A 114,785-nucleotide genomic window follows, 5' to 3' on the forward strand; every position below is an offset into this window, starting at 1 on the left:
CACGAGCGCCGAGCCCGCAGGGCTTCACACCGAGCGCCAGCAGTTGCTGCCAGAAACTGACCGCCAGCTCCCGCGGCAGCGCGATTTCATAGCCCGCTTCGCCAGTATAGCCAGTGGTGGCGACGAACAGGTTATCAGCCTGTACGCCAAAGAACGGTTTCATCCCCGCTACCTGCGCACGCTGAGCATCGCTGAACAAACTGCGGGTTTTCTCCTGCGCCAGCGGCCCCTGTACGGCGATCAGCGACAGATCGTCGCGCTCGCGGATCTCCACCGAGAAAGGCGCTGCCTGCTCGCGGATCCAGGCCAGATCTTTTTCGCGCGTGGCGGAGTTGACCACCAGACGGAAATAATCTTCCTGTAGAAAATAGACGATCAGGTCATCAATCACGCCGGCGGACGGCGTCAGCATGGCGGTATACAACGCCTTACCGGACTGCGTCAGTTTGGCAACATCATTTGCCAGCAAATAACGCAGAAATTCGCGGGTACGCGCGCCATGCAGATCCACAATCGTCATGTGGGAAACATCAAACATGCCGGCGCTGTTGCGTACCGTGTGGTGTTCTTCCAGTTGAGAACCGTAATGCAGCGGCATCATCCAGCCGTGAAAATCCACCATTTTGGCGCCATCGGCCAGGTGTTGCTCATACAACGGGGTTTGCTTTGCCATCTTTTCCCTCTCGGTCAACGGTGCAAGACAGTGCTTCTTTCACTGCGCAAACGTTTATCTTGGAACTGAACTTACCACCGTTGCTTGCGCTTCACCACTCCCCTATCCATAAGTTTATTTATATAAACACCCAATAACACATAAAAATCCCCAATCGACACAAAAGAATATAAATCCCAAAAAATGGATAAATTTAAAAATAAAAACCAATTAATAATCAAAAAACAAAAATAAAAAACAAAAAATACGCAGATTACAGATAGGGATATTATATAAACCATTCACTTTGGATTAGATAAAATAATGCGAAAAAACAGCAAAATTAGATTATTTCAAGCAAGCGGACACATCGCTGCCAGCGATGGTCATGCCAAGACTCGCACCACCGCAGAGCACAAAAGCGGTGCGTTTCCCGCTCCCGTGCTCTGCGACCACCGGTGTCATCCATGCAGCTAGCGGTGTTAATCATTAGCCAACCATCGATAAATTCAGCGCTTTCGTTAAAAAAATAATAATTGGCACTAATAATGCTTATTCATTGTTGAACAATTTAAACCATACCGACACCAGGAGAACGCCATGAAAACCATACTGAAAGGCCTGATCTGTTCATTGCCCCTGCTATTGCTGCCGTTGACCGGGCAGGCCCGTACGCTGCAACCCGGCGTATTGACCATCGGATCGGATCTGACCTATCCACCGTACAACTACCTGAAAAATAACCAACCCGCCGGTTTCGACGCCGAGCTAATGACACTGATCGGCGCACCGCTGAAACTCAAACCCGAAGTGAAAGACACCCGCTTCGCCAGCCTGATTCTCGGCATCAAAGCCAGTAAATTCGATGTCGTCGCTTCCACGCTTTACGTTACGCCGGAGCGCGCTACACAGGTTTCATTCCTGCCGTATATGAAAACCGGCGGCGCCTTTCTGGTGCTGAGCCACAGCGCCTTTACACCGAAAACGCCGGAAGAGTTATGCGGCAAGCGCGTCAGCTCCATCAAGGGCGGCGCCTGGATCGCCCGCCTGAACAAAGTGTCCAGCGATTACTGTAAACCCCACGGACAGGGGCCCATCACCGTTCAGGAGTTCCCAACCTCGCCGGAGGCAACCCAGGCGCTGATGTCCGGCGCGGTGGACGTGCAATATGAAGACGCCGCAGTCGCCAAATCCAGCGTGGAGAAGACCGGCGGCAAGCTGAAAATATCCACCACCAGCATCGTTTATCCCGTCGTAGTGGGGCTGGCGGTCAGCAAAGACAACCCGGAACTGCTGGCCGACCTGAAAAAGGCGTTCGAACAAAAGATCAGCGACGGCAGTTATGAACAACTGCTGAAGAAATACAACGTACAGATGCCAGACGACCAGGAAGTGGAAAAAGCGCTGGCCGGCACGCTGTAACGGTGCTTTGTCAGCGTGACGCCGTTCCGTTAAGCCACCCCAAAGAAACGCGCAGTGCGCGGGGGGACCGTCAATACCCCGCCCTGCAAGCGCTTTGCTGATGGCGGCGCTTAACCGATCGGTATCCCCCGAAAGTGGAGATGTTATGAATTTTGACTGGCCTTATCTGCTCAAACTGTTCGCCTACGCCGATTTCTGGCAGGCAAGCTGGCTGGTGGTACAGCTCAGCGTACTGACCTGGTGCGCAGGGATTGTGCTCGGCCTGCTGGTGGCGCTGGGCAAACAATCGCGCTTGTCCGGCGTCCGACGGCTGGCGTCCGTGTATATCTGGCTGTTCCGCAGCTTACCGCTGCTGGTGCTGCTGATTTTCATCTTTAACCTGCCTCAGATATTTCCGCTGAGCGCAGGGCTGCTATCAGACCCGTTCAGCGCCGGGCTGATTGCGCTTATCGTCAGCGAAACGGCCTACATCGCGGAAATTCACCGTGGCGGCCTGCTATCAGTACAAAAAGGCCAGTTCGAAGCGGGGCGTGCACTGGGGTTGCGCGCGGCCCAGATACGCTTCTATATCGTTATTCCGCAAGCGTTGCGCATCTCGCTACCCACACTGGTGAATGAGTTTATTACCATCGTCAAACTGACCTCGCTAGTCTCGGTGATATCCCTGTCCGAAATTCTGATGGTCGGCCAACGGCTTTACACCGAAAACTTCAAGGTACTGGAAACGCTGCTGGCAGTGGCCTGCTATTACGTACTGATCGTTACCCTGTTCGAGCGGCTGATCGGGTGGCTGGAAAAACGCATGGACGTCCAGCAGCGTACGCCACAACCGTTTGATGCCGACGCCGAACGCCAGACTCTGCCGCCCATTACCGCCGACACCAAACACGCCGCCAGCCCTTCGGCCAAACCGATTCTGGAACTGCAGCACATCAGCAAAAGCTTCAACGGCAAACAGGTGCTGCACGATATCCGTCTAGCGGTCAAGCCGGGCGAAGTCGTCTCGATCATCGGGCCGTCAGGCTCGGGGAAAACCACATTGATCAGAACCGTCAACGGGCTGGAAACGCTGGACAGCGGCGTCGTCCGTCTGCTCGGACACGATTTTATTCAGGCCGGGCAGAAAGAGAACGCGCTGGAATACCGCTCGCTGATCACCCGACTGGGCATGGTATTTCAGGGCTTCAACCTGTTTCCGCATAAAACCGTGCTGGAGAATCTCATGCTGGCGCCGCGTCTGCATAATCTGGATACCCCGGCGGACATCCGCCAGCGCAGCATCGCCATGCTAGATAAGGTCGGTATGCTGGAGCACGCGACCCAATATCCACACCAACTCTCCGGCGGCCAGCAGCAGCGGGTGGCCATCGCACGCACGCTGGTGATGAAACCCAGTGTGATACTGTTTGACGAACCCACGTCGGCGCTCGACCCCGAGCGGGTGTCCGAGGTACTTAACGTTATTGAGAAACTGGCGCACGAAGGCATCACCATGCTGATCGTCACGCACGAAATGCGCTTTGCGTTTTCGGTTTCCGACCGGGTGGTATTTATGGAAAACGGTCGCGTGGCGATCGACGCCCCACCCGCGGAGATCCGCCGCCTAAACGACGCCCGTATCAATCAATTTCTCAGCGATATCAATCTTGATTAAGGCCACTGCATGAAACAGCTATCTGGCGAGAACACGCTATTGATTATCGACACGCCGGACGATCTGGACGGCGCGCTGCCCGCTTTTGAACGTGTATCCATTCTACTACGCGAAAACATCATCAACGGCAACCTGCGCGCCGGGCAGCCGCTGCCGGAGATCGAACTGGCGGCACTGTGCCAAACATCGAGAAACACACTGCGGGAAGCACTGCGTTTTCTGCATGGCGAAGGGTTAGTGAATTATCACCAGAACCGCGGCGTCTTTGTCCGCCAGCTGGATAAACGCGATATCCGGGATATCTACAAGGCCCGCCGCCATCTGGAAATTCTGGCGATGACCGCCGCTACGATCAGCGATTTTCATCTGCATCGGATGCAAAACCACATCGTACTTGCCGAACAGGCGGCGCGCGAGGAAGCGTGGCGCACCGTCGGCACCCAGAGCCTGCGCTTCCATCAGGCCATCGTTCACATGCTGGGCTGTCGCCGCTTTAACGATTTTTTCAGCGTATTGCTGGCTCAACTGCGTTTGCTGTTTGCCAGCGGCGCCGGGGAGCGCGACTTCCAACAACCCTGGATAGCCCGCGATCGCGATCTGTGGGAACTGCTCGCCGAACAGCGTCAAGAGCAGGCCTGCGCCGCACTGCGCGACTACCTTGAACACTCTGAGCAGCAGCTCATACAAACCTTTAATCACACCTCTTTTGAAACGGAGTAACCATGTCTTCCTATCCCGCCGCGTATCAAAGCACCAAGGGCTCGGCACTGGATGTCGACCGCAATTTCTATCAGGCGATTGCCCAAGGTCAGCGTGAACATATCGCCTCGCACCGGGTTCCCATTCGTACCGGATTCGCCTGGGAAGTGCCAGCCGGACACGTTTTCCGCATCACCACCCCGGAAGGCCCACAGGTCGGCGATCTGAACATCTGGAATCGCCACGACCCGCGTGAACGCATGTGGGTCGCCAGAACGCGCCAGTTGCAGCGCGCCCACCTTTCCACTTTCGATCGCATCTGGTCGACACTGCCGTTCCTGCGCCCTATCGCCACCATCACCGCCGACTCGCTGGCGGATTACGGCATCGACAGTGACGGCGGACGGGTACACGACCTGCTGGGCACCCGTTGCGATCCCTATGTCAACCATCTGCTGACCGGCGAAGACTTCGATTTTCATTGCCATTCCAATCTGACCCGCGCGGTGCAACCCTACGGCCTGACCGAATTCGACGTGCACGATGTCATGAACGTATTTCAATGCACCGGGCTGAATGACGACGACCAATACTTCATGAAAGCCTGCCCGGCACGCATAGGCGACTATCTGGAATTCTTCGCAGAAATCGACCTGCTGTGCGCCATTTCCACCTGCCCAGGCGGCGATCTGTCGCTGCCGATGTGGGGCGACGAAGCGCAGGATACCCTGTCGGTATGCCGCCCACTGGGTATCGAGATTTACCAACCGGATACCACACTGCTGCGGGGTTGGTCGCAACCGGTATCTCCGCGCTATCGCGGCAACCACGGCCTGCAGTTGAAAGCGGTCAGCTGGTAATTTGCCTTCGTTTTCCGCTGCCCGACCGGGCGGCGGCCTCTTGCTTCACCCCGCCTTCTTCTCATTGCCACCCGATTGCCGACCGTGGCACTTGCCGGAAGGCGATATACGCCCGCACGGCCCACACTCATGACAACACCTTTATTGGATTCGTCCCGGCGCAGATATCTGCAATTGGCGTCAGGTTCCGTCGTCTAACCGATTGCCTGCATGTCCAGCAGGCTGAACGCATTGGTATACCGCGATCACAATGCTGGGGATTGACGAGCCCAGGGTTTGATTTGCATCAACACTGAACAAGGTTGCTGATTTAGCCGCACGGGGACAGGACTAGGCTGTCCATAACGACGAGCCGGATAAGCCCGCATCACCAGCCGCTGATGACGCCATCAGAAAAATACACCGATCCCCGCGCCAGTGAACGAATACGTGCCCCGATCACCGCGAAATGGCCTCACTCTGCGCGGTTGCGCATATGCCGTTTGGCGAGAAACAGAATTTTTTGAATCAAAGAAATTAAAAAATCAAAATGTTAAGGAGATAGACCATGACACAGAGAATGATACTGAACGAAACCGCCTACTTTGGCAGCGGTGCCATTGCCCATCTGACGGAAGAGATCCGGCGCAGAGGCTTCAAAAAAGCGTTGGTGGTCACGGATAAGGCGTTGATCGAACATGGCGTTGCCGCCAACGTCACCCGTTTGCTGGATGGTGCGGCGCTACCGTATGAAATCTATGACGAAGTGATCCCCAACCCCACCATCCGCGTGGTGCAAAACGGCGTCGCCCATTTCAAACACGCGGATGCCGACTGCCTGATCGCTATCGGCGGCGGCTCGCCGCAAGATACCTGCAAAGCCATCGGCATTATCATCAATAATCCTGAGTTCGCCGATGTGCGCAGCCTGGAAGGCGTGGCCGCCACCCGGCGCGCCAGCGTACCGATTTTCGCCATCCCCACCACATCCGGCACCGCCGCGGAAGTGACCATCAACTATGTCATCACCGATGAGGAAAAACGCCGCAAATTCGTCTGCGTCGACCCGCACGACATCCCGATCGTCGCCTTTATCGATGCCGACATGATGAGCAGCATGCCGGCGTCGCTGAAAGCCGCCACCGGCATCGACGCGCTGACCCACGCCATTGAGGGCTTCACCACCAAAGGTGCATGGGAGCTGACCGACATGCTGCACCTGAAGGCCATCGAAATCATCAGCCGCTCACTGCGCGACTCGGTAGCAGGGAAAGCACAAGGCGTGGAAGACATGGCGCTCGGCCAATATATCGCCGGGATGGGGTTCTCGAATGTCGGTCTGGGATTGGTACACGGCATGGCGCACCCACTGGGCGCCTTCTACAACACGCCGCATGGCGTGGCCAACGCCATTTTGCTGCCGCACATCATGTCCTGGAACGCCGACTACACCGGTGAAAAATACCGCGCCATCGCCGTCGCCATGGGGGTGAAAGGTGTGGAAAGCATGACGCTGGCGCAGGCCAGAACTGCGGCAATTCAGGCGGTCAGTCAGCTTTCCCAGGATGTGGATATCCCGGCGCGGCTGCGGCAGGTCGGCGTGAAAGAAGAGGATATTCCGGCGCTGGCGCAAGCCGCGTTTGATGATGTCTGCACCGGCGGCAACCCGCGTGCCGCCAGTGTGAAAGAGATTGAAGCGTTGTATCACGCCATTTTCTGATCACCGCGAAAAATGCCGCACGCGCCGGGCAGAGAGGCATGAGAAAAAATACGCGCCCTGCAAAAGGCATCGCCTACGACCGGCGGCAGACGGGCTCGGTACGGTAATCCGAACACCCGATGAGCAAGGCGTCCCCCTGGAGCCTTCTCACCGGGCGTTCCCGAACCGAGCGATCTCTCCGGCGATCCAGCCTGTGCTTACCGGCAGGGCTGGGTGCCGTCCCGCAGGTCTCAGGACGCGGGGAGCAAGCGGAATCATGACGACATTCACCGCCGCACACCGGATGCTCAAGGCTGCAAAGATGCAGCAGGTAGGGTTCAGATCAACTGGCTGATATTGACGTTTTCCATCAGATAATGGTTGTCGGAGTAGTCCACCGGAATCGCAATCACCGCTGGGCCGTCCACCGCCATCGCCTGCCAAAGTTTGGGAACCAGTTCGTCGGCAGACTCCACGGCAAACCCTTTGGCGCCAAATGCTTGCGCATAGGTTTTGAAATCAATCGGCCCGAATTTTACGCCGGAAAGGCGCCGGTATTTTTTTTCCTCCTGGATCGCCACCATGTTGTAGGCGTCATCCACCCAGACGATATGCAGCAGATTGCAGTTAAGCCGTACAGCGGTTTCCAGCTCCATGCTGGACTGCATAAAACCGCCGTCTCCCGACACCGAGACCACTTTTTGCCCCGGATTCGCCAGCGAGGCCGCAATCGCCCACGGCAGTGCGACGCCCATCGTCTGCTGCCCGTTAGTCATCAACACCTGACGAGCCCGGAAGCTGTAGAGATAGCGCGCCAGCCAGATATGAAAACTGCCCATATCCACGCACAGGGTGACATCCTGATTCACCAGATCCTGCATCGCCCGCACCAGCCGCAGCGGGTGGATGGCGAAACCGTTCATATTGATGGCTCGAATCGCCAACTGGTGACGCAGTTGGCGGCGTTCCTCCAGGATGGCCGTCGCGGTCTCTGACAGCCGGATCGGCGAGTGCAACTGGTCGTTCAACATATCGATGGTAATGCTGATATCTCCCACCAACTCCACATCCGGCCGGTACGCGCTTTCTACTTCCGCAGGCAGAACATCGATGTGCACCAGCGTGGCGCGGCCGCTATTCCACAGTGCCGGTGCGTACTCCACCGGGCTGTAGCCGACCGTGATAATCAAATCAGCCTGTTGTAACAGTTTGTCGCCGGCCTGATTGTTGAACAGCCCGATGCGTCCCGCAAAATGATCGAAATGTTGTTGATCAATGACGCCGGCCGCCTGATAGGTGCTCGTCACCGGCAGTTGGCTGTGATGCAGCAAACGGCGTAGCGCTGCGGCGTTTTGGGTTTGGCTGGCCATCAGCCCAAGTAACAGTATGGGGTTTTTTGCCTGTTGAATCAGTCTACCGACACGGCAAACATCCGCAGTCGGCGCACTGCTAAGCGTCGGCAGCACGCTATTGGCCAGAACCGGGCTCGTCACCGGTTCATTGATCACATCCTCCGGCAAACTAATAAACGATGCCCCTGGACGCCCGATCTCGGCGGCGCGAAACGCATTGGCCATCACCTCGGAAAGTGCGGACGGCACCGTCACCTCAGCGCTGTACTTCGTAACCGGCTGGAACAGGCTGACAGTATCCAGGCTCTGGTGTGTCAGCTTTAGTCGATCGGCCCGTTTCACCGCCCCACCAATAGCCACCACCGGGTCGCCTTCTGACGTTGCTGTCGCCAGCCCTGTCACCAGATTGGAACAGCCAGGGCCGGAAGTCACCACGGTGACGCCCGCCTTACCGGTTAACCGTCCCAGCGCCGCCGCCATAAAAGCGCCGTTGGCTTCGTGCCGTACCGGAATGGTCTGCACGGAAGAGTCCTCCAGCGCATCAAACACACGATCTATTTTCGCACCAGGAATGCCAAAGACATATTTCACGCCCTGTTGCTCAAGGTGCTTCACCACCAGCTCAGCACCGCTGGACCAGTGCTGTTCACCATCCCTATTTTTCATAACTCCATCCTCTGCACACAATGTGCCTGCTTTCAGCGTCTGATCGACGCATCAGACCGTTTTACCGGGGCTCATGCCCGGTGCTAGCTTTCCACGGAGTGAATGACGCTATCGAGATTGTTAGGGGAAAGATTGGCTTGCAGAAAATCCTGATCCTGAGGAAGGTCGATAACCAGTTTGGCAATCGTGCCAAAGGCTAACACCCCCTCCTCCAGGTGATAATCCAGAATATGTCCACCGCCCTGGCGGTCATCAGTAATGAAATGTTCGTGATAACCGGCAACATTGATTCCCTGAACATAAGCCGGGCTACGGAAACCAATCACCGTGCCCTGACGCTGTTCAAAATGAAACGTAGGTTGATTGGCGACCGCTTCCAGCATCGGTTTATACGGGCGTTCCTGGCGCGGTACCGTGCGGGTTTCAACATGACTAAAACGGCCATCTATCCGCATGGCGCAAAAAAGATTATCAGTGGCGATGAGCGTATCGATATGTCGATGCAGCCTATCCCGGCTAACGGCCTCGTCAAAACGCAGGGTTTCTGTCGGATGGAAAAAGGTCATGACAGCAAAGGGGGTTTTTTGCCATGCCCGCGCCGCCCGGGCGCTGCCATCTTCACGCAGTTGAAAGATACCGCTGTTCAGCGCCACCAGTTCACCATCCAGACTGTTAAATGTTCCTAATCCGAAATCACCATGTTTCAACAACTCCGTCATGGTGCAAGTTCCTTCATAAACACCGTTTATCAGGCTGCTCATTAATGCGGTTTGATAAATAACCCTTTCAGGGTGGTGCTCCTGGTGATGCATAACAAAACAGGCCAGATCGTCGAAACAAGGGTCAATGCTATTGATATCGTTCATATCCATTCCCTTTTGATAACTCTCAACTTAAATTTAATTAATGTATTAATTGAATATTGGCCTCTCAACCTTCAAAGTTCCAATACCGAAAGGTGGTCATTTGGAGATCTAAAACATATGGAGTTACGTTACTTGCGTTACTTCGTCGCGGTGGCTTCGGCCCGACATTTCACTCGTGCAGCGGAGAATCTTGGTATCTCTCAGCCGCCGCTAAGCCAGCAGATACAAAAGCTTGAGAGAGAGATAGGTACGCCATTGTTCAAACGCATGGCGCGCGGCGTGGAAATGACGGAAGCGGGTGCGGCCTTTTATCAGGACGCCTGCCATATTTTGGCGTTAACTGATTCCGCTATCGAGCGAGTGCATAGCATTGCCCGGGGTGAGGCTGGTGCGATCAATATTGGTTTCTCTTGTGCCGTCACCTTTCACTCTATGGTGCTGTCGCTGCTACAGCGCTATCGCCAACACTTCCCCAATGTGCGGCTCAACCCGCGAGAAGAACATATCCAGGACATCCTGGACAACCTGCGCAACCGTACCATCGACATTGCTTTCATTCGTTTACCTTGCGAGCTAAACGATGAGTTTGATGGGGAAATTTTAACCAATGAAGCCTTCCAGCTCGTCTTGCCGACCGGCCATCCATTAAGCACGCAAACGTGCATCGCTCTAGACCAATTAAAGCAGGAACCGCTCATCATCTTTCCACGAGAGCTTTGCCCCGGTCTGTATGACCTGATCGTCAGAACCTGCTATCTGTCCGGGTATCAGCCGAAGATTAATCCGCTGGCGCCTCACCTTACCGCCACCATCAATATGGTGGCCACCGGCTTCGGAGTGACGTTTGTTCCGCAGTCAATGTCTTGTATCCAGAACAGCAGCGTCAGTTATCACGACACCACAACGCCGCATCTCACCACACAAATTGCCGTGATCTGGCGTCGCCATGATCGTTCCATCACGCTCATGCATATGATCCAGCTATTACACCAGCAATAATCCCTCACGGCCGGACAGGACAACCAGACCGAGTTCTGCGCTAATCCTGAATCCACGCCACTGAAACGGGTTCATTGCCACGACACGTTGCCAGCCATGCAAATTTCTATATGATATTGGTTATCATTATCACACCAAGGTATCCACGATGCTGACGACCATGATTGCCGCCTGCGGGCTATGGGGAATTAGCTGGCTTTGCGGCAAACGGCTTTCCAGCGCCTGGGGCGTACTGCTGCCATCGTCGCTCGTCCCGCTGCTGGCGATGTCGGAACTGAATCTGACCTCGTTGAAGTACATCTGCGCCATCGCCATGCTGGCGACGCTCGGCATGTTATTCCACCATCGGATGCGGCATTACCTACTGTTGCCGTCATGCATCGCGCTGGCCGGCGGACTGGCGGCGTTATCGATGACGATACGGTGACGAACCACGCCATTACTGCGATAGGTGATTTTTTGTGAGAGAAACTGCGAAGTGTGTATTGCTGTGTGAGTACGAAAAGAAAAAATAAGGAGAGTGGTGCGAAGAGAGGGACTTGAACCCTCACGTCCGAAGGACACTAACACCTGAAGCTAGCGCGTCTACCAATTCCGCCACCTTCGCACATGTTGACTGCTTGATTTGTATCTCAGTGGTGCGAAGAGAGGGACTTGAACCCTCACGTCCTGAGGACACTAACACCTGAAGCTAGCGCGTCTACCAATTCCGCCACCTTCGCAGGTACTGTGAGACAAATCATTGTGGTTAGGATGGTGCGAAGAGAGGGACTTGAACCCTCACGTCCTGAGGACACTAACACCTGAAGCTAGCGCGTCTACCAATTCCGCCACCTTCGCATACCCAGCGACATTAGGTTACATAATGTCACCACGGAGGCGCATTCTAGAGGTTTTAACGCCAAGGTCAATCATTATTTCCGCCCCTTGTATAGGTTTGCTGTAAAAATCAGCACTCCCTTCGGCAACCGCCGTCAATGCGCCTTTTCAGACTGATTTTCCAGTAATTTCCCGAAACATTCCTGTAGCCATTCAATCACTACCCGAACCCGAGGAGCCAGAAAACGACCGGGGGGATACATCACGTACAACGGCATATCCGGCGGCGGCATCTGCGGCAGGAGCGTCACCAACTCGCCGCTATCCAAATACGGCCGCAGACCATAGCATGGCGCTTGCATAATCCCCATGCCGGCCAGACAGGCCGCCACATAGGCATCAGCGCCATTGACATCAATCCATGTCGGCAGCATGTAAGGCAAACGCTGCCCCTGCCGCATAAACTCCAGCGGATATCCCTGCGCCATACGTGGCGAAAAATACCCGACCATACGATGAGACGACAGCGACTCCAGCGAGTCCGGCTCGCCGTAACGGGCGCAATACTCTGCGGATGCGCAGGTTATCTGCGGCAACGACGCAAGCTGGCGCGCCGCCAGCGAATCATCATCCATGATCCAGGCGCGTAATACGCAGTCTACGCCTTCTCGCATGACGTTAATCGGCGTGTCGTTAGCGCTCAGCGCCAGTGAGATATCGGGATAACGCTGATAGAAGGTCGGCAATTGAGGGATCACCACCAGACGCGCCAGCGAATGCGGCATATCAATACGCACACGGCCGCTCGGCCGCTGTCGCTGGTGCGAAAACAGCGCGTCGGTCTCTTCGATTTCCGCCAGCAATTGTACGCAACGCTGATAATAAAGCCGCCCTTCATCAGTCATGCGTACCTGGCGCGTAGTACGCAACAGCAACCGTGCACCGAGTCGAACCTCCAACCGCTTCAATACCTGGCTGACCGTCGCTCTGGGCAACCCCATATTTTCCGCCGCCCGGCTGAAACTCTCCGTTTCCACAATACGCACGAAAACCCGCATCGCCTGAACCAGATCCATATACGCCCCGATTGTTTGGTTTTTACAAACAGTGTTGCACCAAATGCGTAATTTATCTTTCTCTTTACAACAATCACACTGAACACCCTGTTCAATACGTGGAGACGACAACATGCAACAGCGTAATTTGGGTTCTCATGGGCCGACGGTATCCGCATTGGGTCTTGGCTGCATGGGCATGAGCGATTTCTATTCCACCGGTCAGGATGAAAAAGAGGCGGTCGCCACACTACACCGCGCATTGGAACTGGGCGTCACGCTGCTGGATACCGCAGATATGTACGGCCCTCACACCAATGAAGAACTGGTAGGAAAAGCGATTAAAGGCAAGCGGGAGCAGGTATTTCTGGCCACCAAGTTCGGCATTCTGCGCGATCCGGCCAACCCGAACGCCCGTGGTGTCTGTGGTCGTCCGGAGTATGTTCGTCAGGCGGTAGAAGGCAGCCTGAAACGACTGGGGGTAGAGGTTATTGATCTCTATTACCAACATCGTGTGGATCCGAACGTACCGATTGAAGAGACCGTCGGCGCCATGGCCGAGCTGGTCACTGCAGGGAAAGTTCGCTATCTCGGGCTGAGCGAAGCCTCAGCAGCCACACTGGAACGCGCGCATCGCGTGCATCCCATAACTGCGCTGCAGAGCGAATACTCGCTGTGGACACGCGACGTTGAGGCAGAGATCCTGCCCGTCTGCCGCCGACTGGGGATTGGTTTCGTACCTTACAGCCCACTGGGGCGCGGCTTTCTCACCGGCGCACTCACCCGAACAGAAGATCTGGCGGAGAACGACTTCCGGCGCAGCAATCCGCGCTTTAGCGGCGATAATTTCGCCCGCAACCTGCAACTGGTCGAGCACATCAAACGCCTGGCGGAAGAGAAAGGTGTCACGCCGGCCCAACTGGCATTAGCCTGGGTGCTGGCGCAGGATGAACACATCGTACCGATTCCCGGCACCAAGCGGCGGCGCTATCTGGAGCAGAACGTAGACGCGCTGAATGTCACGCTGACTGCGCAGGAGCTGCATGAACTGGCAACCGCCTTCCCGCCCCAGGCTGCCGCCGGCGACCGCTACGGTGCGGAAAGTATGGGTTCCGTCAATCGATAAACCCGCGTGCCGTCCTGATGTTGCGGCACGCGCGGCATCAGGCCTTGCCCACTTTACCGCGCCGCAGCACCGCGCGGTATACGCGGAAACGGCCATTATGGGCGATGACGTCATGACTGCCGAAGGTCTCATCCAGCAGCGCTGGGTAAGGCAGGAATGCATTGGCGACAATCCGCAGCTCGCCATCCTGATTCAGGTGGGATGCCGCGCCGCGAATCAACATTTCCGCTGCATGCAGGCTGGTCTGCATCCCGTCATGAAACGGCGGGTTGGAGATAATCAGGTCGAAGCGGCCGACGATATCCGAATAAACGTTGCTGGCCAGCACCTGTCCTTCCAACTGATTGCTCGCCAGCGTAGCCTTGCTGGCTTCCAGCGCGGCGGCGCTGACATCACTCAACGTCAGGCGGATTTTGGGTGAACGTTGGGCGAATACCGACGCCAACACCCCGGCGCCGCAGGCGATATCCAGCACTTTGCCCTTGCGGTGCGCCTCCAACGTGGACAGCAGCAACTGGCTGCCCGCATCCAGCCCGTCGCGGCTAAATACCCCCGGTAGCGTGCGAACCGACACTCCATCCACCTCGTAATCCTGCCACCACTCAGCCGGCGAAAACGTCGGTTGCTGCTCTAGACGGCCAAAATACAGGCCGCAGCGGCGCGCGCTGTCGATTTTGTTCAAACTGGCGATGCCGTCCAACATGCCTTCCGCGCTACGAACGCCGCTACGGTTTTCCCCGACGACGAAGATGTCGCCCCCTACCGGCAGCAGCGACAACAGGTTATACAGCTGAAACTGAGCTTCCTGTTTGCTCTTCGGCCAGTAGTAAATCAGGGTATCGCAATCCGCCGTCATCCCGGCGTCGGCCAGCAGGGAAAAGTGGGCCTTGTCCCCCAGCACCGGGCGCAACTGCTGCCAATGATGATACTGAGAGGTGTGCGCGCAAACCGATGCCGCCTCGAACTGGGCAGGCAACGTGTCCTGCAAATCGCCGGCAAACAGCACGCGGCGGGCAATAAATTCATCACTATGGCGCAGGATCACTTCGCTGGCGGGGGTATAGGCGGACATCACATTCAGGCTCCTCGATAAACAGAGCGGCGATTATAGAGGTTTGTTGGCGCATGTTCAGCGAGTTTGTTAGCATAGCGCCGCACAATCGCGCACCGGGGTAAGGCATGGCATCACGACGGGACTGGCTGCTACAGCAATTGGGGATTACGCAGTGGGTATTGCGTCGTCCGGCCGCGTTGCGGGGCGAAATCGCCGTCAACCTGCCGCCGGCGGTGCGCTTGCTGATCGTCGCCGACCCGCTGCCGGCCAATGATGACCCGCTGCTGCTGGACGTACTGCGCAGTCTGGCCCTCGCGCCGGAACAATCCTACAGCCTGACACCGCAGCAGGCGGCGATGCTGCCCGAACCTATTCACTGCCACTTCTGGTGGCAGGGCGTGGCCCCCAGCCGTGACCCCGACGGCGTGCAGTTGACCAGCCCGGCGCTCGCCGAGCTTTCCTATAACGCCGGTGCGAAACGCGCCCTGTGGCAACAGATTTATCACCATGAACACAATTTCCACTCTGACCGACGCCGATCTGACGGCAGCCTACCGGATTGAATGCCTGAGCCACGCTTTCCCGTGGACGGAAAAAACCTTTCTCGGCAATCAGGGCGAGCGTTACCTCAACCTGAAGCTGAGCCATGAACAGCAACTGGTAGCCTATGCCATCACCCAGGTGGTGCTGGATGAAGCCACGTTGTTCAACATCGCCGTTCACCCAGCGCATCAACGCCAGGGTTACGGCCTGCAGTTGCTGGAGCACCTGATTGGCGAGCTGGAAGAAAAGGGGATCGTCACCCTCTGGCTGGAAGTGCGGGCCTCCAACCAGGGCGCCATCGCGCTCTACCAGCATCTCGGATTTAACGAAGTTTCGGTGCGGCGGGACTACTACCCCTCCGCCGACGGGCGCGAGGATGCGATCATTATGGCGCTGCCGCTGGGGTAATGAGGCAGGGGCACCGAGACTGGAAATAACAACGCTGCCAGACAGCAGCGTTGTTTCATCGCATCAAGCCTCGGCTTTATCACCCAACAGCACCGATTCGAGCGCGATTTCGATCATCTCGTTAAAGGTGGTCTGGCGCTCGGCCGCAGTGGTCTGTTCGTGGGTGCGGATATGGTCGGACACGGTGCAGATAGCCAGCGCTTTCGCGCCAAATTCCGCCGCTACGCCGTAGATACCGGCCGCTTCCATTTCCACGCCCAGAATGCCGTATTTTTCCATCACGTCGAACATCTGCGGATCCGGCGTGTAGAACAGATCGGCGGAGAACAGGTTGCCGACGCGAGCGTCAATGCCGCGTGCTTTGGCGGCATCCACCGCATGGCGCAGCAGGTCGAAGTCAGCAATCGCCGAGAAATCGTGATCTTTAAAGCGCATCCGGTTCACTTTGGAATCGGTGCAGGCCCCCATGCCGATCACCACGTCGCGCAGCTTCACGTCGGCACGCACCGCGCCGCAGGAACCGACACGGATGATTTTCTTCACGCCGTATTCGGTGATCAGCTCTTTGGTGTAAATCGAGCAGGACGGAATGCCCATGCCGTGGCCCATCACGGAAATACGGCGGCCCTTGTAGGTGCCGGTGAAGCCCAACATGCCGCGCACGTTGTTCACTTCCACCGCATTTTCCAGAAAGGTTTCGGCGATGTATTTGGCGCGCAGCGGGTCGCCCGGCATCAGCACTACGTCCGCGAAGTCACCCATTTCTGCATTGATATGTGGCGTAGCCATCGTTTTTCTTCCTTCTTGATATGGCGTCAAATCGCCATTGAATTAAATAATCGCGTTGCTAACCGGGGCATCACAGCATCGGTTGCCCGTATTCCATCGGCGACAGGCCGAAATAACCCGCTACCGTCTGGCCGATGTCGGCAAACGTGGTACGGTGCCCGCGCGACCCCGGCGTTACTGTCGGCCCATAGATCAGTACCGGCACATGTTCGCGGGTGTGATCGGTACCCGGCCAGCTCGGGTCGCAGCCGTGATCGGCGGTCAGGATCAGAATATCGTCGCCGGTCACGCGAGCGAGCATTTCCGGCAAACGGCGATCGAACAGTTCCAGCGCAGCGGCATACCCGGCGATATCGCGACGATGACCATATGACGAATCGAAATCCACAAAGTTGGTGAACACGATGGTGTCATCGCCCGCTTGCGCCATCTCTTTCAGCGTGGCGTCAAACAGCGCGTCGATGCCGGTGGCCTTTACCTTTTTGGTAATGCCGACGTTGGCGTAGATATCCGCGATTTTCCCCACCGACACCACGGTGCCGTTTTTCTCGTCCACCAGCTTTTTCAGCATGGTCGGTGCCGGCGGCTCGACGGCCAGATCATGGCGGTTGCCGGTACGCTGGAACTGCCCGACGCGATCGCCGATAAACGGACGGGCAATCACCCGGCCGATATTGTAGCCGCCCGTAGTGAGCTCTTCGCGTGCGATTTCACACAGTTGGTACAGTTTCTCCAGCCCGAAGGTCTCCTCGTGGCAGGCGATCTGAAAGACGGAATCGGCAGAAGTGTAGAAAATCGGCTTGCCGGTTCTCATATGCTCCTCGCCGAGCTGGTCAAGGATCACCGTACCGGAAGAATGGCAGTTACCGAGATACCCCGGCAGCCCGGCCCGTTCAACCAGCCGGTCCAGCAATACCTGCGGGAAGCTGTTGTCGTGATCAAGAAAATAGCCCCAATCGAACAACACCGGCACGCCCGCGATTTCCCAGTGGCCCGACGGCGTATCCTTGCCGGAAGAAATTTCACTGGCGTAAGCATAGGCGCCGACGATCTCCGCCTGCGCATCCAGCCCCGCGGGAAAATGGCCGGTGGACTCCGCCGCCGCCTTGCCCAACCCCAGTCGGGACAGGTTCGGCAGGTGCAGCGCACCCTGACGTCCAACGTTAGCCTTCCCTTCCGCACAGGCTTGTGCGATATGGCCCAGCGTATCGGAACCCGCGTCGCCAAACCGTTCGGCATCTGCGGCTGCGCCAATACCGAACGAATCAAGAACCATAATAAATGCACGTTTCATATCGTTATCTCCTGCGTTGTGCGTAAGGTCGGGCTGAATGTCGCCGTGTTATTGCGTATCGGCGGCGCTGAGGCGACGATAAATCAGCGGGCAAGGCGCCGATGGCTGACCGCTGATGGTAATGGCGTCTCTGATTGCCTGCGCCGCCTGTTGCCAGTCAGCCTCCGTATTGGCGTGGATCACCGCCAGCGGACGCTGTGTATCGACATACTCGCCTAAGCTGACCATGTCGCTCAGCCCGACACTGTGATCAATAGTATCACTCGCCTGACGACGTCCACCACCCAGAGCCACCACCGCCATCCCCAGCCCCCGGGCATCCATGGCGTTGACAAACCCGTCTTGCTCGGCAAACACCGGCTTGCTGAGCGTCGCGGCTTGCAGATAACGATCGTAATGCTCGACGAAATCCGCCGGCCCGCGCTGCGCTGCGACCATCCGTCCGAACACCTCCGCCGCCCGGCCGTTATCCAACACGCCCTGCAACCGGGTTCGCGCGTCGGCGGCGCTGTTGGCCAACCCGCCCGCCAGCAGCATGTCTTCACAGAGCGCCATCGTGACCTCGAACAAGCGCGGATTACGCTGTTCACCGGTCAAAAAACGCACCGCTTCGCGTACTTCCAGCGCATTACCCGCGCTGGAAGCCAGCACCTGGCTCATGTCGGTCAACAGTGCACTGGTGCGGCACCCCGCCTGATTCGCCACGCCGACGATCGCCTGCGCCAGCTGCTCCGATTGTTCATAAGTCGGCATAAATGCACCGGAACCGACTTTGACGTCCATCACCAGCGCGTCCAGCCCCTCCGCCAACTTTTTCGCTAGAATCGAGGCGGTAATCAACGGAATAGAATCCACCGTGGCGGTAATATCCCGCGTGGCATAAAACCGCTTGTCCGCCGGCGCCAGCGAGCTGGTCTGCCCGATAATCGCCACGCCGACATCTCGAATAATCTGGCGAAAGCGGTCGTCAGTGGGGAAAATGTCCAGACCAGGGATCGACTCCAGCTTGTCCAGCGTACCGCCGGTGTGGCCCAGCCCACGGCCAGAAATCATCGGTACGTAACCGCCGCAAGCCGCCACCATCGGCCCCAGCATCAGGGAAGTGACGTCGCCGACGCCGCCGGTGGAATGCTTATCCACCAGCGGGCCGTGCAGATCCAGCCCTTTCCAGTCCAGCACGGTGCCGGAATCACGCATCGCCAGCGTCAGCGCCACGCGCTCGTCCATGTTCATGTCGTGGAAAAAAATGGTCATCGCCAGCGCCGCGATTTGCCCTTCCGATACGCTGTTATCACGTACTCCATTGATGAAAAAGCGAATTTCTTCCGCACTGAGCGGATGCCCATCCCGTTTTTTACGGATGATTTCCTGAGTCAAAAACACGGCGGCGTTCTCCCCGAAGTCAACAAAGCGACGCAGGCGTCAATACCCCGCGCAGCTTAACGATAGGTTTAATAGTTGCTGCGGCTGGCGGAAGCGCTATGGCCCAGTACCGTCAACAGGCTGCCCAACAGACCGGACGCACCGAAACGGAAATGACGGGCATCAGCCCACCCGGCGCCCATGATAGCGTCGGCAAGTTGCAGGTACTGGGCAGCATCCTCCGCAGTACGCACGCCGCCGGCCGGTTTAAACCCGACGTTCTCGCCCACGCCTTTGTCACGAATCACTTTCAGCATGATTTCCGCTGATTGTAGCGTCGCGTTGACCGCCACCTTGCCGGTAGAGGTTTTGATAAAATCCGCTCCGGCGTCGATGGCAATTTCACTGGCCTGACGAATCAGCGCTTCGGTCTTCAATTCGCCGGTTTCGATAATCACCTTGAGTAATACGCCCGCCGCCGCACATGCTTCTTTACAGGCTTTCACCAGTTCGAAACCAACCTGACGGTTGCCCGCCATCAGCGCCCGATACGGAAACACCACATCCACCTCGTCCGCCCCATAGGCAATAGCGGCGCGGGTTTCAGCCAGCGCGACGTCGATATCATCATTACCATGCGGAAAATTAGTGACGGTGGCAATACGCACCTCCGGCGTTCCCTGCTCGCACAGTGTTTTACGCGCCAGCGGCACAAAACGCGGATAAATACAGACGGCGGCGGTTTTTCCCACCGGGCTGCTAGCCTGACGACACAGGGCGATCACCTTTTCATCGGTGTCGTCGTCATTCAGTGTGGTCAAGTCCATCAGCCCCAGCGCACGCTGCGCTACGGTAGTTAATTCAGTCATACAGCAATACTCCCATCCATTCAGCCAAACCCAATGGAAGCCTGCAGATAAGGCTTATCTGGCGGCCCCAGCGAGCAATGTTCTCATAATCACATAAATAGATTATAAAATAACAAAAATGAATTATTAATGTTATTTTTATCACATTGAAAAGACCGCCGTCGGGATATAAGAAACACCCGCATCCAGGTAAAGGAAAATTGAACACAGACGGTTTGGTTTATCCCCACGGGTGTGGGGAACACTTTTGACTTTGCTACTAGCGCGGTGATGAGGTCGGTTTATCCCCACGGGTGTGGGGAACACACCAACTGGACGTTGAGGATCGCTTTGCCGTTCGGTTTATCCCCACGGGTGTGGGGAACACAAACAAATGGATTGAGGGCGTTATCTGTGGCGCGGTTTATCCCCACGGGTGTGGGGAACACGTAAACCATTGCCATCCCGACGTCCGACCATGCGGTTTATCCCCACGGGTGTGGGGAACACGTGGGGCGTTGACGGCCTGGGTGCGACTTATGCGGTTTATCCCCACGGGTGTGGGGAACACTATCGTAAATCAACTCAGCCATCGTCAAATGCCGGTTTATCCCCACGGGTGTGGGGAACACATATTCAATTTTCAACAATTGATAGGGATGTGCGGTTTATCCCCACGGGTGTGGGGAACACCGGTGATTCGGCATCATATGCCGGGGAGTTTTCGGTTTATCCCCACGGGTGTGGGGAACACTAAATTTGCTATCATTTATTGGTGGCGCACCGCGGTTTATCCCCACGGGTGTGGGGAACACTTCTTAATAGCATTTTTGCAATTCGCCTCCAGCGGTTTATCCCCACGGGTGTGGGGAACACCATAACCCAAAAGTTAAGCTGTTCGTCACTGACGGTTTATCCCCACGGGTGTGGGGAACACAAGAATATAAGCAATAGCGCGATTCATGACGACGGTTTATCCCCACGGGTGTGGGGAACACATTCCCAAATGGAGAAATAAAAAAAGGGATGGCGGTTTATCCCCACGGGTGTGGGGAACACATCTGCCGCTGAGTCAAACGCCATTGCGTCAACGGTTTATCCCCACGGGTGTGGGGAACACTTGACCCATGCTGCAAATGCCTCACCCTGCGCCGGTTTATCCCCACGGGTGTGGGGAACACGCCGATGTTGAGGATCAGCGCACTGCTGAGCGCGGTTTATCCCCACGGGTGTGGGGAACACTCTAAATATATCCTATTGTTTTCAAATCTATTTTTATACTCACAAAAATCCACCGATTTTTCCAGGATGATAAAGAACGGTAACGCTTTGATAACTATAGCTTCTGTCATACGGTATCGCGAATATTGTCCGTCGCACCACGCTCCGGTAGCGAGCCGCTCATTACGGCTACCACAGCAAGGCTACCGTAGCCCATCGGAAATCCGCTTTTCTTCAGACGTCGGGGTCGTAAGATAGTGCCGATAACACACTCTGCGGGCATTCATGTGACGACATCGACAACTCTATGGTTTCTCTATATTTTACGCACGACCGACGGCCAGCTTTACACCGGCATCACCACCGACGTCACACGCCGGTTGGCGCAGCATCAGGCAGGAAAAGGCGCACGTTCGCTACGGGGAAAAGGAGAATTGGCGCTGGTCTATCACTGCACTGTAGACGATCGTTCCGCCGCGCTGAAGTGGGAATACCGCGTCAAACAGCTGACCAAAAAACAGAAAGAGAGGCTGGTGCAAACACAGCCTCTCCATGTGGAAGAATTCTTTTCCAGACTCAGAGCAGATTAAACGGCGCGGCGTACTCCACCATACCGCTTACGCCTTCGAAATGATTGTCTACCAGCGGGTAAATCTGGAAGGCCCGCTCAGTCTTCGGCCAGCGGCAGCGCAGTTGCCGTTCAATGGCGGGAACGAAACCGAAACGTGAGTAGTAAGCCGGGTTGCCCAGCACTACCACGGCGGTATAACCAAATTCGTTAAGCGCATCCAACCCTTCATACACCAGCTTTTCGCCCAATCCCTGTCGACGATAGGAGGCCTCCACCGCCAGCGGCCCCAACCCGACCCATTGCCGGTCTTCGCCATCCAGCGTCACCGGGCTAAAGGCGGCGTATCCTACGACCACACCTTCATCGTCGCTGGCCACAACCCCTAGCGTCAGCAACCCATCTTCTCGCAGTTGCTGTACCAGATCCGCTTCTTTGCCATCAGGGAAGGCTCCCCGCAACAGGTTGTCGATCCCCGGTGCATCCACCGGAATTTCAACACGAATCAACATGATGCCGGCGCATGAGACGTTGACTGCTCCGCGCCCTCCTGTAAACCCGCCGCCACAAACGCCGCCAGTTGCTCTAACGTCATGCGCAATGGCTTCGGCATCGCCTCAAGTTCGATAGCGTCCATCAGGTTTTTGACATACAACCCGAGCTCCGTATCACCTTCAATCCGCAACCGGCGCTGAAAAAACAGCGTATCGGGGTCTTCCCGACGTGCGGCGATCAGGATCAGATCATTGGCATCAGCGCTGAAGCTCACATCCGCCAGCGCGTTATGGCTGACGATCAATTTTTGATCCTGCAATGACATAAACCACGTCAACCCGACATCCCGCACGTCAATCTTCAGCCAGCGGTTGTCCAGAAAGTCCAGTTCACCGTCTTCCAGCGCCTGGCGGAACTGCCACCCGAGCAACTGCTCCAACACCCGCCGCTGCAAAGAGAATGGCGTTAACATTAACGGTTTGCCCAGTAAACCGGGTGCCCGACGCACAATCTGCGCCCGTAGTTTTTCCAACACTGGCATGCTCCTCTAATGCGATGCTGAACTCGGCTGAATCCCTGAATAATGCAGACCATGCATCATTAACGAATACAACCTGATACCGCCACTATTCTGCCACACGGCAGGAATTGGGCTGGGGTCTACGTCAATACTTTAGCCTGTTCCTGGCAAAATCACGACCCGCCGCCGCGCCAATTGCCGTTTCATCTCACGATATGCTGGTTTAAATCAAAGTCCCGCCCTGACAGGTTAACTAAGATCCCCTATTCGTTAAAAACCTGCATCGACTGATAACAATGTGGATCAGTCTGCCTGCATCATCAGCCCCCCGCTTTGCGGGCGTGGCGGAAGGAAGCCAGTATGGAATTGCTTTGCCCCGCCGGTAATCTGCCGGCATTGAAAGCCGCTATCGAAAACGGTGCTGACGCGGTGTACATCGGGCTAAAAGACGATACCAACGCCCGACATTTCGCCGGCCTCAATTTCACGGATAAAAAATTACAGGAAGCCAGCGACTATGTGCATCGCCACCGGCGCAAACTGCACATCGCCATTAATACCTTCGCGCATCCGGATGGTTATCTCCGCTGGGAGCGCGCTGTGGATATGGCGGCGCAATCCGGCGCGGACGCGCTGATTCTAGCGGATCTGGCGATGCTGGATTATGCAGCACAGCGCTATCCGCATATCGAACGCCACGTCTCGGTACAAGCGTCCGCTACCAATGAGGAAGCGGCCCGCTTCTACCAACGCAATTTTGCGGTGTCCCGCATCGTGCTGCCGCGCGTGCTTTCCATCCATCAGGTTAAACAATTGGCGCGCACCAGCCCGGTGCCGCTGGAAGTGTTCGCCTTCGGCAGCCTGTGCATCATGTCCGAAGGCCGCTGTTATCTCTCTTCCTACCTGACCGGCGAATCACCCAATACCGTAGGCGCCTGCTCGCCTGCCCGCTTTGTGCGCTGGCAACAGACCGCGCAAGGTATGGAATCTCGTCTCAACGATGTGTTGATCGACCGGTATCAGGAAAATGAAAATGCGGGCTACCCGACGTTGTGTAAAGGACGCTATCTGGTGGGTGGTCAACGCTACCATGCGCTGGAAGAGCCCACCAGCCTCAACACGCTGGCGCTGCTGCCGGAACTGATGGCGGCGGGGATCGCTTCGGTGAAAATCGAAGGACGCCAACGCAGCCCAGCATACGTCAGCCAGGTTACGCAGGTGTGGCGTCAGGCCATCGATCGCTGCCGCGCGGCGCCGGAGCAGTTCGTGCCAACCCAGGCCTGGATGGACGCGCTCGGCGCGGTATCGGAAGGCACCCAGACCACGTTGGGCGCCTATCATCGTCAATGGCAGTAGAAGCGGGATATACAATGAAATACTCACTGGGCGCCATTCTCTACTACTGGCCCAAAGCCGAGATTGAGACCTTTTATCAGGCGGCAATCGCCAGCAACGCCGATATCATTTATCTGGGCGAGACTGTCTGCAGTAAACGCCGCAGCATGAAAGTGAACGATTGGCTCGCACTGGCGCGTGACATTACCGCCGCCGGCAAACAGGTGGTGATATCGACTTTAGCTTTACTGCAAGCCCCCTCTGAACTGAACGAGCTGAAACGCTATGTGGAAAACGGTGAGTTTTTGCTGGAGGCCAACGATTTAGGCGCAGTCAACATGGCGGCTGAACGCCATTTACCGTTCGTTGCCGGCCACGCATTGAACTGTTACAACGCCTATACGCTGCGCTTGCTGCACCGCCAAGGCATGGTGCGCTGGTGCATGCCGGTGGAACTGTCCCGCGACTGGCTACAGTGTCTGCTCAATCAGTGCGACGAGCTGGGCTTCCGCCATCAGTTCGACGTAGAAGTGTTGAGCTACGGCCACCTGCCGCTGGCCTACTCCGCTCGCTGCTTCACCGCTCGTTCGGAAAACCGCGCCAAAGACGAGTGCGAAACCTGCTGCATCCACTATCCGCAGGGGCGTCAGGTTTTGTCGCAGGAGAATCAGCACGTTTTCGTGCTCAACGGCATCCAGACACAGAGCGGTTACTGCTACAACCTCGGTAATGAATTGACCTCGATGCAGGGTCTGGTAGATATCGTCCGGCTTTCGCCACAGGGCTTCGACACGCTGCAGATGCTCGACAGGTTCCGCGCTAATGAACAGGGCGGACATCCGCTTACGTTGGAAAATCAGGCCGAGTGCAATGGCTACTGGAAACGCCTTGCCGGGCTGGAACTGGTTCCCTGATGTTCTTCGGGCAACGGCTTATTCGTTGCCCGCATTCAGTTGCCGCCACCGCTCATGGTTGTCCGGCCTGAAATCTCCCGTACTGGCCTCACCTTTCTGCCACAGCCCCTTCGTTATCGTCCCGGCAGGCGCACGCAGAGTTCGTCTCCGGCGTTCAATCTCACCTATCATTTCGTCTGTATTCCGCTTTTCATCCATGAGAGACGCTTATGACCGCCGCCATACCTTTTTCCGTTCTCGATCTGGCACCCATTCCACAGGGTAATACCCCTCATGATGCGTTCCAGCGTTCACTCGCGCTGGCCCAACATGTGGAACAATGGGGATATCAACGTTATTGGCTGGCCGAACACCACAATATGCCCGGTATCGCCAGCTCCGCGACTGCGGTACTGATGGGATTCATCGCCAGTGGAACTCAGCATATTCGTGTCGGTTCCGGCGGCGTTATGCTACCCAACCATGCACCACTGGTGATTGCCGAACAGTTCGGCACACTGGCGTCTCTTTATCCCAATCGTATTGAACTGGGGCTGGGGCGAGCACCGGGCACGGATCCCACCACCATGCGCGCTCTGCGCCGCCACCTTGACGCCAATCTCGATGACTTTCCGCGGGATGTGCAGGAACTGCTCGACTACCTAGGACCGGAGCAACCGGATCGGGCGGTACGTGCAGTTCCCGGCCAGGGCCTCAATATTCCCGTCTGGTTGCTGGGATCTAGTCTATACAGCGCACAGCTTGCCGCTGCGCAGGGCCTGCCTTTCGCTTTCGCCGCCCACTTCGCGCCGGACATGTTGTTGCCGGCATTACAGCTGTATCGCGATAACTTTAAAGCCTCCGGTAGCTTGTCGGCACCTTACAGCATGGTGTGCGTCAATGTGGTCACCGCCGATAGCGAGCAGGAGGCCCAATTCCTGTATACATCGCTGCAACAGCAGTTCATCAACCTGAGGCGGGGAACTCCCGGGCCGCTCCCCGCACCGGTGGAAAATATGTCCTACATCTGGACGCCCGGCGAAAAATTCGCCGTTGAGCAGACGTTGCGGCTGTCGGTGGTTGGCGACCGACAAAAAGTCCGCCATGGTTTGCAAGCATTACTCCGGGAAACACAAGCTGACGAATTGATGATCAACGGCCAGATTTTCGACCATCAGGCCCGCCTGCACTCATTTCGTATTGTGGCCGAGTTGCGGGAAGAGCTGGCGAAAGAAGACAGTATGCGGTAAATCAGCGCCGGTCACGCTATACCGCAGCGTTCGCCGTCCGGGAATAATGTAAGCCGACAGGAAAATCATCGTCAAAAACAGGGAAGTTATTCGTTTAAGCAAGATGGAAGGGTTTTCTGCGCATTGCAGCGCCCGGATATCCCTATAAACAGCCGAATAATCAATGGCCGTCATGCTCTCACTGCGCCAGCGGGGCTGGCCGTCAGGATGAGACATTCCGCAGAGAATCTTCCCAACGGGTTGCCAGCGCAATCACACTGCGCCGAACGGCATTCTCTTCAAAGAAAGCGACTCTGATTTAGCCCTGCAGAACAGATACCAAACGCTGTCAACCCGTTCGCGTTAATCCCGGAGCGTTAATCCATAAGGCGCGATGTGCCATAAAAAAACCCGCCTGACGGCGGGTTGGTTCTTCATGCTCAAGTATCAGGCATCATTGAAACGGCGCGGAGCACGCTGACCGTCACGGTTGCCACTGCGGCGCTCGCCACCTTCACGACGCTCACCGCCAAACGGACGGCCACGACCGTTACCGGCGCGTTCACTATTGAAACCACGACCGCCGCTACGTTCGCCGCCTTCACGACGTTCACGACGTTCATGCGGTTGGGCATCGCCCAACAGTTGCATGTTCATCGGCTTGTTCAGGATACGTGTGCGGGTGAAGTGCGACAGCAGTTCACGCGGCATACCTTTCGGCAGCTCAATGGTGGAATGGGAAGCAAACAGCTTGATGTTACCGATATAACGACTGCTGATGTCCCCTTCGTTGGCAATCGCGCCAACGATATGACGAACTTCTACACCGTCATCACGTCCCACTTCAATACGATACAGTTCCATTTCACCGACATCACGGCGCTCACGACGAGCCGGGCGTTCATCACTACGCGGGCCCCGATCATTACGATCGCCACGACGTTCGAAACGATCGTCGCGCTCACGGAATTCACGGCGCGGACGCGCCGGCGCATCCGGCGGCAGAATCAGTGGACGCTCGCCTTGCGCCATTTTCAGCAGAGCAGCAGCCAGTGTTTCCACATCCAGTTCTTCAGACGGCTGCAACTTCGCCAACAGTGCACGGTATTGATCCAGATCGCTGCTTTCCAACTGTTGCTGTACCTTGGCGGCGAACTTGGCCAGACGGCGCTGCCCCAGCAGTTCCGCATTCGGCAGTTCCACTTCCGGAATAGTCAACTTCATGGTGCGTTCAACGTTGCGCAACAAACGACGCTCACGATTTTCCACGAACAGCAATGCACGACCCGCACGACCCGCACGACCAGTACGGCCGATACGATGCACATAGGATTCGGCGTCCATCGGAATATCGTAGTTAACCACCAGACTAATACGATCTACATCTAAACCACGCGCGGCGACATCAGTCGCGATCAGGATATCCAGACGACCATCTTTCAGGCGTTCCAGCGTCTGCTCACGCAGTGCCTGATTCATGTCGCCGTTCAATGCAGCGCTGTTATAACCACTGCGCTCCAGCGCTTCAGCCACTTCCAACGTAGCATTCTTGGTACGCACGAAAATAATCGCCGCGTCGAAATCTTCCGCTTCCAGGAAACGGATCAACGCTTCATTTTTGCGCATGCCGTACACCGTCCAATAACTCTGGCTGATGTCTGGACGGGTGGTCACGCTGGACTGAATACGGACTTCCTGCGGATCGTTCATGAACCGACGAGTAATGCGGCGAATCGCTTCCGGCATGGTGGCGGAGAACAGAGCAGTCTGGTGGCCATCCGGAATCTGCGCCATGATGTTTTCTACATCTTCAATGAACCCCATGCGCAGCATTTCATCGGCCTCATCCAGAACCAGGCCGCTCAGGTTGGACAGATCCAACGTACCGCGTTTCAGGTGATCTAACAGACGTCCAGGCGTACCCACCACAACCTGTGGGCCCTGACGCAGCGCACGCAATTGTACGTCATAACGCTGGCCGCCATACAAAGCGACTACATTGACGCCATGCATATGCTTGGAAAATTCGCCACACGCTTCGGCTACTTGTACCGCGAGTTCGCGGGTAGGCGCCAGCACCAGAATCTGAGGGGCCTTCAGTTCTGGATTAACATTGTTCAGCAACGGCAGAGAAAATGCCGCTGTTTTACCACTCCCGGTCTGTGCCATACCCAGCACATCGCGACCGTTGAGCAGATGGGGAATACATTCTGCCTGGATAGGGGATGGTTTTTCGTATCCCATATCCGACAGGGCGTTAAGAATAGGAGCGGAAAGCCCCAGATCAGCAAAAGAGGTTTCAAACTCTGCCATGTAAACGTGCCTCACTTCAAAATGGCGGCCAGTCTACATAACTTGTCGAGAAAATACTCAATCATTTTCATTGAAAAGTGTGAACCGGCTCAAATTGGATTAAAAAGCGAACAAAAAAGCCTCGCCCGCTAAGGCGATAGAAATCGTCATGATTTCAGGCTGAAAGGTGTTCGTCAGCTATTGCTGGTCCGATCCTGATAGGTCGTCTTGCTCTTGGCCTAACTGCGCCAATTCCAACAATGCATAGCGGTGCTCAACAAAGTTATGGACATTGTTAGAGACCGTCAGCTTGAACAACGCCTCGGCGGTGTTCTTGTCCCCCAGACTTAGGTAGTGCTTACCTAAATAGAAGTCAGTTTCACTGAGATGCTCGGCGAGCGAAGTGTTATCCTTAGCTTCTTCCTGCACATGCTTCATCAACGTCTTCTCGTTGATGTCGCCCAGGTAGAATTCGACTATTGTCCATCCCCATATGCCTTTCTTTGCCCCATCATAGCGCGTTCTTAACGCAGCTTTAGCCTGCTGGGGATTGATTTCTCTCTCTGCAAGATACAGCCACAGAGAACGGAAAGGATCGTTAGGATCGTCGCGATAAAACGCTAGCAAATCATCCTGCGCCAACTGGTAGCGACCGCCGTAATACAATGCGATGCCCCGATTCAAACGCGCATAATTGTAAGTTGGATCAAGCTCTAGTACAGAATCAAACGCTTCATAGGCAGCATCAAAATTGCCTGCCTGCGTCAAATAAATGCCGAGATAATTAAATACCTCCGGCATATCAGGGCGGATAGAGAGCGCTTGTGAAAAATCATTTCGCGCTAATGCCCGCAACCCCAAGCTATCATACAGCACTCCACGCTCATATAACAGCTGTGCTCGTTCATCAGGAGTGAGAGCCCGGCTTGCCAGAATCTGTTCCATGCGTGCCAGAATGACTTCCTGTTGCAGTGTCGGCTGTAACGGAACAGCCAATAGTGCATCTTTACGCCAATCCGTGTTGCTGCATCCTGCCAGCATGATCGCTGTCGCAACATAACACCAGCGCAAGAAAGGCTTCATTTCCCACTCCCGAAGACAAACATTTGATGAACATCCTGTCCCCGACTGCTAAAAATAAGGATATCCATTCCTTATAATACACACAGCTCCTTCACATCGTAAGGAGCTGCCAATCGATTATTCGCTATTATTCCGCTTCAGAAACCGGAGTTGTTTCCTGAGATTGAACAGTAGCTTCTTTAATGCTCAGGCGGACACGTCCTTGACGATCAACTTCCAGCACCTTAACCGGGACTTCCTGACCCAATTGCAGATAGTCGGCGACTTTCTCGATGCGCTTGTCAGCAATCTGAGAAATATGCACCAAACCTTCTTTACCACCGCCGATAGCGACGAAAGCACCAAAGTCCACGATGCGCGTCACTTTACCCTGATAAATGCGACCCACTTCGATTTCAGCAGTGATTTCTTCGATACGACGAATAGCTTCGCGAGCCTTGTCGCCATCACTGGAGGCGATCTTCACTGTACCGTCATCTTCGATCTCGATGGTCGTACCGGTTTCTTCGGTCAACGCGCGAATGACAGAACCCCCTTTTCCAATAACATCTTTGATCTTATCGGTGCTGATCTTGATGGTATGGATACGTGGAGCAAATTCGGAAATCTCGCCACGCGGTGTACTAATAGCCTGCTCCATCACACCCAGGATATGCAGACGCGCGCCTTTCGCTTGATTCAAGGCAACCTGCATAATTTCACGTGTGATACCTTCAATCTTGATATCCATTTGCAGAGCTGTGACGCCCTCACGGCTGCCGGCAACTTTAAAGTCCATATCACCCAAGTGGTCTTCATCACCCAGGATATCGGACAATACGACATAGCTGTCGCCCTCTTTCACCAGTCCCATGGCTATACCAGCAACAGCAGCCTTGATCGGTACTCCGGCATCCATTAATGCCAAAGAGGCACCACAGACGGAAGCCATGGAAGAAGAACCGTTGGATTCGGTAATTTCAGACACGACACGTACGGTGTACGGGAAGACTTCCGGCTTCGGCATCACCGCTAACACGCCACGCTTGGCCAACCGTCCATGGCCGATTTCACGGCGTTTGGGCGAACCCACCATACCGGTTTCACCGACAGAGTACGGAGGAAAGTTATAGTGCAACAGGAAACGATCGGTACGTTCACCCATCAGCTCATCGATGATTTGCGCATCACGCTCGGTACCCAGCGTCGCGGTCACTAACGCCTGAGTTTCACCACGGGTGAACAATGCAGAACCGTGAGTACGCGGCAGCACGCCGGTACGTACATCCAGACCGCGGATCATATCTTTTTCGCGACCGTCGATACGCGGTTCGCCACGCAGAACACGGCTGCGAACCACATTCTTTTCAATGCTGCCGAGAATATCGCGGATTTCGTTTTCATCCAGTGTTTCATCTTCCGCCAGCAAAGCGGCGGCGACATCAGACTTGATGACGTCAACCTGAGCGTAACGCTCCTGTTTCTCGATAATGCGATACGCATCGCCAAGACGAGCTTCGGATAATGCTTTAACGCGGTTCTGAAGTTCAACGTTGATTTCCGGCGGCTGCCAATCCCACTTGGATTTACCTGCTTCAGCAACCAGGGACTTGATGCTTTCAATAACCACTTGTTGTTGCTCATGACCGAAAACCACCGCACCCAGCATCTGGTCTTCCGTCAGTAAGTCAGCTTCGGATTCCACCATCAGCACGGCACCTTCAGTACCAGCGACAACCAGATCAAGACGGCTTTGCTTCAGCTCATCCTGAGTCGGATTCAGCACATACTGATCGTTGATGTAACCCACACGAGCGGCACCGATCGGGCCGTTGAACGGAATACCGGACAAGCTCAACGCAGCGGAAGCACCGATCATGGCGACGATATCCGGGTTAACCTGCGGATTAACGGAAACCACGGTGGCGATAACCTGCACTTCATTAACAAAACCATCCGGGAACAGAGGACGAATCGGACGGTCGATCAAACGGGAGATCAGCGTTTCACCTTCACTAGGACGGCCTTCACGACGGAAAAAACCTCCGGGGATACGGCCGGCAGCGTAAGTACGCTCCTGATAGTTAACTGTCAGCGGGAAAAAGTCCTGGCCCGGTTTGGCGTGTTTGGCGCCGACCACGGTTACGAATACCGCAGTGTCATCCATGCTAACCATTACGGCAGCGGTAGCCTGACGAGCCATCATACCGGTTTCCAGTGTTACAGTATGCTGACCATACTGGAACTTACGCACGATCGGATTAAGCAAAATAATATCCTTCACCAGAGGTACGCCATGTCTTTCTTCATCTTGCATGACGACCAGTTAATACCCGATCCGGCCATTACACCCTCGCGACTAATGACAACCTTCATCCTGCAAATATGCGAATAACTACAGGTAAAGCTTCTCATTAGCCGCGCGAATCTTTGTAATTCCGAATCCTCATTGCCGCAAACAGCGATACATTACTCTGTTTTGCCAGCACTTCCTAGAAGAAAGGGGCCACTAAGGCCCCTTTCTACCGAAACTCGTCGAATTAGCGACGCAGACCCAGACGTTCAATCAGGGTGGTGTAGCGTGCCAGATCTTTACGCTTCAGATAGTCCAACAGCTTACGACGCTGAGAAACCATACGCAGCAGACCGCGACGACTGTGGTGATCCTTTTTGTGCTCAGCAAAGTGACCCTGCAGATGGTTAATCTGAGCAGTCAACAGAGCAACCTGAACCTCGGTAGAACCGCTGTCATTAGTACCACGGCCGAATTCCGCAACAATTTTCGCTTTAGCTTCAACGCTTAGAGACATAATCAACTCCAAAATACAGTAAATTTAAAGAAGGGTGCCGATCTCTAATTCAGCTACCCAGTATTTAAGCCGCGTTATTCTACCTGCCGAGCCAATCGATCGCAAGGCGCTCACACGTCAATGGCTGCTGGCATTTCAACAACCAGCCGGCGTGGAGCGACGCGACCTTCAGCGTCTATTTCACCCATACCAATAAATTTGTGTGCATCACCTTCAGTGATACGAACCAGCCCGGAAGAAGGTACGCCCGGCGCACGAACGGGCTGCCCCAGCTTTAAGTACCCGGCGACAACAGCAGACAAGTTGACGACGGGAAATGCCTGTGCGGGACTGTCCATCGGCAATAATAGGCTATCCAGCACTTCACCGATCGGACGACCTTCTTCCTCAGCCTGAACCTGCAACTGTTGTAAACGTTCCAACGTTACCATCTGTTCAACCGGATAAGTGGCTACTTGCAAACGGCGCAGAAAGCTCACATGCGCGCCACACCCCAGTTTTTCGCCCAAATCATCAATAATGGTACGAATATAAGTCCCTTTGGAACAGTGAATTTCCAGCTCAAGCGCTTCGGCTTCCCAGCGGATAAACTGCAATTCATACACCGTGATTTCACGCGCTTCGCGCGGTACAACCACGCCTTGACGGGCATATTCATACAGCGGCCGTCCCTGATATTTCAATGCCGAATACATGGAAGGCACCTGCAGCGTCGTTCCCCGAAAACTATCCAACGCCTGGTTCAATGCATCGGTGGAAAACGTGATCGGGCGAGCCTCAATCAAGTTGCCATCCGCATCAGACGTATCAGTACGTTGCCCCAAACGAGCAATTACCCGATAACGTTTGTCGGAATCTAATAGGTACTGGGAAAATTTGGTCGCTTCCCCCAGACAAATAGGCAGCATCCCGGTCGCTAACGGATCCAGTGCGCCGGTATGTCCCGCTTTGTTGGCGTTAAAAATCCGTTTTACTTTCTGCAATACATCATTGGATGAAGCCCCCTGCGGTTTATCCAGCAGCAACACCCCATGAATATCTCGACCACGACGACGAGGACGCCCCATCACTCCTCCTGATGGTCATCAGAGGAAGAACGGCGTTCTGCATCGCGCTTAACAACATTGCTCACCAGATTAGACATACGCATCCCTTCTACCAGTGAGTTGTCATACGCGAACGTCAGCTCCGGAACAATCCGCAGGCGCATAGCTTTGCCCAGTAACATACGAATAAAACCGGATGCATCCTGCAACGCTTTGATCCCGTGTTTGATCTGTTCGGGTTCGTTGTCATTCAGGAACGTAACGAACACTTTGGCATAAGCCAGATCGCGCGATACATCAACGCCTGATACCGTAGCCATCCCCACACGCGGATCCTTAATCTCGCGCTGAATGATGATAGCAATTTCCTTTTGCATCTCCTGAGCCACACGCTGCGTGCGGCTGAATTCTTTGGCCATAATAAAACCTCAGGGAAAAACCGGGGGGCACTAGGCCCCCCGGAGTGAATATATGGATGAACTATCTTTGGGATCAATCGATCGTGCGTTTGATCTCGATAGTCTCAAACACTTCGATAACATCACCAGTGCGGACATCGTTGTAGTTCTTCACGCCGATACCACATTCCATCCCGTTACGAACTTCGTTCACGTCATCTTTGAAACGACGTAAGGACTCCAATTCGCCTTCATAGATCACCACATTGTCACGCAGCACACGGATTGGACTGTGACGTTTGACAACACCTTCCGTCACCATACAACCGGCGATAGCGCCAAACTTCGGCGACTTGAACACATCGCGAACCTCGGCCAAACCGATGATCTCCTGCTTATATTCAGGAGCCAGCATACCGCTCATCGCCTGTTTAACTTCGTCGATCAGGTCATAAATAACGGAGTAGTAGCGCAGATCCAGACTTTCAGCTTCCACCACACGACGAGCAGACGCATCGGCACGCACATTAAATCCAAGGATAATCGCATTGGATGCAGCTGCCAGCGTAGCATCGGTTTCTGTGATACCGCCCACACCGGAGCCCACAATCTTGACTTTGACTTCATCAGTGGACAGTTTCTGCAGAGAATCGGAAATAGCCTCCGCCGACCCTTGTACATCCGCTTTCAGCACGATATTCAGCTCGGAAACTTCGCCATCGGTCATGTTGGCAAACATATTTTCCAGCTTGGACTTCTGCTGACGTGCCAGTTTCACCTCACGGAACTTGCCTTGGCGATAAAGGGCCACCTCACGCGCTTTTTTCTCGTCACGCACAACAGTAGCTTCATCACCTGCCGCCGGAACACCCGACAACCCAAGAATTTCCACCGGAATGGACGGACCCGCTTCGGTGATTTCACGTCCCAACTCATCACGCATCGCACGTACGCGGCCATATTCAAAACCACACAGCACAATGTCGCCTTTGTTCAACGTTCCCTCACGAACCAGAACCGTCGCAACTGGACCACGGCCTTTATCCAGGAAGGACTCGATCACCACGCCGCTCGCCATACCACTGCGAATAGCCTTCAGTTCCAGAACCTCAGCCTGCAACAAAATGGCTTCCAGCAATTCGTCAATTCCGATGCCGGTTTTCGCAGAAACATGCACAAACTGAGATTCACCACCCCACTCTTCTGGAATAACGCCATGCTGGGACAGTTCATTCTTGACGCGATCCGGATCCGCTTCAGGTTTGTCGATCTTGTTCACCGCGACAACCACCGGCACTTTGGCTGCTTTGGCATGTTGGATAGCTTCAATGGTCTGGGGCATCACACCATCATCGGCAGCAACGACCAGCACTACGATATCCGTCGCTTGGGCGCCACGCGCACGCATAGCAGTAAACGCCGCATGCCCCGGGGTATCGAGGAAGGTGATCATACCGTTGTCCGTTTCGACATGGTACGCACCGATATGCTGGGTAATCCCGCCTGCTTCACCCGCTGCAACCTTGGTAGAACGGATGTAGTCCAACAGTGAGGTCTTACCATGGTCGACGTGACCCATAATAGTTACAACCGGAGCACGCGATTCAGCAGCAACGCCGGTATCACGGTCGCTCATTACCGCTTCTTCCAGCTCGTTTTCGCGTCGCAGAATCACTTTGTGACCCATTTCTTCCGCAACCAGCTGGGCGGTTTCTTGATCGATAACCTGGTTGATGGTTGCCATCGCCCCTAGCTTCATCATGGTTTTGATAACCTGAGAACCTTTCACCGCCATCTTGTTCGCCAGTTCGGCAACAGTGATGGTTTCACCAATCATCACATCGCGGTTAACTGCCTGGACAGGTTTGTTGAAGCTCTGCTGTAGCAGACTGGTTTTGCGTTTACCCTTACCACCGCGAATTGCAGCTCGCGCTTCTTCACGATCGGCCTTGGATTCAGAAAGACGATTGCCTTTCTTCTGCTTGGTCACTTTGCCACTGCGGCCGCGTCCCCGACGATCACCCTCAACCTGACGATCGTTCTCATCTTCCGCTTCACGAGCGTGATGAGACGTCGTCACATGGTAATCGACGTCTTCGAGATCTTCGCGTTCGTTTTCCCAACGTCCGGCATTCTCTTCCGCCATCCGACGAGCTTCCTCAGCGATACGACGCGCTTCCTCTTCGACCTTATGACGAGATGCTTCTTCAGCTTTGCGTTTTAACTCAGCTGCTTCAGCTTCACGACGCACTTTCTCAGCATGGGTCGCCTTGGTCATACTCTCGTTTTGTTGATTGCTCACTTTTTCTTTTTCCGCTACGTCACGCTTCGCTTTGTCAGCGGCCTCGCGTTTGGCTTGCTCTTCAGCAGCGCGTTTTGCCTTCTCTTCCACTTCACGCTTCGCTTTTTCTTCAGCGTCGCGTTTAGCCTGTTCTTCGGCAGCACGTCGTGCCTGTTCTTCCGCTTCACGCTGCGCCTGCTCTTCCTCTGTAATCTGTTGATCTTCAAGAGGATCGCGTTTTACATAAGTGCGTTTCTTGCGGACTTCAATCTGCACTGACTTGCTCTTTCCGCCAGTGCTGGGAATGCTTAATGTGCTACGGGTTTTACGCTGCAACGTCAGTTTCCCGGAAGCACTGCCACGTTCGCGATTCAGATGAGCCAGCAGAGTTTCTTTCTCAGACTGGGTTACAGAATCAGCGGCAGACTTGGTGATCCCCGCATCAGCAAACTGCTGTATCAGGCGGTCAACCGGAGTCTGAATCTCTTCGGCCAGCGATTTTACGGTTACATCTGTCATGCTGTTCCTTTCCTGCTACAGTTCGTTATTCGTTACTATCACCAAACCAACAGATATTACGTGCGGCCATAATCAGCTCACCGGCTTTCTCTTCGTTCAGCCCATCAATATCTGTCAGGTCGTCGACGCCCTGCTCAGCAAGATCTTCCAGCGTACAAACTCCGCGTGCGGCCAGTGTAAACGCCATTTCACGCGGCAGACCAGCTAAATTGAGCAAATCTTCTGCAGGTTGGCCGGCACCACGATTCTCTTCCCGCGCCAGAGCGAGTGTTGTCAACGCGGCTTTAGCGCGTTCACGCAATGCTTCAATGGTTTCTTCATCCAAACCATCGATTTCCTGCAGTTCGGTGATAGGTACATAGGCCAGCTCTTCCAGCGATGAGAATCCTTCTTCCACCAGTGCGGTAGCGAACTCTTCATCAATATCCAGATAGCGCGTGAACACGTCGATCGCTGCATGCGCTTCAGCCTGATGTTTCGCTTGAAGATCTTCAATAGTCATCACGTTCAGTTCCCATCCGCTCAATTGGGATGCCAAACGAACGTTTTGACCATTACGACCAATAGCTTGCGCCAGATTTCCCGCTTCGACAGCGATATCCATAGTGTGTTTGTCTTCGTCCACCACAATGGAGGCTACATCAGCTGGAGCCATCGCATTAATCACAAACTGTGCCGGGTTGTCATCCCACAGGACAATATCGATACGCTCTCCACCCAACTCACTGGATACCGCCTGAACGCGAGCGCCACGCATACCTACGCAAGCGCCAACAGGGTCGATACGTTTATCATTAGTCTTCACGGCAATCTTGGCACGAGATCCCGGATCACGAGCGGCAGCCTTGATCTCGATGACCTCTTCACCAATTTCAGGAACCTCGATCCGGAAAAGCTCAATCAGCATTTCCGGACGAGAGCGGCTGACAAACAACTGAGCACCACGCGCTTCAGGGCGAACAGCATACAGCACCCCGCGGATACGATCACCTGGGCGGAAATTCTCACGCGGCAGCATATCTTCACGCCCAATCACGGCTTCAGCATTACTGCCAAGATCAAGCGAAATATTGTCGCGATTCACCTTCTTTACGACGCCGGTGACAATTTCGCCTTCCTGCTCACGGAACTGATCAACCACCATCGCGCGTTCCGCTTCTCGCACTTTTTGTACGATAACCTGCTTGGCGGTTTGCGTCGTGATACGATCAAAAGTAACGGACTCTATCTGATCTTCGATATAGCCGCCTAAATCAATTTCAGGCTCCTCAAACTGGGCCGCTTCAAGCGTGATCTCACGTGTCGGCTGAGTGACTTCATTGACGACCAGCCAACGGCGGAATGTATCAAAGTCGCCAGTTTTACGATCGATGCATACCCGCACATCGATATCCTGTTCATATTTTTTCTTGGTTGCAGTCGCCAGTGCGGTTTCCAGCGCCTCAAAAATTTTCTCACGCGGAACGGCTTTCTCATTAGAAACCGCTTCAACAACAGCCAGAATCTCTTTATTCATCCTAGTTGCCTCATTCAAACCTTAAAAGTGGGGTACCAGGTTCGCCTTCTGGATATTGCTCAGCGCGAACACCTCATCTTTGCCTTCCACTGTTACAGTGATCATCTCACCCTCTACGGATTTGATTATCCCCTGCCACTTGCGACGATTCTGGACAGCCATACGCAATACCAGACTCACTTCCTCACCAACAAAGCGCTCATAGTGCTCTGCAGTGAAAAGCGGTCGATCCAACCCGGGAGAAGATACTTCCAGGTTATAGGCGACAGAGATGGGATCCTCAACGTCCATCACCGCACTGACCTGGTGGCTGACATCAGCACAATCATCAACAGTGATCCCATCTTCACTATCAATATAGATACGCAGTGTTGACTGGCGACCCCGAATGAACTCTATACCGACTAATTCATAGCCCAGAGCTTCAACGGGTGCTGAAATCATTTCTGTCAATTTTTGCTCTAATGTGGACAAGCCCACCCCCAAGACATAAAAAAAGGGCCTTATAGCCCAGTAATTCTGTTGTCAAATAACAAAAAACCCCGATATATCGGGGCTTTATGCAACTGGACCCTGTTACCGCACACTGTCGCGGTATAACTCACCATAAAGCATCTTTTCAAAACTTATTGTGAATTCAACGTTACCGTCAGAACATTCGTTTGAAAAAAAGCTTTTGGAAAGTTAGTTGGTTGCGGGGGCCGGATTTGAACCGACGACCTTCGGGTTATGAGCCCGACGAGCTACCAGGCTGCTCCACCCCGCGTCCGAAAACGTGGCAAATACTACGCTGACAACTATCAAATTGCAAGTTATCAATAGGATTGGTACCGAGGACGGGACTTGAACCCGTAAGCCCAATCGGGCACTACCACCTCAAGGTAGCGTGTCTACCAATTCCACCACCTCGGCATCATAACTTATTTTATTCTCCGATGACTGGTAGGATCATCGGAGAAAAACTTACTGACTCATTTGGGAATATCGCTTGACGGCGCCGTTGATTTTTCCGGAGCAACCTGCTCAACCTTTGCGGGTTGGTTAAGATTGTCCCATTCACTACTTTTCTTACCATGCCCGGAGCTAAGGTTTCCCAAAATAAGGCTGATAACAAAAAACAACGTCGCAAGCAGTGCGGTCATTCGAGTCATGAAATTACCGGAGCCGCTCGAACCGAATAACGTCGCAGATGCTCCAGCTCCGAAAGACGCGCCCATGTCAGCACCTTTACCTTGCTGCAACATGATCAAACCGACCAGGCTGATCGCTACCAGAAGGAAAATGACTAAAAGAGCTTCGTACATAGCTGTACCCATATTATCTTTCGCAGTAAAAGCGAACTGGTTCAAATTCTTGCGGCTAACCGTCGACCATCCACACAGGATGTGTCACATCCCTTACAAATCGGGTCTGAATACTAACCAAAGCATTCATGGTTAGCAAGGGTAATTTGGGAACATCGCTCCGATTGAGGAAAAAACCATCGCCCCTCCCTTGTTCTAAAGGTATTTCAACTTATCCGCATGATTATATTGTCTTAATTCTCCAGTACACCCTTTTCGGCGAGGAAAGGGCGAACATCCCCGCCGGCGTGAAAGTGGCTATCCTGCCGATTTGACAGCCTCGGCTATACGATGAGCCATTTCAGCTACCTGGGCTTCATCCTCACCTTCCACCATGACTCTAATCAACGGCTCCGTACCCGACTTGCGCAATAGCACACGCCCTTTATTGCCCAGTTGGGCTTCAACATCCTGAGTAATGCGTTTTACCGACTCATGTTCCAGCGGATCATGCTCGCCAGAAAATCTTATGTTGACCAAGATCTGAGGAAACAGCTTCATTCCACTACATAGATCGTGAAGATTCATATGATTACGGGCCATCGCGGTAAGCACTTGCAGACCGGCTATAATGCCGTCTCCAGTAGTAGTTTTATCCAGCAAAATGACATGACCGGAGTTCTCTGCTCCCATACGCCAACCCTTTTCCTGCATCAGTTCAAGTACATATCGATCCCCGACCTTCGCTCTGGCAAAAGGTATTCCCAGCTGCTTCAATGCCACTTCTAGACCCATATTACTCATCAAGGTTCCAACCGCACCACCACGCAATTGTCCTTGACGTAAAGCCTCTCTGGCGATGATATAAAGGATCTGGTCGCCATCAACCTTATTCCCCAGATGATCAACCATGATCAGTCGATCACCATCACCATCAAAAGCTAGACCTACATCGGCTTTATCTCTCAGCACACGTTCCTGAAGACTTTCCACATCCGTGGCACCACATTGCTGATTGATATTCATACCATCAGGCTCGCAGCCAATGACTGTTACTTTAGCGCCAAGCTCGCGTAATACGCTGGGAGCGATATGATAAGTAGCGCCATTTGCGCAATCGACGACAATCTTAAGATTGTTCAGACTCAGTTCGTTGGGAAAAGTACTCTTGCAGAACTCGATATAACGCCCGGCAGCATCGACAATACGGCTGGCTCGCCCCAACTCAGCCGACTCAACGCAAGTCAACGGTTTTTCCATTTCAGCTTCAATGGCTTCTTCCACTTCATCAGGCAATTTAGTGCCATCGATAGAAAAAAATTTGATGCCATTGTCATAATACGGATTGTGCGAAGCAGAAATCACAATCCCAGCCTCAGCTCGAAAGGTTCGGGTCAGATAGGCTACTGCGGGAGTCGGCATAGGACCAGTAAAGGAAGCAGAAAGCCCGGCAGCAGCCAGACCTGCCTCCAGTGCAGACTCCAGCATATATCCAGAAATACGGGTATCTTTGCCGATAATGATCTTTCTTGAGCCGTGACGAGCCAGCACTTTCCCTGCCGCCCAGCCAAGTTTCAAAACGAAATCAGGCGTAATTGGTGTATCGCCGACTTTGCCACGAATACCGTCGGTACCAAAATATTTACGGCAGCTCATAATGTTATCTTCTATTCCTTCGCTGATAGTGTTGCTTCAACAATACGCAATGCATCTACGGTCGCTTTGACATCATGGACGCGAATAATCTGGGCACCTTTCATCGCGGCAATCACTGCACACGCAATACTTCCATAAACCCGCTCCCCGGGAGGAACATTCAATACTTGTCCAATCATGGATTTGCGGGACATACCTACTAGTAAAGGCAACCCAAAATGATGTAACTGTTCCAGACATGCCAGCAACCGATAATTATGCTGCAAATCTTTACCAAAACCGAATCCAGGATCCAGCAGCAATCGTTCCCGTTCGATGCCTGCATCTACACATTGGGCGATATGATGCTCGAAAAATACCTCTACGTCGCTAAGCACATCATCATATTGGGGGGAATGCTGCATGGTTCTCGGCAAACCTTGCATATGCATCAGACAGATCGGAAGCCCAGTCGCAGCAGCGGCACTTATCGCACCGGGCAGTTGAAGTGACCGAATATCGTTGATCAAATGAGCCCCCACGTCGGCAGCAGCAGTAATAATTTCGGGCTTCGATGTATCAACCGAAATCCACACATCAAAACGACGAGACAAGGCATCAACTACCGGGATCACCCGTTCCAGTTCATCGTCAACGCTAACTTCGCCGGCCCCAGGGCGAGTAGATTCACCGCCGATATCAATGATTGCTGCACCGGCAGTAATCATGTCGTTCGCATGCCGAATGGCTGCATCCAATGTATTGTGCTTACCGCCATCGGAAAAAGAATCCGGCGTAACATTCAATATCCCCATAACCTGGGGACGAGATAAATCCAGCACGGCACCACGAGCTTTTAGTTGCATTCTCACACTCCTGCACTACGTCAAAACCACAAAGACTCAGGCCCGGTAGTAAAAAACCCCGGCAAGCCGGGGTTCAACATAAATTTCATGCTTTTTCAGCGGTCATGAAATTTTATTTATCATTAATCGGACCAGACATTGTGTTGTCCGTTCCCGCATCAGAGGGACGCTGTTCCTCGCCTGACGAAGATGCTTTCGGGGCGCTTCCGCTATTATCAGAGGAATTGCTGCCACCAGGCGTAGAGCCGGGTTCTTCCCAACCAGCAGGCGGACGAACATCCTTACGTGCCATGAGATCGTCAATCTGAGGTGCATCAATGGTTTCATATTTCATCAACGCATCTTTCATGGAATGTAAAATATCCATGTTGGCCATCAGCAACTCACGAGCCCGTCTATAGTTTCTATCAATCAAAGATTTAACTTCCTGATCGATAATCCTAGCTGTCTCATCGGACATATGCTTGGCTTTAGCTACAGAGCGACCGAGGAAAACTTCCCCCTCTTCTTCAGCATATAATAAGGGCCCCAGTTTTTCGGAGAACCCCCATTGGGTCACCATGTTACGCGCAATTGAAGTCGCGACTTTAATATCATTCGATGCGCCGGTAGATACGTGTTCAACACCATAAATGATCTCTTCGGCCAGACGACCACCATACAAGGTGGAAATCTGGCTTTCTAACTTCTGACGACTTGCACTAATCGCATCGCCTTCCGGCAGGAAGAACGTAACCCCAAGAGCTCGACCACGAGGAATGATTGTAACCTTATGAACCGGATCATGTTCAGGAACAAGACGACCAATGATGGCATGGCCGGCTTCGTGGTATGCCGTTGACTCTTTTTGAGCTTCCGTCATCACCATGGAACGACGCTCAGCCCCCATCATGATTTTGTCTTTCGCCTTTTCGAACTCAACCATAGAGACCACACGTTTGTTTCCACGTGCAGCAAACAATGCAGCCTCATTCACCAAGTTCGCCAAATCAGCACCAGAAAAGCCTGGGGTACCTCGTGCAATTACAGAAGCATCAATGTCCGGAGACAAAGGAACCCGGCGCATATGAACTTTAAGAATCTGTTCACGCCCACGGACATCTGGCAGCCCAACAACAACCTGCCGGTCAAATCGGCCCGGCCGGAGCAACGCCGGGTCAAGAACATCAGGACGGTTAGTAGCAGCAATTACAATGATGCCTTCATTACCTTCAAAACCATCCATTTCCACCAGCATCTGATTCAACGTCTGTTCGCGTTCATCATGACCGCCGCCAAGACCAGCACCGCGTTGACGACCGACAGCATCGATTTCATCGATAAAGATGATGCAGGGCGCCGCTTTCTTTGCCTGCTCGAACATATCTCGAACGCGGGAAGCACCGACACCAACGAACATCTCGACAAAATCAGAACCAGAAATAGTAAAGAAAGGTACTTTAGCTTCGCCAGCTATGGCCTTAGCCAATAAAGTTTTACCCGTCCCTGGAGGGCCAACCATTAAAATGCCTTTAGGAATCTTACCGCCTAATTTCTGAAAACGGCTGGGCTCACGCAAATACTCAACCAGTTCAGCGACCTCTTCTTTGGCTTCGTCACATCCAGCAACATCGGCAAAAGTCGTCTTTATCTGATCTTCAGTAAGCATGCGTGCCTTGCTTTTACCAAAAGACATAGCCCCCTTGCCACCACCACCCTGCATCTGACGCATGAAGAAAATCCAAACGCCAATCAGCAACAGCATCGGGAACCATGAAATGAAGATGGTCGCCAGGAAACTTTGCTCCTCAGGAGGTTCACCAACCACTTTCACACTTTTGGTCAGGAGGTTATCCAGCAACTTGGGATCTTGGACAGGAATATATGTGGTGTATCGGCTGCTGTCTTTTTTGACAACATTAATCTCGCGTCCGTTAATACGTGCTTCACGGACCTGATCCTGATTCACTTCCGTTAAAAAGGTTGAATAATCCACCCTACGGCCATTCGACTCGCTGGGCCCAAAGCTCTGGAATACGGACATCAGCACCACCGCAATGACCAACCAGAGAATCAGGTTTTTCGCCATGTCACTCAAGGGATGAACCTCATATTACATCTGTGTTAAAAAATAGCGTCAGGTTACTACAGTTTGCGACCTGTCGCTACAATGTACACCTCACGAGAACGGGCACGTGAGGCTTCTGGCTTACGAATCTTCACTGTCGTAAACAGGGTGCGAATCTCTCTAAGATACTCATCGAAACCTTCACCCTGAAATACTTTCACTACAAAACTTCCTCCCGGCGCTAATACGTCCCGGCACATTCCCAACGCCAGTTCCACCAAATACATGGCCCTGGGAATGTCTACTGCAGGAGTACCACTCATGTTAGGCGCCATATCAGACATCACAACCTGAACCTTTTCATCGCCAACACGTTCCAGCAGAGTTTTCAGCACCAATTCATCACGAAAATCTCCCTGAAGGAAATCGACACCAACAATCGGATCCATAGGGAGGAGATCACACGCAATAATGCGCCCATTTTCGCCAATCTGACTGACCACATATTGAGACCATCCGCCGGGAGCTGCCCCTAGGTCGACAACCGTCATCCCAAGTTTGAATAGCTTGTCAGACTGCTGTAATTCATCAAGTTTAAACCATGCGCGAGAGCGAAGCCCTTTTTTCTGCGCCTGTTGCACATATTTGTCACTAAAGTGTTCCTGCAACCAGCGGGTGGAACTTGCAGAACGCTTTTTGTTAGCCATCGATTTCCCAACTATTCTTAAATAAGGCGCTTTCGGTACATGAAACGTCTCGATCACCACCAATTACCACAGTCGGATTGGTGATAATTACCAGATGGCGGTAGAATGATCCGTTTTCAATCCTAACCTAAGCAAAAAAGACAATGAACTTGAGTAACAAACAAAAACAGCACCTGAAAGGCTTGGCTCACCCGCTAAAACCGGTTGTCATGCTTGGCAACAACGGCCTGACTGAAGGCGTACTTGCCGAAATAGAACAGGCGCTGGAGCATCATGAGCTGATTAAAGTCAAGATTGCTGCTGAAGACCGCGAAACCAAAGGGCTTATCATTGATGCCATTCTGCGCGAAACTGGTGCCAGTAATGTTCAAGTCATCGGTCACACACTGGTACTCTACCGTGCGTCAAACGAACGAAAAATCGTGCTGCCACGATAACATTTTTCAGCCGGAGCTACTCGTTTCATTTTCGTCGCAAAGTGCCATGACTGAAGACGAGAGAAAAGGCCGCATGCGGCCTTTTTCTATTCTTTACAAAACCGTCGGCGCAGAGTCCAACGTCTTGCATCAAAGATATTCCACTTTCAAAATCTCATATTCGACAGCACCACCTGGAGTTGAGATGGTAACGACATCATCCGTCTCCTTACCAATCAAGCCGCGAGCTATGGGAGAATTGACAGAAATCAGATTCTGTTTGATGTCGGCTTCATCATCACCAACGATTCGATAAGTCTGCTCTTCGTCGTTATCCACGTTCAACACGGTAACCGTCGCACCAAAAATGACGCGACCTGTCGCTGACATTTTGGTGACATCAATGACCTGTGCATTAGAAAGTTTGGCCTCAATCTCCTGAATGCGCCCTTCACAGAATCCTTGCTGCTCACGAGCAGCGTGGTATTCCGCATTTTCTTTCAAATCACCGTGTTCGCGGGCTTCGGCAATTGCTGCAATGATTTCCGGCCGACGGACCGTCTTCAAATGCTCAAGTTCTTGACGTAACTTTTCAGCACCACGCAATGTCATCGGAAATTGCTTCATATCGTCACTACCTCTAAAAAAATCCGAACGGCCCAATAACCGTTACTCTCACGCACTCAACCTCCGCGATAGAGTGTTTCCATGCCAGTGCTTGCTGACAATTTAAACAAAAACAATCCGGCCCGGAATGTTTCTTCCAGGCCAGAGGCTGTTTTGCATTTTGATACGCATTTTACCCCAGAGTTCACTGGGGGTCATCGTTTACTTTAGACCATGATGCGCCGTAGTATGACCACACGTTACCCTGTACTTGACTGAGATTATGCGTTTTTCATCGATTCTTATCGGCATTGCCAGTTCTTTTCTTCTGTATACAAGCGCCCATGCGGCCACGGTTGAAGACCATATAAAATACTTACCAGACGGCGCAAACCTGGCAATGATAGTGCAGAAAATCGGGGCAACTACACCGACCATTGATTATCACAGCAATCAGATGGCATTACCGGCCAGTACACAAAAAGTGATTACTGCTCTGGCAGCCTTGCTGCAACTGGGGCCAGACTATCGCTTCATTACGACCATGGAAAGCCACGGCACGATCACCAACGGCGTTCTACGCGGGAACCTGATCGTTCGTTTCAGCGGCGATCCAACGCTGAAACGTCAACAGATCCGCAGTATGGTTCAGGATCTCAAAAAACGCGGTCTTCGCGAGATCGCGGGCGATGTCCTCATCGACACATCCGTTTTTGCCAGTCACGATAAAGCTCCCGGATGGCCCTGGAATGATATGACGCAATGCTTTAGCGCTCCGCCCGCCGCAGCCATCGTCGACAGAAACTGCTTCTCTATTTCACTTTACAGCGCCCCTAAAGCGGGCGACACCGCTTTTATACGAGTGGCATCCTATTATCCGGTTCAGATGTTCAGCGAAGTCCGCACGCTGCCTAAAGGCTCCCCTGATGCGCAGTATTGCGAGCTTGATGTCGTCCCTGGCGAACTCAACCGCTTCACACTCACTGGCTGTCTGACTCAACGTCCAGATCCTTTACCTTTAGCATTTGCTATTCAAGATGGCGCCAGCTATGCGGGAGCCATCGTCAAAGATGAGCTGGCACAAGCGGGTATAAATGCAACAGGTAATCTACGTCGGCAAGCCCTTCCAGGAACAGTTGGAACCGTATTAACCCAAACACAGTCCGAGCCGCTGCATGACCTACTGACAACTATGTTGAAAAAGTCAGACAACATGATTGCCGATACTGTTTTTCGTACAATAGGACATGAACGGTTTAAGGTTCCAGGTACATGGCGAGCCGGCGCCGACGCCGTCCGCCAAATTCTGAGACAAAAGGCTGGAGTAAATTTGGATAACAGCATCATCGTAGACGGTTCCGGCTTATCACGTCACAACCTGATTGCACCAGCCACCATGATGCAGGTATTACAATATATTGCCCAACACGACAGCGAACTGAACTATATCAAAATGCTGCCACTGGCAGGCTACGACGGCACCCTGCGTTATCGTGGAGGGTTGCATGAAGCAGGTTTGGACGGCAAAGTCTCGGCGAAGACAGGCGCACTTCAAGGGGTCTATAACCTGGCCGGTTTTATTACAACCGCAAGCGGTCAGCGTCTTGCTTTCGTACAATATCTTTCTGGCTATGCCGTGCCACCAGAGGATCAGAAAGAGCGCAGAATCCCTCTGGTGAGATTTGAGACCCATCTCTATAAGGATATTTACCAGAGTAATTGATTATTAAATAAAAATCCCCTTACCTATCAATTAGATAAGGGGATTAAATACCTATAACAAGCAAATCGCTACAATGCAGGTGATGTAGAAGTCAAACCGACGTATTAACGCTGATAGATAATTTCAACGCCTTCGTCATCGTCTTCATCCCAGTCATCATCCAAATCATCTTCCATATCCCCGTCAGCAGATTCCAGTTGCTCACGATGATAATCATCCCACATGAACTCGACTTTTTGGGATGCTGCTGCTCCCTCTTCCGTTTCCATGATTTTGGGATTGGCGTTAAGGAAACTCATAACATCCCAGCATAGCGCGTTCACGCCTGTGCGATTGGCCGCAGACACCAGGTAATATTTACCTTCCCACCCCAAAGCATTGGCAATCTCTTTAGCCCGCTTTTCGCCTTCAGCGTGATCCAGTAGATCCACTTTGTTGAATACCAACCAGCGAGGTTTCTCAGCCAATGTTGCGCTATAACTATGCAACTCATTCACGATCACCTTGGCATTCTGGATCGGATCAGATTCGTCCATAGGCACCAGATCGATCAGGTGTAACAAAACACGGCAACGCTCCAGATGACGGAGAAAACGGATCCCCAGACCGGCGCCTTCGGATGCACCTTCGATTAATCCGGGAATATCGGCAATAACAAAACTCTGCTCGCTATCCATACGAACCACGCCCAAACTAGGAACCAGCGTCGTAAATGGATAATCAGCCACTTTCGGCTTGGCGGCGGAGACAGCCCGGATAAATGTAGATTTACCAGCATTTGGCAACCCCAGCATGCCAACATCCGCCAGCAACAGCAATTCCAGCAATAACTCCCGCTCTTCTCCTGGCGTACCACTAGTCTTTTGACGCGGAGCACGATTCACCGATGACTTGAAGCGAGTGTTCCCTAATCCATGCCAACCCCCCTTGGCGACTAGCAAACGCTGCTGATGACGTGTCATATCTCCAAGGATCTCGTCCGTGCCTTTATCACGAATTCGTGTGCCTACCGGAACTTTGATGACAATATCCTTGCCACGTTTACCGGTACAGTCACGGCTTTGACCATTCTGCCCGCGTTCAGCGCGAAACGATTTCTCGAAACGGTAATCAATCAGGGTATTGAGGTTCTCATCAGCCAGCAGGTACACGTCGCCGCCGTCGCCGCCATCGCCGCCGTCCGGCCCACCATTAGGGATATATTTCTCACGGCGGAAACTGACGCAGCCGTTGCCACCGTCACCAGCCACGACAAGAATGGTGGCCTCATCTACAAACTTCATGAACTGTCTCCGAAAAAAACCAATAGAGAATGATCGATTTGCCTGATGGTTATTGGTTCTCTTTGGTATAACTATTTGATTTCTGACAACATCAATAAAAACGTGACCAATAAAAAACCGATGCATCAGAATTGTTCTGATAAAGGGGGGCAGATTGTACCTGCTCGGAGTAAAAATTTCACCTGTATTAAAAATAAACAGCAGAAATAAATGGACGATTGGATATATAAACGATTACCGCCCGATAATACGGTGCCCAATAGCCGAAAACATGGCCCCAGCCACAACAACAAACGCCCCTATATAACCAAGCGGATTCAGCTCAAGTGACGCAAAAACAGAAGGCCAGACAAGCGCCAGAATATCTGAGAAAAATAAGGTAAATAGCGGGGTAAGGGTAATAATGGCACTTACCTGAGCAGCCTGCCAACGAGCCATAGCTTCAGCCAGCGCACCATATCCGACTAGCGTATTGATTCCGCAAAACAACAAACAAACCAGTTGCCAGTTGCTTAATTGAAAAATTGCCCACGGCTTTGCCAGCGGAGTAATACAGAGAGCGCATAGCGCATATAGCAGAAACAACAATTGTTGCGACGATAACCGTCGAAGCAACACTTTTTGAGCCACACCATAAGATACCCAGACAGTGGCAGCCGCCATACCCAGTAATACACCCACAGTATAATCAGTAAGCCGGGTAAGTATTTCAACCAAACTGGAGTTAAAAAACATCACCAGGCCAGAAATTAAGATGATTGCACCGATTATCTGATTTAGACGCATCCTCTCTTTCAGAACAAAAACACTGGCAATCATCATTCCGACAGGAGATAACTGACCGATAACCTGTGAGGTTGTTGGGCTCAAGTAGCGCAGCGATGAGCTGAACAGCATGAAGTTTCCCAACAGTCCTCCTGTAGCGATGAACAGCAAAATCCACCAACGCTGATGATTAAACAGCCTAACAGTCGGCAAATGACCTTTGGCGCGAAGAAACAGCCACAGGCCAACGGACGCAATCACAAAACGATACCAGACTACGGTATAGGGCTCCATATTGGCCAAAACTTGCTTCATCGCTATTGGCAATGCGCCCCAGCATACAGCAGTGGTCAATGCCAAGCCTAATCCTATGCCAGCATTCTGTTTCATTATGGCTTATCCAAGTTGTTCTACTGTTATGCCCTGAAATACAAAAAGCCCTGCAACAAGTTGCAGGGCTTCAAGCTCTAGCCTGTATCGTCAATTATTCAGCGACAATGCTGACATACTTACGATTTTTAGGGCCTTTAACTTCGAACTTAACTTTACCGTCAGACAGCGCAAACAGAGTATGGTCTTTGCCACAACCTACATTGCTACCTGCGTGGAACTTAGTACCGCGCTGGCGAATAATAATGCTACCAGCCAACACTGCTTCTCCGCCAAAGCGCTTTACACCAAGACGTTTACTTTCTGAATCACGGCCGTTACGAGTTGAACCGCCAGCTTTTTTGTGTGCCATTAATCCGCTCTCCTAAAACTTAAGCGCTGATGCCGGTGATTTTCACGTCAGTAAACCACTGACGGTGACCAGCCTGCTTACGGTAGTGCTTACGGCGACGGAACTTAACGATCTTCACTTTTTCGCCACGACCATGAGCAATAACTTCAGCCTTGATCTTCCCGCCGTCCACGAAGGGAACACCGATTTTGACGTCATCACCATTAGCAACCATCAGAACCTGGTCAAACTCGACAGCCTCACCAGTTGCGATGTCCAGCTTTTCCAAGCGAACAGTCTGGCCTTCGCTTACTCGGTGTTGTTTACCACCACTTTGGAAAACTGCGTACATAAAAAACTCCGCTCTCTGCATGCCCACATGAATTATTCAGTATTCAGAGCACGCTATAAATATTCACAATAGGGCGCGAATTCTACGCAAAAAACCAGCTGATGACAAGCCTTGAATCCATCAACGTGAAGAAAAAGAATACAACTCACTAACTGCCGTTTATCTGCTCCATTTTTCAAGTACAATCAAGGCTACCACCCCCTATTTAGTGCCGATATAAACTACAAATTTACGGCACCATTGAACTCTTTAGCTGGCAAAAACGATGAACCTAGAGCAAATCACAGCGTTAAGCGCACAGGATATGGCCGCCGTCAATCAAATCATTCTGGAACAGCTCAATTCCGACGTCGCGCTGATTAATCAATTAGGACATTACATTATCAGCGGCGGAGGAAAACGTATCCGCCCCATGATTGCGGTACTTGCAGCCAGATCACTGAATTATCAAGGAAATAAACATATAACAGTCGCAGCACTGATCGAGTTTATCCATACAGCAACACTTTTACATGATGACGTTGTCGATGAGTCAGACATGCGCCGGGGTAAAGCCACCGCTAACGCCGCATTCGGAAACGCCGCCAGCGTGTTGGTCGGTGATTTTATCTACACTCGTGCATTTCAAATGATGACGAGTCTGTCTTCTCTGCACGTACTGGCCGTTATGTCCGATGCGGTTAACGTCATAGCCGAAGGTGAAGTTCTGCAATTAATGAACTGCAACGATCCAGACATCACTGAAGAGAGCTATATGCGCGTAATTTACAGTAAAACCGCGCGCTTATTTGAGGCTGCCGCCCAGTCTTCCGCTATTCTGGCTGATGCTGATACCACATGTGAAAACGCTTTACGGGATTATGGCCGCTATCTAGGAACCGCATTCCAATTGATTGATGACTTACTGGATTATAATGCGGACGGCAAAACGCTCGGCAAAAATACCGGCGATGATCTGAATGAAGGGAAACCCACCCTACCGCTACTGCACGCCATGCATCATGGCAATCCGGAACAACGCCGTATGATCCGTCAAGCAATCGAACAAGGAAATGGGCGCCACCTATTAATTCCTGTGCTAGCAGCCATGCAGGAATGCGGTTCGTTGGAATATACCCGTCAACGTGCGGAAGAAGAAGCAGACAAAGCGATTGCCGCATTACAATGCCTGCCGCACAGTGATTTCAAAACCGCGCTGGAAAGCCTGGCACACCTAGCGGTTCAGCGTAATTACTAATTCTGTCGTGTCTTCTACTACTTCATCATTCCCTTTGGTCTGCTGTTGAGGCAGGCCAGTAAAGGTATCGCACCTTCTCTTAGAATCAAGTCAATGAGGTGCTCACGCTCAGCGGCTGACAGCTGCTTGAAAGTCTCCACCCAAATTGATAATTGTTCCGAATCGTTCATAACAGAATAGGCCGGGTAACTTTCCTGCAAAGCATGCCTGACGTTATCAGGCAAACTCCAAAGTGAATACTCAACGCCTTTTCCCTGAACACCTTTGAGTTTCCGCCTTGCCCATCCTTTTACATTGGCCTGCTTATTCACTCCCTGCCGGGTTGTCGGCAGGCCCGCTACACCCAATAATTCCTTCGTTGCGAACCATTCTTTCTTCATCTAAATACTCCCTTTGATACCCGTCCATTTATTAAGAAACAAAAAAACCACAATAGGAGTTAAGTTTCCACATAATAGACTAATTTTATCCATACATCTAATGAGTTCACGTTAGAACAAGGCTAATCAACAGTGCCAGATGGAATAAAAGGGGGGAGACTACGTAAAGGAGAGCGGAACCACTCCATACTCAACGAGTGCGGAATGGTCCGATAATGGTATTATTCAGAAAAATCTTTTATTAAAGAAGCAACGCCTGAATTGGTCAATCCAAGCTGTTTTAGCGTCGCAGAAACACCTTCCCGCATGATAAATGCAATCAGTTTTTCACGTTCTGGCACCGATAGCTGCTGATAAATTTGAATCCAGACAGATAGCATATCCGACGATTTCACCGAATATTCTCCTGATGTTTCCCGTACAAGCAGCGTCTGCTGAACAGTTTGTGGCAAACTGTGGATCGAATATTCCACACCGCGTCCTTGCACACCTTTGCGTCGACGTTTTTCCCAACCATCTTCTCGGGCCCGCTTGTTCAATCCTTGCCTTGATTTAGGCAGTCCGCCAACACCAACCAATTCGCTGGTCGCAAACCACTCTTTTTTCATGTCCTTTTCATCCCGATAGTGCTATTCGTTACACACGCAGTTCCATTTGGAAATTAATTGGAAATATTCAGGAAATTGATGCTATATTATTTCCAAATAATGATTCCTGGTTAACGAAACCATTCACCATGAAACGTTAGTTATACCATTAATACGCTGTCGTCTTATAGCAATAAGGGAAGGATTATGAATTCAAGGAAAAATGATTGGCATCCTGCCGATATTATTGCGGCACTAAGAAAAAAAGGAACAACACTTGCGGCGGTTTCTCGGGCGGCCGGGTTGAGTTCATCGACATTAGCTAACGCATTATCCCGACCGTGGCCAAAAGGAGAATGGTTGATCGCGGATGCATTAGGCATCCATCCTGCTGAGATCTGGCCAAGCCGTTACTATGATCATATAACCAATGAATTACTCGATCGTAAAAAACTGATTCGTCCCCACTAACGGCTGGATACAGTAACCCCATAAAAAAGCCGGAGATACAGTTGATCTCCGGCTTTTTCAAAACAAACTGACAGGTTATTTATTGACGAACACTTCACCCTGCACGATATCCTGCTTCAACGTATCGAGCATGCTGACCAGAGATTGTTGTTCATAAGCGCTGAGAGCCCCTATCTCTCTACGCTCCATGATCCCTTCTTTTCCCAGCAACAATGGCTGAGCAAAGAAACGAGCAAACTTGCCGTCACTTTCCACATAAGCGCATTCGACAACACCGCTTTCGCCTTGCAAAGCACGAACCAGTGACAACCCAAAGCGAGCTGCTGCTTGGCCCATTGACAATGTTGCAGATCCGCCGCCTGCTTTAGCTTCAACGACTTCAGTCCCGGCATTCTGAATACGCTTGGTCAAAGCAACCACTTCCTGCTCAGAGAGGTCAACGCCAGGAATCTGTGAAAGCAAAGGCAATATAGTGACCCCAGAATGCCCACCAATAACAGGTACATCGATTTCCTGTGGATGCTTCCCCTTCAACTCAGCAACAAAAGTATTTGAACGAATAATATCGAGCGTCGTGACGCCGAAAAGTCTATTTCTGTCATAAACTCCCGCTTTTTTAAGCGTCTCAGCGGCAATAGCTACCGTCGAATTAACGGGGTTGGTAATGACACAGATACAGGCTTTAGGACAAGTGCGGGCAATCTGCTCTACCAGGTTACGCACAATTCCGGCATTTACATTAAAAAGATCGGAACGATCCATGCCAGGTTTACGAGCTACTCCCGCAGAAATCAGTACAATATCCGCACCTACCAACGCCGGGGTGGCGTCTTCACCGCAAAATCCTTTGATGTTGACTGCTGTTGGAATATGACTCAAATCAACAGCAACACCTGGAGTCACGGGAGCAATGTCATAGAGCGACAATTCTGAACCTGAAGGAAGCTGGGTTTTGAGGAGAAGCGCAAGGGCTTGACCAATACCGCCTGCGGCTCCTAGAACTGCAACTTTCATCCTAAACTCCTTATTATCTTATTAATTAAAAGTACCGTGGATTCATTTAGTTATAACCATGCGTATTTAATTGACAAGCAGGTGGAACTGTCATTGGCGAGGATAAACACGCATACGGTGATCAGGCGCTATGTAATTAATAATAAACTAATAATACGTATTAAAACTGAAAGGTAAGTAAAGTTACAGGTAATGGCGCCGAACACCGACATGAGCCCACGACAGGTTAACCATTTTGTTGCATTACAACATGCACCACTCTCTAAACAACATCATTTTGATAACATTTTATTTACTTTTTTGTGAGAGAGAGCACAGAACCAAATACTTCAAATCGCGTGATGTTTTGTCTCTTCAAAATGAAAAGGTGTTCCAGAACAATACGACTCCACAGGCAAAAATATTGCATAAAAATTCATTTATATGCATAATGCGGGGAATGATTAATCCAATTACCCCGGTGCCGAATGCGAAACTCCACAAAACAAGAAGATTTAGTAAAAGCGTTCAAAGCGCTGCTAAAAGAAGAAAAATTCAGTTCTCAAAGTGAAATTGTGCAAGCGCTGCAGGACGATGGGTTTGAAAATATCAACCAATCTAAGGTTTCCCGCATGCTGACAAAGTTCGGCGCGGTCAGAACCCGCAATGCCAAGATGGAAATGGTTTATTGCTTGCCCGCAGAGCTAGGGGTACCGACGACAACCAGTCCATTGAAAAATCTGGTACTGGATGTCGATCACAACGATGCGGTAGTCGTTATTCATACCAGCCCCGGTGCCGCTCAGCTTATTGCTCGTTTACTGGATTCGCTAGGCAAATCTGAAGGGATCCTCGGCACTATTGCCGGCGACGATACTATATTTACCACGCCGGCAAAGGGCTTCAGTGTCAAACAGCTCTACGAGGCCATTCTGGTTTTGTTTGAGCAAGAGCTCTGAAAAAACATCCGTGTTGCGCCATTCAAGCCAGCCTGGCAGAAAATTCAAGGGAAGTTCTCAGCGGAAATTTCCCCTTTAGCCAAACCGGCATCGAGCCGCACAGCACTTCCTTATTTATAGACATGTTGCTTCTCACACCGGGGGTAAATCAGCCAGCGGCCAACGAGGCCTGACGCTTATCCCTAAATCGCTCATCGTCCCCTGTTGAAGGCGCACTGCGCCAGCATAAGCAATCATTGCACCGTTATCGGTACAAAACGCAGGACGAGCATAAAACACTTCGCCACCACGTTTATTCATCATCTCTGCCAGTTTCTGGCGTAATGTCTGGTTAGCACTGACGCCTCCTGCGATCACCAGACGACGAAACCCGGTTTCATCCAGTGCCCGACGACATTTAATCGCCAGCGTATCGACGACAGCATCTTCAAACGCTCGCGCGATATCCGCCTGGGTCTGCGGGTCATTCCCATTTTCACGAATAGTATTGGCGGCAAACGTTTTCAGACCTGAAAAACTGAAATCCAGCCCCGGACGATCCGTCATTGGGCGGGGAAAAACAAACCGCCCATGCTGGCCGGCCTGCGCCATCTTCGATAACAATGGCCCGCCGGGATAATCCAACCCTAACAGTTTGGCCGTTTTATCAAATGCTTCGCCTGCCGCGTCGTCAATAGACTCCCCCAGTAGTAGATACTTACCAACCCCAGTTACGCTAATCAACTGGGTATGCCCGCCGGAAACCAGCAACGCGACAAAAGGGAAATCAGGGGGATTGTCTTCCAACATAGGTGCCAACAGATGGCCTTCCATATGATGAACAGCCACGGCCGGCACATTCCAAGCAAATGCCAGCGCTCGACCAACTGTAGCACCAACCAGCAAAGCCCCAACCAAACCGGGCCCGGCTGTATAGGCAACGCCATCAATATCGCCTTTATTTAAACCGGCGTCTCGCAGCGCGGCCTGAATGAGGGGAACGGTCTTACGAACATGATCACGTGACGCCAACTCCGGCACTACGCCGCCATAATCCGCATGCAGCTTAACCTGGCTGTAAAGCTGGTTAGCCAACAGGCCTGCCTGCGTGTCATAAATCGCTACGCCGGTTTCGTCGCAGGAAGTCTCTATACCCAATACGCGCATTACTGTAATTACTCTCATTTCTTGACTGGCCGTACGCCTGGCGCCGGTTGCGTCGGGCGGCGGGTAGTCTACCATAACCCCTGTGAATTATAGGCACGGAAGGCCGTAAAATGGTTTATGTTTGTTCACGGGCTTTACAAACGCGACACGATTGCAGTAGAATTCCGCACCATTTTGAAAAGGCTGGCACAGGCCAGCAACATACCGATTTATTGAGGTGAGAGGCACATGCCGGTAATTAAAGTACGTGAAAACGAGCCGTTCGACGTAGCTCTGCGTCGCTTCAAGCGTTCCTGTGAAAAAGCAGGTGTATTGGCTGAAGTTCGTCGTCGTGAGTTCTATGAAAAACCGACTACTGAACGTAAACGCGCAAAAGCTTCTGCTGTTAAGCGTCATGCCAAGAAGCTGGCTCGAGAAAACGCACGCCGCACTCGTCTGTATTAATTTTCTGGGGTTTGCCCCTCCGCGTGATTAATCCGCAGACTTAGCAGTTGCATACGAAGGCCGTGCTTTCCGAAAGGAATGCGCGGCTTATTGTCGTTTATAAGCTATGACAGGGGCTTATGGCTGGACGTATTCCGCGCGTATTCATTAATGACCTGCTGGCTCGCACCGATATCGTCGATCTGATCGATGCACGAGTGAAGCTGAAAAAGCAGGGCAAGAATTATCATGCGTGTTGTCCGTTCCACCATGAAAAAACCCCGTCATTCACTGTTAATGGTGACAAACAGTTCTATCACTGCTTTGGGTGTGGCGCTCACGGCAATGCCATTGATTTCCTGATGAATTATGATCGTCTGGAATTTGTTGAAAGCATTGAAGAACTGGCGGCTATGCATGGCCTCGAAGTGCCTTACGAAGCTGGAACCGGGCCAAGTCAGCTAGAACGCCATCAGCGACAAAGCCTTTATGAGCTCATGGCGCAGTTGAGCGTGTTTTACCAGCAAACTCTTGACCAACCGGCCGGGCGTGCTGCCAGAGAATACCTGAACAAACGCGGTCTGAGTGATGATGTCATCAAACAGTTTGCTATTGGCTGTACGCCAGCGGGTTGGGACAACGTACTAAAACGCTTCGGTAGAAGCAGTGAAGACCGCAGTACGTTGACGGATGCAGGCATGCTGGTAACGAACGAACAAGGGCGCAGCTATGATCGTTTCCGCGATCGAGTCATGTTCCCTATTCGTGATAAACGCGGTCGGGTCATTGCGTTTGGCGGCCGGGTTATGGGAGACGGCACGCCCAAATACCTTAACTCGCCGGAAACAGAGGTTTTCCATAAAGGGCGGCAGTTGTACGGCCTTTATGAATCACAGCAGAAACATCCGGATCTGAAAAAGCTTCTGGTTGTAGAAGGCTATATGGATGTAGTGGCGCTGGCTCAATTTGGCGTCGACTATGCGGTGGCATCGTTGGGAACATCGACCACGGCTGATCACATTCAGTTACTCTTCCGCGCCACAGACCAGGTCGTTTGTTGCTATGACGGAGACAGAGCCGGTCGCGATGCGGCATGGCGTGCGCTGGAGACGGCGCTTCCCTATCTGGATGACGGTCGGCAATTGCGTTTTATGTTCCTGCCGGATGGCGAAGATCCAGATACGCTGGTGCGTAAAGAGGGAAAAGCAGCATTTGAACAGCGTATCGAACAGGCTATGCCGCTATCGGCGTTTTTGTTCGATACATTGTTGCAGCAGGTAGATATGAGCACCCCAGACGGTCGGGCCAAGCTCAGTACGCTGGCGCTGCCGTTGATAAGTCAGGTTCCCGGCGAAACGCTGCGTCTGTATCTGCGTCAGCAACTGGGGCAAAAGCTGGGGTTGTTGGATGACAGCCAACTTGATCGACTGATGCCCAGGATCTCCGAGCAGACGTCGTCCTACCAGCCTCCCCGGCTAAAAGTCACAACTATGCGTATACTGATAGGACTTTTAGTGCAACATCCGAGACTGTCGGCAGAAGTGCCGGATCTTTCTCTGGAAGGCATTGAAGAAAACCGAATGCCCGGGCTGAGCCTGTTTCTGGATGTGGTGAAAACCTGCAGCGAAAGCCCAGGAATGAGTATGGGATTGTTACTGGAAAAATATCGTGACAGCCCATACCGCAGACAGCTTGAAACTCTGGCGTCCTGGGACCATATGATCGAAGAAGAAGAGCTCGAAGAAAAATTTAGAATCAGTCTGGCAGAGCTTTACGATCAATTGTTGCAACAACGGCTGGAAGCGCTGATCGCCCGCGACAGAACCCACGGGCTGAATGCCCAAGAGCGCAAAGAACTTTGGTCACTGCAGTTGGCGCTGACCAGGAAAAACTGATTACCCGAGGCTTAACTGCCGATAAATAGTAGGGTCGAGCCCTACAGAGTGCCGTTCAGGGGCAACGGCGATAATAAAATTACCCCTAATGTTATTGTTAGTGCTTTACGCTAACCAACACCAACCTCAATATTCTGAAGTGTGGATATCGTCTTATGGAGCAAAACCCGCAGTCACAGCTCAAGCTACTTGTCACTCGTGGTAAGGAGCAAGGCTATCTGACCTATGCTGAGGTCAATGACCATCTGCCGGAAGATATCATCGACTCCGATCAGATCGAAGACATCATCCAGATGATTAATGACATGGGCATCCAGGTAATGGAGGAAGCGCCGGATGCCGATGATCTTATGCTGGCTGAGAACACCGCCGATGAAGATGCCGCAGAAGCAGCAGCGCAGGTGCTATCCAGCGTAGAATCTGAAATCGGGCGCACCACCGACCCGGTACGTATGTATATGCGTGAAATGGGGACCGTCGAACTCCTGACTCGTGAAGGAGAAATCGATATCGCCAAACGCATCGAAGACGGCATCAATCAGGTACAGTGCTCCGTAGCCGAATATCCGGAAGCGATCACCTACCTGCTTGATCAGTACGATCGCGTTGAAGCCGGTGAAAGCCGTCTATCCGATCTCATCACCGGCTTTGTCGATCCCAATGCAGAAGAGGATCTGGCCGCCGCAGCGCCTGAAAGCACTGAACTGGAAGGCGAAGAGATTGAAGACGAAGAAGACGAAGAAGAAGAAGAAGACGGCGATAACTCCGATAGCGATGACGATAACAGCATCGACCCGGAGCTGGCCCGCCAAAAATTCACCGAATTGCGTGAACAGTACGAAGCGACTCGTCTGAGCATCAAGGCGCATGGCCGCAGCCATCAGTCCGCGATCGACGAGATCAACAAGTTGTCCGAAGTCTTCAAACAGTTCCGTCTAGTACCGAAACAGTTCGATCTGCTGGTCAACAGCATGCGTTCCATGATGGATCGTGTCCGCACACAGGAACGTTTGATCATGAAGCTGTGCGTTGAGCAATGCAAAATGCCGAAGAAAAACTTCATGACCATGTTCACCGGCAACGAAACCAGCATCAAATGGTTCGAAGCTGCGCTGGCGATGGGTAAGCCCTGGTCTGAAAAACTGCGTGAAGTTACCGAAGATGTTGAACGCAGCCTGCTGAAACTTCAGCAGATTGAGGAAGAAACCGGCCTGACCATCGAACAGGTAAAAGACATCAACCGCCGTATGTCGATTGGTGAAGCCAAAGCGCGTCGCGCCAAGAAAGAGATGGTGGAAGCCAACTTGCGTCTGGTTATTTCGATTGCCAAGAAATACACCAACCGCGGCCTTCAGTTCCTGGATCTGATTCAGGAAGGCAACATTGGCCTGATGAAAGCAGTAGATAAGTTCGAATACCGTCGTGGCTACAAGTTCTCCACTTACGCCACCTGGTGGATTCGGCAGGCAATCACTCGTTCCATTGCGGATCAGGCGCGCACCATCCGTATTCCGGTGCATATGATTGAGACCATCAACAAACTCAACCGTATTTCCCGTCAGATGCTGCAGGAAATGGGCCGTGAGCCTACCCCGGAAGAACTGGCCGAACGCATGCTGATGCCGGAAGACAAGATCCGCAAGGTGCTGAAAATCGCCAAAGAGCCGATCTCCATGGAAACGCCGATTGGCGACGATGAAGATTCGCATTTGGGCGATTTCATTGAGGATACCACGCTGGAACTGCCGCTGGATTCCGCAACCTCGGAAAGCCTGCGTTCCGCCACCCATGACGTGCTGGCCGGTTTGACGGCTCGCGAAGCGAAGGTGTTACGCATGCGTTTCGGTATCGACATGAACACCGACCACACGCTGGAAGAAGTGGGCAAACAGTTTGACGTTACCCGTGAACGTATCCGTCAGATTGAAGCTAAGGCACTGCGTAAACTGCGTCATCCGAGCCGCTCCGAAGTGCTGCGTAGCTTCCTGGACGACTAATATCGATATTCTTTTGTCTACGAGAAAAAACCCCGGTCCTCCGGGGTTTTTTATGTTCATAGCATCGCTATTCGGGCAACAGAGTCTATCTGCGGCTTGATAACCGGGATTCATGAATCAGAACAACGATCTGTACTGCATAGAAAACGAGCATATGACTACGCGGCTATAGACCTGACTTTGCCGATTACCCTATAATCGGCAGCCACCCGGCCCCTTAGCTCAGTGGTTAGAGCAGGCGACTCATAATCGCTTGGTCGTTGGTTCAAACCCAACAGGGGCCACCAGATTTTAGCTTTAGAATCATATTATTAGGCCACCTTTCGCGGTGGTCTTCTTATTTATATCGCCAAGGGTGGCGATAAAATGGCGATGTAATTTCATAAAAAAACCCGCAGCGGCTCACCATGCGGGTTTATCGATTATCAAGCTATGACGCCCTACTCACCTTTTGCGGTCACGTTTTCTGTATTCGTCCAGAGGTCGATGAGCCGCCCACCCGCATAGATCTTGACGTGGGCCACTCCGCTAAATGTCCCCAGCGACACAACATCATCTATAGGCAGCCCCGCCTTTACAGGCGTGCATTCAGTTTTCATTATCTTGTCATACGCCGGCCGGTCTTTATGACGCAGAATTGCCGACAATCTTTCAAACGCATCTTCTGAAATACAAACCGGATAATCGCCCGTTAGGTGCGCCGCACCCGCATTAAAGCCCACCCCCAGAGTCATGACTAATATCGTTTTTATAGCTCGATTCATAAATAAAATTCCGTCGATATACATGAATTTCCGCAAATCGCGGAGTAGATAACAATCGTTAGATTAATAAATCTAACTGATTCTCTCCCAGATGACTACGGGGAAAAACACTGGAGGGGACACAAGCTCCGGGCGCAGGTCGAGTGTCATTTAATGAACCGTCTATATATGTCGTGCTAGTAAAACAGTGCCCACACAGCATATTTTGACACTGATGATAACTACGCCTTGTCAGCTCTGTTATTTCAACGCTAGTTCGGGTTTTGGCAGTTGCGCGGCATTTTGGACATTTGAGCGCCATGATATTTCCCCAGTGTGGTTGTCAACACCATCATTATACACAGTTGGTAAATATCAGAATAAAAAATACACTAATTTAGAATTACCTCCCCGCAAAGCGGGGCAGTAATTATCACTGTGGCAGCTTAAACGTCACTCTCGACAACAAACTCTGATGAATATTAGTCGTCGTCATCATCAACTGTATCATCTTCCGGTTCCTTAATATTCCAGTCTGTAATCCTCACTTCAAATTCCAGCGATGTAGTAAATCCGCTGCTGCCGATTTCATGCATACAGCGCGTAATCACCCAGTCAGCCGTGTCAATCGCCAGTTTAAACCCCGACATTCTTGCATGAAGTTCCGGATACAGATCAGCGCGCCCGCGAGCCAGCGTCATGTTAAATTCCGCCGCGCCGCGCTGGAGTTTACGCCAGTGCGCATCTGCAGCGATGCGGGCCGCTCGCTCGGTCTTGAACGTCTTTCGCATCACAAACACGTTGCCATCTGTGCCGACAAGATAGCCACCCTCCCTCGCGCTCGATGCAGGCTCTTTTTTCTTTTTTGTTGCCGTTCTGGCCGTTGTCCTGCGACGACGCCTGACTTTTTTCGGCTTTGTTTTACCGAAGTTCAAATCCAGCCAATATGCGGTCACGCCGGTGTACGCATCCCTGTCAGCGACACGGAATGAGTGACGGTCGCCACCGCTTCGAGTGATAGTAATGACAGGCAACGGCTTACCACTTTGTGACAGCGATTGGCCCGGCACAAAAAATAACAGCATGCCGTTTTTCACCGTTGCCACTGCGCCGACCATTTCCGCCATGCGCGTGAGGAACGAGATATCAGACTCATTGGTCTGGTCGGCGTGATCGATCTCCAGCTTTGCCAGATGTGCCGACACACCCGCTTTCAGCCCGTACCGTTTCGCTATCGCAGACACGACCTGCTCAACAGTAACGTTGTGCCAGCTGTATTCGCGCCGCACGTTGAATGTGTTTCTAAAATCCGCGCTGCGGGCGCTGACAATCAACTGATCAGGCGGCCCCTGATGCGTGATTTCGTCTACAGTGAAAACCCCTTTATCGATCAGCGGCTCACCCTGCCAGCCTAGCGCGACACGCAATTTCGCCCCCCTGTCCGGCAACGACAGTTTTCCATCCGCGTCGTCCAGCGTAATTTCCAGTGTGTCCGCCTCAAATCCCCGATTGTCTGTCAACGTCAGCGACATCACGCGATTGTTGAGTTCCGTTATCTGGTCGCCGCCGAGGCGAATTAAAAACGCCGGGCGTGGCGAGTAATCGCCCAGCCGGTCTGAAATGTCGCTGATCGCACTGCTGATAATGTCTGACATGCTGCTCCGCCGCTCTGTATTGATGCCCCATTTTGACTGCGCGCGCGCGTAACAACGACGCCCGTCGATTGTCGCCGACCCGCGACACCGCAAACGCCGTGCGTGTGAGCTGAACGACAGCGATGATGATGACGGACATTTGACAGATCGAGGCTATGACATGAGTGATACCTATCACCACGGCGTCAGCGTTGGCGAATCGACCGACCTCAGCACCATCATCACCGATATCCAGTCGGCAGTGATCGGCGTGGTCTGTACCGCTGATGATGCCGACGCCAGCACATTCCCCCTAAACGAGCCGGTTTTGCTGACGCGCGTGGCCAAAGTGCTCGGCAAAGCGGGCAAAACCGGCACGCTGTATAAAACGCTGAAAGCGATTTCTGACCAGACCAGCCCGTACACCATCGTTGTGCGCGTCGCCGATGCCAGCAACATTTCGGCCGCCAACGGCGAAACCGCACCGACGCAGGATCAGCTGGTTATCGGCGGCACGGACGCAAACGGGCGTTATACCGGGTTGTATGCACTGCTGACCGCAGAGGCGCGAGTAGGCTACCGCCCGCGTATACTCGGCGTTCCCGATTTGGATTCGCAACCCGTCACCGCACAATTAGTCGTCATTGCAGAGAAACTCCGCGCGTTCGCGTATGCCGCCGCGTACAACTGCAGCACGATGGCGGACGCAGTCGCGTATCGCAAAAATTTTTCACAGCGTGAGCTAATGATTCTCTGGCCGGACTGGATCGCGTACAACAGCCATTCAGGCAGTAACGAAACCGCGCCGGCGGTGGCGTATGCGCTCGGTCTGCGCGCCAAACTCGACGAGGAACAGGGCTGGCACAAAGTGCTGTCCAACGTTGCGGTGGATAACGTGCTGGGCATCAGCAAGGATGTGTATTTTTCGTTGCAAAGCATCGACAGCGATGCGGACTACCTGAACAGCAACGCGGTTACTACGCTGATCAAACAGAACGGCTTCCGATTCTGGGGCTCACGAACCTGTGATACCGAAACGTATATTTTTGAAAGCTACACCCGAACCGCACAAATTCTGGCGGATACCGTCGCCGAGGCGCATTTTTCATATATCGACAAACCGCTGACGCCATCCCTGGCAAAAGACACTATCGACGGCATCAACAAAAAGCTGTCGGCGCTGGTCACGGCGGGAAAACTGCTGGGCGCAAAGTGCTGGTATGAGACCGACGCCAACACCAGCGAAACACTGCGCACTGGCAAGCTAACCATCAAATACAACTACTCGCCCGTTCCGCCACTGGAACACCTGGATCTGGTACAGGAATTCACGGACGAGTATTACGCCACATTCGCTAACACGTTCGGGGGCTGATCATGGCGCTGCCTAAGAAACTTAAGTATTTCAACATGTTTATCGATGGCGACAGCTATCTCGGCATGATCCCGGAACTGACGCTGCCCAAGCTCAGCCGCAAAACAGAGGATTATCAGGGCGGCGGGATGCCCGGCAGCGTCGCAATCGATCTCGGAATGGAAGCGGGCGCACTGGATATGGAGCTAACGTTAGGCGGCATTGACGCCCAACTGCTGAAAAAATACGGCTCTGCCGCTGCTGACGCCATTCAATTGCGTTTTTCCGGCTCGTACCAGTCGGACGACACCGGCGAAATCATTTCCGTCGAGGTACAAACGCGCGGACGGTACACGGAGATTGATACCGGCTCGGCAAAAATGGGTGATGACTCAACGTGCAAGTTCACGCTCAAAAACACGTACTACAAGCTGACGATCGCTAGTGACGACGTGATTGAAGTGGATGTACTCAACGCCGTGTTTAAAGTCGGCGGCACTGACCTCATGGAACAGCACCGCGCCAATATGGGGCTGTAATCCGCCCCATACACGAACCGAACCGAAACTATTTTTAACCGGAGATAACCATGCCACAGACTATTACGTTGCAAACCCCACTCACCCGTTCCGGCGGCGATGTAACCACCGTCATCATCACCGATTCGCTGAAACAGGCCGGCAGCCTGCGCGGGCTGAAAGTCTACGATGTGATGACGTCCGACGTTGACGCACTGATGACACTGATCCCGCGCGTCACTAGCCCGGCACTGACGCAGGATGAATTGCGCCATATGGACGTCTGGGACTTTTGCCAGTTTGCTAACGCGGTGGCCACTTTTTTGCGGCCGAATTCGGCACCGACCGAGCCGGAGACGGTAGCCGAATAACACAATGCCCGTTTGAGTGCATTGAAGACCCAATGGCAGACATCGCCGCCATTTTCCATTGGCCGCCGTCGGCCATGTACGACATGACGATCAGTGATCTGATCGCATGGCGGAGCCGGGCGGCCGCGCGAAGCGGAACCCCGGAATGACAGATCGCAACCTCAACATCAAAGTGGCCTTTGGTGCCACTAACGGCATCAGCGCCGCCGCCGGTTCTGCACGGAACAGCACGGCGGCGCTGGCCGCACAAATCAAAGCCACGCAATCCACACTCAAAGACCTGGAGCGGCAAGCCAGCAGCTTTGATCGCCTGAGTACCGCAAGCAATAAAACCGCACGCGAACTGGAAGCCGCCAAATCGCAGGCGGCCGCCATGCGCGCGGCATACGGCCCGCTAAAGGGTCGCACAGACGAACAAACAGCAGCACTGGAGAAACAGCGTTCGGTTATCGCTCAGCTGTCGCGCGCTCACTCTACAGAGCAACAGAAACTCACGCAGATCACGACGGCCATCGGTCAGCATGGCGTCGCGCTCGACCGCAGCAAGAGCGCCACCGATCAAATCAGCCAGGCCACCGCCCGCTATAACCAGCAACTGACCGAGCAACAGCGCCGATTAGCCACTGCAAGCGAGGCACAGCAACGCTACGACAAAGCCAAAGCCACGCAGGAGAAGTTAAAGGATACGGGCGGCAAGGCGCTGGCCGTTGGCGCGGCGACACTCGCACCAGCTATTGCGTCAGTGGCTACCTATTCCGGCACGGAAGACGCTATGAAAGGCGTCGCGAAACAGGTCAACGGCCTGTTGGATGACAACAATCAGCGCACCATTCATTACAAAGAAATGCAAAGCGCGATACAGGCGCGCTCAGAAGTGATGCCATTGCAAAACGGCGCTATCGATTACGCCGCACTGGTGGAGGGCGGTGCGCGAATGGGGGTTACAAACAATGATGACCCGTTTGAAAAACAAAAAGCCGACCTACTGGCGTTCGCAGACACTGCCGCGATGGCGGCCAAAGCGTTTGAACTGCCCGCCGAGCAACTGTCAGAAGACCTCGGTAAGATTGCTGGACTCTATAAAATCCCCACGCAGGACATTGAGCGGTTGGGCGACACGATTAACTACCTGGACGACAACGCAAAATCCAAGGGTAGCGAGATCATTGATGTAATGAAGCGCGTCGGTGGCGTTGCCGATCAACTGGGGTATAAAAACGCGGCGGCGCTGGGCTCGACATTCCTCACACTCGGTGACGCCCCCGAGATTGCGGCCAGTGCCACCAACGCCATGGTGCGAGAGCTGTCTATCGCCACGATGCAGGGCGACAACTTTTTAGAGGGACTGAACAAGCTCGGACTGAGTGCGAAAAAGATCCAGCAAAATATGTCCAAGGACGCGATGGGCACCATCATCACCGTGCTGGAGGCAGTAAAAAAACTACCTGAGTCTGAACAAACCCCCGTATTAACCAGAATATTCGGCAAGGAATTCGGTAAAAACGCCGGAAAACTGGCTGGCAACCTGCCAGAGCTTTACCGCCAACTGGAACTAGTCAAAGGCTCGGCATCAAAAGGGTCAATGCGTAAAGAGTCCATTGTTGACGCAGACTCACTGTCGTCTCAGTGGCTACTGCTCAAAGCGATGACAAAGAACACGGTAAGCGACGTTGGCGAGTCCCTACGCCCAGAGCTAATGAAACTACTATCGTCATTTCAGTCGCTCACGCATGGCGTAAGACAGTGGATCGCCGCACATCCTCAGGCGGTTGCAGTCATGGCACGGGCTATTATCGTGATCGGTATGCTTGCAACAGCGCTCGGCTCACTAGCACTGATAGCCGCCACGGTATTAGGGCCGCTGGCTCTACTACGCATGAGCATTTCCACGCTGTCCGGCGGTAGTGGCAGCGGCGGGTTGTCATCACTGGGCAGTGCCGGTATGAGCGTTTTCACTGCGCTGCGCACAGGGATCATGCTGCTGATTAGTCCCATCAGTTTAATCGGGATGGCAATAGTCGGCGCGGGCCTGCTGATTTACAAATACTGGCAACCCATTCAGGCGTTTTTCAGCGGTTTTTTCACCGGCGTGATGACTGCCCTTGAGCCGTTGAAAGCATCATTCGCGGCGCTGTCGCCAATTTTTGACAGCATCGGTTTTGCGATAGGTCGTGTGTGGGTCTGGTTCAAAGAACTGTTCGCTCCAATGCAGCAAACATCCCAGGATCTGGAAGCCTGCAAAAACGCGGGCGTGGCGTTCGGTAACGTGGTCGGCGCAGCGCTCAACGGGCTGGTCAGCATCATCCTGAAAGTGGCATCAGAGATCGGCTGGTTACTGGAAAAGCTCGGCGTGATACCGGAAGCCGCGAGCGCCGCCGCAGCGGCGGCAAACCAGATGAATAATGCGATGCCGGAAAAAGGCGATGGGCCGAAAAAGCCGGTGATGTACGTCTGGGATGAGAAGCAGAAAAAAATGGTGGCTGAGGAGTGGAAACCGTCTCAGCCCAAAAAGGAGGATGCTGCTGTCATCAAGGCGGGCGACGCCGCAAATGACAACAAGCCGAAGGAAACACCAAAACCACTGGCCAGCGCACTGGATCTCACGGGTCACAACGAGCTGAAACGCGACAAGGGCCAGGAGACCACGCCGGAAACCGAAACAAAGGATCCGAACCGGCTCGGCGATATCGTTTTCAAAAACCTGCCACCGGCCATGCTGCTGAGCAACGGCTATGCCGAGCCGCGCATAGCCGCATCCGTAGCCGCAGCACCGGCCGTGGCAAAATCAGGCGCGGCGGGCGCGGGCTCGCCAGCATCGCCGCTGTCCGTTCAGCCTGCTGCCGCGACAACGCCAGTCAGCAATTCCGCTGCAGCACAGATAAAAACGGCGATGTCTGCCGGTATGGCAAACACTGACAATTACGTCATTAACATCAATATCAACGACGCGCGCGCACTGGACGAAAACAAACTGGCGGCACGCATTCGGCAGGAAATCCAATCAATCGAGCGCAACAAACAACGCCGGCGTGGCGCACAGTTCACCGACCACGCCGAAGCCTAGGAGCTACAACCATGATGATGATGTTGGGATTATTCCCGTTCATGCTCAGCACAACGCCGTACCAATCCCTTGAACAGCAATTGACGTGGCGGCACGTTAAAAACGAGCGCGTGGGCAAGTTCGCGCGCTATCAGTACGTCGGGCCGGGTGACGATAAAGTCACCCTGTCCGGCGAGCTATATCCGGAGATAACCGGCGGCGATATGTCTCTTTCGATGCTGACCGCGATGGCATCCACCGGTAAAGCCTGGCCGCTGATTGAGGGCACTGGGCGAATTTACGGCATGTACGTTATTACCGGTATCAACGAAACGCGCAGCCTGTTTTTTGACAACGGCAAGGCACGGCATATCTCATTTTCGTTGAGCCTGGAGCGCGTGAATGAAGATCTGCGGGAAATGCTGGGCGGGACAGGGGACATCAGCACCATGTTGGACGCGCTCAGCAGCGCGACCAGCGGATTAAACAGCATTAGCAGCACAGTGACGGACACAATCAGCACATTAAAAGGGATAGTCTAACGGCCCCACAGGGCCGTTTTCGGTCTTATTACATCGCCAGAATCGGCTATGCGCGATAGCTATTCAGCTGGGATTTCGGGCCAGTCGATATCCGGCGCGGTGGCAGTGTCAATACGTGACAATTGCACCAGATAGGTTTTCCATGCCGTCAGCGCGTTTTGTTCAGCCTCCGTCGCTATCTCCAGATCCACCGCGTACGTTAATTCTGCCAGCCGTGCCGCTGCCACCGATTTGCGTGCCGTCAGTTCCCGTTGCGCCTCTGCTGTTGCCGCTGCCTGTTGCGCGGCGGCGTCCGTTACCCATGCGGATCCACTCCACTTATCGTACTCCGTTGTCGGCGCCAACAGCGTCAGCTCATCCGGCAGCTCACCGAGTGCGGTCACGGTTTGCGGTTTACCGTCGGCTGTGCCGTATGCAGTCTGACCACGATAGTCGGAGACATGCTCCCATCCCTCGCCGTCAGCGCAGCGCCGCAATGCCTGACCCGCCGGCGGCAGGTCGGGCGCGTCGGCGTAACTGTCGGCGGGCAACCCTGTACCGACCATCAGATACTCATAGCTCGCGCCCATATACTCGCGCGTCAGTGGGTCGGCATGGTAAACCGTCAGCCAACCCGCCCGCTCAGCCAACCCGTTCTGACCCAGCGCAGCGCCTTTTACAGCAACAGAATATTTCTCACTCATTATGCAGCTCTCACGATGTAGTTAAATGCGACGTTGCGGGGGCGCACCGTTATCCAGTTTACGCCGCCCGAAAATACGGTATTGCTGGCTGTACCAGAAACGCCGTTATCTTTTCCTGCACCGCCAGCCATCAGGGCGCCATTGGGATAGCGTTGATCTGTAAATCCGATTGTGCTCATCAAGCTGTCCGCGTCGGCATACCCGACCCCGATATACACGCTCGTGCTATCCGTATCGCTGCCGTTGTAATCCATTGCGCCAGTTCGTAACGCGGTCGCACTCTGTTTACTGGCAATGGTGCGCCCGCTATCCACACCACGCCCGTCATCCCAGCCACGAATAAACTCGCCACGGAGATCCGGCAATGTGCCCGACGGGTACGCCGCCGCCAGTTTTGGATAGGTAGTTTTATCAAACGACTGGCCGTTGCATTTCAGCCAGCCGGTCGGGGCGGTCGCCTGCGGCCAGGGCAGCGGAATACCGGCAATCTCTGCTGCGAACCAGCCTGATGTAATGGCGGCGGAGCTGTTATCTCCCGCAGCCGGCGCGGTGAGCGTGACGGTGCTGGTGATTTTTGTGGTTTTCCCGGTTCCTGGGGCGATAGTGATATCGCCGCTGTCTGCCAGCGCGATGCGGTTACTCCCTTTGCCCCCCAGTTCCAGCCAGCCGTTGCTTTCGCTACGTCCGACTATCCACAAAAACGCGCCGTCACTGTTGATCGCCCGAATGTACGACCCCGACGTCGGCGCTGCTGTTTTCTGCTGTAGATTGATTTGATTACCGTCGCCCGTGACGACGACCGGTGCGTTGATGCTCAGCGACTGCCCAGATTTTGGTTTGATAGAGATAGACCCATCATCCATCAGCGCCAGACTGTTACCACCCCGATAGCTATAAAACTGAGCATTAGCACCGGCGGCGGCATACGTCAGTTGCGCTATCTGAGAACCATCACTGGCCTGTAACGTCATCCCCACATCAGCATTAGCACTGGCTGCCTTAACCAACACGGCACCGGCTCCGTCGGCAGTCACTTTTACACGCCCGGTAAACGCCGGGCTGGATAGTGAGGCCAGCTCCTGCCATTCGCCCCAGATGAGAGTTGCAGGATTATACGAACGTATAAACATGCGGGGTCGGTTGCCTAGACCGTATGTCGTATACCGCTGAGTACACCCCTCTGTGCTGTTTGCCGTATTTTTCTCAACGTCTAACGAGCCAGCCTCTGTGATTGGGTAATGTAATGCCAATGAGGCACCTAGACTGGAACCCTGCCAGTATCGCCCCGCGAGAGAGCCGGTTAACCCATTTAAATCTGTGGCAGATAATGAACCGTAGATGGGTACTGCGTTGTTTTTGACAAACTCAGTGGTCGCCAACTGCGTCGAGTGGTCGCCAGCCGCCGCAGTCGGTGCCGTAGGCGTACCGGTCAACGCTGGGCTTTCAATCGGCGCATATTGTTTATGCGGATTGGTATCGGCGAGATGCGTCTCCATCAGGTTATCGGCGTGGGTCGTTACCTCGAGCGCATTGGTATCTACATACTTGCGCGTTGCCAGCACCACCGACGGGTCGATTTTCAGCGTGACCGCATCGGTACTACTGACAATCAAAATCATGCGCACCGTCTGCACTCGGCCGGAGCCTTCCTGTAACTGCGGTTTGTAGGTTTCCGGGCAATTGGCGACGGCAATCAGATTGCCAGTGGCATCATATAAACCGATTTCGCGGATCCACCATCCGCCCTCGTCCTCCGGGATAACCTGCTCGGCAATAATCTGACCGGGGTTTGCCGGGTCAATACTCAGGGAATTGAGCGGCGCGCGGCGGCGTTCATTGACCAGTTTGGTTTGTGCCGGGTCAGGCGTTGGCAATGCGCCGCCACCGTCGCCCAGTGCCATTTGTGTAATCGATAGTTGCCGTCCAAGTGCGGTGGCGTTTGCCAGCAACGCCGCGCCGGTGGTGGTCAGGATCGCGTAGTATTTGGTTGTCATGCGTTTACGCTCACGTTGTCAGAAAGATGAACCGCCACACCGCGCACATCGGCGCCAGTGGTGGTAATGGTTTCGGGGAAATAGGGGTAAACGGTCAGCGCATCGCCGCTGTACTGCCCGGCGGCAATCGGGATTTCACCCGCGCAGTCCATGACGATATTTAGCCCCAGCAGGTGCCGGCTCACTGGCTTTGCATCCGCAATTAAGCGCTCAAGCTCCAGATAGGTTTCTTCTGTGATGCCCGCATCCTGCACGCCGATATCCAGCCGGAAGGTACCGGGTACGCCGCCGGTCTGCCACCATTCAGTAATACGGATCAGGTAGCCGAACGGTTCGACGACACGGCGCAGAGCGCCTAGCGTGCCTTTGTGACGATGGATAAAAAACGCATCTTTAATGACCTGGCGCTTCACCTTCTCAGGCCAGCGCTCATCCCAGCGATCAACCGAAAACGCCCACGCCAGATACGGAAGAAACGACACAGGGCAGGTGTCGGGGTTCCACAGTTGGCGTAACGTCACGGGAACAGCGGATAGCGTGGCGCACGCCGTCGCGGCGTTTCGCTCCAGCGTTGAGGCATTAGCAGGCAATAGGTTACTCATCGACATATTCCATCGTTAACGCCGATTCCGAACAGTACGACGCCTGTGTTTTATCCAGAACGAGATCTGTCGCTGGCACCGCCAACTCTACACGCTGAACACCTTCGACATGCAGCGCGGCGAAGATGGCAGAGCGGCGAATATCACGCCCCAAACGATGCTGAGCGCTGACATACGCCGCCAGTTTTGTTTCTGCCGCAGACCGTACCGCCTCCGCCTCCGGCCCCTGATACAGATATAACGTCGCGTCAATGGCATAACTCACGACGGCCGCAGAATTAACCGTTACCCGATCGCCCACCGGTCGGACGTCTTCGTCACTCAGCGCTGCAGCGACAACGGCCAGCAGATCCGCCGACGCGGTACCGTCCCCCTCCGTTGACAGCACCGTGACCGTCACAGATGCGGGGCTGGGGCTGATAGCCGTGGCATCCGCTACGCGGCCGTCCGCACTGCGGGCGTGATACACATACGCTCCGACGGGCCCGGCAACACTCAGCCCCTCGAACGCAGATTGCGCGCGCGATCGCAGATCGGCGTCCGACTCCATCACCGCCGCAATGGTCGGAATAACCGCGTCGTCTGCGGCGGTAACGGTCAGACGTTCAACATTGAGATTGGCAGCCAGCTGATCCAGATCGGTGCCGGCGGCATACGCGAGCATGACCGCACGGGCGGCCTCGTTGATGCGCTGGCGCAACAGGATTTCACGATAGACGTTTTCCTGCAGCAACTTGACGATCGGTTCAGAGTCAAGCGCCAACACGGCCGCCACCGCTGCTAGCTCATCCTCGGGGTAAAGCGCGAGAAAGGCGGCCTTGCGGGTTTCCAGCAGGGCTTCATAGTCCAGTGATTCAACCACGTCCGGAGCTGTCAATTGCGACAAATCAACCGCGGTCATAGCGTCACCTCGGCACTGAACAGCGCGTCACTGTCGATACGTCGCCCGGTTATCGTCATCGTTGCATGTCCGGCCGACGGCACCCCGATAACAATCTGTGTTGGAACAATCCGCGGCTCCCAGCGCATCAGAGCGCTGTACACCGCAGAGATCATCCGCAGGTGCAACACGTCGTTGAACGGTTGGTCTATCAGCGAAAACAACCGGGAGCCGTATTCACGCCTCATCAGACGCGATCCGACGGGCGTCGTTAAAATATCGATGACGGACTGGCGAATATGATCGACATCCGCGATCGCCGCCCCCGTGCTAGCATTCAGCCCCACATAACTCATGCCGGCCCCCCGGAATTATCACTACCTGACCGGACGCCGGAATGCTGATGTGTATGCACGACAACGCCGTTAGAGGTCATATCGCCGCCGCTGTGCGTGACCGAACCGTTAATAGTGATGTCAGAGCTAATGACCATCTCACTGGCATTAATGACGACGTCTTTCACACCATCAATCAGCAACCGCCCGCCGTCCGGTTCGTACTCAAAGCGTGCGCCGTCTGGGAATACCGTCACCAGCGCATCATCCGAGACGGACGGCGGCGGGTTGTCGTTTGAAAAGATGGCGGGCAGTACAAGGGCAGTGGTCAACTCGCCGCCGATCGCCAGTAGCAACACCTGTTCCCCCCGTGAAGGCTTCCACCAGGTGCGAGCGCGCCCGGCACGGATAGTCATCCAGCGCAACCAGTCTGTTGTTAATCCACCGGTCTTTACACGGCACACTGCATTCTTGGGATCAACCGCCTCGACCACGCCGATACGAATCAGGTTTTGAATCAGTCGTTGCAATTCGTTCATGGCTGGCACCGTTTTATTATCACCGTGCCAGTGTGAGATCCCGCGCGCGCGCGGGCAATGTGTTGCGGTTGTCAGCGGATGGCGACAATCACGGCGGCTGAATGGCACTCACGATGGTGTCTGCCATCCAGTCAATGTCTGTTTCAGACAGACCCAGCAGTTCACGCGCCGGATACTGCACACGCGAGCGCCCCAGTTGTTCCGCTTCGCCATACTGGTGAATGCTGGCAATGGCGGCGGCCTGTCCGGAAAACCCAACCTCTACGCCGTCAGACTGTGCCGACGTGCGCAGGAATCGCGCCGTACGCAGACGGCGAAACATCTTGTCTTTGCGCTGTGTGGTCTTAGTGGTTTTGTTGATATCGATAGACAGGTACCGCTCAATGTCCGCGCGGAAGAACGAGCGCAGCGCGCCACGCTCAACGTCAAAGCCGGTGATCATGCGACCGCCACGGCCCCGGCTGTTACGCCAGTTCCGCAACTCGCGCACATCGTTATTCCAGAGAAACCGGATGCCGCCCTGAGTGCGTCGTGTAGCACGGCGGCGCGCGGCGTATGGCGTGCCATCCGGGTTTTTCTGTTGATTGATGCGCTTTTGCTGACGCTGACGCAACCCGGCGGCGAGCTGCAGCGACAGCCGTCGGCGCTGGTTATCTGCCAGATGCTGCTTAACTGTTTGCAGATATGCATCCAGTTCATGAAACAGCGCGTCGTCACTCATTTGTCACCCGCAGCATCACCGCTGACTGTGCTGGACATATCGCGCACAGCTATCGCCCAGCCGTCCATCCCTTCCATTAGATCCGGCGGCGCGTCAGCGCGGTGGCGGACAACCGGCTTTCCGTTCGCCGACGTCACCGCGACGGCTTCCGTCACCTGGATTTTTACCAGCAGGTCGATCGCGTCGTTGTTGAGGATATCCACCTCGAACGTGATGCCGTTTTTCTGATTGTCCGGATTAAACAACAGCTCCGGCTCATACTGTCGCGCCCATAGCTGGATCGGCAGCATGATATCGTCGGTACTGCCGGGAAAATCCATCACCAGCACTTCCAGCGTGTACCGGTATTCAAACGACGCAGAGGCACCACCCCGCCCGACGACGTGACCGCGCGGCACATATAACGCCAGGCGATCGGGGTTCGCACGCACCCACGGCACCATGCGGCTAATTTCCTGTCGTAGCAACTTAGGTTTCAGCATAATAACCCCGCAATGGGCAGGCAGCGCCCGCCCTTATCGCCTTACTTCCACTTGTCCGGCAGAGCCGCGCCAACTACCCCGGCCGCTGTCACGCCCGCCGACACTACCAGCGCCTGGGTATCCACACCCAGTTGCACGCCAAACACGCCCGCCACAAACAGGATGATCCCGCGCCACGTAGACGGCTCCTTCAGTCTTTCCAAAATGTAATTCATCACTACCTCTCATTGTTGTTACAGTGATAAGCGGTCAAGCCAAAACCCCGCCCGCCTGCCGAAAAACCGCTAGCAGTTTTTCGATGTTATGTTCACGCTGGCCGTAGCCCGCACCAGGCAGTGACGCCCAAATGTTATTGCACGCAACAATCGCACTCGCGATACGCCCGGTGATCACGTCATTGAATGCGCGACGCTCGCGGATCAGCTGGATAGCCAGTGCGTCCTGTGATTCGGGCCCGAAATCCGGCAGTTTCAACTGCGCCTTGTATGCAGGCCAGTAACGGTAGAGCTGTTGATAGCGCCCCGCTGCGGTAGAGCGCTGGCCCTGTTTGTTGAAAACCTTGGCAGGTCGCCCGCCCGCGAACGGATGATCTCGGTAGTCGGTGAAAATCTCCGGTTTACCGTCCATGCCGGTCACAACGACGTCATAGCCGCGATTTCTCGTCAGCGGGTGTGTCGCCGTGCCCTCTGAAAACGCCAGCATGTCGAGAAAGGCGGTCATGTTCAGGGCGTTCATTGCACGTCCTCCCCGCCCCGACTGGCTGCGCGGCGCTGGATCAGTAACTCGATAGTCTGATAGCCAGCGATACCCAGCGCGGCCCCGATTCCGTTAATCGCCAGGGGCGACAGCGTGGGGAATTGCACCAGCGCCGCCCCGGCCATCATGGAGACAAAGCCACCGAGCAATACCCGGCCGATAAACAGCCGCAGCGTGATCGGTTCACTGCCGGCCAGCACTTTTCCTACCGCGATCAACACACCGATAATGAACAGCGTGACAATGCTCTTTTCGCTTTCATTCATGTCAATAATCCTTTAATCCCAGAGTTGTACAGTGTCCCGCAGCGCAGCAACGGTATCATCTGGCAGTATGATGACCGTTCCTGCCGGCAATAGCGGCCCCACATCGCAGAGCCCCGGATTTGCCGCGTAAACGGCTTCTGTCACCCCGGACGTTTTGCCGTAATACTGCCAGCACAACAGATCCACCGTGTCGTTTTGCGTTGCGATCACCTGCATCAGACCAATTCCGCCAAACCACGCCCGACCCCCTGGATATCGCGTATAGCCCACTGCGCATCCCGCCACAGCGTGTCTATCTGCGACGTCAGCGCGGCGGCGTGCTTCTCGCCTTCTTTCGTCGTGTCAATGTCGCGGTAGCCTTCTGTTAGCAACGCCTTTGTTGTTGAATACACCGCCCGGAGGTAACGCCAGACCAACACCGACTCACCGTTGATCGCTTCGGCCTCAACATCACCGAGCGCCGCCGCACCCGTCCGCTCCTGTTCTGCGCGGTATTCGCGCAACTGTTCATTGACGCTGGCGACCGCTTCTATGGTTTTATCCATCAGCCTGTCTGTCGTCACAGCCCCATCCAGCCGCATCGCCTTTCGTAGCGCAGCAAGATTGATCACCGGCCAGAATGCCGAACTGCTGACCGTAGCCCCGCCGTCGTCAACATCTGCCAGAGCGGCATCATCAACAGGTTCAGGAAACATCATGCTCATAGCGTAGCTCCTAGCTCAGATGGGTCAGGCGGTGGACGGCGCGACAACGAACGGACAAACCGCAATTGCCGCACCGTGCCGCCTGGGTGCGCGGGGGCACATTCAGTTACACAGTGCGCTTAGCGCGTGTGCTTTTGTTTGCTTTCGCCTTGCTGGCAGCGCGCGCAGGTTGACGCGGTTGCCGCACCGGCTTTTCCGGCGGCGGTGCGGGTGGTGACGCCATGGGTTCCCACACCGTTGGATCCGATTCTGATTCAGCGTTGTCACCATGATTAGCGCCCGCGTCGTCCCCGTTATCAGTTCCGTCTGCCAGCGCCGCTTTCTTGATTGCCCGCCCCAGAATTTCGATATCGCGCTTCACGCCGATGCCGTCAAACAGTGCAATGGCACGCTGTAACCACTCGCGCGCGGCGGTCAATTCATGCGAGCTGAGCCTCAATGTGTAGCCGATTGACTTGTACAGCTTGGCGCGCACCATGTCCGGCATGTCCGCCCCGGCGGTCAGCGCATTGAGCTGCAACAACAGCGCGACATCGAGCGGCGCGCGGGCTGCATCCGCTTTAAACGCAGCGAGCACCGGATCGCAAATCTCATCGACCAGCACCGTCGCGGCCGTACGTTTGTACCGGTCTGGCATGGGCAGGCTGTGGCGGATCACGTATTCACCGATGCGCAGCGCGCCGGATATGTCGCCGACATCAATCGACCACACCATCATCGTAACCAGCACTTCATCGGCCTGGCCGGTGTCTGCCGCCAATGCGCCGTCAATCCACCCCTGATAATTGGGCAGCAGTTCGCGCTTTAGCAGCGCTTTAGACTGGCTTGACTGAATCTCATGCAACTGTGACTGATCGAGCCGGAGCCGATGTAGCTGTTGCTCATACGCTGTGTTGTGATGCACGGCATCAGACAACCCCCGGTGACGCGCAGAGACCGACTGAAAATGCCGTTGTGCAGGTGTCAGCATGTTGCCCCCTGTTAGGCCGGAATACCGGCCCTGCTAACAATGATTACGCTGCTTCTGACCCGGCGAATGTAATGCCTTCGATCAGACAGCCCGCGCCGTAGTCTTCAACGGCATACGCATCGTTTGTCGACTCATACGTAGCTATGCGATTGTATTCCGGCTCGTCCTTGACCATTCGGCGCTGCGCCCCCTCTTGGTAATAGACCGACAGGTTACTAAATGGCGTCACAAGGATTGACCCTGCAGGGAAATAAGGCGCGATAAACGTCGGCAGATTGGCAATCGACTTGCGGGAAACAATCAACTGGCCGGCCATCGCCTCGGAATTGGGGTTCGTGGTACTGATGGCGTTCAGGATCGGGAAATCGCGCGAGGTCAACAGTTGGCGACCTGTGATCACAGCCAAATCAGGGGACTCGCGGAACCATTCATCCAGCAGTGAATTCACAGCATCAAAAACCAGCGCGTCATAGTTACCGTACATGCCTTTGGCGATGACTTTGTTTTCATCGTCGCGATGGGTCAGTGTGACGTTTTTCAGCACGCGCGCCGGTGCGTTGTTGCGGTACTGCTGCAACCAGCCGATATTCACATCTTGCAACAGCGGATTCTGTGTCAAATCAGACTTGGCGGCACGGTTCGTGCCGTTAAAGCCGATCATAATGCGATCCAGCGCCTTACGTCGGATGACCTGTTGACTGATGCGCGCTTGAAAATCGTTGAATTTCGCCCACGAGTCCAGCTGGGAATAGGTGATGAACGTATCGCTGTTGGTCTGCTCGCAGCGATATTTATTGTTGTCCAGCGTGTGAACGCTGCGCGGCTCGCGGCGTTCCGTGCCGGATGAATTGGATGACGACACCGGGCCGCTGATCCCCAGCCCCAGTTTTTCGCCCTCCATTTCAGACACCGGCATGATATTGATTTTTTGCAGCAGCTCGTCACTGGCCTGAATTTTGTTTTCCATTGTCTGCTGTACAGACGGAGCCACTGAGAATTGCGCAGCGACATGCGCCTCGTTGACGCCGTTCAGCTCCGCCTGTCGGCGGACATAGCCGTCCCAGAGGACGCGGGTTTCATTTTTCATAAATACATTCCGTTAATCGGTAAAAAATTGGTTAGCAATCAGCCAGAACGGCATCACTCTGACTGTTGTTGCCCGTTGCCCGCGGCCGCTGTGAGAAATTACCGTCCTGCCGTTCCAGCGTTGCTTTTAAGTCCGTCACAGACTGCGATAACTCGCCGACCTGCTGTTTCAGCGTCGCGTTTTCCTGCTTGATCGCGCTGAATTGGCTGATGCTATCCAGCACACCGCGCTGACTCTCGGCAACAGCCTCAATGGCCTGACGTATCTCGCCGTTTTCCTGACTGAATTTTTGCTGGTTGCCGGTCAGCAACTCTTTGATGCGTGAAAAGAAGCTGGCACCGCTTTCACCTGCTGGCACATCCTCTTCAAATTCCAGCACAACCCCGACATCGTCCGTTGTCGCGGTAAACAGACATTCCGGTGTACTCTTGCGACTGTCCAGCGGGCCCTTGCCTTTACATCCGGCGTTAAATTCCAGGATGCCGACGCCGAGACTGGCCGGGTCATCGGTCATCGCCAGCCCCATCAAATAGGCCTCGCCGGTATTTGAAAACGACGGATGAATCTCAATGCTCGGGTATATTTTTTGACGCCGCTTGCTCAACGCGACCAGATCAGGCGTGGCATCGATCACCAGCTCCAGTGCGGCCTTCCCTTTCAGCGGGCCATCGGGGACAGTAACCTCTTTAGCGCTGACCACATCGCCATACGCCCGAAAATCACTGGTCGGCGAATACCCTTTGATGTGTTCCAGATTGACGCGAGCGCCGCGCACCTGGCTGTTAAAGTTTTTCGCCATCTGCGTGATCCAGACCCGCTCGATCGGGCGGCCATCACAGGCAACGCCCTCAACAGCGGCGATAAACGGTTTTGAAATCGGCATGTTAACCCTCGTGTAATGGCTCTCTCATGTTCTGCACAGCCATCATCCCCGTCAGTGCCACACCGCGCCATTACTGCTGTTTGTCACCGCTTCCGGACAATCAACGCCGCTACGGTGCCACGCCCGCGCGCGGTAGCCTGCTGGCATGGAAAACGACATCCGCACCGACGCAAAACGCCTCTATTGGCAGGCGTACACCATTCCCCAGATCGCAGAGCGCCTAGGCATCAGCGCTAACACACTGTATTCCTGGCGACGCCGCGATAGCTGGGACAGCAGCACGCCCATCGAGAGAACCAAAGAAGTGACCGAGGCTCGCTATCTGCGCTTGATCGAGAAAGAGGATCCGACCCCGCATGACTTCAAACTGATTGATTTGCTGGGACGACAGTTGGAGCGATTTTCACGCGATGAAATCAGGTCAAAAGAGCGGAAGGAACGGAAGGCAACACCGAAAAACCACTTCACCGACGAGCAGATAGAAAACCTGCGCGCGCTGGTACTGGATAGCCTCTACGAGCATCAAAAACGCTGGTACAAACAGCGTAACCGGCGTAACAGATTCATTCTGAAATCACGTCAGATTGGGGCGTCGTGGTACTTCGCGCGGGAGGCGCTGTTACGAGCGCTGGAAACCGGCAACAACCAGATTTTTCTATCAGCAAGTCGCGCGCAGGCGTTCCAATTCAAGCGCTTCATTCAGCTGCTTGCCCGTGAGGTCGGTGTCGAGCTGAAAGGCGGAGACGCTATCATGCTGTCAAACGGTGCCATTCTATTTTTTCTTGGCACCAGTGCAGCGTCAGCGCAGAGCTACACCGGCGATCTGTATCTCGATGAGGCATTTTGGATCGGAAACTTCATTGAATTGCGCAGAGTGGCAGCAGGCATGGCGACACATACAGGGCTACGCCGCACCTACTTTTCAACACCGTCCAGCGAAGAGCACGAAGCCTACGAATTCTGGACAGGCGAGCACTACAACGAGTCACGACCGCATTCCGAGCGTGTCAGCATTGACACATCACACAAGGCGTTGAAAAACGGAAAATTGTGTCCAGATAATATTTGGCGTCAAGTTGTGACTATTCATGACGTGCTGAGTCAAGGATTCGACAAAATCAGCCTGGCAGAAATTCATCAGGAAAACAGCCCAGACGAATTCGCCAACCTGTACGAGTGTATATTCGTGAAGCGCGGCGAACGCGCATTCGACTACAACGCGCTGGTACGGTGCAGCGTTGATGGCTACAACGATCACGTCTGGCCTGACTGGCGACCGTACACCCTGCGCCCGCTGGGCAATACACCAGTATGGCTGGGTTATGACCCGAACGGCGGCAGCGGACAAGGCGACAATGCCGGGATATCTGTTGTCGCTCCGCCGTCTGTAGCGGGAGGTAAATTCCGCGTAATTGAGACACGCCAGCTGCGCGGCCTGACGTTTGAGCAACAAGCCGAAGCCATTAAAGAGCTGACGCAGCGCTACAACGTGCAATACATCGGAATCGACGGCACGGGCATCGGTGATGCCGTGCATCAGTTGGTACTGAAATTCTTCCCGGCGGCGGTCAAGTTCCAATACTCCCCATCAGTCAAGCGGTTACTGGTACTCAAAGCGCAACTGGTTATACGTTCTGGTCGCCTTGAGTACGACGCAGGCAACATGTCACTAGTGACGTCATTCATGACCGTACGCAAGCTGCAAACCCCTGGAGGCATGATCACGTATGCCTCAGACCGCACTAAAAACGCCAGCCATGGAGATATCGCCTGGGCAACGATGCACGCATTACAAAACGAACCGCTGAACAGTGATTCCGGCGGAACAAATGGTTTTATTGAGGAATTCTGATGACACGTAAGAAACGACAGTGCAGCAGCGGCGGCACGGCCATGACATCGCAGGCGATCGAAGGCGAATTAGCGCAACAGCAGTCCACATCAGGGGTGGAATCATTTTCATTTGGCGACCCCACACCCGTCATGGATCAGCGCGACCTGCTGGACTGCATGGAATGCGCAAACAACGGACAATGGTATGAGCCGCCGATCAACCCCTACGGCATCGCGCGCATGTTTGATGTTGCCGTGCATCATCAGTCACCGTTGGCATTCAAAGCCAACGTAATCGCATCCTGCTACCAGCCTCACCCCCTGCTAACTCGGCAGGCATTCAAAGCCTTCGTGCTCGATTTTTTGATATTCGGTAACGCATATCTGGAATTACGGCGCAACCGGTTCAATCAGCCGCTGACGCTGCACCACGCCCACGCCAAATACACCCGGTGCGGTACTGAGCCTGATCAATATTGGTTCGTCACGTATTACAACCCAGACTATCAATTCCAGCACGGCAGCGTATTTCATGTGCGCAATCCCAGCATCCACCAAGAGATCTACGGCTCGCCGGAATATATGGCTGTGCTGCACTCCGCTCTACTGAATGGCGAAGCAACGCTATTCCGCCGCAACTACTACATCAACGGTTCTCACGCTGGCGTCATCGTCTACCTGACCGACCCGATCACCAACACCACCGACGTTGACAAACTAAAACGCTCGCTGAAAGACGCGCGCGGCCAGGGCGCGTTTAAAAACCTGTTCGTCCACGCGCCGGGCGGCAAGAAAGACGGTTTGCAGATCCTGCCGTTCAGCCAGATCGCGGCCAAGGATGAATTCACGGGTATCAAGGACGCTACGCGCGATGACATGCTGGCCGCGCACCGCGTGCCACCCGTTCTGATGGGGATCATGCCGAGCAACGCCGGGGGGTTTGGCGACATTGAAAAAGCGGCGCGGGTGTTCTCTATCAACGAGCTGACACCTATCATGGAGACACTCAAGGAGCTGAACGACTGGCTTGGCATTGACGTGATCCGGTTCAACCCGTACGCACTTGCCGCCGGTTAACATTCAAAAATACTCACGCTCACATTGCCACACCCCACGGGCCGCCAGTTGATCGGCCCGTTTCATTCCCCACTCACACCACACCCCACAATACCGCCTCAGCGCCCCGCAGAGCAGCACGCGCGCGACCTGCGTCCACGCAACGACACACCACACATCGCATTACCACGGCGTTCTGACGCAGCAAAAACGAGTGAATAACACCACCCCTATATCACCCCTCAGCGCGCGAGGAGCTCCCCGCAGCGCCCGCACGCGAAAATCGTGTTTTTTTGTGCATCTTTGCAGTTCATGGAAACCCGCGCCACGACTGGCCCGGAAGGGGGTAAACACCATCAGATTTTTTGTGCAATTGTGCGCAGAAATTTTGCAGCGATTTTCACCCAATAAAAAAAACCCCGCACAGTAGCGGGGTTCATCGACAGCATCAGCAAATCACAGAATCATCTGTTCAGGTCTGCATCCGTAAAGCTCAGCCAGCTTCTGACGGGTTTTCTTTTGCGGGCGGGAGTCTTTCGCTTCCCACTGCGAAACCGCTGATTGTGTTGTACCCAGCCGCTCCGCAACATCATACTGTGACAGCCCTCGGTAAACGCGCCAGGCGGCAAGCAGGCTGATATCATCACGAAACATAATGTTGACCACCTCATTCGGCACGGATTCATCATCATGTTCATCGGCAGCATAAGGAATAGATTCATACCCGCTCTCATCATTGGATAGCAGGCTTTCATACACGTCTATCGGTAACACCACAAATTGCGGCTTACCGTTCACATCATTGATATATTGCAGTTTTGACATATTTTTTATCCGGGTTTCTATGAGTCGCGGTCTTCTTATGTCATTGAGGAAACGGGCGGGTTTCCCCGCCTGATTAGTAGGTTGTTGACGTTCTGCGTTTAACTTCTTTGATTTCGCAGATCACCGGCTCGCCCTTAATGATTTGGAAAATGATCCGATAGTCGCCAACCCTTAGCCTGAACATATCGTCTTTCCCCTTTAGCGGGACGATATCCAATCTGACAGAGGGGAAACTCTCAAGCTCAGTCACCTTTTCACTTATGGCTTTCTGATACCGCTTGTCGATGGTCAGACGCTGCTTCAGCGCCTTCCTTGACCAGTTCACCTTTACCATCTGTTTCCTCAGTTTTTAAAGAGCATATCCGCTTGGGATAAGATAATAATAAGATAACACAGGATTAATTACAACAAATTGCTTATTATCTAATTATGAAAGCCTGACTTATCACCTTGATGGCCAACCGCATAGCATCCGCGATCAGCAAAATCCGCAACCATGTCACGGATCCACATCAACGCAATTTCATGCTCTCGTATACCCATATCCTGCAGTTCACCCAGACGTGCAATCAACGCTATTCTCTCAATTAAAATAACAACTTCCATATTTTCCACGCCCGCACCTCACAAAATAACTGTATATAAATACAGTATATGATGCTCAAAACAATGTTTTCAATTCAAAATATTAGTTACGGTAAATATTTGTTTTCATTCTGACGAAAAACAATCAAACATCGCCATCAACACTCATCAACGCAGACATGATCGCCAGTCGTTCAGCAGGAGACATAGCCCGATAATTTTCCGCCCAGCGCGCCGCCTTACGCTTTATGCGTTGTCTGTCGATGTAGTTTTCACCTGCAAAAGCCGCATCGTATGCCGCCCCTTCCGGGTAATTCATCCAAAGTTGCTCGGTACGCACCCCGCCGCGCGTCATCACCTGGAACGTTATCGACCGCCAATCCCCCAGCCATTCATCGTACAGCGCGGACGGATAGCCGGAGATCATGACGCTGACGCCGGCCGGCACACTGCGCAATACCGCAATTAGCTCTTGATGCTGCTCGACCGTATACTCATACCGGTATCGCGCCCGGCTTGTGCGCGTCTCCGGCACGTACGGCGGATCACAATAGATAAGCACCCGGCCCGCGCTAACAAAATCAAACTCACATAAGAAAACAACAGCATCAGCTTCTATCAGCGAAACGTGTTGTAACTCGCCAGCACCGATAGAGTGCCCAACAGAAAAATTTCTCAATGCCTCACTGTCGATATCCACTCCGACGTTCCGCAATGCCGGCGGCTTTCTCAACATCACTGCGCCGCCGCCCAGGTGCGTTTCGATATACGTATCATGCGGCGGCATCGCTGCGATGATTTTCTGATATGCGCCTGACGCGCCTTTACTCCCCAGATAGCCCATACGTCCCCCGTTGGTACCACATAGATATTTTTGTCTGTGCGTACGATCTGCAGCACAGTCGTTTTTGTCTGTTCTGGCCAACATGTGATAATGTTGATCTGTGGTGAATGCAGGATGCTGACCTGCGCGCCAGAGAAGCGTTCGGTGGAAAACCGACAAGCCGGAAAACAGATTCATTTAGGTGAATCCCCGCCGCTCACCCGAGCGCCGTGGCAGCACCGGCCGCCACACACAAACTCATGCGCCTGGCTCGCTACCTAACTCACGCAGCGCCACCACCCGGCGCATCAGATCAGCCTGATCAACCGTCCGCCTCTCCGGCCCGCGGTACAACTCACCGTCACTGCGCGCGTAATACTTCCGTCCGCGAACATCAATCGAATGACCAGCTGACAGCCTGGCCGCCTCCCCTGCCGCAGCATCCCAGCCGATAGACCTGGCTGAATCACGGATCTGAGAAACAAAATCATCAGGGTCATACACATCAGCCCCATCACCGCCACGGTGTCGCCGTTTCCCTGACGAAGCAACCAACCGATCCAGCAGGTCGCGCCGTTCCTCGCGGCTCAACCGGTCAAAATCCATGACCGCGCCGCAGCTGGCACAGTCATCACTGTCTATACTGCGCGGGGCGACAGGCCCACCACCGGCCGCCTCTCCGGCCTCCTGATGCCCATCGCGTACAGTTATTGACAGAACTCCAAGGGGGCGCGGGGCGCCCTGTAGGTCAACGGCCAAACCCGCATCGGCGCTGGTCTTTGGAACAATCTTGTAGGTGGCAGTGCGTGTAAAAATTACTGATTCCGGCCCGGATACCGGGGCGTAAACACCAGAGATCCGGCTGACATCATCCCCGTAATCATTGCCGTTTTCCGTGATGTCATAATGCAGGCACACACGCAGATAGCGACGCTCAACGAGCGGGCCGCCCTGGGCATCGGTGTATCCCGCCCAATCGCCTGTATCTGCGGCTATGTGCGCGGGTGATATGACCGGGTGAAACCACAAATCGCGCCCTTGCAGGCGGCGCAACTCGCGGTAAGTAGTAACAGGTGCGCCGCCGATCTGTTGAAACTGGCGGATACGCCAGCGGCTGGCCCATGCACTGACGCGACGGGCGGAATCCTTCAACGGCTGGCCGGTTTCATCGTCCAATTCACCATCCAGCGCGTAACCGTCGATATTCTTTGATATGTACTTGGCGATATAGCCAGTTGCAGACCCCTTGTTACGATCGATTGGCTTTGCCGTAAATCGCACCTTGTCCGCCCCCGGCTCACCGCCATCCTCCTGCAAGGCATAAGCACGAAAGATATCTCGGGCCAATTCGACATGTTCCGGGCGCATGAACAGCAGTAAATGCCAGTGCGGCGTCTCATCGTGATGCGGCTCGGCGACGCGGAACCCGTAAACCCGGATGCCGTTCCTCTTCCATTTCGCGCGTACGCGCGACCAGACGCGACACAAATAGCGCTGCGTGTCGCGCGGGTCGCTGCCGTTGTAACGCTGGTTTCGTTTCCCGTCACTGTGCATAGCGTGATAACTTGACGGCGCGGTCAGCGTGTAAAACTCCCCGGCCAGCCCATCACGCACCGCGATATCTTCAAAGCCGCGCATCCGGGTCATCAACTCGGCGCGACGAATAGCGGGATTCGCAATGCTACCCATTACTTTGTCGATCAGTGATGACCGCTCGCCGGTGTCCTGATCTTCCAGTTCGCGGGATTTCAAAAACTCGCGGTTGGCTTTCTTTTGCGCCTGCCACTCTTTTAGCGCTGGCTCGCTGATGTAGGGCGTCGCCCTTTTGTGGACGTAACCAGCAGCAATCATCAGGTGCTCACGCCACTGATCGTGAATACGCACAAGTCGACGCAGCCACCATCCCGGCGACTCAAGGCGGGCCATCGCCCGCAGTGCGGCATCAGCGGTCAACCGGCACTGACAATAATCAAACCACCCCGGCGCAGTCATGTTCAGGTGAGACACCAGCCACGCGACGCGACCATATGCATAGAGAATGGAAAATTCGACATCGCCAGACGCGACCAAGTGATGATCGGATTCGCGCTGGAATTCAGCGGTGAAACAGTCGGTCAGCCTGGCGGCCAGCCGTTTCAGGTCGCGCCGGCCGGCGTACGGCAGGCGGTGAAAATCGTCACGGAAAGACATCAGCAGGCCCGGCACTATCCCCAAACGATAGCGGTCACTGACGGCATCCAGGCGCGGCAATACATACCTGTCAAACGAGTTGATCAGATAGCTATTGGCTCGCCGTATACCCTGTTTTTGTTCAATATCTGTGACGCGCTGGACGTAATACCGGCGCACGTAGTGCGGCAACGCCGCCAGACGGCGGCGCAGTGCCTTTACCCGGTTTGGTTTTTCGTCGCGTTGCGCAATTTCAAACAACGACACCTGACGCCGGTCAGCCGGTGCCAGGTGGTTGTTATATTTAATTGCTGCTGGGGGTTCCGCTGCTGCCGTGCCTATGGCAGTTAGCGGCTGATTCCACGAGTAGGCCCATGTTTGTGTTGACTCACTCACTCACAAACCCCGGCATAAACGCTGCTGCAAACCGACTGGTCGTTTAACCCCGCAAATAGATCGAAATGCCGCCCCCCCCTAGTCGTCATAGCCCAATCGCGATAGGTTTTGATGCCGTGTGACTCGACGGTAATACACTCTATGCGGCGCTGCGCCTTGTGCGGGTCTTGCGTAGCAGGGAAGAATGTGGAGTTCCCGCGACGTGAACACGCAGCGACAATCCGCTCCCATTCAGCGACACGTTCAATTTCCTCCGGCCAGCGTGCAAATATCGCTGCCAACTCGGCCTTATTGGCGTGGATGCATGGCATACAGCCAACCCGGCTACAATCCTGCTGATAGAGCGGATTCGGTTTGATGCCGTGACGCTGGGCGATAGCGAATACATCCGCATGTAACCAGCGTAAAATCGGCCGATAGACATGCAGACCCGGCGTGTTGTCCGCATCCTCCTCCCACTCAGGCAGCTTTGCCCGGGCCGGTGACTCTTCGGCCCTGACGCCCTGCCATGAAATTACCTCGTCGTATTCTGCCAGCGCTGTAATAACAACCTGATCACGTACCGGAGCGTGCTTCAGTTCAAAGGTACAAAAGCGGGCTTTAGTGGATGGAAATCTTCCCTTCCACATGCACAGGTCAAGGAACGGGATACCGGTGGGGTACAGAACAGCCAGCGCACGCTGTATCGTTGCGTCGGCCTCGGCATCTGTCATGCCGCATTCTGTTACCAGCGTGACCGGCCAGCGCTCGGCAATAAAACGACGCTTACCCGCGATGCGGTCATCAAACGATGCACGTACACGCCGGATTGGCCCCAGTTGGGACTCCAGATAATCCAGATATTCCATTGTTTGTGGGTGTTCGTGGCCGGTATCCGCAAACACCAAAACAGGGGTTATGCCGTTCTCAATAGCGACCAGCCATTGAGCCAGACTGTCTTTTCCGCCCGAGACGCTAATAACGTTGATTGCATCGGGTTGGAAGCAGCGAGTGTCTATCATCAAAACACCCCCACTTCACCCTGCGCGGGTGCAGCCATATCCAGCCTCCACCACACAGGTACACAGTCCGGACACACACCGCAGCCGCGACCGCCGCAGCCCAGTACACCGATAACCTCTTTCGCTGCAACACGGGTTGTCGCATTCGCACCGGCCGAACGCTGCACGCTGATTTCATGTAGCCCGAAATGGCGGTAAATCTCGCGTGTTGCAGGGGTGTCGCTGTTTGAAATCACGCACTGAATGCCGTGCCGCCTGTTTGCGTCCAGCAGCGCATCAGCTAACACCTGATGTTCGGCGGCGGTAAATCCGGCGGTGTGGTATTGCGTAAAATTCGCGGTGTCGGAGGCGGGCAGATATGGCGGGTCACAATAGATAGCCGTTCCGCTTTCAGCGAACAGAGATAGCGTGTGTTTGAACGATGCGGAGATAAAAATAGCGTGTGTGTCGCGGGCTTTTTCTGCAAACAACCGAATCTCGTCGCCCGGGAAATACGGCTGTGAATATTTGCCGAACGGGACGTTAAACGCCCCGGCCTTGTTGTAGCGGCACACGCCGTTAAAGCCGTGGCGGTTCAGGTACAGAAACAGCGCTGCTTTTTCAACGCTCGCGGCAGGCGACAGGGAGTTAAACAGGTTGCGATTATCTGCATATGCATCAGCACTGTTGCCGTGAGCAAACAACCCGCGAGCGGATGAAATCAACTCATCGGTGTGACGAGTAGCAACGCGATATAAATTAATCAAATCGGCGTTGATATCGGCGAGCACGTAGCGGCGATAATTTGTATTCAGAAACACTGACGCGCCGCCAACAAACGGCTCTATGAGACAATCAGCATCCGGCAGGTGCGGTAACAGGTCGGGCAGTACGCGGGTTTTCCCGCCCGCCCATTTGATGATCGGGCGGATCATTTGTCACCGCCTTCAGGGGTCGCCGGGCGCTGCTGCTTAATGAATGAATCCACACATTTCTCAAGCATCGCCCAATCGTCATCATATGGAAAACCCATTGATACGATATAGGCACCCAAGCGCTCTACGCCGCGAATCATTAACTCGCGTGCTATTTCGTCCGGCACCATTGACGCGGCAGTGCTTTGTATTGCAAGCGCCCGAAGCACGGCAGAAACCAACCCCGCCTGATTAACGGCATCGGTCAGCGCGTGATGCACCGCCGTGCCGGTGAACAGGCGCAAATCAACCCCCTGCGCCTGACCGACCAGCTTCATCGTCCGGACGTCACATTCATTCCAGTATTTCCACGGAATATCAGTTTCCGCGCGCTCAAACGCCGCAGACAAAATAACGCAGTCAAATGACGGTGAATTAGCCCACACTTTTACTTTATTCAGGTCATCGGCATTATCTGTCAGCCAATCGCTAAACTTATTTACGGCATCCCATATCGGGATTGCATCATCACTGACCAATTCCGCGCGCGCTTCCGACGGCTGTTTCAGCCACCATTTAATAGTGTCTCCATCTGGGATCGCGCCGTTTTTCATGTCATTTTCAAAATCGACGCGGCAATAAAATTCCTCGCCTAATTCGCCGGTTTCCGGCTCAAAAAATACCGCCCCGATGGATGCAATCGGTGCATTTTTATTTTTACCCAATATCTCTAAATCAATCATTACGTGTTTCATAATGCCGTTCCTCGGTAGTGTTTATTTTTCAATTCGGCGATTTCCTGACATGTCACGCACAGCGAGACACCCGGCAGAGCGGCGCGGCGGGCCTCTGGGATCTGCGCGTCGCATTCTTCGCAGGTAAAAGCGGATGCAATACGGCCCAGCGGTTGCCGGGCCTTCTTAATCTGGTTTTCACGAATGAATTGCTCGCGTTCCTGAGCCTGATCGATGGAATCCATTAGCGCAGCTCCTGCGATGAATGCTCAAAGCGGGCAGCTTCTTTCCGCATCAGCTCAATGATTTCAACGGCATTCATTTCATGCTGCTGCGCGTGAATTGCCAGCGCCTCCAGCCGTACAGACATGGAAAACAACTGGTCGGCGCGTTCATCAAGTCTTGCCTGAGTCAGCAACGGCAGCATGCCGCTGGCATCAGTAGTCATCTGTCGTGTTTCGATATTTCGCATATATGCCTCTCTGTTTTTGGGCAATAAAAATCCCGGCGCAATAAAGCGCCTGATTTTTTATTCCGTGGTTAAATCAGATTTTTCGGGATGGAATTAATATCAACAAATAATGCCAGCATGGCTTTTCTTACTGCTGACTGTTCATCTGCTGATAACTCGCGGAATTTAATTCCGTGACGGTCGCGGGTAATTCCTGCGCAGAAATAAATAATACTTTTGGTTTTTCCGGCGTCGCCCAGTCGCTCCAAATGCATTTCCAGCTGTTCGCCTGGATCGACATTCAGCAGCTTGCGGCGAATGCCGGACAGGTGCCGAATCCCGGCTTGATACGCCGCGACGTTATCGGGCGTAATTGTGACGTCATATATCCGATTTGCTGTTGCAGACATAAAACCTCCAAACATTCCCCATTAGTAACCGCCTGCTGTCAGGCGCTTGCGAATGAAGCCGGGATGTTTCGACACGCCCGGCGCGTGTTTTCCCTGATGTTGTTTTTATTCTTTCAGCTCAAACCCGCGCCGATTCCGCTGATAACGTCAACAGTCGCGGAAATCGTGGGGTTTTGCTGGATGCGGGCCTGAATTGACAGCCCAACGAGTGACAAAAATCGAATACCGGAATTCACGCTACCGATGAAATCGTGACGCCCGGTTTGCGTCAGGCGTTCAGTTGATACGCTGCCAGCAGCAACAGCGCCAACGGCGGCAGTCGCTTCTAAAACGTAGGTGGTTAGCCGTTCCGGCTTTGCCTCATTCATGGGCACGGCTGGCATGCACTTCATTTGAGCCAGCAGGCCATCAATCAGCGTCGGGTCTTCTGTAACGTCCGTGATGTGCCACAACTCTTCGCACGTCAGCTTATGCGGTTGTTCGGGGTTCAGCTTGTTACGCAGCATCTGCGAGCGCATACCGACCGCTGCCGCCACGGCCTCAAGGTTGTGACGCTGGGCGAACTGTCGGCAGGCGTCGTTGAAATGCGGTTGTTTATCCACCTGGTAATCAAACATGGTCTAAACCTCGCTGATTCCCATAAAGTGAATTATCAAACACAATTTTGAAATGGGAGTGCCCCAGCGCGGCGCGCATCTGGTCTTCTTTGTAGCGCGCGTAGTAGATACGAATCGGGCCGCCCGCTTTTTTACAGCCTTTCTTGATCTTGCGCGGTTCGATGGGTACGCGAGGGTTATCACCGGTTGTCCAACGGTAAGCAGTGCGCTCTGACACTCCCTCAAGTTCTGCGAACTGCTGAAGGGTCACAACAGGCGCAGGGAGCCTAATTATTGCGATTTCAGAAGCCATGTTGCATGATTCCTTATTTGAAAATTTCAGACAGTGATAGCTAAAGTTTTGCCGGCGTTTGCCATCAACTACCACCAACAATCGAATCCTAATGCGATTAATCGCATTAGTCAACTTGGAATTGCGATTTATGGACTTTGAAAGCCAAATTTCAAACGAAGAAGTTTTAGATAGAATCTGTCAGGTCTACGGATTCACACAGAAAATCCAGCTCGCAAACCATTTCAATATCGCAGCTAGTACGCTGCAAAACCGCTACACACGGGGCAATGTCTCCTACGATTTCGCTGCATTTTGCGCTCTTGAAACTGGCGTTAGCATCAAATGGATCCTGACGGGGCAAGGCCCGCTAAAAGCAGAAGAGCGCTTAAATTTAGCCTGCGAGATCCAATTGTTCACATTAAGTGAAGGCCGACTTACGGAAAATGGGTTTTTGAATATCGACCCTGAGCTTTTTGAAAAACCACTAAAGAGTGCTATCTGCGTTAGAAGCGAAAGCAAAAGTTACATCATCGAGAAAGATGCCCCTCTGGCTGATGGCCTCTGGATTGTTGATGTCGAGGGCGCAATTAGCCTCAGAGAACTAACAGTTCTGCCCGGTAAAAGACTGCACGTCGCAGGTGGTAAGGTGCCTTTTGAATGTGGAATTGATGAGATAAAAACGATTGGCCGTGTTGTAGGTGTGTATAGCGAGGTCAACTGATGACTGTACGCAAAAATCCTGATGGCGGCTGGATATGTGAGCTATACCCGAACGGCGCGAAAGGGAGGCGCATTCGCAAGAAGTTCGCCACAAAAGGCGAAGCGCTGGCGTTTGAGCAGTACACAGTACAAAACCCGTGGAATGAAGAAAAAGAAGACCGACGCACGCTAAAAGAGCTGGTTGACGCATGGTACAGCGCCCACGGCATAACACTACGCGATGGACTCAAACGCCAAGGCGCTATGCATCACGCATTTGAATGCATGGGCGAACCACTTGCGCGCGACTTCGATGCACAAATGTTTTCACGCTACAGGGAGGGGCGGCTCAGAGGTAAATACGCACGATCGAATAGAGTGCTGGAGGTATCCCCTCGCACATTAAATCTGGAGCTAACTTACTTCCGGGCAATGTTCAACGAGCTGGGTAGGCTCGGCGAATGGAAAGGCGAAAACCCTCTGAAAAACATGCGCCCATTCCGCACAGAAGAAATGGAAATGGCGTGGCTGACCCACGATCAGATCGCTCTACTGCTGTCGGAATGCAAACGGCATGAGCACCGCGACTTAGAAACGGTAGTGAGAATATGCCTGGCTACAGGAGCCAGGTGGTCAGAAGCTGAGGGGCTAAAGAAAAGCCAGCTCGCAAAATATAAAATCACGTACATAAACACTAAGGGCAAGAAAAACAGAACCGTTCCGATCAGCCAGGAGCTTTACGAGTCTCTACCCGATAAAGGCGGAAGGCTTTTTACTGATTGCTATGGCGCATTTCGGTCAGCACTGGAAAGAACAGGCATCGAATTACCAGCGGGTCAACTTACCCACGTTTTGCGCCATACTTTCGCCAGTCATTTCATGATGAATGGCGGTAATATTCTTGTATTACAGCGCGTGCTGGGGCATACCGACATCAAAATGACCATGCGTTATGCACATTTTGCCCCCGACCATTTAGAGGATGCAGTGAGACTAAACCCACTGGCGATGAGTGGCGATAAAGTGGCGACAGAAACGGCGAATGACGGCTAATTCTTGGCAAACAATGTCATATTATGTCACTGATAAGTATGATAAAACATTGATTTCCCGTTGCTTCGGTAAGAACTCATAATCGCTTGGTCGTTGGTTCAAACCCAACAGGGGCCACCAAATTTTGACAGTAAAATCATATGATTAAGCCACCTTTTAGCAGGTGGCTTTTTTGTATTTGGCGTAGCGCGTCGCACTGGGTTTGGCAGGCAACCAAAGGCGACCTGCCATCAGCACGGTTTATTACCATTATTACTGCTCAGGTAATAGAAATGCCTTGAACTGCGGGGTCATGACCGCCTCGTAGCCCTTATCCGTCTTGGTAATCAGATATACCGCCATGCTTTGCTGTTCAGCTAACTTCAATGCCTTTTCCGTCCCCAGCACCATCAATCCGGTATCCCATCCGTCCGCTTCCAACGCGGTTTTGGCTATCACCGTAGCGGAAACCAATTGATGGGTAATTGGCCTGCCGGTTGCGGGATCAATAACGTGGGAGTAACGCTTGCCATTTTGTTCAAAATAGTTGCGATAGCTGCCCGCAGTGCTGATCGAATAGCCTTGCAGGTTCACCGATGCCTGAATAGCATTCTCTTTGTCTGTCGGTTTTTGGATCGCCACTCGCCAGGGCAACCCTTGTGCATTTACGCCACGGCTGGAGATCGCCCCCCCCACCGACACCAAATAATTGGTGATCCCTTTTTGAGTCATCAATTGCGCCAACAGATCCGCGCCATATCCCTCACCCAGCGTGGAGAGATCGACATAGAGATCCGGCAAATCCTTTTGGATCCACTCGCCTTTCTCATTGCTTATCAATGTCAAATGGTTTAACCCAACCTTCTGACGAGCAGCATCGATCTGCTGCTGGCTGGGAATGGTCGCCGGTTGCTTTTGCGGGCCAAAACCCCACAAGTTGACCAGAGGCCCTACCGTAATATTCATGGCGTCCCCTGTCGCCCGACCGATACGTTGCGCGGTCAGAATGATATCCGCCATGCCGCCGCTAATCGGTTGCGGATCACTGCCTTGATAACGGTTAAAACGCGATAACGTGGAATCCTTGCGATAGGTCGAAATCTCATTATTGGCCTGTTCCAGCAAGGCATCGATTTCTTGTTGCAGTTGCGGCTGTCCCTCCGGTAATTCACCACTGATTTTCACACTGTAGAAAGTCCCCATGGTTTTTCCCTCCAGGGTGGTCAACTTACGTGTATTGACTGACGGTTTATCGCCGCCGTCGCTGCCGTTACACGCAGTCAGCAGACCAAGCGCACCGAAAAAAATCATGCATTTAAAGGCAGGAAACGCCATGAAGAACACTCCTTGGATAAAATCAACGTGCTATTGATAGAGCAAGATTGGGCGCTTGAAAAGCAAAGAAACGACAAAACCTGTTTAAACGCAATGTCAGGTCAGTTCCGGCAGTAACGCCCGGCGCAATCGTAACGCCGGGCATAAGGGAGGGGAATCGTCGTCAACCCGATGTTCCATCAAGGGGCGGCAAACGAGGGAATCGGCAGTTCACGCCAGCGGTGGCAGCTCACCACATGGCGCGCCGCCACACTTTCCTGTTCGGGAACCGCCTGTGAGCAGGCCGGGCCGGCATGAGGGCAGCGCTCGGCAAATGCGCATCCCGGCGGCAAACGGGAAAGATCCGGCGGCGATCCGGGGATACACTTCAGTACATCGCCTTTTTTCAGCCCCCCGCGGTGGCGGCTACCCAGCAGTACCTGCGTGTAAGGATGACGCGGCTGCGTCATGATCTCTTTCAGCGATGCCTCCTCGACAATGCGCCCGGCATACATCACCGCCACACGATCGGCAATCTCCACGGCGGCGCCGATATCATGGGTGACAAAGATAATAGCCAGCCCCAACGCCTTCTGTTGTTCGCGCAGCAGAATCAGAATCTGGATCTGCACTGTGGCATCCAACGCGGTGGTGGGCTCATCCGCCAACAACAGTTCAGGCTGGCACGACAGCGCCAGCGCGATCATCGCCCGTTGGCGCATTCCTCCGGACATTTCATGAGGATAAGCGTCAAGCCGCTGCTCAGGGCTGGGAATACGCACCTGTCGCAACGCTTCCAGCGCTCGCTGGCGCGCCGCCTGATAGGAAAGCCCTTCATGGCGGCGCAACCCTTCGATTATCTGCTGGCCGACGCTGTAGACTGGGTCGAAGGCCAGCAGCGGCTCCTGAAAAATCATGGCCGTTTTCGCACCGCGGAAACGCCGCAGCGCGGCGGGAGACATCGTCAGAACCTCCTCGCCATCCACGTGGATAGCCCCGCTCATGGTCGTACTCTGCGGGGGATGCAACCGCATCAACGCCCGCAGCGTCACGCTTTTGCCGGAGCCGGACTCCCCAATCAGCGCCATCACTTCTCCACGCCCAACGTCCAACGAAACGCCGTTGACCGCCTCAATCACCTGTCCACCGCGCCGAAAACGGACGTGCAGATTATCAATACTGACAAAACGCTCATGCGACATCGACCACCTCCCGAACGTCAATGAAATTGCCGTGATACGGTGAATCGGGCTGAGCCATCAGGCAGGCGCTGTGATGATCGTCGCCGACACTCAACAGCCGCGGCTTTTGCTGAGCGCACACCGCTTTCGCCTGCGGGCAGCGGGTATGGAAACGACAGCCGGACGGCGGTGCGATCGGGCTAGGCGGATCGCCGGACAACGGCGATTCCAGCGTTCGGCTATCCGGATCCATCGACGGCATCGAGCTCAGCAGCGCACGGGTATAAGGGTGTTTAGCGTCGGTAAACAACGCTTCCGCCGGGCCGACCTCCACCACCTCCCCCAGGTACATCACCAGAATGCGATCCGAAAGATAACGCACCACATGCAGATCGTGGCTGATAAACACATAGGTCAGATCCAGCGTTCGCTTTAAATCCAGCAGCAGCTGCAACACTTGCGCCTCTACTGACTTGTCCAGTGCCGACACCGCCTCATCAAGAATCACCAACCGCGGCTTCATCGCCAGCGCCCGAGCAATATTCACGCGCTGCCGCTGGCCGCCGGAAAGCTCATGCGGATAACGGTGAGCAAAACGCGACGGTTCCAGGCCAACATGCGCCAACAAATAGCGGGCGTATTCGCTGGCTTGTCGACGGGGAATACCGTGCACACGCTGCCCGAACGCGATGCTTTCTTCCATGGTCAGACGCGGATTAAGGGACGCATAGCTGTCCTGAAAAACCATCTGCACCTGACGACGATAGGATTTCATCGGCAAACGAGCGGATCCGACCGACTGTCCATCAAAAATCAGCTCACCGCTATCCTGTGTCGACAACTGCATCAGCAACCGTGCGGTGGTGGATTTGCCGCACCCCGATTCCCCCACCACCCCCAATGTTTCCCCTTTTCTCACCTCGAAACTGACGTGATCCACCGCCTGAACCACGCTGTGCGCGGCGCCTTTGCGCACATGAAAATGCTTGACCAGATTATCCACTGTCAGCAGCGGCTGAGCCGGCCCACCGAGATCCTCATTGATAAATGGCTGCATCCGTTACTCCTTGATAGCCATGGCGGCGCGCAAGCGATCCGCAAGAATGTTGAAGGAAATCGAGGTAACGAAAATCATCATGCCCGGCAGGGCGGCCACCCAAGGTTGAGTGTAGATGGCGGTACGCAGCGTATTCAGCATCAACCCCCATTCCGGCTCCGGCGGGCGAACGCCCAGCCCCAGAAACGACAGGCCGGACGCCAGAATCATGCATACCGAAATCAGCCCGGTGGAAAACACAAAAACAGGCCCCAGCACATTGCCCAGCACCTGCACGCGAATGATGGTAAACGCGCTGGCGCCGGTGGCGCGGGCCGCGTCGATATAATCCATGTGCCGCACCTGCGTCGTCACACTCTCGGCGATTCGCGTCACCTGCGGCACGAACACCAGCGTCAACGACAATAGCGCGTTGCCAATCCCTGCGCCCATCGCGCCGGACAGCGCGATCGCCAGTAGCACCGACGGAAAAGCGTAGAAAATATCGATGGTACGCATGATTAGCGTATTCACACGTCCGCCGGCATAACCGGCGATGATGCCGATGGCCCCACCGATAAAAAAAGCGAACACGACCGGGACGATCCCCATAAACAGCGACAATCGTGTACCGAGGATCAGCCGGGACAGCATATCGCGACCCAGCTCGTCGGAGCCGAGGACAAAGCCGGGTGCGCCGATCGGCTTGAGACGCATAAACATAGACGTCTGATAGGGATCTTTAACGATCAACCAGGGGCCGAACACCGCCAGCGCCAGCAGCAAAAGAATCACGCCGCCGACAGCCATACCGGTCGGATCGCGCAGCAGACGGATCAGTACGCCGGACCAGTAACCGCCGGTCGCCGCCGGCGCGGTACTGACCATCGCCGTTTTTGACGTTGCCGTATCCACCATCGTCAGCTCCTTTTAATCCGTGGATCGAGCGCGGTTTGCAGGATATCCACCAGCAGATTGAGCAGCACAAAAAACAGCGCCAGCACCCAGATGGTGCCCTGCAACAACGGCAAGTCGCGCTGGAAGATGGCGGTATTGAGCAGCAGGCCGGTTCCCGGCCAGGAGAAAACGGTCTCCACCAGAATCGAGCCGCCCATCAAATACCCGACTTGCAGCCCCATCACCGCCAGCGCGGTCGGCGCGGCGTTTTTCATCACATGCAGAAAAACGCCAAACTCGCTCAGCCCGCGGGCACGTAGACCGATAATGAACTCCTGACTCAGGATATCCGCCACCTGGGAACGGACGGTACGGGCAATAATGCCGGTGGGGATCACCGACAGCGTAATGGCCGGCAACACCATAAACTGCAGATGCGCCCAGTCCCACGCCCATCCCGGCTCGCCGATCGGGCCGCCACCGGTGGCGGGCAGCACTGCCAGTTTTACGCAGAACACGATCACCAGCAGCATCCCCAGCCAGTAGTGCGGCACACTGACGCCGAAGACCGACAGCACCGATGCAATACGATCGATCGCACTGTTGCGAAAGTAACCGGCCACAAAACCAAACAGGCTGCCGAGTAGAAACCCGATGCTGGTCGCCAGCAAAGCCAAACGCAGTGAATAGGACACGGCGGTCATCACTTCGGAAATCACCGGTCGGCCGGTCGCTACCGACAATCCCAAGTCACCTTGCAGCGCCCGCCACAACCAGAGTAGAAACTGCACCGGCAGCGGTTTGTCAAAGCCGTACGCCTGCATCAATGAATGGCGCAGCGACTCGGATGCATCCGGCGGCATCACCGATACCAAGGGATCGCCGGGAGCGATCTGCACCAGCAGAAAACAGACTGCCGCCACGCCCAGCATGGTTGGGATCGCCAGCAGTACACGGTAAAACAGGGTAGAAAGCATATCCCCTCCTTGGGCAGCGCCTGCAACGGCACCGCCATCAGTGCCGTTACTCTTTCTTGCTGACCAGCGCCAGATCGATAAACCAGCTTTGCGGCTGTACCACGCCGGTCACTGCCGGGGAGATAGCACGCGGGCCGACGTCATGCGCCACAAACAGGAATGGCGCCTGATCGACAATTGCGGCATGCAGCTCGGCAGCCGCCGCATCCATCTCTGCCGGCGTAAAGGCCTGTTTCACCCGAGCGATAAGGGTTTCGGTTTCAGGCGTTGAGAAAAACCCCCAGTTGGTGGCGACCGGCGGAAAGGCCTTCTCGGTGGCGAAGCGGATCATGCCGAAATAGGGATCGGCGACTGCCGCGCTGACGTTGATAGCGTCAATACCCTTAGACGCCGGATCCTTCGCGCCCAGCCGCCAATTGGTGAACAGGGTGTTCCATTCAGTGACTTTGATGTCTACATCAAAGAAACAGCTTTTCAGGTTCTGCTGGATATATTCGTTCATCGGCAGCGGTTGCATCTGGCCGGAACCGGAAGCGGACGTCGCTACCGTCACGTGTAGCGGTTTGCCGGCGCTGAACCCGGCTTCGCTCATCAGCTTACGGGCGGCGTCCGGGTCGTATTTGATCTCGAACGTCGGTTTACCGTGCCACGGGCTGTCGCTTTCATAAACACCGGTGGCTTCCTTCATATAGCCGCCAAGGTAACTTTTCAGTTCACCGCGGTTTAGGCATAGGTTCGCCGCCTTGCGTACCCGAATATCTTTCCACGGCGATCCCTCCAAAAAGGAGAACTGCCACGGCCACAGATGCGGCTGAGCGTTGGCGTAAATCTGGAATCCCTGCGCCTTGATTTGCGCTACCGCATCCGGCGCGGGCGCCTCAATCCAGTCCACCTGTTTTGAAAGCAACGCGGCGGTACGGGCGTTGGCTTCCGGTAACGGGATCAGCACCACTTGATCGACGCGGGGAACGCGATCTTTGTTCCAGTAATCGGGGTTCTTTTTCAGGATCAACTGCTGACGCGGCACCAGTTTTTCCAGCTCAAACGGCCCACTGCCTACCGCATGTGCGGCAAAATCAGTCCACGCCTGTTTGCTGCGCGCTGCGCTATCCCCCGCAGAGGCCGGCACCGCATCAAAATATTTCTGCCAGGCGGTGGGGGATACGATGAACAGGTTGGTTACGTTATACGGCAGCAACGCATCCGGTTCGGACGTCACCAGCACGACGGTGTCGTCGTTGATTTTCTCCGCGCTTCGGAGCGTCGGCATCCGCGCCAGCGTATTGCCTATCTGCCCCGGCGCGTACTGCGGGGCATTTTTGTCCAATACCTTGGCGACGTTCCAGACAATCGCGTCGGCATTCACATCGGTACCGTCATGAAATTTCACGCCTTTACGCAGGGTGAAAATCCAGCGGCTCTTATTGGCCGGATCCACGTGCCATTCGGTCGCCAGCCCGGGCACCAACCCACTGGGCTTTTCCCCTTGCGACAGATCCCATTCCACCAACGCATCATACAGGGGGATACCGGTGAAACGGTTCCCCTCAAACCCCTGATCGGGCTGGCCGAGCGTCAACGGAATATCCGCCGCCGTCATCGCGATGCGCAGTGTGGAAGCCTGAACCAGAGTATTGCCAAGGGCCAGCGCGCAAAAAGCGCCAACCAACATGAAGTTACGGGAAGAACGTGAATATTTCGGCATTGCAGTTTCCCTGTTGAAAATGGCTGCGGGTTGATACCCGTCGTTAGCGCCGTCTATCACGGCGAGACGCTGTTCATATCCAATAAGGCGTACAGCAAAATGCGTACCAACGGCCCGTCTAGCAGGGGACGTTCAGCAAGGGAAATAACGAAAAAAATCATATAATATTGATTTAAATGAAATATATAACTCCATGCATTGGTGACATCAATCGGATGATGCCCTCGCCGCCAGCAGGATAAAGCAAAATTCCCCTGCACTATGCCGGTGAAATTTATGCACTATTGAATAATTTACCTGCGATGCGTACTCGGCATAGCGCCTGCGCACGCTGACGTGCTGAATAACATGGCGCATTGGTATAACGCGGGAGGAGTGCAGCCGCCGATACCTTATCGGAACAGAAAGGATTATCGGGAAAGAAAGGAAATAATGAATAGGGTATATACCCGACAGACTTCAGGTTGCTGGTGTGTTGGCTTTCCTCGCTCCCCCCGTCACTGACGTGAATGCACTCCTGGGGATTCGCTGCGTTGCCGCCTTCCTGCAACTCGCATTATGTAGAGTATCTATAGCCGTTATTGGTTGCGAAAACGCCCCGCAATCTTCACAAGTATTGCGGGGCGCAAGTGGAGAAATTACTGAGGCGCTTTTGGCGGCATCGGTTCATTCATGTGTTTTTCGAAGTTATCGTTAAACACTTTTTTCTGTTCCGCCGTCAGCACATTATACATTTTGTTCTGGATTTCCAAACGCTGCAGCAAACGGGCTTTTTTGTTTTCCGTCATCTTATCCACCAGACCTTGGGCTTTGGCCGAATCAAAGCTGTCGGAGGCAATCAGACTATGAAAAGCACGACGTTCTTCAACGGAGGGACGTTCCCCTTTACGTGTATTCTGCACGATATCACGCATTTTCTGTTTCTGTTCTTCCGTCAGGTTCAACCCACGGAACATCATATCCTGTTCCATGCCTTTTCCACCGTGTTCACCGCGATGGTGCTGCATCATCGGCGCTGATGAATCCATAGCGGCATTTCCCTGCGCATAGACAACGCCTGTGGCACCCAGGGCTAAAGCAGAGGCAAACATAACCGCAATTAATTTAGACATAATTTCTTTCCTCACGTTATGGCTTTATTGGCTGACACGTTATTCAACCGTTGCAATGCAGTATACGTGGGCAAATTTCAGGTAGTGCGAGTAAGGGTAAAATTATGAAAGGGTATTATTCACAATTAACGGAATTGTGGAGAAAGAGGAAATATTCTGTAAGGGTAAATATTGAGACGATAAAAAACGGGCTGTCGCCAGCCCGTTAGTCCTTAATCAACGATCTAATTACCCCCCAAAAGTCAGGCTGGAACTTTGGGCACCGGCATAATTCTGCGCAAATGTTTTTGCCGCTGAAGCCGTTTTCAACGTATAGCTGTAATTGGATGAAGGCGTCCACTTACTGGCTGATGATGACTGATTGGTGATCGACGGCGTACTGCCGGTATCGGTAAATGTTCCGGTGCCTTTATCATCCAGCATGCCGTTGGTGCTGCTGGTTGTGCCAAAATAGTTATATTCGGACACGATCTTGGCATTCTGCGCTAGCGTAAATCCCAGATGGTATTGATCGATATAATTGTTGTAAGCGTGGTAATAGCCATACCGCATCAACCCCGGCGCACGAACATAAACATTACTGAAATAGCAATGGCAAATGGTCAGATGCGGATAACCATCGTAAGTTGACACATAGCTGCTGCCATCCTGCGGATATCCGAAAATCAGCCCATATTCATGGTTTTTAAACAGGCAGTTACTGATAGTAACGTAATCTGCTTTCTCACCGACATAAATCAGTTTATCCAACCCACCGTCGGTCAGCGTATAGGAGTGACCAGGGAAAGTCAGATGATCAAGCCAGTATTTATTCCCATGCGTCAGGTAAACTTGAATATCATCGTTACCGTTGATAGAGCTTGTGTGCTTAATTGTCAGGTTCTGGAAAATAATATTATTAGAACTCGACGTAGTGCGAAAATGGATATTAGTCAGGGTATTATTAGAATAGGATCCAATAATGGTTTTATTCGCTCCCATCGATACCTTGGTCAGAGAGCTGGCGCTGATATTGGCATTAATAACCAGAATCTTCGCATCCGTCCCGGCAATATGCGTTTTCAAATCACTCAGGCTGGTAATAGTGACGACTGTTCCGCCTGTCCCCCCCGTAGTGCTACCTGCTTTTGCAAAACCCACCATTCCAGAAGTACCATAATTAGGGTATGCCATAATATTTCTCCTGCAATAATTAAATAATAAAAAAGAAAACTTCTCTTTTTTAGACATATCTGATCATTCAGACAGGAATACCCTACAACAGTTAATTAACCCTCTCATTTTCATTCTATTTACTCACCTACTACACAACGAAGGGTGAATGTATCTATTTAAAAATCAAACAAATAAATAATAAGCAAAAAACACGCAAAATCATTATCCGAAAATATATTTTATATTTTGAATAATTCACATTGCAGGAAGATGCCGCCGCAATAAATCGCCAGGAGACGGATCAAATATGTAAATGGGATGAGAAAAAGAAATCAACACATCTGCAACTCGCAACATGCCAGACATCAACATATCTATTGTCTGCCCTGAAAATATTCAGGGCAGCGAGCGTTTAAATGCTGCCGCTTCTTTCGCCAGCGCATCCAGATGGGCTCGAATCAGATTCACTTTTTGCAGCAGCGGATTACGTTCAGGAGAATCATCCATTAAATTCACCCGCGTCACCAACTCATTGATGCGAGCACACAAATCCGCTTCACGCTGCTGTGCTTGCGCCAGTTGCAAATGCAGACGCTGATAGTCCTGCCGCCAGTTTTGTTGCTGCCGCCTAACGCTCTCCTCCAACGACAGCAGTGCGTTTTCCAGACGAGTTTCCCACTCTTCAATACACATCGTGATTCCTTCGCTTACTTAACCTGCGAATTATAATAACAGTGCGGCATCGCAACAAACCTTGTTCCTACCATCGACGCAACCATTCAGCCGCATCCTGCGCCACGGAGCAGAGTGTTTAACGTCGCCGACATTCGCTCTTCACAGCGCGTAACACCACAAATTTGGCGTTGCTGGCAACATTCTCGCAATTACCGAACAGATGTTTGAGCTTGTGGAAATAATTCAGATGGCGGTTGCCCACAATCCTTAACTCGCCGCCGACCTTCAGGCAACGGCGGGCATCAAGGAACATCTGCCAGGCGATATCGTCCGTGATGGTTTGCTGCTGATGAAACGGCGGATTGCACAACACCGCCTGCAGGCTATCATGAGCGACGCCTGACAATGAATGATTCACCACAAACCGGCACCGCGGCGCATCGTCAGGACAGTTCGTCATCACATTCCGCTGGCTGGATGCCACCGCCATATAGGACTCATCGAAAAAACTCATTGTCGCCAATGGATTAGACTTCAACGCCGCCAGGCCGACGACGCCATTGCCACACCCCAAATCCGCGATGTTTCCATCCAATCCGGTAGGCAAATGTTGCATAAAGAATCGGGCGCCGATATCCAGCCCGCTGCGCGAAAAAACATTGGCGTAATTGTGGATTTGATAACCGAGTTCATCCAGCGGCCAGACCGACACCATGTCATCTTCAGCGACCGTCTGCGCTTCCGGCTGACAAAAAATCAGACGCGCTTTTTTCCAGGCCAGAGAGGTACGTGTCTCCCCCAAGATCCGTTCAAACAGATCCAGTGTCGAGGTATGAATATCACGGGCTTTTGCCGCCGCCAGTACGCGCGTTCGCGGTGTAACCACCCGCCGCAATTGACGAAGCTGGTGCTCTAGCAACGCCAGCGTCTTCGGCACTTTGATCACCACCAACGCGGGGGATTCCGGCAGAGGCGCTAAACTGTCAAGCAACGTGACGCCCTCCAGCCCATAGCCATTGAGGGCCAAATTGTGTCGGGTTGCGAGCTGGCTGAGCAGAGAATCGCTGATGCAGTAAGGATTATGCGCATACAGCCCGCACGCCAGCGCGCCGAACGCATCGTTGAAAACCAGCAGAGGCCCCGGCGCAATCTCCAGGGCCGCCAGTTCGCGCAGCAAATATTCATCCGCCGCATCCCACGCTTGCAACGACGACTGCGCATCAACCTGCGGGTAACGAATCAGACTCAGGCTGCGATTCTCCAGCTCAAATTGGCTCATAGCCACTCCTGTCATACACAATCCGGCGCTGTTTATCCCCTAAATTCGCCTTCCAGTAAATGATTTTTCCTGATGAAAGCGCCTTTTTTCCCGACAAATATCCACGACTGCGCATCAGGCCGCCATACCGATGGCAGGCGGTTTGATCCTCCCGGAGATTTCACCTATCTTTAACCACGCAAAGGGGAGTAACTTCTCGCCGGTCAATCGTCATTACGGTGCATTACGCACCCGGTTGCCGGGCAACCTTAATGAGTATTCCACATTAAGTTGTAAGTGAGACCTTGCCGGAAGGCGAGGTACATTTGCAATTTAAGCGCAAACGGCCGGTGCCTTCTGACACGGGCCGTTTTTGTTTTCTGACTGAGGAATAGGGTTATGGTCACGACGATAGGTACCCCTCTGTTGTGGGGAAGTTTCTCCTTGATTGTGTCGATCATGCTGGCGATCGATCTGTTCTACCAGCGGCGCAAAGGCGCCACCGTGATGACATTCAGGCAGGCAGCCGCATGGTCATTGACCTGGGTGGCGCTCGCCGTGCTGTTCAATGCCGCATTCTGGTGGTACCTCAGCACGACAGTTGGGCGGGAAGTAGCAGATGTCCAGGCGTTGGCTTTCTTCACCGGTTATCTGATCGAAAAAGCGCTGGCCGTGGATAACGTCTTTGTCTGGTTGATGCTGTTCGGCTATTTCGCCATCCCGGCGCAATACCAGCGCAAAGTCCTGATTTATGGCGTTCTGGGTGCGATTGTACTGCGTACCATCATGATCTTCGCCGGCAGTTGGCTGGTAACGCAGTTCCAGTGGTTGTTGTACCTATTCGGCGCGTTTCTGCTGTTTACCGGCCTGAAAATGGCGTTGGCGAAAGAAGACGGCGCAGCGATTGGCGATAAGCCGGTTGTCCGCTGGCTACGTGGCCACCTGCGTATTACCGATACTCTGCACGGTGAAAAATGGTTCGTCGTCAGAGACGGGCTGCTCTATGCCACACCGCTGCTACTGGTGCTGATTCTGGTAGAGATCAGCGATGTCATTTTCGCGGTAGACAGCATTCCGGCCATCTTCGCCGTCACCACCGATCCGTTCATCGTACTGACGTCGAATTTGTTCGCCATTCTGGGCTTACGCGCCATGTATTTCCTGCTGGCCGGCGTCGCGGAAAAATTCTCGCTGCTAAAATACGGGCTGGCCGTGATCCTGGTGTTTATCGGCGTCAAGATGGTGATCATCGATCTGGTGCATATTCCGGTTGCCGTTTCGCTCGGCGTCGTCGCCGCGATACTGACCGTCACTATACTCATCAATATCTGGGTCAACCGCCGTCAACGCCAGCGTTGAGCCATCACCACAACGCAGGGGCATGCCCTGCGTTGTGGCTCGGCGTTAACACATCTGCGGCTCAGGCTCTTTTCGCCAGCGCCGCCTTTTCTACCTTGAAAGGGTCAATCCCGCGCAGCTGCATGCGGCGGAACCGAATGATATTAAAGCCGTTCATGATGAGAAAGCTGCCTTCAATCAGCGAACCGCCGATCGAACCCAACCAGATATTGTGGATCACCCACATGGCCGTCGCGCACCACATCACACAACGGGTTTTTAATCCGTGAGTTCGGAATAACGCCCAGGTACTGATAATCGTTCCGATGATGGGCAGCATTTCCACGGGATGCCTGACCCCAGGAATACCCAGCGCCAACGTCAAGGCGATAAACACAAACATGACGGCGATATTGCTGGTTTTAAGGGTCACTAACGTACGCAGGGCGTTGAGCACGGCGCTCATGCCTGCGGCGTTCGCCCCCATCAGGAAAAAGTGCCCACCAATAACTGCACTATAGATAGAGAGCTGTAGCTTGAATTTTTTCTCATTTCGGTTAAAAAACATGGTGATACCGACAAAAAACGCCAGTACACCCACAGCCTGGGCAAACTCGTAAAGTGTCATGATTACAGCCTCGGAACTGAGTGCATAAAAATAAAACGGCGTTTCTAATATGAAACGCCGTTTTATTTTATGTAAAAACCACAATGTTTACAATGTTACGCCGCTCTTAAATATCGCCAGTTCGCGGAAATCATTGAGCTCATTTTTAGCCTGCTTGCCATCAGCGATCTCGACAATCAGATCGACAAACTGTGACAACAGTTCATCCATCGGCATGTCATGGATCAGACGACCAGCATCGAAATCAATCCAGTGCGGTTTTTTCTTTGCCAGTTCGCTGTTGGTCGCCAGTTTCACCGTCGGCACAAAACCACCGTAAGGCGTACCGCGTCCGGTACTGAACAACACCATATGGCACCCGGCCCCCGCCAGCGCGCTGGTCGCCACCGCATCGTTGCCCGGCGCGCTCAGCAGATTCAGCCCCGGCATGCTCAGACGTTCGCCGTATTTCAGTACATCGACTACCTGGCTCTGCCCGGCTTTCTGCGTACAACCTAGCGACTTTTCTTCCAAGGTCGTGATGCCGCCCGCCTTGTTGCCCGGCGAAGGGTTTTCGTAGATCGGCTGGTTATGCTCAATGAAATACTGTTTGAAGTCATTGACCATATGCACGGTTTTCTCAAACGTGGCCTCATCACGACAACGGCCCATTAAAATGCGTTCCGCGCCAAACATCTCCGGCACTTCGGTCAACACAGTGGTACCGCCGTTGGCGATAACAAAGTCGGAGAAGCGTCCCAACAGCGGATTGGCCGTAATGCCAGACAGCCCGTCAGAGCCGCCGCATTCCAAACCGAACTTCAATTCGCTGAGTTTGCCTGGTACGCGCTTATCCTCCCGCATCACCTGATACAGCTGATGCAGCCGCTCCAGCCCGGCCTCTACCTCATCTTCCTGCTGTTGACAGATCATAAAGCTGACTCGTTCGGCATCAAATTCGCCGAGCGTATCGCGAAACGCGGACACCTGGTTGTTTTCACACCCCAATCCAATGACCAGCACCGCGCCCGCATTCGGATGACGCACCATGTTCTGGAGCATCGTCCGGGTGTTCTCATGATCCTGCCCCAGTTGGGAACAGCCGAATGGATGAGTAAACAGGAAGACGCCATCAATGCCCTCGGCGTCATGGGTTTCTTTCAGAAAACGTTGCTGAATCTGACGGGCAATACCGTTCACACAGCCCACCGTCGGCAAAATCCACAGTTCATTGCGAATACCGACATCGCCGTTTTTGCGGCGATAGATGTGGACTTCACGGTCGTGCATCTGCGACGACTGTGCAATCAACTCCGGCTGGTACTGGTACTCATCCAGATCGCTCAGATTGGTTTTCGCATTCTGGGAATGGATGTGCTCGCCGGGAGCGATAGGCGCAATCGCATGACCGATCGGCAAACCGTACTTAACGATCATCGCGCCCGGCGCAATCGCCGTCAGCGCAAACTTATGACCACGCGACACCGGCTGCGCCAGCGTCAACGTCAGATCGCCAATCGAGACCGTTTCATCCTGTGCCAAATCGCGTAACGCGACGGCGACATTGTCCAACGAGTGAATTTTGATGATGCTTTGCATGGATAAAACCTTTCGCGATTAGCAATAACCTTCAACAGCAGCACGCATTCCGCGCTCAACAATAGCCTGCAATTGTTCAGTAACCTGGGCGGCCAGACCGGGAACGTTGGTCAGATCCTGTTCCCAATGTTCCGCATCACTCAGTACCGCATTCACCACCTCGGCCAGTGTCGTGGTATTGGCTTTGACGCCATTCCACAGCGCCTGATAACGCTCCAGCCAATGCGCGTCGTCCTGCAACGGGTAGCTTTCGCCGTCGCGATCGCCACGATAAAAGGCGATTAACGCCGCCAGTGCGAAAGTCAAACGTCGCGGCAGCACGCCTTGACGCTCACGGTAGGTCAGCAACTGCGGCAGGATACGGGTACGGAATTTGGTCATACCGTTCAGGGCAATCGACAACAACTGGTGCTGAATGAACGGGTTACGGAACCGGCTCAGTACCGCCTGAGCAAACGACGCCAGCTCGTCATGCGGTAGATCCAGCGCCGGCACAATCTCTTCGGCGATAGTGGTTTCGACAAACCGGCTGATTTGGGCATCATTCATCGACTCCCCCACGGTGTTCAGGCCGGCCAGGAACGCCACCGGCACCAACGCAGTGTGCGCACCGTTCAAAATGGCGACCTTACGTTCTTTATACGGTTTGATATCGTCCACGATACGGACATTCAGGTTCAGCTTATTCAGGCGCAGTTCTTCCGCCAGCCATTGCGGCCCCTGAATCACAAACAGATAGAAGTATTCGGCGGTATCCAGAAACGTATCTTGATACCCCAGTTCCTGTTGCAACGTGTCCACTTCCGCTCTCGGGTAGCCGGTGACGATACGATCCACCAGCGTTGAGCAAAATGTGTTGTGCTCATTCAGCCAGGCGGTGAACGCCGCCGGCAGTTCCCACTGCGCGGCATAACGCAGCACCAGCTCTTTCAGTTTTTCGCCGTTGTAATCGATCAACTCGCACGGCAGCAGCACCCAGCCTTTATCAACGGCGCCATTAAAATGATTAAAACGCTCGAACAGCAGGCGGGTCAGCTTGGCCGGGAAACTCACCGGCGGCGTATCGGTCAGGCGATCATCGGCATGGTAGCTGATGCCCGCTTCCGTGGTGTTGGAAAACACAAAACGAATATTGGCGTCATGCGCCAGCGCCAGATAGTCATCAAACTGACGGTAAATATTAATTTCACGATTGACGGAGCGGATAAGACGCGGTTCGCGCACCGCTTCGCCCTGTTCATTCAGACCGCGAATAATGGTGGTATAGAGACCATCCTGGGTATCCAACGCGGGAGGAAAATCGGTATCGATCGGACGAACCACCACAATGCCGGCATCCAGATCGGTATGTTCATTCAACAGATCCAGTTGCCAGTCCACAAAGGCGCGTAGGAAATTGCCCTCACCAAATTGAATAACACGGTCAGGGTGACGACGGCCGGGAAAATCACGACGATTCAGCGTTTGCATTAACAAGCTACCTCGAAACACGACACTATTCGGGACAAACGCCAGTCAGTACAAACGTCAGGTCAGCACGACAGCGCCAGGGCGGCAGATTCAGCACCCTGCGCCAGCCCGAAATCACAACATAAATAAGCGGACCCGCAACGGTGCCCGCTTTCCCTTTTTGCTTATAACTCAATGCCGAAATAGTTTTTGGCATTGTCGAAACAGATGTTTTTCACCATTTCGCCCAGCAGCGGCAAATCTGCCGGCGCTTCGCCATCGGCCACCCAACGGCCGATCATCTGGCACAGAATGCGACGGAAATATTCATGACGGGTATAGGACAGGAAGCTGCGGCTGTCGGTCAGCATACCGACGAAACGGCTCAGCAGGCCCAACTGCGCCAACTGCGTCATCTGACGCTGCATGCCGTCTTTCTGGTCGTTGAACCACCAGCCGGAACCGAACTGCATCTTGCCTGGCATGCCTTCGCCCTGGAAGTTGCCGATCATGGTGCCCAGCACTTCGTTATCACGCGGGTTCAGGCAGTACAGGATGGTTTTCGGCAGCAGGTTTTCTTCATTCTGCTTGCTGAGTAGACGGGAAAGCTCCTGCGCCAGCGGGCGATCGTTGATGGAATCGAAGCCCACATCCGGCCCCAACAGTTTGAACTGACGCTGGTTGTTGTTACGCAACGCGCCGATGTGATACTGCTGCACCCAGCCGCGACGCGCGTACTCGGCACCCAGCCATACCAGCACAGCGGTCTTGAACTGTGCAACTTCGTGATCGCTCAATTCTGCGCCCGACAGGCGGCGCGCCAGAATGCCGTCCAGCGTCGCTTCATCGGCTTCGGCAAACAGGACGACGTCCAGCGCGTGATCCGACACTTTGCAACCATGCGCTTCAAAATGATCCAGACGTTTAGCCAGTGCGGCCTGCAAATCGCTGAAACGGCGAATATCGGTATCAGAAACCTCACCGAGTTTCGCCATGTAGTCATTAAACGTGGCCTGTTCAATATTGAAGGCTTTGTCCGGGCGCCAGCTCGGCAGAACCTTGATGGAAAACGTCTGATCCGCAGCGATAGCGCTGTGGTGTTGCAGATCGTCGACCGGATCATCCGTAGTACCGACCATTTTTACGTTCATCTGCTGCATGATGCCGCGAGCGGTAAACTCGTCACGCGCCAGCAACGCATTGCCGCGATCCCAAATCTCTTTGGCGGTGGACGGCGACAGCAACGTCCCGGTGATGCCAAACGGACGGCGCAATTCAAGGTGGGTCCAGTGATAAAGCGGATTACCGATGGTATGAGGAACCGTCGCGGCCCAGGCTTCGAATTTCTCCCAGTCACTGGCATCTCCGGTGCATAAACGCTCAGGGACGCCATTGGTGCGCATGGCACGCCACTTATAATGATCACCTTTCAGCCAGATATCATACAGGTTCGCGAAACGATAATTTTCAGCGATCTGCGCAGGCGGCAAATGGCAGTGGTAATCGAAAATCGGCTGGTCTGCTGCAAACTCATGATAAAGACGACGAGCAAATTCCGTATCCAACAAGAAATCTTCACTTAAAAACTGGGGCATGTTTGCATCCTCACACTACACATTTGCCAACCCAACTTGGCGTCGTTGAAAAGATATCACACCAATTATCTTAGATAACCAATATCATTAGTGAGGTCATGATCGCAAAAATGACCTAAAACGCTTCCCTTGTCACCATTTTTACGCATACACCCCCCTAAAACCCCACTCAATAGGCCGGCTTCATTTTATTCCATAACAAAATAATGGTTTTGTGATATCACTCAACTTTTAAATTGGTATGACAAATTATTGTAGCGCGGCATAACGATGCCGTTCAATCTCAAACATGTAAGACCAAATGACGAGATTTGGACACCAATGAAAAACAGAGCAAGGCGCAGCGGATTGCTGACGAACTGAGCCAGCGGGATAGCACGGCGGCACATCATCCGGGCCGCCGCATAACGATGTACCCGATACGACAGTAAAAATGTTTGAACAGGGAAAATCGCGTCCCACCACGTTCGATATGGTCTACACATTATCGCAACTGGCATAACCAGTTAGCGGTGAATTAACTCGGAGAGAATTTCCAAATGCGTAAAATTAGAGGCTTGCGCTGGTACATGATCGGATTGGTGACTATCGGCACCATTCTGGGCTACCTGACACGTAACGCGATTGCAGCAGCAGCGCCAACGTTGCAGGAACAGTTGCACATCACAACTCAGCAATACTCCTACATCATCGCCGCCTACTCTGCCTGCTATACCATCATGCAGCCGGTGGCAGGCTACATTCTTGACCTGCTGGGCACCAAGGTCGGTTATGCCATGTTCGCCACTCTGTGGGCGCTGTTCTGCGCCGGTACCGCGTTAGCGAATAGTTGGGGTGGGCTGGCGATAGCACGCGGCGCCGTAGGTATGGCTGAAGCCGCCATGATCCCCGCAGGATTGAAAGCCAGCAGCGAATGGTTCCCGGCCAAAGAGCGTTCCGTCGCAGTCGGTTACTTCAACGTCGGCTCCTCAATAGGTGGCATGCTGGCGCCGCCGCTGGTGGTCTGGGCCATCATGGCGCACAGTTGGCAGATGGCGTTCATCATCACCGGCGTGCTTAGCATGTTGTGGGCGCTGAGTTGGCTTTACTTCTACAAACACCCGAAAGACCAGAAAAAACTCAGCAATGAAGAACGTGATTACATCCTGAACGGCCAGGAAGCCCAGCATCAATCCGGCAACGGCAAAAAAATGTCCGCCTGGCAGATCCTGCGTAACCGTCAGTTTTGGGGCATTGCGTTGCCGCGCTTCCTGGCTGAACCGGCATGGGGGACGTTCAATGCCTGGATCCCGCTGTTCATGTTCAAAGCTTACGGCTTTAACCTGAAAGAAATCGCCATGTTTGCCTGGATGCCGATGCTGTTCGCCGACCTGGGTTGCGTGCTGGGAGGTTATCTGCCGATGCTGTTCCAGAAATACTTCAAGGTTAACCTGATCGTCTCGCGCAAAATGGTGGTCACTATGGGCGCCTTGCTGATGATCGGCCCTGGCACTATCGGCCTGTTCACCAGCCCGTATGTCGCCATCGCGTTGTTGTGCGTCGGCGGTTTCGCCCACCAGTCTCTGTCCGGTGCGCTGATCACACTATCTTCCGACGTGTTCGGTCGTAATGAGGTTGCTACCGCCAACGGCCTGACCGGAATGGCTGCCTGGACCGCCAGTACGCTGTTTGCGCTGGTCGTCGGCGCGCTGGCCGATACCATTGGCTTCAGTCCGCTGTTCGCCGTGCTGGCTGTGTTCGATCTTCTGGCCGCCATTGTCATCTGGACGGTACTGAAAAACCGCCCAGCCACTGAGCTCAATGCCCAGCAAACGAATGATATGAAAATCGCGCAACAACACTGATAGATTTCCGATTTTCCCCCATCATCCGGTATCATGCGATGCCGGATGACTCCTCTCTCCCGCGCATCATTACAATCGTTAACTATCACACAGCTATTGGCTGTAATGCGTGATAAAGTGGTATAACAAATTCATCCCGAACCAGGCTATCCGCCTGAAATTGATGTTCACCTTTAACGAGATAGGCTTACCTCAGGAAACGCTTTCTATCTTAAGAGCAGGCAATATGGCACTGACAGAATCCCGACGGCTGTACCAGCAACTGGCAGCTGAACTCAAACAACGCATAGAGGACGGAATGTATCCGGTCGGCGAAAAACTGCCTGCCGAACGTAACATTTCAGAAGAAATGAATGTAAGCCGTACCGTGGTGCGTGAAGCCATCATCATGCTGGAGGTGGAAGGCTATGTAGAGGTACGCAAAGGCTCGGGCATTCATGTACTTTCCAACCAGCAACGCCATCTGGTTTCGCCCAACGGCGATGCGGATTTTGTCACAACCGGCCCCTTCGAACTGCTACAGGCTCGCCAGCTTATCGAAAGTAACATTGCCGAGTTTGCCGCCACTCAGGTGACTCGTCAGGATATTATCCAACTGATGGAAATTCAGGAAAATGCCCGCCAAGAAGATCGCTTCCGCGATTCTCAATGGGATCTGAAGTTCCATGTTCAGGTTGCACTGGCCACCCAGAACTCGGCACTGGCGACTATCGTTGAAAAAATGTGGAGTCAGCGCGTTCATAACCCTTATTGGCGCAAACTGCACGAACATATTGACGACAAGTCGATCGAAAGCTGGTGCGAAGATCATGATCAGATCCTCAAGGCGTTGATTCGCAAGGATCCCTATGCCGCTAAGCTGGCGATGTGGCAACACCTTGAAAACACCAAACAGATGCTGTTCCGCGCCACCACGGATGATTTCGAATTCAATGTCGACCGTTACATGTTCGCTGAAAACCCCGTCGTCCATCTGGAATACATCACCAACGGCAAATCCTAAGCCGGCACGCACGCCTCGCCTTCAATGGAGGTAAAAACGTTATCCAACGTCGAGTTCTGTCAGTATGTGTAAAATATGACGGAACTCACAACCTTCCCCCAATAAACAGTCAGTTACAGACCAAAGATATGTGATATTTTCCTATCTCGCGTCCAGACGTTTTGTTACAGTTAGTGCACTTTTTTTACGCCTGAGAGCCCACAGTTAGGGTCAACCAGCCAAAATGAACATCCGGTTGATGTTCAGGCTCGTTCAGTTAAGGATATTCATCAGAATAAAAGCGTAAAACTGCATATTCCATCGGCAGGACAC

115 protein-coding genes, 6 tRNA genes, 1 pseudogene and 1 CRISPR repeat array (1 of these 123 cut by a window edge) are annotated in these 114,785 nt (G+C 53.5%); of the genes and pseudogenes, 36 read left to right on the forward strand and 86 right to left on the reverse strand.

The features are described from left to right. Nucleotides 1–673: the 5' portion of a glycine cleavage system aminomethyltransferase GcvT gene (gcvT, locus tag HEP82_RS08250; RefSeq protein ID WP_192457647.1), read on the reverse strand. The gene continues 428 nt to the left of window position 1, outside the view; the window shows 673 of its 1,101 coding nt (coding positions 1–673); the start codon lies at nt 671–673; its stop codon lies off the left edge, out of view. Between the two features lie 579 nt (nt 674–1,252). On the opposite strand from gcvT, the gene HEP82_RS08255 reads away from it, so the two are divergent. From HEP82_RS08255 to fucO, 5 genes are all read left to right on the forward strand, one after another. Continuing rightward, entirely contained in the window at nt 1,253–2,074 is an 822-nt protein-coding gene (locus tag HEP82_RS08255; RefSeq protein WP_192457648.1) for an ABC transporter substrate-binding protein, read from the forward strand. A gap of 145 nt (nt 2,075–2,219) precedes the next feature. Then, nucleotides 2,220–3,728 carry an amino acid ABC transporter permease/ATP-binding protein gene (locus HEP82_RS08260; RefSeq protein ID WP_192457649.1) on the forward strand — a complete coding sequence of 503 codons (1,509 nt, stop codon included), beginning with the start codon at nt 2,220–2,222 and terminating at the stop codon, nt 3,726–3,728. A gap of 9 nt (nt 3,729–3,737) precedes the next feature. Beyond that, the gene (locus tag HEP82_RS08265) at nt 3,738–4,448 is read left to right on the forward strand and encodes a GntR family transcriptional regulator (protein WP_192457650.1); all 711 of its coding nucleotides are present in this window, start codon (nt 3,738–3,740) and stop codon (nt 4,446–4,448) included. A 2-nt stretch (nt 4,449–4,450) separates the two neighbouring features. Beyond that, nucleotides 4,451–5,287, forward strand: coding sequence for an urea carboxylase-associated family protein (locus HEP82_RS08270; protein WP_192457651.1), 837 nt, complete (start codon nt 4,451–4,453; stop codon nt 5,285–5,287). Nucleotides 5,288–5,834: 547 nt separating this feature from the next. Further along, nucleotides 5,835–6,986 (forward strand): lactaldehyde reductase, encoded by a 1,152-nt coding sequence (fucO, locus tag HEP82_RS08275; protein WP_192457652.1) that lies wholly within the window; start codon nt 5,835–5,837, stop codon nt 6,984–6,986. A gap of 317 nt (nt 6,987–7,303) precedes the next feature. Here the strand turns inward: fucO and alsS are convergent, their stop codons facing one another. Together alsS and budA are read right to left on the reverse strand one after the other, a co-directional pair. Beyond that, the gene (gene alsS / locus HEP82_RS08280) at nt 7,304–8,983 is read right to left on the reverse strand and encodes an acetolactate synthase AlsS (protein ID WP_192457653.1); all 1,680 of its coding nucleotides are present in this window, start codon (nt 8,981–8,983) and stop codon (nt 7,304–7,306) included. Between the two features lie 83 nt (nt 8,984–9,066). Continuing rightward, entirely contained in the window at nt 9,067–9,795 is a 729-nt protein-coding gene (gene budA, locus HEP82_RS08285) for an acetolactate decarboxylase (protein ID WP_225622390.1), read from the reverse strand. Nucleotides 9,796–9,966: 171 nt separating this feature from the next. On the opposite strand from budA, the gene HEP82_RS08290 reads away from it, so the two are divergent. Together HEP82_RS08290 and HEP82_RS08295 are read left to right on the forward strand one after the other, a co-directional pair. After that, nucleotides 9,967–10,848: a LysR family transcriptional regulator gene (locus HEP82_RS08290; protein ID WP_192457655.1), complete on the forward strand. Its 882-nt coding sequence runs from the start codon at nt 9,967–9,969 to the stop codon at nt 10,846–10,848. Between the two features lie 148 nt (nt 10,849–10,996). Beyond that, nucleotides 10,997–11,275, forward strand: coding sequence for a DUF1435 domain-containing protein (locus tag HEP82_RS08295; RefSeq protein WP_192457656.1), 279 nt, complete (start codon nt 10,997–10,999; stop codon nt 11,273–11,275). A gap of 94 nt (nt 11,276–11,369) precedes the next feature. Here HEP82_RS08295 and HEP82_RS08300 read toward each other — a convergent pair. From HEP82_RS08300 to HEP82_RS08315, 4 genes are all read right to left on the reverse strand, one after another. After that, nucleotides 11,370–11,455: transfer RNA gene (locus HEP82_RS08300), tRNA-Leu, on the reverse strand. A gap of 29 nt (nt 11,456–11,484) precedes the next feature. Continuing rightward, a tRNA-Leu gene (locus HEP82_RS08305) sits at nt 11,485–11,570 on the reverse strand. A gap of 32 nt (nt 11,571–11,602) precedes the next feature. Further along, nucleotides 11,603–11,688 (reverse strand) — tRNA-Leu (locus HEP82_RS08310). 134 nt (nt 11,689–11,822) lie between these two features. Further along, the gene (locus HEP82_RS08315) at nt 11,823–12,743 is read right to left on the reverse strand and encodes a LysR family transcriptional regulator (protein ID WP_192457657.1); all 921 of its coding nucleotides are present in this window, start codon (nt 12,741–12,743) and stop codon (nt 11,823–11,825) included. A gap of 112 nt (nt 12,744–12,855) precedes the next feature. Here HEP82_RS08315 and HEP82_RS08320 point away from each other — a divergent pair, with 112 nt between their 5' ends. After that, nucleotides 12,856–13,848: an aldo/keto reductase gene (locus HEP82_RS08320; RefSeq protein WP_192457658.1), complete on the forward strand. Its 993-nt coding sequence runs from the start codon at nt 12,856–12,858 to the stop codon at nt 13,846–13,848. A 37-nt stretch (nt 13,849–13,885) separates the two neighbouring features. On the opposite strand, the gene rsmC is transcribed toward HEP82_RS08320, so the two are convergent. Continuing rightward, nucleotides 13,886–14,920: a 16S rRNA (guanine(1207)-N(2))-methyltransferase RsmC gene (gene rsmC / locus HEP82_RS08325; RefSeq protein WP_192457659.1), complete on the reverse strand. Its 1,035-nt coding sequence runs from the start codon at nt 14,918–14,920 to the stop codon at nt 13,886–13,888. Nucleotides 14,921–15,027: 107 nt separating this feature from the next. Between rsmC and HEP82_RS08330 the strand changes: the two genes are divergently transcribed. Both HEP82_RS08330 and rimI read left to right on the forward strand, forming a co-directional pair. Further along, the gene (locus HEP82_RS08330) at nt 15,028–15,465 is read left to right on the forward strand and encodes a DNA polymerase III subunit psi (RefSeq protein ID WP_192457660.1); all 438 of its coding nucleotides are present in this window, start codon (nt 15,028–15,030) and stop codon (nt 15,463–15,465) included. Continuing rightward, nucleotides 15,410–15,853 (forward strand): ribosomal protein S18-alanine N-acetyltransferase, encoded by a 444-nt coding sequence (gene rimI / locus HEP82_RS08335; RefSeq protein ID WP_192457661.1) that lies wholly within the window; start codon nt 15,410–15,412, stop codon nt 15,851–15,853. Before HEP82_RS08330 ends, rimI begins: the two co-directional genes overlap by 56 nt. A 63-nt stretch (nt 15,854–15,916) precedes the next feature. Here the strand turns inward: rimI and deoD are convergent, their stop codons facing one another. From deoD to deoC, 4 genes are all read right to left on the reverse strand, one after another. Next, the gene (gene deoD, locus HEP82_RS08340) at nt 15,917–16,642 is read right to left on the reverse strand and encodes a purine-nucleoside phosphorylase (RefSeq protein ID WP_192457662.1); all 726 of its coding nucleotides are present in this window, start codon (nt 16,640–16,642) and stop codon (nt 15,917–15,919) included. Between the two features lie 70 nt (nt 16,643–16,712). Further along, nucleotides 16,713–17,936 (reverse strand): phosphopentomutase, encoded by a 1,224-nt coding sequence (gene deoB, locus HEP82_RS08345; RefSeq protein ID WP_192457663.1) that lies wholly within the window; start codon nt 17,934–17,936, stop codon nt 16,713–16,715. A 48-nt stretch (nt 17,937–17,984) separates the two neighbouring features. After that, nucleotides 17,985–19,319 (reverse strand): thymidine phosphorylase, encoded by a 1,335-nt coding sequence (gene deoA / locus HEP82_RS08350; RefSeq protein ID WP_192457664.1) that lies wholly within the window; start codon nt 19,317–19,319, stop codon nt 17,985–17,987. Between the two features lie 68 nt (nt 19,320–19,387). After that, a complete protein-coding gene (deoC, locus tag HEP82_RS08355) occupies nt 19,388–20,167 on the reverse strand; it encodes a deoxyribose-phosphate aldolase (protein ID WP_192457665.1) in 780 nt (259 codons plus the stop codon). Between the two features lie 216 nt (nt 20,168–20,383). Then, nucleotides 20,384–21,388: a CRISPR direct-repeat array (repeat unit 29 nt; unit sequence CGGTTTATCCCCACGGGTGTGGGGAACAC). Between the two features lie 266 nt (nt 21,389–21,654). Between deoC and HEP82_RS08360 the strand changes: the two genes are divergently transcribed. Next, nucleotides 21,655–21,957 carry a GIY-YIG nuclease family protein gene (locus HEP82_RS08360; RefSeq protein ID WP_192457666.1) on the forward strand — a complete coding sequence of 101 codons (303 nt, stop codon included), beginning with the start codon at nt 21,655–21,657 and terminating at the stop codon, nt 21,955–21,957. On the opposite strand, the gene HEP82_RS08365 is transcribed toward HEP82_RS08360, so the two are convergent. After that, the gene (locus HEP82_RS08365) at nt 21,944–22,447 is read right to left on the reverse strand and encodes a GNAT family N-acetyltransferase (protein WP_015854997.1); all 504 of its coding nucleotides are present in this window, start codon (nt 22,445–22,447) and stop codon (nt 21,944–21,946) included. The two genes, HEP82_RS08360 and HEP82_RS08365, sit on opposite strands and share 14 nt — an antisense overlap. Continuing rightward, nucleotides 22,441–22,965 (reverse strand): ubiquinone anaerobic biosynthesis accessory factor UbiT, encoded by a 525-nt coding sequence (gene ubiT / locus HEP82_RS08370; protein WP_192457667.1) that lies wholly within the window; start codon nt 22,963–22,965, stop codon nt 22,441–22,443. Before ubiT ends, HEP82_RS08365 begins: the two co-directional genes overlap by 7 nt. Nucleotides 22,966–23,310: 345 nt before the next feature. Here ubiT and ubiU point away from each other — a divergent pair, with 345 nt between their 5' ends. The 3 genes from ubiU to HEP82_RS08385 all read left to right on the forward strand — a co-directional run bounded on the left by ubiU (nt 23,311) and on the right by HEP82_RS08385 (nt 26,428). Continuing rightward, entirely contained in the window at nt 23,311–24,306 is a 996-nt protein-coding gene (gene ubiU / locus HEP82_RS08375; RefSeq protein WP_015854999.1) for a ubiquinone anaerobic biosynthesis protein UbiU, read from the forward strand. 14 nt (nt 24,307–24,320) lie between these two features. After that, nucleotides 24,321–25,199, forward strand: coding sequence for a U32 family peptidase (locus tag HEP82_RS08380; RefSeq protein ID WP_192457668.1), 879 nt, complete (start codon nt 24,321–24,323; stop codon nt 25,197–25,199). Nucleotides 25,200–25,408: 209 nt separating this feature from the next. Beyond that, nucleotides 25,409–26,428 (forward strand): luciferase-like monooxygenase, encoded by a 1,020-nt coding sequence (locus HEP82_RS08385; protein ID WP_192457669.1) that lies wholly within the window; start codon nt 25,409–25,411, stop codon nt 26,426–26,428. Between the two features lie 426 nt (nt 26,429–26,854). On the opposite strand, the gene HEP82_RS08390 is transcribed toward HEP82_RS08385, so the two are convergent. The 17 genes from HEP82_RS08390 to rlmE form a co-directional block, all read right to left on the reverse strand. Beyond that, nucleotides 26,855–28,720: a DEAD/DEAH family ATP-dependent RNA helicase gene (locus HEP82_RS08390; protein WP_192457670.1), complete on the reverse strand. Its 1,866-nt coding sequence runs from the start codon at nt 28,718–28,720 to the stop codon at nt 26,855–26,857. An 11-nt stretch (nt 28,721–28,731) separates the two neighbouring features. Continuing rightward, on the reverse strand, nt 28,732–28,791 hold the full coding sequence (gene yrbN / locus HEP82_RS20225; protein ID WP_107760761.1) for a protein YrbN: 60 nt from the start codon (nt 28,789–28,791) through the stop codon (nt 28,732–28,734). Nucleotides 28,792–28,897: 106 nt separating this feature from the next. Further along, nucleotides 28,898–29,782: a lipoprotein NlpI gene (gene nlpI, locus HEP82_RS08400; RefSeq protein WP_015855003.1), complete on the reverse strand. Its 885-nt coding sequence runs from the start codon at nt 29,780–29,782 to the stop codon at nt 28,898–28,900. 127 nt (nt 29,783–29,909) lie between these two features. Then, nucleotides 29,910–32,030, reverse strand: coding sequence for a polyribonucleotide nucleotidyltransferase (pnp, locus tag HEP82_RS08405; RefSeq protein WP_192457792.1), 2,121 nt, complete (start codon nt 32,028–32,030; stop codon nt 29,910–29,912). A 271-nt stretch (nt 32,031–32,301) separates the two neighbouring features. Beyond that, nucleotides 32,302–32,571, reverse strand: a complete 270-nt coding sequence (rpsO, locus tag HEP82_RS08410) for a 30S ribosomal protein S15 (RefSeq protein WP_012771120.1) — start codon at nt 32,569–32,571, stop codon at nt 32,302–32,304. Nucleotides 32,572–32,681: 110 nt separating this feature from the next. Next, on the reverse strand, nt 32,682–33,638 hold the full coding sequence (gene truB, locus HEP82_RS08415; protein WP_192457671.1) for a tRNA pseudouridine(55) synthase TruB: 957 nt from the start codon (nt 33,636–33,638) through the stop codon (nt 32,682–32,684). Next, nucleotides 33,638–34,036 (reverse strand): 30S ribosome-binding factor RbfA, encoded by a 399-nt coding sequence (rbfA, locus tag HEP82_RS08420; protein ID WP_192457672.1) that lies wholly within the window; start codon nt 34,034–34,036, stop codon nt 33,638–33,640. Before rbfA ends, truB begins: the two co-directional genes overlap by 1 nt. A gap of 73 nt (nt 34,037–34,109) precedes the next feature. After that, the gene (gene infB / locus HEP82_RS08425; protein ID WP_192457673.1) at nt 34,110–36,815 is read right to left on the reverse strand and encodes a translation initiation factor IF-2; all 2,706 of its coding nucleotides are present in this window, start codon (nt 36,813–36,815) and stop codon (nt 34,110–34,112) included. 25 nt (nt 36,816–36,840) lie between these two features. Further along, nucleotides 36,841–38,331: a transcription termination factor NusA gene (gene nusA, locus HEP82_RS08430; RefSeq protein WP_192457674.1), complete on the reverse strand. Its 1,491-nt coding sequence runs from the start codon at nt 38,329–38,331 to the stop codon at nt 36,841–36,843. 21 nt (nt 38,332–38,352) lie between these two features. Beyond that, the gene (gene rimP, locus HEP82_RS08435; protein WP_192457675.1) at nt 38,353–38,805 is read right to left on the reverse strand and encodes a ribosome maturation factor RimP; all 453 of its coding nucleotides are present in this window, start codon (nt 38,803–38,805) and stop codon (nt 38,353–38,355) included. Nucleotides 38,806–39,020: 215 nt separating this feature from the next. Further along, nucleotides 39,021–39,097, reverse strand: a tRNA-Met gene (locus tag HEP82_RS08440). 59 nt (nt 39,098–39,156) lie between these two features. After that, nucleotides 39,157–39,243 (reverse strand) — tRNA-Leu (locus HEP82_RS08445). A gap of 59 nt (nt 39,244–39,302) precedes the next feature. Next, nucleotides 39,303–39,635, reverse strand: coding sequence for a preprotein translocase subunit SecG (gene secG / locus HEP82_RS08450; RefSeq protein ID WP_192457676.1), 333 nt, complete (start codon nt 39,633–39,635; stop codon nt 39,303–39,305). A 297-nt stretch (nt 39,636–39,932) separates the two neighbouring features. Continuing rightward, nucleotides 39,933–41,270 (reverse strand): phosphoglucosamine mutase, encoded by a 1,338-nt coding sequence (gene glmM, locus HEP82_RS08455; RefSeq protein WP_192457677.1) that lies wholly within the window; start codon nt 41,268–41,270, stop codon nt 39,933–39,935. A gap of 11 nt (nt 41,271–41,281) precedes the next feature. Continuing rightward, complete coding sequence (gene folP, locus HEP82_RS08460) at nt 41,282–42,115, reverse strand: dihydropteroate synthase (RefSeq protein ID WP_192457678.1); 834 nt, start codon at nt 42,113–42,115, stop codon at nt 41,282–41,284. A 112-nt stretch (nt 42,116–42,227) separates the two neighbouring features. Further along, on the reverse strand, nt 42,228–44,192 hold the full coding sequence (gene ftsH, locus HEP82_RS08465) for an ATP-dependent zinc metalloprotease FtsH (protein WP_192457679.1): 1,965 nt from the start codon (nt 44,190–44,192) through the stop codon (nt 42,228–42,230). A gap of 47 nt (nt 44,193–44,239) precedes the next feature. Next, nucleotides 44,240–44,869: a 23S rRNA (uridine(2552)-2'-O)-methyltransferase RlmE gene (rlmE, locus tag HEP82_RS08470; protein ID WP_192457680.1), complete on the reverse strand. Its 630-nt coding sequence runs from the start codon at nt 44,867–44,869 to the stop codon at nt 44,240–44,242. A 143-nt stretch (nt 44,870–45,012) separates the two neighbouring features. On the opposite strand from rlmE, the gene yhbY reads away from it, so the two are divergent. Then, on the forward strand, nt 45,013–45,306 hold the full coding sequence (gene yhbY, locus HEP82_RS08475) for a ribosome assembly RNA-binding protein YhbY (RefSeq protein WP_192457681.1): 294 nt from the start codon (nt 45,013–45,015) through the stop codon (nt 45,304–45,306). 129 nt (nt 45,307–45,435) lie between these two features. On the opposite strand, the gene greA is transcribed toward yhbY, so the two are convergent. Beyond that, nucleotides 45,436–45,912 carry a transcription elongation factor GreA gene (greA, locus tag HEP82_RS08480; RefSeq protein ID WP_192457682.1) on the reverse strand — a complete coding sequence of 159 codons (477 nt, stop codon included), beginning with the start codon at nt 45,910–45,912 and terminating at the stop codon, nt 45,436–45,438. Between the two features lie 262 nt (nt 45,913–46,174). Between greA and dacB the strand changes: the two genes are divergently transcribed. Beyond that, a complete protein-coding gene (gene dacB, locus HEP82_RS08485) occupies nt 46,175–47,614 on the forward strand; it encodes a serine-type D-Ala-D-Ala carboxypeptidase (protein WP_192457683.1) in 1,440 nt (479 codons plus the stop codon). Nucleotides 47,615–47,718: 104 nt separating this feature from the next. On the opposite strand, the gene cgtA is transcribed toward dacB, so the two are convergent. The 4 genes from cgtA to rplU form a co-directional block, all read right to left on the reverse strand. Beyond that, a complete protein-coding gene (gene cgtA / locus HEP82_RS08490; protein ID WP_192457684.1) occupies nt 47,719–48,897 on the reverse strand; it encodes an Obg family GTPase CgtA in 1,179 nt (392 codons plus the stop codon). Nucleotides 48,898–49,131: 234 nt separating this feature from the next. Continuing rightward, on the reverse strand, nt 49,132–50,052 hold the full coding sequence (locus HEP82_RS08495) for a DMT family transporter (RefSeq protein WP_192457685.1): 921 nt from the start codon (nt 50,050–50,052) through the stop codon (nt 49,132–49,134). A gap of 94 nt (nt 50,053–50,146) precedes the next feature. Beyond that, nucleotides 50,147–50,404: a 50S ribosomal protein L27 gene (gene rpmA / locus HEP82_RS08500; RefSeq protein ID WP_015855021.1), complete on the reverse strand. Its 258-nt coding sequence runs from the start codon at nt 50,402–50,404 to the stop codon at nt 50,147–50,149. 19 nt (nt 50,405–50,423) lie between these two features. After that, on the reverse strand, nt 50,424–50,735 hold the full coding sequence (gene rplU, locus HEP82_RS08505; RefSeq protein ID WP_015855022.1) for a 50S ribosomal protein L21: 312 nt from the start codon (nt 50,733–50,735) through the stop codon (nt 50,424–50,426). Nucleotides 50,736–51,000: 265 nt separating this feature from the next. Between rplU and ispB the strand changes: the two genes are divergently transcribed. After that, the gene (gene ispB / locus HEP82_RS08510) at nt 51,001–51,972 is read left to right on the forward strand and encodes an octaprenyl diphosphate synthase (protein ID WP_192457686.1); all 972 of its coding nucleotides are present in this window, start codon (nt 51,001–51,003) and stop codon (nt 51,970–51,972) included. Between the two features lie 17 nt (nt 51,973–51,989). Here the strand turns inward: ispB and HEP82_RS08515 are convergent, their stop codons facing one another. After that, the gene (locus HEP82_RS08515) at nt 51,990–52,352 is read right to left on the reverse strand and encodes a DNA-binding protein (RefSeq protein WP_192457687.1); all 363 of its coding nucleotides are present in this window, start codon (nt 52,350–52,352) and stop codon (nt 51,990–51,992) included. Between the two features lie 221 nt (nt 52,353–52,573). Continuing rightward, entirely contained in the window at nt 52,574–52,960 is a 387-nt protein-coding gene (locus HEP82_RS08520; RefSeq protein WP_192457688.1) for a DNA-binding protein, read from the reverse strand. 186 nt (nt 52,961–53,146) lie between these two features. On the opposite strand from HEP82_RS08520, the gene HEP82_RS08525 reads away from it, so the two are divergent. Continuing rightward, a complete protein-coding gene (locus tag HEP82_RS08525; RefSeq protein WP_015855026.1) occupies nt 53,147–53,410 on the forward strand; it encodes a helix-turn-helix domain-containing protein in 264 nt (87 codons plus the stop codon). Between the two features lie 75 nt (nt 53,411–53,485). Here HEP82_RS08525 and mdh read toward each other — a convergent pair whose 3' ends face one another. Beyond that, the gene (gene mdh / locus HEP82_RS08530; RefSeq protein ID WP_192457689.1) at nt 53,486–54,424 is read right to left on the reverse strand and encodes a malate dehydrogenase; all 939 of its coding nucleotides are present in this window, start codon (nt 54,422–54,424) and stop codon (nt 53,486–53,488) included. 467 nt (nt 54,425–54,891) lie between these two features. Here mdh and argR point away from each other — a divergent pair, with 467 nt between their 5' ends. Then, nucleotides 54,892–55,362 (forward strand): transcriptional regulator ArgR, encoded by a 471-nt coding sequence (gene argR / locus HEP82_RS08535; protein ID WP_015855028.1) that lies wholly within the window; start codon nt 54,892–54,894, stop codon nt 55,360–55,362. A 132-nt stretch (nt 55,363–55,494) separates the two neighbouring features. Here the strand turns inward: argR and tsaD are convergent, their stop codons facing one another. Then, nucleotides 55,495–56,508, reverse strand: coding sequence for a tRNA (adenosine(37)-N6)-threonylcarbamoyltransferase complex transferase subunit TsaD (tsaD, locus tag HEP82_RS08540; RefSeq protein ID WP_192457793.1), 1,014 nt, complete (start codon nt 56,506–56,508; stop codon nt 55,495–55,497). A gap of 228 nt (nt 56,509–56,736) precedes the next feature. On the opposite strand from tsaD, the gene rpsU reads away from it, so the two are divergent. From rpsU to HEP82_RS08560, 4 genes are all read left to right on the forward strand, one after another. Continuing rightward, on the forward strand, nt 56,737–56,952 hold the full coding sequence (gene rpsU / locus HEP82_RS08545; protein WP_001144069.1) for a 30S ribosomal protein S21: 216 nt from the start codon (nt 56,737–56,739) through the stop codon (nt 56,950–56,952). Between the two features lie 119 nt (nt 56,953–57,071). After that, nucleotides 57,072–58,826 (forward strand): DNA primase, encoded by a 1,755-nt coding sequence (gene dnaG, locus HEP82_RS08550; RefSeq protein ID WP_192457690.1) that lies wholly within the window; start codon nt 57,072–57,074, stop codon nt 58,824–58,826. A gap of 155 nt (nt 58,827–58,981) precedes the next feature. Next, nucleotides 58,982–60,823, forward strand: coding sequence for an RNA polymerase sigma factor RpoD (gene rpoD, locus HEP82_RS08555; protein ID WP_192457691.1), 1,842 nt, complete (start codon nt 58,982–58,984; stop codon nt 60,821–60,823). 211 nt (nt 60,824–61,034) lie between these two features. Then, nucleotides 61,035–61,110 (forward strand) — tRNA-Ile (locus HEP82_RS08560). Nucleotides 61,111–61,263: 153 nt separating this feature from the next. Here the strand turns inward: HEP82_RS08560 and HEP82_RS08565 are convergent. The 3 genes from HEP82_RS08565 to HEP82_RS08575 all read right to left on the reverse strand — a co-directional run bounded on the left by HEP82_RS08565 (nt 61,264) and on the right by HEP82_RS08575 (nt 63,221). Continuing rightward, the gene (locus HEP82_RS08565; RefSeq protein ID WP_225622383.1) at nt 61,264–61,611 is read right to left on the reverse strand and encodes a hypothetical protein; all 348 of its coding nucleotides are present in this window, start codon (nt 61,609–61,611) and stop codon (nt 61,264–61,266) included. Between the two features lie 34 nt (nt 61,612–61,645). Beyond that, a complete protein-coding gene (locus HEP82_RS08570) occupies nt 61,646–61,888 on the reverse strand; it encodes an ogr/Delta-like zinc finger family protein (RefSeq protein ID WP_072143205.1) in 243 nt (80 codons plus the stop codon). 160 nt (nt 61,889–62,048) lie between these two features. After that, on the reverse strand, nt 62,049–63,221 hold the full coding sequence (locus tag HEP82_RS08575; protein WP_192457692.1) for a phage late control D family protein: 1,173 nt from the start codon (nt 63,219–63,221) through the stop codon (nt 62,049–62,051). A gap of 160 nt (nt 63,222–63,381) precedes the next feature. Here HEP82_RS08575 and HEP82_RS08580 point away from each other — a divergent pair, with 160 nt between their 5' ends. From HEP82_RS08580 to HEP82_RS08605, 6 genes are read left to right on the forward strand one after another with little or no spacing between them, the layout of a single operon-like run. Then, the gene (locus HEP82_RS08580; protein ID WP_192457693.1) at nt 63,382–64,575 is read left to right on the forward strand and encodes a phage tail sheath subtilisin-like domain-containing protein; all 1,194 of its coding nucleotides are present in this window, start codon (nt 63,382–63,384) and stop codon (nt 64,573–64,575) included. Between the two features lie 2 nt (nt 64,576–64,577). Then, nucleotides 64,578–65,093, forward strand: coding sequence for a phage major tail tube protein (locus tag HEP82_RS08585; RefSeq protein WP_192457694.1), 516 nt, complete (start codon nt 64,578–64,580; stop codon nt 65,091–65,093). 50 nt (nt 65,094–65,143) lie between these two features. After that, nucleotides 65,144–65,443 (forward strand): phage tail assembly protein, encoded by a 300-nt coding sequence (locus HEP82_RS08590; RefSeq protein ID WP_192457695.1) that lies wholly within the window; start codon nt 65,144–65,146, stop codon nt 65,441–65,443. A 32-nt stretch (nt 65,444–65,475) separates the two neighbouring features. Then, complete coding sequence (locus HEP82_RS08595) at nt 65,476–65,592, forward strand: GpE family phage tail protein (RefSeq protein ID WP_072143192.1); 117 nt, start codon at nt 65,476–65,478, stop codon at nt 65,590–65,592. Beyond that, nucleotides 65,589–68,507, forward strand: coding sequence for a phage tail tape measure protein (locus HEP82_RS08600; protein ID WP_192457696.1), 2,919 nt, complete (start codon nt 65,589–65,591; stop codon nt 68,505–68,507). The genes HEP82_RS08595 and HEP82_RS08600 overlap by 4 nt, the downstream gene beginning before the upstream one ends. A gap of 11 nt (nt 68,508–68,518) precedes the next feature. Next, entirely contained in the window at nt 68,519–69,028 is a 510-nt protein-coding gene (locus tag HEP82_RS08605; RefSeq protein ID WP_192457697.1) for a phage tail protein, read from the forward strand. A 59-nt stretch (nt 69,029–69,087) separates the two neighbouring features. On the opposite strand, the gene HEP82_RS08610 is transcribed toward HEP82_RS08605, so the two are convergent. The 16 genes from HEP82_RS08610 to HEP82_RS08685 all read right to left on the reverse strand — a co-directional run bounded on the left by HEP82_RS08610 (nt 69,088) and on the right by HEP82_RS08685 (nt 79,930). Then, the gene (locus tag HEP82_RS08610) at nt 69,088–69,711 is read right to left on the reverse strand and encodes a tail fiber assembly protein (protein WP_192457698.1); all 624 of its coding nucleotides are present in this window, start codon (nt 69,709–69,711) and stop codon (nt 69,088–69,090) included. After that, complete coding sequence (locus HEP82_RS08615; RefSeq protein ID WP_192457699.1) at nt 69,711–71,705, reverse strand: phage tail-collar fiber domain-containing protein; 1,995 nt, start codon at nt 71,703–71,705, stop codon at nt 69,711–69,713. The genes HEP82_RS08610 and HEP82_RS08615 overlap by 1 nt, the downstream gene beginning before the upstream one ends. Continuing rightward, a complete protein-coding gene (locus tag HEP82_RS08620; protein ID WP_192457700.1) occupies nt 71,702–72,313 on the reverse strand; it encodes a phage tail protein I in 612 nt (203 codons plus the stop codon). Before HEP82_RS08620 ends, HEP82_RS08615 begins: the two co-directional genes overlap by 4 nt. Further along, complete coding sequence (locus HEP82_RS08625; RefSeq protein WP_192457701.1) at nt 72,300–73,208, reverse strand: baseplate J/gp47 family protein; 909 nt, start codon at nt 73,206–73,208, stop codon at nt 72,300–72,302. Before HEP82_RS08625 ends, HEP82_RS08620 begins: the two co-directional genes overlap by 14 nt. Next, nucleotides 73,205–73,543 carry a GPW/gp25 family protein gene (locus tag HEP82_RS08630; protein ID WP_192457702.1) on the reverse strand — a complete coding sequence of 113 codons (339 nt, stop codon included), beginning with the start codon at nt 73,541–73,543 and terminating at the stop codon, nt 73,205–73,207. The genes HEP82_RS08625 and HEP82_RS08630 overlap by 4 nt, the downstream gene beginning before the upstream one ends. Beyond that, nucleotides 73,540–74,061: a phage baseplate assembly protein V gene (locus tag HEP82_RS08635; protein ID WP_192457703.1), complete on the reverse strand. Its 522-nt coding sequence runs from the start codon at nt 74,059–74,061 to the stop codon at nt 73,540–73,542. The genes HEP82_RS08630 and HEP82_RS08635 overlap by 4 nt, the downstream gene beginning before the upstream one ends. Before the next feature lie 88 nt (nt 74,062–74,149). Further along, the gene (locus HEP82_RS08640) at nt 74,150–74,782 is read right to left on the reverse strand and encodes a phage virion morphogenesis protein (protein ID WP_192457704.1); all 633 of its coding nucleotides are present in this window, start codon (nt 74,780–74,782) and stop codon (nt 74,150–74,152) included. Next, complete coding sequence (locus HEP82_RS08645; RefSeq protein WP_192457705.1) at nt 74,779–75,264, reverse strand: phage tail protein; 486 nt, start codon at nt 75,262–75,264, stop codon at nt 74,779–74,781. Before HEP82_RS08645 ends, HEP82_RS08640 begins: the two co-directional genes overlap by 4 nt. A gap of 41 nt (nt 75,265–75,305) precedes the next feature. Further along, nucleotides 75,306–75,479, reverse strand: coding sequence for a hypothetical protein (locus HEP82_RS08650; protein ID WP_192457706.1), 174 nt, complete (start codon nt 75,477–75,479; stop codon nt 75,306–75,308). A 34-nt stretch (nt 75,480–75,513) separates the two neighbouring features. Further along, entirely contained in the window at nt 75,514–75,999 is a 486-nt protein-coding gene (locus HEP82_RS08655) for a glycoside hydrolase family 24 protein (RefSeq protein WP_192457707.1), read from the reverse strand. Beyond that, the gene (locus HEP82_RS08660; protein ID WP_192457708.1) at nt 75,996–76,286 is read right to left on the reverse strand and encodes a phage holin family protein; all 291 of its coding nucleotides are present in this window, start codon (nt 76,284–76,286) and stop codon (nt 75,996–75,998) included. Before HEP82_RS08660 ends, HEP82_RS08655 begins: the two co-directional genes overlap by 4 nt. A gap of 12 nt (nt 76,287–76,298) precedes the next feature. Then, nucleotides 76,299–76,502 (reverse strand): tail protein X, encoded by a 204-nt coding sequence (locus HEP82_RS08665; RefSeq protein WP_192457709.1) that lies wholly within the window; start codon nt 76,500–76,502, stop codon nt 76,299–76,301. Beyond that, nucleotides 76,502–76,990 carry a head completion/stabilization protein gene (locus HEP82_RS08670; RefSeq protein WP_192457710.1) on the reverse strand — a complete coding sequence of 163 codons (489 nt, stop codon included), beginning with the start codon at nt 76,988–76,990 and terminating at the stop codon, nt 76,502–76,504. The genes HEP82_RS08665 and HEP82_RS08670 overlap by 1 nt, the downstream gene beginning before the upstream one ends. A 106-nt stretch (nt 76,991–77,096) precedes the next feature. Continuing rightward, nucleotides 77,097–77,960, reverse strand: coding sequence for a phage terminase small subunit (gene gpM, locus HEP82_RS08675; protein ID WP_192457711.1), 864 nt, complete (start codon nt 77,958–77,960; stop codon nt 77,097–77,099). A 43-nt stretch (nt 77,961–78,003) separates the two neighbouring features. Beyond that, nucleotides 78,004–79,047, reverse strand: coding sequence for a phage major capsid protein, P2 family (locus tag HEP82_RS08680; protein WP_192457712.1), 1,044 nt, complete (start codon nt 79,045–79,047; stop codon nt 78,004–78,006). Nucleotides 79,048–79,078: 31 nt separating this feature from the next. Next, a complete protein-coding gene (locus HEP82_RS08685) occupies nt 79,079–79,930 on the reverse strand; it encodes a GPO family capsid scaffolding protein (protein WP_192457713.1) in 852 nt (283 codons plus the stop codon). 145 nt (nt 79,931–80,075) lie between these two features. Here HEP82_RS08685 and HEP82_RS08690 point away from each other — a divergent pair, with 145 nt between their 5' ends. Further along, complete coding sequence (locus tag HEP82_RS08690; RefSeq protein ID WP_192457714.1) at nt 80,076–81,782, forward strand: terminase large subunit domain-containing protein; 1,707 nt, start codon at nt 80,076–80,078, stop codon at nt 81,780–81,782. Then, the gene (locus HEP82_RS08695; RefSeq protein WP_192457715.1) at nt 81,782–82,840 is read left to right on the forward strand and encodes a phage portal protein; all 1,059 of its coding nucleotides are present in this window, start codon (nt 81,782–81,784) and stop codon (nt 82,838–82,840) included. Before HEP82_RS08690 ends, HEP82_RS08695 begins: the two co-directional genes overlap by 1 nt. Before the next feature lie 435 nt (nt 82,841–83,275). Here the strand turns inward: HEP82_RS08695 and HEP82_RS08700 are convergent, their stop codons facing one another. The 13 genes and pseudogenes from HEP82_RS08700 to HEP82_RS08760 all read right to left on the reverse strand — a co-directional run bounded on the left by HEP82_RS08700 (nt 83,276) and on the right by HEP82_RS08760 (nt 92,015). After that, a complete protein-coding gene (locus HEP82_RS08700) occupies nt 83,276–83,644 on the reverse strand; it encodes a helix-turn-helix domain-containing protein (protein WP_192457716.1) in 369 nt (122 codons plus the stop codon). Nucleotides 83,645–83,717: 73 nt separating this feature from the next. Next, a complete protein-coding gene (locus HEP82_RS08705; RefSeq protein ID WP_192457717.1) occupies nt 83,718–83,978 on the reverse strand; it encodes a type II toxin-antitoxin system RelE family toxin in 261 nt (86 codons plus the stop codon). Between the two features lie 89 nt (nt 83,979–84,067). Continuing rightward, entirely contained in the window at nt 84,068–84,259 is a 192-nt protein-coding gene (locus tag HEP82_RS08710) for a hypothetical protein (protein WP_192457718.1), read from the reverse strand. 115 nt (nt 84,260–84,374) lie between these two features. Further along, complete coding sequence (locus tag HEP82_RS08715) at nt 84,375–85,073, reverse strand: DNA adenine methylase (protein WP_192457795.1); 699 nt, start codon at nt 85,071–85,073, stop codon at nt 84,375–84,377. Nucleotides 85,074–85,310: 237 nt separating this feature from the next. Further along, on the reverse strand, nt 85,311–87,617 hold the full coding sequence (locus HEP82_RS08720) for a replication endonuclease (RefSeq protein WP_243061609.1): 2,307 nt from the start codon (nt 87,615–87,617) through the stop codon (nt 85,311–85,313). After that, nucleotides 87,614–88,618, reverse strand: a complete 1,005-nt coding sequence (locus HEP82_RS08725) for a phosphoadenosine phosphosulfate reductase domain-containing protein (RefSeq protein ID WP_192457719.1) — start codon at nt 88,616–88,618, stop codon at nt 87,614–87,616. The genes HEP82_RS08720 and HEP82_RS08725 overlap by 4 nt, the downstream gene beginning before the upstream one ends. Next, nucleotides 88,618–89,532, reverse strand: a complete 915-nt coding sequence (locus tag HEP82_RS08730; protein WP_192457720.1) for a DNA adenine methylase — start codon at nt 89,530–89,532, stop codon at nt 88,618–88,620. Before HEP82_RS08730 ends, HEP82_RS08725 begins: the two co-directional genes overlap by 1 nt. Nucleotides 89,533–89,699: 167 nt before the next feature. After that, nucleotides 89,700–90,266: pseudogene (locus HEP82_RS08735) on the reverse strand (3'-5' exonuclease); the annotation flags it as partial. Next, entirely contained in the window at nt 90,263–90,490 is a 228-nt protein-coding gene (locus tag HEP82_RS08740; RefSeq protein WP_192457722.1) for a TraR/DksA family transcriptional regulator, read from the reverse strand. The gene HEP82_RS08740 and the pseudogene HEP82_RS08735, both read right to left, overlap by 4 nt. Continuing rightward, the gene (locus HEP82_RS08745) at nt 90,490–90,717 is read right to left on the reverse strand and encodes a DUF2732 family protein (protein WP_192457723.1); all 228 of its coding nucleotides are present in this window, start codon (nt 90,715–90,717) and stop codon (nt 90,490–90,492) included. Before HEP82_RS08745 ends, HEP82_RS08740 begins: the two co-directional genes overlap by 1 nt. A 68-nt stretch (nt 90,718–90,785) precedes the next feature. After that, nucleotides 90,786–91,106 (reverse strand): DUF5347 family protein, encoded by a 321-nt coding sequence (locus HEP82_RS08750; RefSeq protein ID WP_192457724.1) that lies wholly within the window; start codon nt 91,104–91,106, stop codon nt 90,786–90,788. 113 nt (nt 91,107–91,219) lie between these two features. Further along, a complete protein-coding gene (locus HEP82_RS08755) occupies nt 91,220–91,723 on the reverse strand; it encodes a phage regulatory CII family protein (RefSeq protein ID WP_192457725.1) in 504 nt (167 codons plus the stop codon). Next, nucleotides 91,716–92,015: a hypothetical protein gene (locus HEP82_RS08760; protein ID WP_192457726.1), complete on the reverse strand. Its 300-nt coding sequence runs from the start codon at nt 92,013–92,015 to the stop codon at nt 91,716–91,718. Before HEP82_RS08760 ends, HEP82_RS08755 begins: the two co-directional genes overlap by 8 nt. A 130-nt stretch (nt 92,016–92,145) precedes the next feature. Here HEP82_RS08760 and HEP82_RS08765 point away from each other — a divergent pair, with 130 nt between their 5' ends. Next, nucleotides 92,146–92,718 (forward strand): phage repressor protein CI, encoded by a 573-nt coding sequence (locus tag HEP82_RS08765; protein WP_192457727.1) that lies wholly within the window; start codon nt 92,146–92,148, stop codon nt 92,716–92,718. After that, the gene (locus HEP82_RS08770; RefSeq protein WP_192457728.1) at nt 92,718–93,749 is read left to right on the forward strand and encodes a phage integrase; all 1,032 of its coding nucleotides are present in this window, start codon (nt 92,718–92,720) and stop codon (nt 93,747–93,749) included. The genes HEP82_RS08765 and HEP82_RS08770 overlap by 1 nt, the downstream gene beginning before the upstream one ends. Nucleotides 93,750–94,001: 252 nt before the next feature. Here HEP82_RS08770 and apbE read toward each other — a convergent pair whose 3' ends face one another. The 10 genes from apbE to rlmG all read right to left on the reverse strand — a co-directional run bounded on the left by apbE (nt 94,002) and on the right by rlmG (nt 105,059). Continuing rightward, nucleotides 94,002–95,063, reverse strand: coding sequence for an FAD:protein FMN transferase ApbE (apbE, locus tag HEP82_RS08775; RefSeq protein WP_015855032.1), 1,062 nt, complete (start codon nt 95,061–95,063; stop codon nt 94,002–94,004). Between the two features lie 179 nt (nt 95,064–95,242). Further along, a complete protein-coding gene (locus HEP82_RS08780) occupies nt 95,243–96,244 on the reverse strand; it encodes an ABC transporter ATP-binding protein (protein ID WP_192457729.1) in 1,002 nt (333 codons plus the stop codon). Then, nucleotides 96,234–97,280 (reverse strand): ABC transporter ATP-binding protein, encoded by a 1,047-nt coding sequence (locus HEP82_RS08785; protein ID WP_192457730.1) that lies wholly within the window; start codon nt 97,278–97,280, stop codon nt 96,234–96,236. Before HEP82_RS08785 ends, HEP82_RS08780 begins: the two co-directional genes overlap by 11 nt. A gap of 3 nt (nt 97,281–97,283) precedes the next feature. After that, nucleotides 97,284–98,177, reverse strand: a complete 894-nt coding sequence (locus HEP82_RS08790; RefSeq protein WP_192457731.1) for an ABC transporter permease — start codon at nt 98,175–98,177, stop codon at nt 97,284–97,286. 2 nt (nt 98,178–98,179) lie between these two features. Then, entirely contained in the window at nt 98,180–99,133 is a 954-nt protein-coding gene (locus HEP82_RS08795) for an ABC transporter permease (RefSeq protein ID WP_192457732.1), read from the reverse strand. A gap of 46 nt (nt 99,134–99,179) precedes the next feature. After that, nucleotides 99,180–100,805, reverse strand: coding sequence for an ABC transporter substrate-binding protein (locus HEP82_RS08800; protein WP_407938279.1), 1,626 nt, complete (start codon nt 100,803–100,805; stop codon nt 99,180–99,182). A 671-nt stretch (nt 100,806–101,476) separates the two neighbouring features. Beyond that, complete coding sequence (gene spy / locus HEP82_RS08805) at nt 101,477–101,950, reverse strand: ATP-independent periplasmic protein-refolding chaperone Spy (RefSeq protein WP_192457734.1); 474 nt, start codon at nt 101,948–101,950, stop codon at nt 101,477–101,479. Nucleotides 101,951–102,178: 228 nt separating this feature from the next. Beyond that, nucleotides 102,179–103,180 carry a pectate lyase family protein gene (locus HEP82_RS08810; protein WP_225622384.1) on the reverse strand — a complete coding sequence of 334 codons (1,002 nt, stop codon included), beginning with the start codon at nt 103,178–103,180 and terminating at the stop codon, nt 102,179–102,181. A gap of 321 nt (nt 103,181–103,501) precedes the next feature. Continuing rightward, nucleotides 103,502–103,798, reverse strand: a complete 297-nt coding sequence (locus tag HEP82_RS08815; RefSeq protein WP_015855040.1) for an MbeD/MobD family mobilization/exclusion protein — start codon at nt 103,796–103,798, stop codon at nt 103,502–103,504. Between the two features lie 118 nt (nt 103,799–103,916). After that, entirely contained in the window at nt 103,917–105,059 is a 1,143-nt protein-coding gene (gene rlmG / locus HEP82_RS08820; protein WP_015855041.1) for a 23S rRNA (guanine(1835)-N(2))-methyltransferase RlmG, read from the reverse strand. A gap of 378 nt (nt 105,060–105,437) precedes the next feature. On the opposite strand from rlmG, the gene HEP82_RS08825 reads away from it, so the two are divergent. Then, entirely contained in the window at nt 105,438–106,397 is a 960-nt protein-coding gene (locus HEP82_RS08825) for a TerC family protein (RefSeq protein WP_015855042.1), read from the forward strand. 61 nt (nt 106,398–106,458) lie between these two features. On the opposite strand, the gene HEP82_RS08830 is transcribed toward HEP82_RS08825, so the two are convergent. The 4 genes from HEP82_RS08830 to uxaC all read right to left on the reverse strand — a co-directional run bounded on the left by HEP82_RS08830 (nt 106,459) and on the right by uxaC (nt 111,626). Next, a complete protein-coding gene (locus HEP82_RS08830) occupies nt 106,459–107,004 on the reverse strand; it encodes a YgjV family protein (RefSeq protein WP_015855043.1) in 546 nt (181 codons plus the stop codon). Nucleotides 107,005–107,091: 87 nt separating this feature from the next. Further along, nucleotides 107,092–108,582 carry a UxaA family hydrolase gene (locus HEP82_RS08835; protein WP_015855044.1) on the reverse strand — a complete coding sequence of 497 codons (1,491 nt, stop codon included), beginning with the start codon at nt 108,580–108,582 and terminating at the stop codon, nt 107,092–107,094. Nucleotides 108,583–108,600: 18 nt separating this feature from the next. Then, nucleotides 108,601–110,052 carry a tagaturonate reductase gene (locus HEP82_RS08840; RefSeq protein ID WP_192457735.1) on the reverse strand — a complete coding sequence of 484 codons (1,452 nt, stop codon included), beginning with the start codon at nt 110,050–110,052 and terminating at the stop codon, nt 108,601–108,603. 164 nt (nt 110,053–110,216) lie between these two features. Then, on the reverse strand, nt 110,217–111,626 hold the full coding sequence (gene uxaC, locus HEP82_RS08845) for a glucuronate isomerase (RefSeq protein ID WP_015855046.1): 1,410 nt from the start codon (nt 111,624–111,626) through the stop codon (nt 110,217–110,219). A gap of 539 nt (nt 111,627–112,165) precedes the next feature. On the opposite strand from uxaC, the gene HEP82_RS08850 reads away from it, so the two are divergent. Together HEP82_RS08850 and exuR are read left to right on the forward strand one after the other, a co-directional pair. Beyond that, nucleotides 112,166–113,470, forward strand: coding sequence for an MFS transporter (locus HEP82_RS08850; protein WP_192457736.1), 1,305 nt, complete (start codon nt 112,166–112,168; stop codon nt 113,468–113,470). A 226-nt stretch (nt 113,471–113,696) separates the two neighbouring features. After that, the gene (exuR, locus tag HEP82_RS08855) at nt 113,697–114,473 is read left to right on the forward strand and encodes a transcriptional regulator ExuR (RefSeq protein ID WP_015855048.1); all 777 of its coding nucleotides are present in this window, start codon (nt 113,697–113,699) and stop codon (nt 114,471–114,473) included. The last annotated feature ends 312 nt before the right edge of the window (nt 114,474–114,785 follow it).

It is taken from the genome of Musicola keenii, from assembly GCF_014855505.1.
GTDB classification, from domain to species: Bacteria; Pseudomonadota; Gammaproteobacteria; order Enterobacterales; family Enterobacteriaceae; genus Musicola; species Musicola paradisiaca.

Bases quoted from the DNA above. Each gene is read 5' to 3' on its own strand.
- HEP82_RS08830 (WP_015855043.1), bottom strand. From the start codon at position 107,004: ATGACACTTTACGAGTTTGCCCAGGCTGTGGGTGTACTGGCGTTTTTT.
- HEP82_RS08725 (WP_192457719.1), bottom strand. From the start codon at position 88,618: ATGATAGACACTCGCTGCTTCCAACCCGATGCAATCAACGTTATTAGC.
- rplU (WP_015855022.1), bottom strand. From the start codon at position 50,735: ATGTACGCAGTTTTCCAAAGTGGTGGTAAACAACACCGAGTAAGCGAA.
- folP (WP_192457678.1), bottom strand. From the start codon at position 42,115: ATGCAACTAAAAGCTCGTGGTGCCGTGCTGGATTTATCTCGTCCCCAG.
- HEP82_RS08635 (WP_192457703.1), bottom strand. From the start codon at position 74,061: ATGAACGAATTGCAACGACTGATTCAAAACCTGATTCGTATCGGCGTG.
- exuR (WP_015855048.1), top strand. From the start codon at position 113,697: ATGGCACTGACAGAATCCCGACGGCTGTACCAGCAACTGGCAGCTGAA.
- HEP82_RS08515 (WP_192457687.1), bottom strand. From the start codon at position 52,352: ATGAAGAAAGAATGGTTCGCAACGAAGGAATTATTGGGTGTAGCGGGC.
- deoC (WP_192457665.1), bottom strand. From the start codon at position 20,167: ATGACTGAATTAACTACCGTAGCGCAGCGTGCGCTGGGGCTGATGGAC.
- HEP82_RS08745 (WP_192457723.1), bottom strand. From the start codon at position 90,717: ATGCGAAATATCGAAACACGACAGATGACTACTGATGCCAGCGGCATG.
- HEP82_RS08320 (WP_192457658.1), top strand. From the start codon at position 12,856: ATGCAACAGCGTAATTTGGGTTCTCATGGGCCGACGGTATCCGCATTG.
- HEP82_RS08270 (WP_192457651.1), top strand. From the start codon at position 4,451: ATGTCTTCCTATCCCGCCGCGTATCAAAGCACCAAGGGCTCGGCACTG.
- HEP82_RS08655 (WP_192457707.1), bottom strand. From the start codon at position 75,999: ATGAACGCCCTGAACATGACCGCCTTTCTCGACATGCTGGCGTTTTCA.
- HEP82_RS08695 (WP_192457715.1), top strand. From the start codon at position 81,782: ATGACACGTAAGAAACGACAGTGCAGCAGCGGCGGCACGGCCATGACA.
- HEP82_RS08850 (WP_192457736.1), top strand. From the start codon at position 112,166: ATGCGTAAAATTAGAGGCTTGCGCTGGTACATGATCGGATTGGTGACT.
- nlpI (WP_015855003.1), bottom strand. From the start codon at position 29,782: ATGAAGCCTTTCTTGCGCTGGTGTTATGTTGCGACAGCGATCATGCTG.
- HEP82_RS08760 (WP_192457726.1), bottom strand. From the start codon at position 92,015: ATGGCTTCTGAAATCGCAATAATTAGGCTCCCTGCGCCTGTTGTGACC.
- HEP82_RS08795 (WP_192457732.1), bottom strand. From the start codon at position 99,133: ATGCTTTCTACCCTGTTTTACCGTGTACTGCTGGCGATCCCAACCATG.
- nusA (WP_192457674.1), bottom strand. From the start codon at position 38,331: ATGAATAAAGAGATTCTGGCTGTTGTTGAAGCGGTTTCTAATGAGAAA.
- HEP82_RS08520 (WP_192457688.1), bottom strand. From the start codon at position 52,960: ATGAAAAAAGAGTGGTTTGCGACCAGCGAATTGGTTGGTGTTGGCGGA.
- budA (WP_225622390.1), bottom strand. From the start codon at position 9,795: ATGCATCACCAGGAGCACCACCCTGAAAGGGTTATTTATCAAACCGCA.
- HEP82_RS08580 (WP_192457693.1), top strand. From the start codon at position 63,382: ATGAGTGATACCTATCACCACGGCGTCAGCGTTGGCGAATCGACCGAC.
- spy (WP_192457734.1), bottom strand. From the start codon at position 101,950: ATGTCTAAATTAATTGCGGTTATGTTTGCCTCTGCTTTAGCCCTGGGT.
- rsmC (WP_192457659.1), bottom strand. From the start codon at position 14,920: ATGTCCGCCTATACCCCCGCCAGCGAAGTGATCCTGCGCCATAGTGAT.
- deoD (WP_192457662.1), bottom strand. From the start codon at position 16,642: ATGGCTACGCCACATATCAATGCAGAAATGGGTGACTTCGCGGACGTA.
- yhbY (WP_192457681.1), top strand. From the start codon at position 45,013: ATGAACTTGAGTAACAAACAAAAACAGCACCTGAAAGGCTTGGCTCAC.
- HEP82_RS08390 (WP_192457670.1), bottom strand. From the start codon at position 28,720: ATGGCAGAGTTTGAAACCTCTTTTGCTGATCTGGGGCTTTCCGCTCCT.
- HEP82_RS08640 (WP_192457704.1), bottom strand. From the start codon at position 74,782: ATGAGTGACGACGCGCTGTTTCATGAACTGGATGCATATCTGCAAACA.
- HEP82_RS08705 (WP_192457717.1), bottom strand. From the start codon at position 83,978: ATGGTAAAGGTGAACTGGTCAAGGAAGGCGCTGAAGCAGCGTCTGACC.
- gpM (WP_192457711.1), bottom strand. From the start codon at position 77,960: ATGCTGACACCTGCACAACGGCATTTTCAGTCGGTCTCTGCGCGTCAC.
- HEP82_RS08835 (WP_015855044.1), bottom strand. From the start codon at position 108,582: ATGCAAAGCATCATCAAAATTCACTCGTTGGACAATGTCGCCGTCGCG.
- rpsO (WP_012771120.1), bottom strand. From the start codon at position 32,571: ATGTCTCTAAGCGTTGAAGCTAAAGCGAAAATTGTTGCGGAATTCGGC.
- HEP82_RS08595 (WP_072143192.1), top strand. From the start codon at position 65,476: ATGGCAGACATCGCCGCCATTTTCCATTGGCCGCCGTCGGCCATGTAC.
- HEP82_RS08755 (WP_192457725.1), bottom strand. From the start codon at position 91,723: ATGTTTGATTACCAGGTGGATAAACAACCGCATTTCAACGACGCCTGC.
- dnaG (WP_192457690.1), top strand. From the start codon at position 57,072: ATGGCTGGACGTATTCCGCGCGTATTCATTAATGACCTGCTGGCTCGC.
- rpmA (WP_015855021.1), bottom strand. From the start codon at position 50,404: ATGGCACACAAAAAAGCTGGCGGTTCAACTCGTAACGGCCGTGATTCA.
- HEP82_RS08620 (WP_192457700.1), bottom strand. From the start codon at position 72,313: ATGTCGATGAGTAACCTATTGCCTGCTAATGCCTCAACGCTGGAGCGA.
- HEP82_RS08840 (WP_192457735.1), bottom strand. From the start codon at position 110,052: ATGCAAACGCTGAATCGTCGTGATTTTCCCGGCCGTCGTCACCCTGAC.
- HEP82_RS08770 (WP_192457728.1), top strand. From the start codon at position 92,718: ATGACTGTACGCAAAAATCCTGATGGCGGCTGGATATGTGAGCTATAC.
- HEP82_RS08295 (WP_192457656.1), top strand. From the start codon at position 10,997: ATGCTGACGACCATGATTGCCGCCTGCGGGCTATGGGGAATTAGCTGG.
- mdh (WP_192457689.1), bottom strand. From the start codon at position 54,424: ATGAAAGTTGCAGTTCTAGGAGCCGCAGGCGGTATTGGTCAAGCCCTT.
- cgtA (WP_192457684.1), bottom strand. From the start codon at position 48,897: ATGAAGTTTGTAGATGAGGCCACCATTCTTGTCGTGGCTGGTGACGGT.
- HEP82_RS08700 (WP_192457716.1), bottom strand. From the start codon at position 83,644: ATGTCAAAACTGCAATATATCAATGATGTGAACGGTAAGCCGCAATTT.
- rpoD (WP_192457691.1), top strand. From the start codon at position 58,982: ATGGAGCAAAACCCGCAGTCACAGCTCAAGCTACTTGTCACTCGTGGT.
- HEP82_RS08730 (WP_192457720.1), bottom strand. From the start codon at position 89,532: ATGATCCGCCCGATCATCAAATGGGCGGGCGGGAAAACCCGCGTACTG.
- HEP82_RS08570 (WP_072143205.1), bottom strand. From the start codon at position 61,888: ATGGCGCTCAAATGTCCAAAATGCCGCGCAACTGCCAAAACCCGAACT.
- deoB (WP_192457663.1), bottom strand. From the start codon at position 17,936: ATGAAACGTGCATTTATTATGGTTCTTGATTCGTTCGGTATTGGCGCA.
- secG (WP_192457676.1), bottom strand. From the start codon at position 39,635: ATGTACGAAGCTCTTTTAGTCATTTTCCTTCTGGTAGCGATCAGCCTG.
- HEP82_RS08605 (WP_192457697.1), top strand. From the start codon at position 68,519: ATGATGATGATGTTGGGATTATTCCCGTTCATGCTCAGCACAACGCCG.
- HEP82_RS08800 (WP_407938279.1), bottom strand. From the start codon at position 100,805: ATGTTGGTTGGCGCTTTTTGCGCGCTGGCCCTTGGCAATACTCTGGTT.
- HEP82_RS08565 (WP_225622383.1), bottom strand. From the start codon at position 61,611: ATGTATATCGACGGAATTTTATTTATGAATCGAGCTATAAAAACGATA.
- HEP82_RS08315 (WP_192457657.1), bottom strand. From the start codon at position 12,743: ATGGATCTGGTTCAGGCGATGCGGGTTTTCGTGCGTATTGTGGAAACG.
- HEP82_RS08365 (WP_015854997.1), bottom strand. From the start codon at position 22,447: ATGTTGATTCGTGTTGAAATTCCGGTGGATGCACCGGGGATCGACAAC.
- HEP82_RS08750 (WP_192457724.1), bottom strand. From the start codon at position 91,106: ATGTCTGCAACAGCAAATCGGATATATGACGTCACAATTACGCCCGAT.
- HEP82_RS08265 (WP_192457650.1), top strand. From the start codon at position 3,738: ATGAAACAGCTATCTGGCGAGAACACGCTATTGATTATCGACACGCCG.
- HEP82_RS08525 (WP_015855026.1), top strand. From the start codon at position 53,147: ATGAATTCAAGGAAAAATGATTGGCATCCTGCCGATATTATTGCGGCA.
- infB (WP_192457673.1), bottom strand. From the start codon at position 36,815: ATGACAGATGTAACCGTAAAATCGCTGGCCGAAGAGATTCAGACTCCG.
- rlmE (WP_192457680.1), bottom strand. From the start codon at position 44,869: ATGGCTAACAAAAAGCGTTCTGCAAGTTCCACCCGCTGGTTGCAGGAA.
- HEP82_RS08260 (WP_192457649.1), top strand. From the start codon at position 2,220: ATGAATTTTGACTGGCCTTATCTGCTCAAACTGTTCGCCTACGCCGAT.
- ubiU (WP_015854999.1), top strand. From the start codon at position 23,311: ATGGAATTGCTTTGCCCCGCCGGTAATCTGCCGGCATTGAAAGCCGCT.
- rlmG (WP_015855041.1), bottom strand. From the start codon at position 105,059: ATGAGCCAATTTGAGCTGGAGAATCGCAGCCTGAGTCTGATTCGTTAC.
- HEP82_RS08785 (WP_192457730.1), bottom strand. From the start codon at position 97,280: ATGCAGCCATTTATCAATGAGGATCTCGGTGGGCCGGCTCAGCCGCTG.
- alsS (WP_192457653.1), bottom strand. From the start codon at position 8,983: ATGAAAAATAGGGATGGTGAACAGCACTGGTCCAGCGGTGCTGAGCTG.
- uxaC (WP_015855046.1), bottom strand. From the start codon at position 111,626: ATGCCCCAGTTTTTAAGTGAAGATTTCTTGTTGGATACGGAATTTGCT.
- HEP82_RS08630 (WP_192457702.1), bottom strand. From the start codon at position 73,543: ATGAGTTATGTGGGGCTGAATGCTAGCACGGGGGCGGCGATCGCGGAT.
- HEP82_RS08385 (WP_192457669.1), top strand. From the start codon at position 25,409: ATGACCGCCGCCATACCTTTTTCCGTTCTCGATCTGGCACCCATTCCA.
- HEP82_RS08715 (WP_192457795.1), bottom strand. From the start codon at position 85,073: ATGGGCTATCTGGGGAGTAAAGGCGCGTCAGGCGCATATCAGAAAATC.
- fucO (WP_192457652.1), top strand. From the start codon at position 5,835: ATGACACAGAGAATGATACTGAACGAAACCGCCTACTTTGGCAGCGGT.
- HEP82_RS08495 (WP_192457685.1), bottom strand. From the start codon at position 50,052: ATGAAACAGAATGCTGGCATAGGATTAGGCTTGGCATTGACCACTGCT.
- greA (WP_192457682.1), bottom strand. From the start codon at position 45,912: ATGAAGCAATTTCCGATGACATTGCGTGGTGCTGAAAAGTTACGTCAA.
- HEP82_RS08610 (WP_192457698.1), bottom strand. From the start codon at position 69,711: ATGAGTGAGAAATATTCTGTTGCTGTAAAAGGCGCTGCGCTGGGTCAG.
- HEP82_RS08765 (WP_192457727.1), top strand. From the start codon at position 92,146: ATGGACTTTGAAAGCCAAATTTCAAACGAAGAAGTTTTAGATAGAATC.
- rpsU (WP_001144069.1), top strand. From the start codon at position 56,737: ATGCCGGTAATTAAAGTACGTGAAAACGAGCCGTTCGACGTAGCTCTG.
- HEP82_RS08590 (WP_192457695.1), top strand. From the start codon at position 65,144: ATGCCACAGACTATTACGTTGCAAACCCCACTCACCCGTTCCGGCGGC.
- HEP82_RS08650 (WP_192457706.1), bottom strand. From the start codon at position 75,479: ATGAATTACATTTTGGAAAGACTGAAGGAGCCGTCTACGTGGCGCGGG.
- HEP82_RS08680 (WP_192457712.1), bottom strand. From the start codon at position 79,047: ATGAAAAATGAAACCCGCGTCCTCTGGGACGGCTATGTCCGCCGACAG.
- HEP82_RS08255 (WP_192457648.1), top strand. From the start codon at position 1,253: ATGAAAACCATACTGAAAGGCCTGATCTGTTCATTGCCCCTGCTATTG.
- HEP82_RS08615 (WP_192457699.1), bottom strand. From the start codon at position 71,705: ATGACAACCAAATACTACGCGATCCTGACCACCACCGGCGCGGCGTTG.
- HEP82_RS08600 (WP_192457696.1), top strand. From the start codon at position 65,589: ATGACAGATCGCAACCTCAACATCAAAGTGGCCTTTGGTGCCACTAAC.
- ispB (WP_192457686.1), top strand. From the start codon at position 51,001: ATGAACCTAGAGCAAATCACAGCGTTAAGCGCACAGGATATGGCCGCC.
- dacB (WP_192457683.1), top strand. From the start codon at position 46,175: ATGCGTTTTTCATCGATTCTTATCGGCATTGCCAGTTCTTTTCTTCTG.
- HEP82_RS08690 (WP_192457714.1), top strand. From the start codon at position 80,076: ATGGAAAACGACATCCGCACCGACGCAAAACGCCTCTATTGGCAGGCG.
- HEP82_RS08380 (WP_192457668.1), top strand. From the start codon at position 24,321: ATGAAATACTCACTGGGCGCCATTCTCTACTACTGGCCCAAAGCCGAG.
- tsaD (WP_192457793.1), bottom strand. From the start codon at position 56,508: ATGCGCGTATTGGGTATAGAGACTTCCTGCGACGAAACCGGCGTAGCG.
- rbfA (WP_192457672.1), bottom strand. From the start codon at position 34,036: ATGGCCAAAGAATTCAGCCGCACGCAGCGTGTGGCTCAGGAGATGCAA.
- HEP82_RS08575 (WP_192457692.1), bottom strand. From the start codon at position 63,221: ATGTCAGACATTATCAGCAGTGCGATCAGCGACATTTCAGACCGGCTG.
- HEP82_RS08780 (WP_192457729.1), bottom strand. From the start codon at position 96,244: ATGTCGCATGAGCGTTTTGTCAGTATTGATAATCTGCACGTCCGTTTT.
- HEP82_RS08825 (WP_015855042.1), top strand. From the start codon at position 105,438: ATGGTCACGACGATAGGTACCCCTCTGTTGTGGGGAAGTTTCTCCTTG.
- argR (WP_015855028.1), top strand. From the start codon at position 54,892: ATGCGAAACTCCACAAAACAAGAAGATTTAGTAAAAGCGTTCAAAGCG.
- HEP82_RS08740 (WP_192457722.1), bottom strand. From the start codon at position 90,490: ATGGATTCCATCGATCAGGCTCAGGAACGCGAGCAATTCATTCGTGAA.
- rimI (WP_192457661.1), top strand. From the start codon at position 15,410: ATGAACACAATTTCCACTCTGACCGACGCCGATCTGACGGCAGCCTAC.
- HEP82_RS08585 (WP_192457694.1), top strand. From the start codon at position 64,578: ATGGCGCTGCCTAAGAAACTTAAGTATTTCAACATGTTTATCGATGGC.
- HEP82_RS08645 (WP_192457705.1), bottom strand. From the start codon at position 75,264: ATGCTGAAACCTAAGTTGCTACGACAGGAAATTAGCCGCATGGTGCCG.
- HEP82_RS08625 (WP_192457701.1), bottom strand. From the start codon at position 73,208: ATGACCGCGGTTGATTTGTCGCAATTGACAGCTCCGGACGTGGTTGAA.
- glmM (WP_192457677.1), bottom strand. From the start codon at position 41,270: ATGAGCTGCCGTAAATATTTTGGTACCGACGGTATTCGTGGCAAAGTC.
- HEP82_RS08670 (WP_192457710.1), bottom strand. From the start codon at position 76,990: ATGAGCATGATGTTTCCTGAACCTGTTGATGATGCCGCTCTGGCAGAT.
- HEP82_RS08685 (WP_192457713.1), bottom strand. From the start codon at position 79,930: ATGCCGATTTCAAAACCGTTTATCGCCGCTGTTGAGGGCGTTGCCTGT.
- truB (WP_192457671.1), bottom strand. From the start codon at position 33,638: ATGGGGCGTCCTCGTCGTCGTGGTCGAGATATTCATGGGGTGTTGCTG.
- HEP82_RS08660 (WP_192457708.1), bottom strand. From the start codon at position 76,286: ATGAATGAAAGCGAAAAGAGCATTGTCACGCTGTTCATTATCGGTGTG.
- HEP82_RS08290 (WP_192457655.1), top strand. From the start codon at position 9,967: ATGGAGTTACGTTACTTGCGTTACTTCGTCGCGGTGGCTTCGGCCCGA.
- HEP82_RS08810 (WP_225622384.1), bottom strand. From the start codon at position 103,180: ATGTCTAAAAAAGAGAAGTTTTCTTTTTTATTATTTAATTATTGCAGG.
- HEP82_RS08815 (WP_015855040.1), bottom strand. From the start codon at position 103,798: ATGTGTATTGAAGAGTGGGAAACTCGTCTGGAAAACGCACTGCTGTCG.
- HEP82_RS08665 (WP_192457709.1), bottom strand. From the start codon at position 76,502: ATGCAGGTGATCGCAACGCAAAACGACACGGTGGATCTGTTGTGCTGG.
- apbE (WP_015855032.1), bottom strand. From the start codon at position 95,063: ATGGCGTTTCCTGCCTTTAAATGCATGATTTTTTTCGGTGCGCTTGGT.
- HEP82_RS08790 (WP_192457731.1), bottom strand. From the start codon at position 98,177: ATGGTGGATACGGCAACGTCAAAAACGGCGATGGTCAGTACCGCGCCG.
- HEP82_RS08330 (WP_192457660.1), top strand. From the start codon at position 15,028: ATGGCATCACGACGGGACTGGCTGCTACAGCAATTGGGGATTACGCAG.